This window comes from Mycoplasmopsis pullorum, from assembly GCF_001900245.1.
Taxonomy (GTDB): domain Bacteria; phylum Bacillota_I; class Bacilli_A; order Mycoplasmatales; family Metamycoplasmataceae; genus Mycoplasmopsis; species Mycoplasmopsis pullorum.
Genome location: NZ_CP017813.1, coordinates 115343 through 230685, shown reverse-complemented (window position 1 = coordinate 230685; position 115343 = coordinate 115343). Strand labels below are relative to the sequence as shown.

Below are 115343 nucleotides of genomic sequence, written 5' to 3'. Positions count from 1 at the left end.
TTGGTTAATTTCGTTTGCAAAAATCTCTGCTCCGATTTTTGACATCTCATCATAATTTTTAACAACTTTTAAATTCATTATTGTATTTCCTTTCCATTGACATAAACATGTTCAATATTTAAATTTTGATCTAATAAAACAAAGTCTGCGTAATAATTTTCTTTAATATAACCGATCTGTTCAACTTTTGAAGCGACTGCAGGATTATATGAACACATTTGAACCGCTTCTTGAATTGTATATCCGATCTTAATTAAGTTTTTAAAGGAATCATAAAGTGAAATTCCGCTACCTGCAATTGTGTTTGTCCCAGCTAAGGTTATCGCAATCCCGTGTTTTTCAACCGGAATTCCACCTGATACACTTAAACCATCACTTCCATAAGCAGGCTTAATTGCATCCGAAATCATTACAACTTTATCAGTCCCTTTGTTTTGAATTGTAAATTTTACAGTTTCTGGATTAACGTGATAAAAATCACAAATTAATTCAGAAAAAACTTGATTATTCATTAATGCCGCTTGAGCAATACCTGGTCTTCTTGAGTCAACTCCAGACATAGCATTTCATAAGTGACAAGTATTAGTTGCACCTGATTTAAAAGCTTCATTGGCAACTTTAAATTCAGCATTTGAGTGTCCAATCGAAACTTCAACATTATTTTGAATTAAAAATTGAATGTTATCATGATCGATGCAAAGTGGATCGATTGAAATTTTTCTAAATTTACCATTTCCAGCTTCAATTAATTCTGTTAGATTTGCACGATTAGCATCTAAAAGCAATTTTGGATCGTGAGCACCTTTTTTTTCTAATTTTAAAAATGGACCTTCAATGTGAATACCTTGAATTTTGGCTCCTTGAACTTCTGTGCTCGAAATTGTTTGAAAGCTTTCAATAATTTTTGACCAAGTATTAGTCATCGCAGTTGGATAAAATGAGGTAACTCCTGTTTTTGCAAGAGCTAAAGAAATTTTCTGTACTGCTTCTGCACTATCCATGACATCATGTCCAACAAAACCGTGAATGTGAGTATCGAAAAAACCTGGAATTAAAATTTTTGTAGATTGATTATTTGACGGAATAATTTGTGCAATTTTTTTATCTTTAATCACCACATCTGCGCATTCGATGATGTTATCAAAATTAATTATTTTAACGTCCTTGATTGTCATATTTATAATTTTATAATGTTTTAAAAAAAATAAAAAAATATGAATTAAAAATTCATACTCTTTTTCGAAAAATTATGGTTGGAAATCGTTAATTCCTTTAAAGGTTTGTTCAACAGGATTATTAACATTTCAATAACCTGTGTTAATTCTGTGCTTAATACCTTTTTGTCTGATATTTTCTAAAATAGTTCAGATTCATGAACAAATGAAAATTGATGAGTAAGCACCAACCGCCATACCAAATAAAATAGTAATGTTAAATGAGAAATCAGTTGCATTTTTAAATAATAATAAGATGACAACCGAAATCATAGTTGTTAAAGTTGTATAAAAACTACGTTTAATAGTTGAATAAATCGCTTTGTTTGCAATTGTTTTAATATCATCACGTGATAAAACTTTTTGCGATGAATATTGATGAGTAATAATTTCTTTAATACGATCGAATGTAACAATTGTATCATTAATCGAGAAACCAACAATTGAAAGCATTGCAGCAACAATAATTGAAGAAACTTCTAATCTGGTTAAAACAATAAATGCAACAACTAAAATTAAATCATGTAGTAAACCAATAATTGCAGCAATTGAATAGGTTCATCTCATTCTTAAAAGTGTATATAAAATAATACCGATAAAACTTACCGAAACAGCAAGTAATGCATTTAAAACTAATTCATTAGCTTCACGACTTGAAACGGTATAACTAATTACACTTACATCACTAAATTGATTACGTATATCACTTTGAATTTGAGCAATTGTATCACTTAAATCTTGAGTTGTTTTAAATAAAACTGCGTAATTATTCGTTGCATTATCTGTTTTTTGAATTGTAATTAAATTCTCAATGTCACTAACATTTCATTTTTGAGCATTTGCAACTAAAAATTCTTTGATTTGTTCAGCTCTTATTTGTGAAATTAATGATTGAGTTTCAGTATTACCACTGATAATAACACTAACTCCACCTTTAAACTCGATTGAACGATTTAATCCATCAAAAATACTTGAACTTTGTAGTCCGATCGAAACAAAAACGATAACTCCAACAATAATTAAAATTAGCGATGATAAAGCGAATCATTTAGCGTGTTTTATATAGTTAAAGCGAATGTAGAATTTTTGTGAATTGTCACGTTTAATATTCTTTTTATGAACACCTGCAAGTAATCACAATCTATTTTGTAAAATTCCACTACCAACAATTAATGATGACATGAAACGAGTAAAGACTAGCATTACAAGTAAAGTGAAAATAATTGATAGCATTAAGGAAATACTAAATCCTTTAACGCTCTTTGTTCCGAAGTAAAATAGAGCAAAAGCAACAATAATAGTCGTGATATTGGCATCGATAATCGAACTTAAAGAAAAGCGGTTTGCATTCCGATATGCTTTCTTTATTGTATCACCGGCATAAATCTCGTTTTTGAGACGCTCAAAAGTAATAATATTTGCGTCGACTGAAATACCAATACCAATAATTAAAGCCGCAATTGTTGAAGGACTATATTCCCCTCTTAAAACTGTGAACATTAATAATGTTAAAAAGATGTATAAAGCAATTGAAATTGTACTTAGAGCACCAAGTAATCCATAATTTACAATCATGAAAATAGCAATTAAAACAAATACCACTAATCCCGCTAACATTGCTGATTGGAAAGCTGAATCATTTAATGATTGGTTAACATAAACACTTGAAAGTACAACCAAATCATAATCACTAAGTCCATAGTTAATATCGTTTGCAAGTTGTGTTGCTTCCGAAGGAGTGAAGCTACCACTAATTGAAACTGTTTTTGTGTTTAGCGGTTCCGAAACTCTTGCGACACTAATTAAATATTTTTTAGCATTAAATTCAGATTCTTTCAATGTATTTTGTAATACTTTAATTTGTCCATTTGAGTCAGTAGTATAAGTCATTGCTTCATTATTAACATGCATGAAGTTGTATAAATTATGTTTACTTTTTTCTCAATCATCTGGATATTTGGTTTTTGCAAGCTCTAAAGCTCCTTCAATATCACTTCAAATTAAAATGTAGTTTTGATTAGTCGAAGCTTTTGAAGAAATATATTCTGTCGCTTTAGTTCAAGCTGCTTGTGCATCAGAATCTTTTAATGTTAAGTTAACTGTATTTTGACCATTAACATTTCCACCATATTTTGCTCCGTTTTCTTGGAAAGGTGGAATTCATGAAGAAGGTGTACCAACTTCTAAACTTCCGTTTTCTTGGAATTGACCATTGTAGAATAATGGTTTAACATCAATGTCAGTAACAGTTAAGATTGGTTTACGTGCAATTTTTTCTTCAAAATCTTTTCTTTGTGTATCAGTTAAATTACCGCTTTTTGTAACACGAATTTTACCATCACCTTCACTTGAAACGTTAACGTTTGATAAACCACCTGCGTTGAGACGATCATACAATGAATCTGAAACTTTATTTGTTAGTTCTACATCAGCACTTTTGTTGTCCTTTTTAACCTGTACTAAAACCTCAATTCCTCCACCATATTCGATCGATTTATTAGGATTTTTTGACACGAAAAAAACGCTACCAAAAACAATTGCTAAAACTGTAGCAATTAATGTTATAGCTGATATTATTAATCTCTTTCAATTAGTTAAAGTCAACAAACTTTTAAGTTTATCTTTCATATAATATAAATGTTAACATAAAATACGTTTTTTTAAACGGTATTAGTAAGCTTAAAATTCTTAATCAGGTAATTAATTCCTAAAGATGTTATTCTCCGTCCTTTCGATGATTTTTCAATATATTTTTCTTGCAATAAAATTGATTCAATATCTTCGATTAATTGATCTTTACTTGTAGATAAAATTGCAGTGATAGTTTGCAATGAAACTCATTTTTCATTAAAATTTTCTCTTAACAGATTCAAATATTCCAAGTGTTCACGTGTTAGACCGTGTTGGTACAACTCAATAAACTTAAATGTTTTATTTACAACTTCTTTGCTAATTAAGTTTTTATTCATTTTTGCACTAAAATCATCACATCGCTTGAGTAAATGATTTGCAATTCTCGGTGTCGAACGTGAAAATTCAGCAATCAACTTAATTGCTTCTTCATCAATTTCAATGCTCAACTTGCGAGCTGAAATAGTGATGATTTTACAAATTTCATCAAATGAATATTGTTGAAAAAAACTAATTAAACCAAAACGTTCTTTGAGCGGTTTAGATAATGAGTGAATTTTAGTAGTTGCACCAATTAAAGTAAACTTTTTAAGTTTCATTTTAATAATTTTTTGATTACCATCAACACCAAAGGTCATATTAAAAGTAAAATATTCCATCGCACTATATAAACTTTCTTCTATTGTCTTGTTTAAAGAATGAATTTCATCAATAAAAATAATGTCATTTTCATTTACATTAGTTAAAAGTGCGATTAAATCAGATTTTTTCTCTAAAATACCTGCTTGAATTTGGTGAACCTTAACATTTAACTGATTCGCAATGATATTTGCTAAAGTTGTTTTTCCCAGTCCCGGTGGACCATAAAATAATAAATGGTCTAAAGATTGATTTTTACGCTCAGCATTATCAATCATTGCTTTTATGGTCGTAATTAAGCGATTTTGTCCAATAAAATCACTAAATGTTTTAGGCTGAATATCTTTTTGCATGCATTTCTCTTGTGATTAATTCAATGCTTTTTTCAATTAAATTTTCTGGTGATGTATAAGATTCAATCTTGATTAAAGCGTCTGAGATTGCTTTATCCTTAAAACCTAAACGTTTAAGCGAAAAGAACACTTCATCATAAATCTCTTTATCAATCGAAGCTTTATCCGTATTTTTGTTGTCCACAACATTATTTCCTTGTGCGGTTAGTATGTTCTTAGTTTTTAAGATTTTTTCTCATTTACTACCTAAATTAGCGACAATGATTCGAGCATTTTTCTCCTGTACATAAGAAGCAGAAGTTAAAAATTCTAAATCATCCTGAGCGATGGCGATCGCAGTCTCCTTTCAACCTTTATCCAGCAAATTAAATGCAATTCTAACTCCAATACCACTCAGGGAAATCAAATCAACAAATAAAGCTCGTTCTAAGTATTCTCGAAATCCAAAAGTCTGTTTGACATAATCATTCATCACATCGAAAACATACAATTTCAACTTTTGATTGATCTCTAAACGTTCATGATCTGGAACTTGGATACTATAACCAATTCCTTGTGATTCAAAAACTACATTTGCACCATTCTTATATAAAATTTCACCTAGTCTATATAAAATCATTTTTTTCTCCTCATTAATATAAAGCGAAAAAATGTTAAAAAAATAAAAAAAATACATTTTTTTCAAAATGTATTTTCGGTCATTTCTGAAATGGAGCGAGTGAAGGGAATCGAACCCTCACAGTCAGCTTGGAAGGCTGAAGTTCTACCATTAAACTACACTCGCGTGTCTTGCAAATCAATTATAACACAGAAATAAATTTTTAAAAAATAATTTTTATTTTTTTATTTCTAATTTGGTTTGCAAGAATATTATAGAGTAATTAATAAAAATACAAAATATTTTTGTAAATATTGCTAAAAATTATTATTCGTTAAAGTTTATTTTTATGAAAGCGTTCATTCCTGAATACAATCCTGCAGCAGCCTCTTTAGGATTTATCTCTAAATTTAAAAAAGGAGCTAAACCAAGTTCTAGTTCTAATTTCACTTTTTGTCCGTCATCAGTCTTTAATCATTTAACATTTTTAACAAAAAGTCAATATTTGTAAATTTGTTGACCTGAGAAAAGCGGAACCTTTAAAATTACTGAATTTTCTAAATTATTAATATTAAGAATATCGCTCAATTTTATTGGCGAGACAATTGCTGTTCATTCTTTTTCTTCTGGAGTATTGTTTTCATTTTCAGAAGAGCTTGAATTTGATTCATTTGTAGTATTTTCACCTGTAGTTTCTGATTCTGAATTAGAATTAGACTCTGTAGATGCTGTAACTTCTGAGTTAGAATTTGTGTTGTTTGAGTTTTCTGCATTATCTGCATTTGGAATCACTGGTAAGTTTAAATCATCTCTTGAGACTAATTTATCTCCAAAGACAGAATTTAATTTATTTGACTCATTTAAAGTATAAATAGTAAATAAATTAGAAATGTTTGAATATCCAGTTCCATCTGCAGGGAAATTAAATTTTAAATCTGAAACTATATCGTGATGAGCATAGTCTGAATAAACTACTCCGTTTTGACTATTAACCAAAATGAAGAAACGCATAAAATTAAGTACAAATTTTGGTAAGCTTTCATCACTTTGATTTGAAAATTTCTCCACAAATTCATCAAAAGAGAGTTTTTTAATATTTGAAGATAATTCTTTTAAAGAATCTGTTCCTGAAATTGAATCATAATAATCTAATTGTTTTGCAAATTCAGATCTTGAAACAAAATCACTTTCTTTATTAAGAGAAACAAAAATCTCTGTTTCTCTTTTAAGTTTAGAAACCTCTTCAAAGATAGTAAAATCGATTTCAGATTCAACTATTCTAATAAGTTGAGGAACTACATTGAAAATCGGATTGTTTGCATATGCTAATATAGTATCTAATATTTCTAATTTATTATGATCTTGTGAAGATTCTGCTTTCGCTTTATCGTCATTTACATTTTTTTGTGTTTCTAAAATTTTTGGTTCAATTTCTTTTTCTAAAGATTCTAAATTCGCATTATTTCTTTCAATTTGTTGTTCAATTTGTTCTTTATTTGGTTTTTCAGCATTTGAACTTGGTTTTTCACCTTCATCAGGTACATTTGTTAAAGAAGCAAGTTTTTTCTCTAATTCTGCGTTTTCAGCTTTAATTTTTTCTTTAACTTTCGCTATTACATTATTTAATATTTCATTTCAAAACTTATTAAATCTATCAAAAAGATCAATTACATCTAATTCTTTAAATATTTTACTGTTTCTTATAATTAAATCAATTTGATTTCGGTCTCAATCTTGTAATTTTGCAAATAAAGGATCATATTTATCTTCAACTTTTTCTTCAATATTTACCATTTTAATTTCAAATTGGTCTTTATTGTTTAAATCGATTTTTGAAATAACTTCTCTTAATTGTTCAAGTGATGTCACTTTAAATTCTTTAAGTGTTTCTACAACAGGTTCTTTTGGTTTATCTGCTTCTTTATCCTTAGGTGTTTCTGTATTAGTCTTTGTACAAGCTGCAGAAAAAATTGCAAATGAGCTTGAACTAATCAATCCTGCACTTAATAAAAATCTTTTTAATATTTTATTCATTTGTCCTTCTTTATGTAAAAAACCAATGTTTTATACATTGGTTATAATTACAATTATTATAGTTACTATAAAAATGATACCATAAAAAATCAATAGTAAGTATGGCATAAAATTGGTTTTGTTTAACATTTCCTTTTCGCGAGCAGCTTGGATTTTAGCTCGATTTTTTTCTTCTAAACGTAAATAAGCGCTCTTTTCTTCAGGTGTATATTTTTGAAATAACCTTTCACGACGATATTTCTCACGTACCTCTCTATTATTTGAGCGTCTTTGCATCATATTGTCGATAAATAATTTCTTGAGTAAGAAAACTAAAACTATCAATAAGAAAGAAACCGCAGCTGCAAAATTTAATGAGTCAGCTGCAACTCTTTTATAAACAAAGAAACTTGAAGAAAATAGAACTACAAAACCTAGCAGTGAAAACACTAAATAAAAATAAGTGTATTTGTATTTTCACATTCTCCTTCAATTAATTACTAAATAATCTTTTATTACTCTCATTTTTACTCCGAAATGAATTATTTGCTAGTTCATTTCTTAAATTGTTCTTCAGTTCCGTAAATAAAGTGATCTTTTTCGACTTCAAAAACTTTTGGAACATTCGGGAATTTTTGTTCTGCTAAGTATGATAACTCAAACGATACATTTTCAAATTTTTCATTTGCGTTTGAAATTTTTGGAATTGCCTTAAATAAATTAATTGTATATGGATGCACTGGTTTATCATAAATTTTTTCAGTTACACCATTTTCAACAATTTTACCTAAGTGCATAATTTCAACACGGTCAGCAACATATTCAATCATACTTAAGTCATGAGCGATGAAAATCATACCGATATTTTTTTGTTGACACAAGTCTTTTAATAAGTTAACAATTTGAGCTTGAATTGAAATATCAAGCGAAGCAATCGGTTCGTCAGCTACAATCAATTTTGGATTAGTAATTAATGCTCTAGCAATAACAATTCTTTGACGTTGTCCACCACTAAATTCATGTGGATAACGATAAGCAAATTGTTTTAGTAATCCAACATCTTCTAAAGCTTTATAAATTTTATTTTTAATAAATAAACCTTTGATTAAGTATAAATAAACAAAATCTAATGCGTAATTAAGTACTTTTTGGACTTTCTTGTTTTTAACAATATGGTAAAACTTATCTAATCCTAAAAGTCTGTAGATGTTGCTTTGATCTTTTAATAAGTATTTTCTTTCCGCTTTGAAAGAACTAATAATTTCTAATCTTTCTTCAACGTTACTTTCTAATACTTTTAAATCAACTTTTGCTTGTTTTAATTTAGTTTTAATATTTTTATCGTTTTGTTGTTTATTTTGTTCTTCTAAAGGTTTTAAAATGCTTTCATTGTATCATACGACGAATTTTTTGTGTAATTCGTTTAATTTTTCATCGTTTTGTTTAACCAAAATCATTAATTCATCATGTTCTTTATTTGCTTGCACAATTTCTTGATCTAAATTAGCAATCCGTGTTGTCACACTTTCAACATATTTATTCAACTCTTCTTCGTGAACTTGTGTAGCTTTTGCTAATTTTTGTGAATAAGGTTCAAGATCCTGTAAGTTTAAATCCTTATTTGTTTTAATTTTATTTAATGTTTCTTGTTTTTGAGTTAGTGATTGATTTAATGAATCGATTTGACCATTTAAGTTACTTAATTGTTGTTCTGAAATTGCAAAAAACTCTTGAGCATCATATTTGAATGAGTTTTGACAAAATTCTTTAATTAATTTAATTGATTCTTTTTTAGTTAAATCAAACGAATCCATTTGTGAATAAATATCTTTACTATATAAATCAATTTGTTTAACTATTTCTTTTGCATCATCAAATGAGACATATTTTAATTTTGCTTTATTACTTCTAAAGAAATTCAATTTTGCTTTAGCAATAAATTTAAGTTTTAAAGAGTGAAAGTAAAAGTCTAAATTAGTTGAATAAAGTGCATTATTTCTTTGTAATTTATATTCATTTTTTACTTCTTCAATAATATTATTAAAGACATTTTTTGAAATACTTGCAATTTCAGCTTTAGTATCTTTAAGAGTATTAATTTGCTCAACTAACTCATTTTTTTGAGCTAAAACTTCTCAGTATTCTTTTGAGTGTTTGGTCAATTTTTGAGCTTGTTCAAACTCGTCTTGAGCTTTAACTAAATCTTTTTCATCAAAATCCACTTCTTTATTTCTAAAGTCTTTTTGTTTTGAATGATAAAGTTCTAATAACTCGGTATTACTTTTATAAATTAAAGAAATTAAGTCAGAATTTAATGTACCCTTATCATTTAAGTATGAGAAAAATTCATTAAAATTATCATCTAAACTTTTAGCATTTGAAAACTCAACTTTTTCGAATTTTTTAGCTCATGATTTATGCAATTTTTTGATTTTTTTATTCGATTCAACTAAACGATTTAACTCGATTTTTTTCGAATTTTCTAAGAATGTGTAATAAAAGTTTTCACGAATAATTTTTCAATCACGATTTAAGTCACGCATTTCATCTTTTAAGATTCCATTAACTTGTAATGGTTCTTTTAAAATTGAGAAAATTGTCTTTTGACCGTTAAGTGAAGCATGTGGATCCTGGAAAATCATTTGAATGTTACGACGCATTTGTTTATTACGAGCACGTGAAATTCTTTTTCCTGAAATGATTTGTCCATCTAATGTAACAAAACCATTAAAGTCATCGTATAGTCTTAATAAACTACGTCCAACTGTTGTTTTACCTGAACCTGATTCTCCGATTAATCCGACAATTTCGCCTTCGTGAACTTTGAAACTAACACCATCAACAGCTTTATTAACTTGTGAACGATTAACAAAGTATTTTTTTAGATTTTCAATTTCTAATAATATTTTTTTACTCATCTTTAAATACCTTTCCAAATAATTTTAATCTTGCACGTAATTCATCAGATAATTTTACTTTTGGTGCATCAGGATGTAATAATCATGTTGCTGCTGCGTGTGTTTCACTAATTTCAATAAGTGGTGGTTCTTTAATAAAGTCAATTTCTAATGCATAATCATTTCTAGGTGCAAATGGATCACCTAATGGTAAATTCGCCATGTCAGGTGGTGTACCTTGAATTGAATATAAACGATCTTCTTTTTTCTCCGGAATAGCAGAAATCAATGCTCATGTATATGGATGAGCTGGTGAAGAGAAAATATCTTTTCTAGTACCACGTTCAACAATTTTTCCGGCATACATAACATAAATATAGTCACAGAATTTAGCAACAACACTAATGTTGTGACTAATTAAGATAATCGAAATATTCATGTTTTGACGAATTTCTTCAAATAAGGCCAAAACCGATGCTTGAACAGTTGGATCAAGTGCGGTTGTAGGTTCATCCGCAATAATTAAGTCCGGTTTAAGAGCAACAACCATTGTAATAACAACACGTTGTTTCATACCACCACTTAATGTATGTGGATACATGTCGAAAATTAATTCGGCATTTCTAATTCCAAAACGAGTAAGTAAACCAACTAAATACTCTCTTTTTTCCTCGTATTTTTTATCTTTTCAGTCTTCGTTTTTATTTAAGGCGTCGATTAATTGTTTTCCGATTTTACGAGTTGGATTTAATGATGTAAGTGGATCTTGGGGAATATAACCAATTTTTTGACCACGAATTTTTTGTCATTGTGATTCTCTTTTATAACTAGTTAAGTCAATTCCATCAATTTCCATAATATCAGCACTCATGAATGAACGCTCGTTAACATTTAACAACGATTTGCTTGTAACACTTTTACCTGAACCGGATTCTCCAACCAGTCCAACAATTTGTCCTTTTTCAATGTTTAAATCTATTCCACGTACAATATTGATAAATTTGTTTCTTTTTAATTTAAAGCTAACTTTAAGATTTTTAACTTTTAAAATTATTTCTTTTTTCATTGTCAAACTCCTTATTTAGCTTTCATAACTTTAGGATCTAATGCATCGTGCACTCCTAAAGCGACAAAGTGTAATGATATTGAAATAGATAATAGGATTAGAGCAGGTAACATAACAGCTCAAAGATTATTTGATAAATCTTCCCCAGCTGCATCATTTAAGATAGCTCCTAAGTTTGCACTATTTGATTTAAAGAAACCAAGGAAAGCAAGTGATGAAACTGAAAGAATAATTGATGGAATACGTGAAACATATCCTGTTGCAATTTTACCTGCGATTGCTGGTAAAGCGTGTGAGTAAATCAATCTGAGTTTACTACTTCCTAGCGAACGGCTAGCAGTAATATATTCTTCATCTTTAACTGTAATGATGAACATTCTGGCACCGCCAACTGACCCTGTTCAACCAATGAAGACAAGCGAGATTCCTAGTGCTAAGTCACTTGTCCCAAATAATGAAGCGAAAATTAATAATCAAATCAATGATGGAGGTGAAACAAAAATATCAATTAGACGCATGATGATTGTATCAATAAGTGTCCCAACGTGGAAACCTAAGTATGATCCAATTGCTACACCAATAATTGTTTGTAAAGTAGCAACAATTAAGGCTAATCTAATAGCGTTTCATGTTCCAATTCATGAACTTGTTCAAATGTCCACACCAGCTCTGGTTGTACCAAAGTAAGTTTTTAGATCTAAATTAGAATTTAATTGAATAATTTTATCCACGATTTTAGGCATTTCGCTCGCACTAATATTAGTGTCCACACCAGATTTAGTTAAAATAACCGCTAAAGCGTGTGCTTTGTAAAGTGCGTATGTGTTATATGAAACTGTACCACTTTTTGGATTTATTTTATAATTACCTTCAACGAATTCTTTAAAGAGATATCCACCTCAATTATTCATTCAAGTTTGTTTTAAACTATTAAATTCTGTTGGAGTATATTGTTCAGTACTTCAAGAATGAAATACTGATGGTAATCCGCTTACCGCGTTAGGACCTTGAATTAGACCTAATTCTGGATTTTCAACAACTTCTAATACTTTGTTGTTTGCGTCAAAAGTTATCGATACACCTTTGAAAAAGACATCATTATAAACAGCTTTTGTAGGTGAAAAAACTGCAGTGGATTTTACAACTATAGAAATAATTAAAACTAGCAAGAAAACAATTGCACTAGTTATATATACTCAGTTTGAGAAAAATCTTTTTAAAATTTCAATTCCAATTTTTTTAGGTTGTCCAGCAATGTTATTGAAATTTTTCTGTTTACTAGCATCTTGAAAAACTAAGCTTTCTTCAATTAATACAGAACTCAGTCCGTACTTTGAATTAAAATCATTTGAACTCATTTTATGCTTGACCTCCTTGTGAAACTGTTAATTGTTTAAATGTTTTTTCTCTAATTGAGTAAGATTTGTAAATTTGTCATCAGTTTGTTCCTGATGAGCTTGAGTATTTAATTCTTGGATCTAAAATTGTATATACAACATCGACTAAAATAGTTGTCATTAGACCTAAGAAGGTAAAGAATACCGTGTTGAACATAATTAAGTTAACTTCACCATTAGGGAATGATGAAGCTAATACTTTTGATGTCCCTGGAATTTCTCAATAACTTTCAATAACAACCCCACCAGTTAGAAGACCGATGTATGATGGAATTAAGGCTGTTGCTAGAGGAATTGAAATGTTTCTTAAAACGTACTTCAAGAAAATTTCGACTGTCCCGAGTCCTTTGGTTTTTGCAATCAAAACGTAGTTTGAAGTTAAAACTGTAATAACTTGGTTTCTAACGAATGTAATATATCCTGATAAACTACCTAAAACAAGAATTAAAATAGGTGGTAATCATGATTTAATAATTGCTCATCATCCAAAAACCATAACATTACCATCATCATCAGGATTCATAAATTTAGGTGAAATACCTAGCTTTAAGAATAATGAAATGATAAATGGAGCAATGACAAATGATGGTAATGCGATAAATAATAAAGAGAATGCGTTAATGAAAGCATCGAATAATGAACCTCGTTTATAACCAGCAACAATTCCAAGAATAATACCAAGAAATGCACTGAAAATAAATGATGGTAATGTAATAATAATTGAGTATTTAAGATATTTAAAGAAGAATTGTGGAATTGTCTTAACATCCACCGATGAAAGAATTGTAGTATTGTAAGGTAATCCAAAAGGTGTTTCTTTATTAAACACATCTTTAAATCAATATGCAAGTCTTACAAAAATGTTAACACGCAAGCTAAATCAATCTTTCGCGTGATCAGCATAATTAACATTTGGTGTTAGGTGAGCAGTTACCGACTGTCGAAACAGCTGATAACCCCGTTCGTTATCGATTTTACCTCCACCTGATTGCTTGTCACCAAGATTCATCGCTTCTTTAGCGAATGGATTTTCGGTAAACTGAGCTGTCATTATATAAACAACAACTATAATTACAAAAAGTGTCAGTAAAGCGAAACAAACTCTTTGAAATATATATTTTGTCATTTGTTTCCTTATAAAGTTTTAGGCAATTAACCTAAAAGTTAATTGCCTAAAATCGTAAATTATTTTTTGTTTTTAGCAGCTTCAATTGTTTCAAGTGTTAAATTACTAATTTTGTAATCTGCATATGATGAGAATGGTTGTCCTGCAGTTGAAGGAACAGCATAACCTGGATTAATAACTGTTTTTACAAAACTTTCTTTTGAAGCATAGTTATCTGAGTCATAAGAAATACCAAGCAAGTTGTTAATTTCAACTAATAAGTCAAGTAAATCTTTTGTATTTTCAAATTGAGTTGTATAGTTAATTCAGAATAGAGCAGTAATTGTAGCTAAATCTTGGTAATTTTCATCATCTCTGGCTTTAACTTTTGCTTTTAATTCCGCTAATTTAGCTTCAAGTTGTTCTTTTTCAGCGATTTTTGCAGCTTTTTCTGCATCATTGAAAGCATTAGTTGCTTTTTCAATTTTAGCTTTAACTTCTTCAATTTTAGTTTCAACTTCATCTGCTTCTTCGTTGTAAATGTGAATTGTACCATTTTCTTCTACTTCAAGGTATTTTCAAGCACTATCAATATCAGAAATAATACTGTTTGTTAATCTAGTCATATCTGAAAATGAAACTGGTATTTTGTAGTTTTTACCTTCTGTTTCAACGAATGCTTTGAAAGCTTTAGCAGCTTTAACAAGTTGCGGATAAGCTTTTTCAGCTTTAGCAGCAAATTCTTCGTTATTTAAAATTGCGGCAAAGTATCAAACCATGTGACTTCTAGAGATCGCGTCAATACCTGATCCTACACTATCATAGTCATATCCTCATCCCATTAGATTAAGGTGTTTTGCTGAAAGTCAGAATTTATATCATGCATCAGCATTTTCAGGTTTAACGATTGAATAGCTAATTCTTCCTTTTTTATCAAGACCATTAATTGCTGCTACAACTGATCCTAATAATCCTTCGTAGTTTCCGTCGTAGTTTAAGTATCTATATGTATCTGATCATACAACTTTTTGATCTGTGATTTCTGGATGTTCTGCAAAAAATGCATCTAATAAATCAGTCATTTTGTTTTGTAATTCAGCATATGCTGCTGATTTTAACGCATCATCTGCTCCAGCTGTAGTTGCATCTGTATCTCCAGGTGCAACTAAATCTTTGTCTTTCTCTTTGTTTGGTAATAATACGTATCTTTCACCTGTTTGACGGTTTGTAACGAAGTAACTGTTTAATTCTTTATACGCTTCTCTTGGGCTAGCATATGAGAATCCTTCACTTAAAGATCTACCATTTCAGTCTGAATCTTGTGCGAAAATACTGTTTCATGGAATACTTTCTCTAGGTGCGTTAGCTTTTGTAGCTAGGTATTGAACATTAATAGCAGCACTTAAAATAGATCTAAACTCTGATCCATAACCAACAATTGAACTTTCTAAATCAGTAACAAATCTACCTTTTTTAATATCTTCAATTGGATTTGCAGATGACGAACCGTAGTTTAATTTAGCAAATGCTACGTTGAAACTAGGATCATTATTTGCATATTTTGCTGACGCACTGTAAAGAGGAATAGGTGAGTTAATTGAGTGTTTTGTTGCGTTTGTTTTGTTTAAAACTTGAACGTAAGTAACTCCGTATTTTTCAGGTTCATTATCAACGATTTTTCTATTACCAGAATCTAAAGATGTATATGGAATTGTTGAAGTTAATCCTGCTAAGAATTGATTTCATTGAGCTTTTTGGAATTGTGCAGCATCAGCAGCGGATGTACGGTATGATCTTTCAAAAATTTCAATTCTTCTTGGATCGTTAGCGTATTCTTGGTTAGCGTAGTGTTTGTTTAATCTAACTTGAAGTTTTAAAATATTTGAATCAAATGGTCTACCGTAGTATTTCCCAGCAAAAAGAGTAGTATCCATTGTTCTACCATATCAGTAGAAACCAGCATCTTTTGCTTGTCCACTAGCAGCTAAGAAAGTATCGCGAATAACTTCTAATCTTTCTTTTGTAGTTTTTGGATCTTGTGATTGGATAACTTCACGGTTCTCTTTGTTTTCTGTAATATATTCTGATGGTACAGGGATAAAGTCTGCAGATCCAGTTAATAATTTAAGAGCTAATTCTTTAAATTTAGCTGCTTTATGTCCCTCAACATCAGTTGATGAAATTACGTAAAATTCTCTATCACCCACTGTTTGAACTGAATCTTCTTCACTTAATAATTTATTTTTGTCAATGTCATAAAGATCTAATAGGTAAATGTTTGAATAAGCAGCTTTGTTGTTATCCATGTTTACAGATGTATTTGTAGTAGTCTCAGATGCAATTTTGTTAGCTTCAACAGTTCCACCATTCGCCATTCTATAGTTATAATCTGATAAAACAGTTCTTAAGTATCCTAAATAGAAGTCTTTAGCTCTAACTGAGTATTTAGTTTCATTACCATTTTGATCAACTCATTTAACATTTTGTCTAACTCTAAATTTCATTTGTGAAGCTTGATTTAAGTTGTTCAAGAATGATCTGTGGTTAATTGATTTTTGATTTGCAGATTGTTTAAATACAAGAGCTTTTGAATAGTAGCCATTTGCATCAGCAGCTGGAGTGATTTCAGCAACGTCTGAATCATAAGTAATTTCTTCACCATTAACTACAAGAATAATTGCATCAATTAAATCTAATGTATATCTTGCAAAAGTAGGAGTTTGAACTTTTGTTACACCATTTACATTAGCATAAACAGGTTTATCTTCATAATCAACATTCATTAAAAATGGAACTGTTGAGTCGGTAAATGGATCAACCATTCCACCACTACTTAATGAGCTATCATAAATTTGATATCCTTGTAAATAAACAGAGTTAATAGAAGTAGCCATTTTTTTGTTTTCTGCATAAGTAGAGAATGTATTTGAATTACATCCAGCAGATAAAGAAGTTGCAAGAACTGCAACACCGGCTGTTCCTAATAATAAATATTTAGCTTTTTTCATTTTTTATAACCTCGTGTGTTTATTAATTTACCTTAAATATCTTTTTACCTAATTTAATTCATTCGTCAATCAATTCAGCTACATAAGTGAATCCGTCAGCGTAAAATGATTCGCTGGTCAAGTCGATTCCGACTTTATTGAGAATGTTAATAGGATAATCGCTAGATCCTGCACTTAAGAAATTATTAATATATGATTGTAGTGCAGCACTTCCGTGTTTTTTATATTGTGCAAAGAAATAGTTTGCACTTAATTGACCTATCGCGTATTTATATACATAAAATGAGTAATAGAAATGTGGTACATACACACTTGCTATTGTTTTTTCCTCATTATATTTAGGATTTGATTTTAAAGAATACTTCTTAGAGTTTTCAAAATACAATTTACTGATTGCACTTCAGTTATTGACTGGTTGATCATCCTCGATAGCAGCAAATAAATTATATTCATAGTTAGATCATTCAACCTGTCGCATTACTGTACCAATAAATCCATTGATTACATCAGTTAAAATCGTGAATTTTAATTTGTCATCATGACTGTTTTTTAATAAGTAATCAAATAACATTAATTCATTAAATACCGATGCAATTTCTGCTAAGAAAATCGGATATTGACTCAGATTTAAACTTTGTCGAGTATCAGAATAATATGAATGCATCGAATGCCCAAGTTCATGTGCTAGTGTCGACACACTCTTGAGTGTACCGTTGAAATTCATGAGAATGTATTTTTTCTCAATCCCGTAACTGCTTCCAATCGAGTATGCTCCACTACGTTTTCCTTTGGCAGACATAAAATCAACTCAGTTTTGGGTTAATGCCTTTTTGATTTGATTAATGTATTCATCACCAAATGGTTCGAGTGCTTTAGTAACTAAGTCTTTAGCTTCTTCGATACTATATTCAGTTTTAACATTGACTAAATCACGTGTTGCATCTCAATCATGCATTGTACTTTTGAATCTTTGTTTATAAAAGATTTTGTGATACTTGTTGAATTTCTTAAAGACACTTTTGCGATTTGAAACTTGCTCATAGAGTTTTTGGAGAATTTCATCACTAACTCGATCTGAGTGAGTTAGAAATTCAACTGTTGAATTGTATTTACGAACTTTAGCTTCAACTTGTTGCTTTTTAAAGTGCTGATAAAGTAATTCAGCTAATGTATTTTTGTGTTTTGCAAATGCACTAATGTAATTTTTATATGCTCCTTTACGCACTGCTTCATCATTACTTTTGAGTAATTTTGAACGATTTACTGGTGTTAATTTAATCTTCTTATTTTTTGAAGTAGTAATTACACCAAAATCCAATTCGCTATTAGTCAAGATTGCAAAGACATTATGCGGATTAGGATTTCCGATGCTGGTTTTAATTAAATAATTCTCAACATCGTCACTTAATTTATGTTCATATGAATCAATTAAGTCTTCCATATCGCGCTTATAATCTTTCAGTCTTGGATCATCTTTTCATTGTTTCATTTTATCAATGTGAACAAAGAAACGATTTTCTTCTGAACCTAATTCGGATTTTAATTGCGAATACAGAGTTGTAAATTTTTGCACTGCAGTATTGGCTTGAGTATCAGTTACATTAGTGTTACGTCAATTTGAGGAGTAATTATGTAACTTAAAAGCAATAATTGTCGCTTGCTCATCTAATTTGACATCTTCAAGATAGCTCTCGATACTGTCATACTTAGAATCTTTAATCTCAATTCGAGCACGCACAAGCTTCTCGTATTCAGCAAGTCACTCATCAAAAGTCTTATTCTCGAGAATATCATCGAGCTTTCAACGATACTTTTGCGGAATATCTTGATACCGGTCGTATTCCTTGATTTCTTTCATCGAATCCTTTCATTTTCGCTACAAATAAAACAAAAAAGTTTTGCAGAGCTTATAACCCTACAAAACTTTTTTCATTATCTATATTGAATGAATTTAAAAGTTTGTAAAGCTATAGCACCAATGGATGACACCAGAGAGTAGAAAACTATTGTGAATTTCTACCAATACAAAGTAATGCCTTACTTTGTATTTCGGCTTTTATACCCTTTCGATAGCATCGTCGCATGCCTGCTCAACTATCTACTATTGCTAAAAGCTCCTCTACAGCAATTTTTTTGATGAATTCAGGCACACATTTTTAACGAGTGTCCTGAAAAGCAATCATTTCAGCACACTCAAAATTATACAAACATAATATTTGTAATAATGAATGTGACAAAACGAATGCTTAAAGTTTTATTCATAACGGAAGTATTATACACAATTCAAAAATAAATTAAGTTTTTTTTCGTATTTTTTCTAAATAAAACAAAAAACGTGTTTTCTAACACGCTTTTAACTATTTTTTAATTATTTTCGTCTAACTTAGTTTCGATTTGATACTTTGGTTTTTGTTTGTTGAAAATAACATCATAAATTTGATCATATTCTTTAACTGGAATATAAATTAATTCCGATTTGATTTCATTTGGTATGTCTCTTAAGTTTTTAACATTACTTTCAGGAATAAAAATGTATTTTAATTTTTTCTGAGTTGCAGCAAAAGATTTTTCTTTAAGACCACCAATTTCAAATACTTTTCCTCTTAATGTAATTTCACCAGTCATACCAATATTTGATGGTACACTACGCTTACTTAAGGCTGAAATAATAGCAGTTGTGAAAGTAACTCCAGCACTTGGTCCATCTTTTGAAACCGCTCCTTCAGGAACGTGGATGTGGATTGTATTGTTTTCGAAGTCAAAATCAGAAACGCCAAATTTTTCAGAATTTGCACGAACATAAGTTAAAGCAATTTGCGCAGATTCTTGCATAACATCTTTTAATTGTCCAGTTAATTTAATTTCACCTTTACCTGGATAAGTAGTTACTTCGATTTCTAAGCTTGATCCACCAGCAGCAGTGTAAGCGATTCCGTTAACTACCCCAGGGGCATTCACATCATCTTTTTCTTCTTCTTTAAATTTAATTACACCTAACATGCTATCTAATTTGTCAATAGTAACTTCGAATGATTTTAATTTAGGATCATCAATTATTTTTACAACAATTTTACGTGCTAGTTTGTCTAATACACGTTTAAGACCACGAACACCAGCTTCTAAAGTATAGTGTTTGATGATGAATTTTAATGTTTCATCACTAATTTGAAGTAATTTAGGCGTTAAACTTGTTTGTTGAATGACTTTTGGTAATAAGTGGTCACGAGCGATTTTAACTTTTTCATTTAAGGTATAAGGACTAAGTTCGATAATTTCAACACGGTCTAATAAAGGTGCTGGAATATCTTCAAAGTAGTTTGCAGTTGCAATAAACATTACTTTTGATAAATCGTACTCATGTTCTAAGTAGTGATCTTGGAATTTTGAGTTTTGTTCTGGATCTAATACTTCCAACATTGCAGAAGCTGGATCACCTTTCATATCTGAAGCCATTTTATCAATCTCATCAAGTAAGATTAATGGATTCGAAATTTGTGCTTTTAAAATTCCTTTAATAATTTTCCCCGGCATAGCACCAACATAGGTACGACGGTGACCCCGGATTTCACTTTCGTCATGTACACCACCAAGTGAAATTTTAATAAACTTCTTATTTAATGCTTCGGCAATCGCATTTGAAAGCGAAGTTTTACCTGTCCCAGGTGGACCAACTAAAGTTAAAATTGGTACATTGTTAAATAATGTTTTTTGTTTTTTCTTGCTTCTGCTTTCTTTTTCTTCTTTGAATAAGTTTAAGTCGATTTCATAATCTTTATCAATCTTAATTAATGAAGATTCGTCAACCGGATTGTGTTTACGGTTGTTAATGATAACAGCTAAGTATTCCACAATTCTTTCTTTAACTTCATCTAAACCGTAGTGGTATTTATCAAGTACTTCACGAACCTTTTTAATATCCAGAAAATCAATTTCTGTTTTTCTTCAAGGAAGCGCTTTTAGGTTTTCGATGTAAGTTTTAGTTAAGTTAGCATCAGGACTTGCTGGCATCATTTGTGATAATCTTTTTGTTTCTGAACGAATTAATTTTTTAACTGATTCAGGGAACATTTGATTAGTTTTTTTACCTTTGATGATTTTTTCGTATTCATCTTCATCAGTTCCATCAATGTCATCTAATTTTTCTTTAATGACTTTCATTTTTTCGCGTAACATGTATTCTTTTTGATGTTCTGATAAACTCTTGTTAATTTCGTCTTGAATTTCACTTTCGATTTCAAGTGATTTTGTGAAATAACGAGCAAGATTGGTTAGCATCATATTTTTTGGTTCAGAATTGACTGATTCAAAATATCCAATTTTGCTAAATTCGTTTTCAATGTCTTTTAAAAATGAGAGCATTACGTTTAAAATCATTTTTCTTTCGATTAGATTTTTCTTAGTAAATCCAAATTTTGCTTGAAAATCGAAAATCTCATCAAATTTTCAACTTTTACCTGTCATTAAGTTCTTTTCAAAGTAGTCTTCCCCAACATTTTCAAAACTTTTTAATGTGTTTTGTAGTAAGTTGATTGCTTCAGGATTCGCAAAATTAAATCAAAAATCTTCGTCACCGTTAGGTGCAGATTCGTCAAAAATAACTTGGACTCTAATAGTATCATCAACAGTTAAACCACTTTCTAAAAGTGCAGTTTTTTGCTCAATTTCAATTTTATCTAACTCTTCGTCGCTCACATCACGCACAAAAGCTTGATTAATTAATCTTTTTAATCCGATAAAGTTAATAACTTTTGTTCCGTCGCTATTAATTTCAGCACCTAAAACTTGGACATAAAGACCGAATTGAAAAATATTTTGGGCATTATCGTTATAAATTATTGCTAATTTATTTACTTCGTTTTTTTGGATCCTTTCAAACAAATACGTATCATCATCTAAAATCGGAGCCTGATAGACCACTCCGGGAAATGATACGTGTTTTTTTGGTAAAACTAAATATTCTAATATCATTTATTATTCTCGTTTCTTTTATATTTACAATATTCTATTTATTATAAGTTTAAATTATTTTTTTGGTTTAATAACAAAGTTTACTAATTTATTCGGTACTAAGATTTCTTTTACAATTTCTTGTTCTTCTAATCATTTTGAAACCTCTAACTTTGCTAATTCCAAAATTTTATCTTTAGATTCGTTTTTTGCAACAGTGATTTCACCACGTGCTTTTCCATTAACAGTTACACCTAAACTAATTTCATCCACAACTAGAGCCGATTCATCAATACTAAAGTCGAAAAGATTTTTTAAATCAAATAATTCCTTTGATAATTCTCAAGCAACATGTGGTGCAAATGGTTCTAAAATGTTTAAAATTACATATAAAAGTTCTTTAATTAATAAAGAATTTTCAACTTCATCGTACGCATTTAAAGTTTCCATGCATCATGACACAACAGTATTAAATGAAAACTCATTTTTACGGTTTTCGAAAGTCTCAAAAGTCTTTTCTAATCCAAGATAAAGTTTTCTACGTGCATTTTTTTCAACTGAACTGAAATTTAATTCTTTAACTTTGGTTAAATCATCATTTTTATTAACTAAAAGAGCTTTTTCGTATATCTTTTTAATAAATTTAAAACATCCATTAACCCCAGAATCATTTCAATCTAATTCTTTAGTTGGAGGTGCGGCAAAAAAGATAAATAATCTTGAAGCATCAGCTCCATATTGTGAAATTAACTCAGATGGTTCAACGGTGTTACCTTTTGACTTAGACATTTTACTTCCGTCTTTGAGTACCATTCCTTGAGTCAATAGATTTTTAAATGGTTCTCTAAAGTTGACTAAGTTTAAATCAGCAAGTACTTTGGTAAAAAATCTAGCATAAAGTAAGTGTAGGATTGCATGCTCAATACCACCAACGTACTCATCTACCTCGTTTCAATAATTAATCGATGTTTCATCAAAGATTTGTGATTCTCTTAAATGTGGTGGTGTGGTGTATCTTAAGAAATATCAACTTGATTCAAAGAAAGTGTCCAATGTATCTGTTTCACGCATTGCAGGTTCACCACATTGGGGACACTTAACTTTTAATCAGTTTTCGTTTGTTTTAAGTGGATTTCCTTTTCCATCAAAAACGACTTTTTCAGGTAGTAAAATAGGTAAGTGTGACTCTTTTTCAGCAACAATACCACAGTGTGGACAGTGTATCAAAGGAATAGGTGTCCCTCAATAACGTTGTCTTGATAGTCCCCAGTCTCTAAGGTTATATTTAACTGTTTTAGAGATGTTTAACTTTAAATTGTCATTTATTTTTGGATCGATTTGCAAATTGTTTGAACTTAAAAAATCAACATCACGCTCTTTGACATTTGAAACTAATAAAGCATCTAATTCAGGATTAATTGAAGCAAAATCGGTGATTAAAACTGGGACTTCTTTGTTTAAGAAAGGGACAAATACTTTTAAATTAGTTTTAATACATAATTTTTCATTGAATACTTTTGAATTGATATTCGAAATGATTTTTTGTGCACTAGCTTCAATTTGTGAGTCATTTGTACGTAAATGTTTTGCAAGTGGACTGTTAACATTTAAAGCAAGATACTGTGTATTGCTAATTTGAGCAATGTCGTCTTCAAAAATTGATACATCAAAAGTTTGATTGTCCCCAGTGTGGACACTTAATTTAAATTCGTATCCCTCTTTTTTACCGATTCAGTTGCGTTGCATTGTAATAACCTGTTGTGGTCAGTGACCTTCCAATTGGTTAAGATCTTGCAATAACTCTTCAGCATAATCAGTAATTTTTAAATAATATTGGTTCATTTGTTTTTGTACAACAGGAGTATCGCAACGTCAACAAAGATTATTAATAACTTGTTCATTAGCTAGAACAGTTTTGTCAACTTCACAATAATTTAAGCTTGCTTCTTTACGATAAATAAGTCCTTTTTCGAACATTTTTAAGAAAATAAATTGTTCTCAACGTGTGTAAATTGGATCGGCAGTAATACATTCGTAATTTCATGCAAAAGAAAGACCTAGTTTTTTAAATTCATCATTCATTGAATCAATATTTGAGTATGTTCACATACGTGGATGTACTTGATTTTTAATTGCAGCATTTTCAGCAGGTAAGCCAAAAGCATCTCAACCAAATGGATGTAAAACATTAAAACCACGACGACGGTAATAACGAGCCATTGCATCGGTAATTGAATAATTACGGACGTGTCCCATGTGGATCTTGCCACTTGGATATGGAAACATTGAAAGAATATATTTCTTTGGTTTTGAGTAATCTTGTGATGGTTCAAAGGAATTATTTTCTAGTCAATATTCCTGTCATTTTTTTTCTATTTCTTTAAAATCATATGAGTTATTCATGTTTCTCCTATCATTGGTTGGTAAATTTCGTATTATGAATATTTAAATAAATTTCTAAATGTGAGTTATTAAAGACTCTTAATACTTGTCAAATAACTAAACAAATAACTATTAAATTAATTAAATTAAAACTAATATAAAGTGCGTAAGAAGCTAAAAAGTAGTTTTTAATTCCAAAAAACAATAATCTTAACCATTCATTATTTGGACTTGAATAAGTATTTACTAATTCTAAAAGTGATAAATTTTGAATTGTTTCGAAAATTCTAAAGTAGACAACATTGAAAAAGAAAGTATTAATTGTTGAAATCAATAAAGTCGTAATAATTAAAGTTAATATTAATTTCAAACAAAGTCATCAAAATCAATATTTTGGTTTTTTATTAAATAAAATATAGCTTAAAAAGTGAAATGTTAAACAAAAAATCAAATGTACTAAGGTAAGAATTGATTGTCCAATAATGCTAAAAATACCTTCATAAGCTATAAAAAAACAACTAATTAAAAATCGGCTTAAAATTCCGACTAATAATCCTTTAATTCCTAAGTAATAGTAAATTAAGAAAATAAAGATTAGTGAAAAATCAAAACTTAGAAAAGAAAATTTTAAAAATTTACCAATTAAATTCATTACCAAAGATAGTGCAATCATTATTGCGACATAGGTAATTTGTTTAATTTTGAATTTTTTCTGCATGTTTAATTAACCAAAGAAATCAAAGCATTGACTTCCATCGCGCTAGCTGGTTGATTCACAAACACTTTATAAGCAAGATAGAAAATTAAGATTAAAGTTGAAAATGCAAAAAGGACTGAAATAGCGTCCGAAAGAGTAGTTAAAATCGGTGCAGACATAACCGCTGGATCACGTTTTAATCTTGAAGCTACTAACGGAATTGCTGTACCAAGTAATTTTGCAATAATAATTACAAAATAAAGCGATACAGAAGATGCTAAGGTAAATAATAAAATATTTTTAGTTTGTCGAATCAAATCACCTGAAATTGAGAAATAAACGACTAAACGCAAAAAGTTAACAATAAATAAGATCGCACCTAAAATTAAAGCAACGCAAAGCTCTTTGCGGATTGCTTTCATATATTGTCCTTTTGGAATTTCACCAAGTGCAATTGCACGAATAATCGTTGAAGATGCTTGCGAACCAGCATTTCCGGCACTACCACTAATAACTGGTAAAATAGACGAAATGATTGCAGCAGAGAGTGAAACACGTAAGCTTAATTTGAAATAATTTTCGGTAAAATTCAAGAAAGTTTGAATAATTAATTCGCTTAATGTCGCTGAAATTAACAAAATAATTAGTCAAAACACACGTGATTTAACAAAAGAAAGTACTGATCTTTTTAAATATGCTTCTTCACTATCGGCAGCACTAATTCCGGCAATCTTATAAATATCCTCAGTTGCAGAATCACGAATAACGTCAATAACATCATCTGATGTAATCATCCCAATTAAACGATTTTCAATATTAACAACTGGTAAAGATGAAGAGTCATGGTCTGCGAAAATGTTTGCTGCTTCTTCTTTGTTGTCATAAGTATGCACACTACGAACTGAAGAATAAATTTCATCAATCGTGCTTGACCGATCAGTAAAAACAATTTCTTCAAAGGTTACACTACCAAGCAAAATACCTTTTTCGTCAGTTACATAAAAATAGTGAGTGAACTCTTTTTCATCATCAAAGTACATTTCTTTAATTCTTCTTAGCGCTTTTGCACATGTTCATGTATTTTGAATCGGAAAAATGTCCACAGACATAATACTTCCAACTTGATTGTCGTCAAACTTAAGAATTTCGTTAATTAAGTTCCGTTTTTCAGGTGGAGTTTCCGAAAGAATTTTCTTTTGTAAATTAACTGGTAATTCTTCAAGCAAGTCAGCAAGCTCGTCACTTTGCAACTCCTGAATAATTTCTTTTCCTCAATCTTCAGTAAAAGAGTGGACTAATTTAGTTTTGGATTCATCTTCTAAATATGAAAATAACTCAGCTGCTTCATTAGTTGTTAAAATTCTGAAAAAATAAAGTTGTTGATTTAAAGGTAAATTTTCAACAGCAAGAGCTACGTCCGCATATGGATGATCGTCTAAAAATTCTCGAGCTTTGAGAATTGATTTAGATTTAATAATTTCGACTAATTCTTCATGAATTTGTTCAATTGTATAATCCATACAACACCTCCACTGTTTTGTGATTTTTTAATTTTAATCTTGTAAATATCTAACTAATTGTTCTTGGAATTCATCGATGCGAACTTCAGCGATGTTTCCACCTTTAGTAATTGAAACTGTCCCGGTTTCTTCAGAGACAACAATTGTGGTCGCATCACAAATCTCACTTATCCCCATAGCCGCACGATGACGTGAACCATAACGGTTTTCCATACTTTTTCTGGTAATTTTATAAAATGTCGATGCGTAATAAATTTTGTTATCACGAATCACCACAGCACCATCGTGCAGTGGACTTTCTTTGTTAAAAATAGCAATTAATAAACTCGAACTGATGTTGGCATTTAAAATGACTCCGTCAGTACGTAAATTGTCCACGTTTTCAGTGTTTTCAATTGTAATAATTGCACCAATTTTGTGTTTACTTAAATAAATAACCGCTTCACGTAATTGATTTATTAAACGAATTTGTGAACTTTTACCTAATTTGTTGTACTTTGTACGAGTAAAACGTGATTTAGCAAAGTTAAACAAATATGGCGAAGTAACAAAAAGCAAAATAAAAACAATCAACACTAAAATTACGATTAATAAAATGTTACTTAACACTTCACCTCCTTTTTGAGTAAATATAGTTGGTTTTTTGATTTTCCTTTATTAAAAAATAGGAATATGAAAAATAAAGTGCATAACTAAGCTAGCTAAGGCACCGAACACTAACAATCCAAATATAATTTTCGCAATAGTAAAGATTGATCATACAATAAATCTAAATATTGCTAAAACAAAAAATATCATTACTATAAAACCAATAAATCCAAAAAATATTGAACCGATTGACATAATTTTTCCCCTTAATTAATTTTTACCTAATACTAAAGCAATCAAAATCAGAGTAATAATTAGTGATAATGCAACTAAAATTTGCATTGTTTGAATAATTAACTCTTTACGTGATAATTTATCTTTTTGAAACTTTGTTTTTAAAGATGAATCTGAATTTTCGCTGCGAGTTAGTGTTAAATCACTTTTTAATTCAGCTTCATTTTCTAAATGTAATAAACGAAGCTCTTCACGTCTAGCTTCAATTAAAATGTTGTGTTGTCCTTCCATAAAACTCCAATTTGACATATATAAATATAAAATATATATAAATTATAAGACTTTTAATGATTTTTAATAATCACAAAAGTAAAAACTCACAAATTAAAAAATGATTATTTTGACTAATTAAAATCGTTGGTATTATTTGCAAAAAATAGTGTTTTTTTAATTAATATTTTATTTTTAAAGATACAAAAATATATAATTAAAAAGAATTAAAAAATTTAAACAGGAGTTCTATGAAAAAAACTATTGATGACTTAAATTTAAGTGGTAAAAAAGTATTAATTCGTGTTGACTTTAACGTTCCAATTAAAGATGGTGTTATTACTTCAACTAAGAGAATTACAGCTGCTTTACCAACAATTAAAAAAGTTATTTCAGAAGGTGGAAAAGCAATTTTATTATCACACCTTGGTAGAGTAAAAACAGAAGAAGATTTAGCAAAAAGAAACATTGAGCCAGTTGCTGCTGAATTATCAAAACAATTAGGTAAAGAAGTTAAATTCGTAAACCAAACTAGAGGTGCAGAATTAGAAAATGCAATTGCGCAAATGAAAGACGGTGATGTTTTATTAATGCAAAACACTCGTTATGAAGACTTAAATGATAAAGCTGAAAGTAAAAACAATCCTGAATTAGGTAAATACTGAGCTTCATTAGGTGATGTATTTATTAACGATGCTTTTGGTACTGCACACCGTGCACACGCTTCAAACGTCGGAATCGCTTCAAACATTAGCGAAAGCGGTTTAGGATACTTAATGGAAAAAGAAGTTTCTGCTTTATCTAAAGCAATTAACAATCCAGAACATCCATATGTAGCAATTATTGGTGGAGCTAAAGTTTCAGATAAAATCCAAGTGCTTGAAAACTTAATTAAAATCGCAGATAAAATGATTATCGGTGGTGGAATGGCTTACACATTCTTAAAAGCTCAAGGACACTCAATTGGTAACTCATTAGTTGAAAACGATTACTTAGAATTAGCTAAAAACTTCTTAGAAAAATATGGTGACAAAGTTATTTTACCTGTAGACCATTTATGTGCTAAAGAATTTGCTGATGTTAAAGGTGAAGTTCAAGGAATCGATATTGCCGATGGATACATGGGATTAGATTTAGGACCTAAATCAGAAGAAATTTTTGCTAAAGCACTTGAAGGTGCAAAAACAGTGGTTTGAAACGGACCTATGGGGGTTACTGAATTTGAAAACTTCAAAGAAGGTACTCTTAGCGTTTGTCGTGCTATTGCTAAATTACAAAATTGCTATTCTGTAGTTGGTGGTGGTGACTCAGTTGCTGCTGTTCAAAAACTAGGAATGGAAGATAAATTCTCACACGTTTCAACAGGTGGTGGAGCTTCATTAGAATTATTACAAGGTTTAGCTTTACCTGGTGTTGAATCAATTCCTAACAAATAATTTACTAAAATTTTAAACAAAGAGTCAGAATTAAAGCTCTTTGTTTTTTTGTACTTTTATTACTATAATATAGTATTAAACATCAAAATGTAGACTACGAATTTGAGCATTCTAATAAATTAATTTCTAAAAAAGATTTTATTTGTTTTGTGTTTTTGAAAACTAATATATAATAAATTAGCATTATTGCTGTCAAGCACTTTTGCTTGACACTAAAAAGGAGGAAAAATGGTTAAAATCAGACTTAAACGCATGGGAAGCAAATTCAATGCAATTTACAAAATCGTTGCTGCTGACTCAAGAGCACCACGTGATGGTAAATTCATCGAAGCTTTAGGACACTACAATCCACATTCAAAAGAATTGGTATTAAACAAAGAAGCAACATCAAAATGATTAGCACAAGGTGCTCAACCTACTGTAACAGTTTCAAACTTATTTAGAAAAAACAAATTAACAGCTGAATTAAAATCTGGTAAACAATGAAAATCAATTTCCTAACTCTATTTCCGAACTATTTTAAACCACTAATTGAAGAAAGTGTTATTAACAAAGCGATTCAAAAAGGTTTAATTAATTTGAATGTTGTGGATTTTAGAGATTTTAGTAAAAGTAAACACAGAAAAGTTGACGATGAAATTTTTGGTGGTGGACACGGTTTATTATTACAAATTGAACCAATCGACTTAGCTTTGGATTCGCTTCCAAATCGAGGCGGATACAAAGTTTTGGTTACACCACAAGGTAAAAAATTTGATCAAGCAATTGCAAATGAATTAGCAACAAAAGAACAAATTACCTTTATTTCTGGTCGTTACGAAGGTTTTGACGAAAGAATCGTAGAACTAGTTGATATTGAATTATCAATTGGTGACTATGTTTTAACAGGTGGAGAGTTACCATCAATGGTAATGGCGGACTCAATTTTAAGATTAGTCCCAGGTGTTATTCGAGAAGAATCACATAAATTTGATAGTTTTCAAAATAATGGACTTTTAGATTATCCACAATATACAAGACCAAGAGTTTACAAAGGAATGGAAGTTCCGGAAGTTTTATTAAATGGAAATCACAAAGAAATTGAAAAATGGAAAGTCGATGCTCAATGACAAAAGACGTTAAAAAATCGACCAGACATTATTGAAAGGATAAAAAATGAGAAATAGTTTAATTGAATCAGTTGAAAAATCACAATTACGTACAGACTTACCTGCTTTCCAAACAGGTGACAACGTTAGAGTTCACGTTCGTATTCGTGAAGGTGAAAAAGAACGTATCCAAGTTTTCGAAGGTTTAGTTATTTCTAAAAAAGAATCTGGAACAAGAGAAAAATTTATAGTTAGAAAAATTTCATATGGTGTTGGTGTTGAAAGATCATTCCCAGTTAACTCACCTTTAATCGCAAGTATTGAGGTTGTTCGTTCAAACAAAACAAGACGTCAAAAACTTTACTACATGCGTAACCGTAGTGGTAAGAGTGCTCGTCTTAAAGAAATTAAAAGAAAATAATTATGTCCTCCAATTTCTACTGGTTAGAAATAATAATAAAATGAAGTCGTCGTGACTTCATTTTTTATTTGTCTTCAAAGTATGCACGCACAATTGGAGCTACTTGAGTACCAAATAACTCAATTGCTCTTAATGTATCTTCGTGTGGCATTGAACCGACAGGGATGTGGAGCATAAAACGATCTAAATCCAACCCCTCAACAATTCGAATAATCTTTTGTGCCACACTTTGAGGATCACCAACAAAAATTGCCCCTGTTTCACTCACTTCACTTTCATATCGTTCGCGAGTTAATTCACTTCAGTGTTCCCTTGTTTTCGCAATCGAGTCCACAAGTTTTTTCGTAGGTCAAAAATAATTATTAATCGCACTTTCTTTATCATCTTCAATTCATCCCCAGGAGTGAGCTGCGACTTTCATTTTTGAATCATCTTTTTCAAAGTTTTTTCAAGCTTTTTTATAGATATCTACTAAAACTTTAAATTTTAAAGGATCTCCTCCAATCGTCGCAAAAACAATTGGTAGTCCCCTCTTAGCGATGTTTACTACTGAAGTTGGATTACCACCTGTTGCCACTCAAATAGGTAATTGTGGTTGTACCGAACGTGGATATACACCTTTATTTAAAACTGAATGAGTTAATTCACCGCTTCAAATCAGCTTCTCATTTTCGTTTATTTGTAAAAGCATATCCAACTTTTCTTCGAATAATTGGTCATATTGCTTTAAATCGTAACCAAACAAAGGAAACGACTCAGTAAAAGAACCACGTCCAACCATAATTTCTGCACGACCATCACTAATTGCATCTATTGTTGAAAAGTTTTGATATAGTCGAATTGGATCACTTGATGATAGTACTGAAACAGCACTGGTTAAACGAATATTTTTTGTATTAACCGCACCTGCAGCAAGTAGAATTTCAGGTACAGAAACAGCAAAATCGTCACGATGATGTTCACCAATTCCGTAAACATCCAAACCAACTTTATCTGCTAATTCCATTTCTTTAATTATGTTTTTAATTCTTTGACTGTGCGAAATAGATGAATTCGTTTTTTCTAATTTTGTTGTTTCTCCAAAAGTTGTAATACCTAATTCAATTTTTTTCATGAATCTCTCCTTTAAAATTCTTTTAATACTTTTCCAATCTCGTCCTTGTATTTATTTTTAATTTCTTGAGAGCTTAAATTTTTATTTTCCGCTAAATCGGTACCGTGGATATCGATGTGTTGCACATTTGGGACACCTAAAAATAATCAAATGTTTTTTAATCATTCCCCGGTAGCTGCTCAAGTATAAGCAGATTCGTGCGAGCCTCTGCTAGTCACAATTAAAACACTTAAATGATTTAATAAACCTTGACTAGGATTATTAATTGATGAGTCTCGGTTATATACGAATGTTTTTTTTGGTACCGTTATTGAATCAATAAAATTCTTGACCACTGGGGAAACTGAAAAATTAATCTCTGAAGATGTAATAATAATTTTGTCTACTTTTGCTAATAAATCAATTCAAAAGTCTGAATCAACTTGATTGTAATACTCAGCTAAATTATGAGCATGTACAATTGCTCCGGTGTGAGTTTTGTTCAAATCATATTCAATAATCTCATCATCAGGGTTTAATCTACGATATTCATCGATAATTTCCTGTGTTACAATACTTGAAAATGAATTTTTTCTAGTAGAGATTGAACCATTTAAAAATAGTACTTTTTTCATAAAAAGCTCACTTTCTATCGTTTTTTAATCGTTTTTTCTAATTTTTACTTTTTAATTATACTCCTTAATTGCAAAATAAAAAAACAGAATTTAGCAATATTTAATATTAACTGCTAAACTCTGTTTTGTTAAATTAGATGTTTAATTCTTTTTCTAAAAGTTGTGCAACTTCAACTTCACTTTCAAGTTCAATTGCTTTGTTTGCTAATTCTTGCATTTGTGCATATGATAGTTTTGATGCTAATTCTCTAGCTGCTAACACGTTAGAAGCAGACATTGAGAATTCATCAAGTCCTAATCCAATTAAAAGTGGCATTGCACGACGGTCTCCAGCCATTTCACCACACATTCCAGCTCATTTACCGTGTTTGTGTGCTCCGTCGATAATTAATTTAACTAATCTTAAAATTGATGGATTTAATGGTTGATATAAGTAAGAAATATTTTCGTTCATTCTATCAGCTGCCATTGAATACTGAATTAAATCGTTTGTTCCGATTGATACGAAATCTGCATGTTTACAGAATTGATCTGATAAAACAGCTGCAGCAGGAGTTTCCATCATTAATCCAAATTCAATATTTTCTCTTGAAGCAATTTTTGCACCTTCACTTTGAAGTTCATTATAAACTTCTTCGAAAACTTTTTTAGCTTCTAAAAATTCAGGTACGTTTGTAACCATAGGAATCATAATACCTAATTTTCCATGTGCGCTTGCTCTTACTAAAGCTCTTAATTGAGTTTTGAAAATATCTAAATTATTTAAACAAAAACGAATTGCACGATATCCTAAAAATGGATTCATCTCTTCAGGGAATTTAAAGTATTTTAAAGTTTTATCTCCACCGATGTCAAGTGTACGAATAACAACTCTTTTACCGTTCATTCCTTCAAGAACTTTTTTGTATGCTTGATATTGTTCTTCTTCGGTTGGTCAGTGGTCATTATCCATGTATAGGAACTCACTTCTAAATAAACCAATTCCTTCAGCATCATTATCTAAAACACTTTGTAAATCGCTTGGTGTTCCGATGTTTGCAGCAATTTCAATATGGTGATTGTCTGATGTTTGACTTTGTCTTCCTTTTAATAATGCTAAACGTGATAAGTATTGTTCGTATTTAACCATTTCTTCTTTGAAATGTTCAATTTCTTCTGCACTTGGATTTACAACAACTTCACCTTTATCACCATTTAAAGCAATAACGTCACCGTTTTTCACTAATTCTAAAATATTGTTAGTTCCAACTACGCTTGGAATTCCTAAACTTCTAGCCATAATAGCTGTATGTGAAGTAGGACCACCAATGTTTGTTACGAAACCTTTAACATATTTTTTGTCTAATTGCACAGTTTGTGAAGGACTTAAGTCTTCAGCTACAATCACAACTTCTTCACTAATTTCACTTAAATTTGGTTCTTCGATACCATTTAGTACATATAAGATTTTTTTAGCAACATCTTTAACATCAGCTGCACGTTCACGCATGTATTCATCATCCATCATAGCAAACATGTTTGCGAATTCATCATAGAAATTTTTAACTGCATATTCAGCACTTAAATTTTCGTTTTTAATCATGTTATTGATTGAATCTACTGCATAAGGATCAATTACGAAATTCAAATGAGCCTCAAAAATTGCTGCGTGTTCTGGATCTTTAGCTAAATCTTTGGCTTTGTTGATTTTTACCATTACAGCTTCTTGAGCATCTTGATATTTTTGTAATTCTAATTCAGGATTTTGTGCATTTTTAGTAATTTCTAAAGGTAATTCTTCAATTTTAAAAACTTTTGAAATTGCAACACCTTTAGAAGCTCCTATTCCTTTAATTTTCATTTATTAACTCCTTAATTATTTTGAAAGTATATAAATAATTTTATTAATTTATAGCATAATAATTTTGACTGTCAAATATTTAAAAACTTAAATAAGTTAATAATTCCATAATAACATAAATAAAATTCGACCAACTAATAATTGGTCGAATTTAATTATTCATTTTCTTTTTCTTTTGTATCAGTTTCAGCTTCAGCAATTAATTCATCAATTGTGATATTGTGAACTTCTTCACTTTGTTTGTGTTCTTCGGAATCAGGTGGTAATTGCATATGTTTTACAATATATTCAATTTCTTCTGAAACGATAGTTTCTTTTTCAAGTAATCTTTCTTTAATCAATTCTAATAATTGACGGTTTTCTAAAATAATTTTTTCAGCTAATTCTTTAGCGTCATTAATTATTTTTCTTATTTGAGCATCAATTTCTTGACCTGTTCTACTTGAATATGATTGGTGTGTTGCTAAAGTTCTTCCTAAGAATGGACTACCTTCGTCGTTTTCATAACGAACTGGTCCTAAATCACTCATACCATATTGAGTTACCATTCTACGAGCAATGTTTGTTGCTTTTTCAATGTCGTTTGAAGCACCTGTAGAAATATTGTTATCACCATAGATGATCGATTCAGCAGCACGTCCTCCCATGAAGCTGGCGATTGTAGCCATCAATTCAGACTTAGTCATGTTATATTTTTCTTCTTCAGGGATAATTAAGTTGTATCCACCAGCGTCACCACGTGGGATAATTGTAATTTTTTGAACCTTACTTGCCCCTGGTACCTTGATACCAACAACTGCATGTCCCGCTTCGTGGTAAGCAACCATTGTTAATTCTTTTTTAGTGATTGTTCTTGTTTTCTTAGCTGGACCACTCATAACTCTATCGATAGCTTCGTCGATTTGACTTAAAGTAATTACTTTAGTATTTTCACGAACTGATAAAAGAGTAGCCTCATTAATCACGTTTTCAAGTTGAGCACCTGAATATCCTGGTGTTCTTTTTGCAATGTTTTTAAAATCTACAGCAGGATCAAATCTTTTTCCGGTTGCGTGAAGTTTTAAAATTTCTTCACGTTCTTTAACATTTGGAAGTCCAACAGTAATTGTTCTATCAAAACGTCCTGGTCTAACAAGAGCAGGATCTAATACGTCGGTACGGTTTGTAGCAGCAAAGAATAATAAACCACTATTTCCTTGAATACCGTCCATTTCAACAAGCAATTGGTTTAATGTTTGTTCACGTTCATCGTGTCCACCACCAATACCACTTCCTCTTGTTCTACCGATTGCATCTAACTCATCAATAAAAATAATTGCAGGAGCATTTTTACGAGCTTCAGCAACAACTTGACGAACTCTTTTAGCTCCTAAACCTACATACATTTCAACGAAACTTGATGCAGAAATAAAGTAGAAAGGAACGTTAGCTTCCCCAGCTGTAGCTTTCGCAAGAAGAGTTTTACCTGTCCCTGGTGGACCACCTAGTAAAATTCCGTGCGGCATTCTTGCGCCACTAGCTTCGTATTTTTTAGGATCTTTTAAATAGTCCACAATTTCTTTAATTTCTTCTTTTGCTTCTTCGTTACCAGCAATGTCTTTGAATTTTTTATCAGTTTTAATTTTTTGTGCAGGGTTTTTGTCCCCTAACATTCCATTCCCCATCGCCTTGAATTGAGCATTATACATGAATCATAAAAATCCAATGATTAATAATGTTGGAAGGAATCTTAAAAATACTGATAATAAAAATGGTTCTTGCTGAATCGTAAGTGTTTTATAACCTGTAACAGTAACACCTTCAGGAGCAGCAAATGCACCTTCCATTCAAGCGCCATAAGTTTTATCATCAACTACTAATAATTTACTTAAGCCATCCGGATTTCCGGCACTTTGGAAATTAACAATAGAATCTCCGGTGACATAAATACCGCTAAATGTATTTGTATTAAAATCATATGTGACTGATTTAAAGTAATTTTGGTCACTAGCATCAGCTGCAGCTGCACGAATATTTTTTGCTAATTCGCTAAGATTTCATTCAATATAACCACTTCGTGAAACGAAACGTCATAATAAATATCCACCGATAGCAGCGATGAAAAGAGCTAAAACAATTATTCAAACTGTTCGCTTTTTATTTTGTGAACCGTTGTTTTTATTCATCATCTTATTTTCCTTTCTTTTAATGAATTAATATATATTTTAGCAGATTAAATACGTTATTGCTAAAAATAATATTTTTCCATGAAAAAATTATATATTTTTATTGTACTTTTCCTTTTATTTTATATAGATGCTCAAAATCAGATAGTTTGTACTTTGAAGTTCGATTATCTGAAATAATAAATTGAATAATTGAATCAATTTTTGAACTACTTAAGTTTATTTTGTTAAATCTTTTGTGTAAAAATTGATAAACTAACTTTTTTTGTGTCGATTTATTTAATTTTGATAAAAATTCTTGAGCAAACTCTTTTTTCTCTCACATTTCTAATATGCGATTTATTTGACGATTTTGAAAAAAATTTTTAATATTTTTTATTCGAATTCAAAACAAAAATAATATTTTGTGAATTGATGTTCAATTTTGAATTGATAAACGAATTTTGTTGCGATCATATTTAGGTTGTGTATTAGTATAGTCTACTGCAAAAGCAATTTTGTGTTTTTCAAGAAATTTCATAATTTGCTTTTTGGTGTAACTAAACAAAAGTGGTCGCTCAACATTCATATTAAAAATTTCAGTCTGCTTTTTAATCCCTCAATAATTAATATATGATTTGCGCTTTTTTTGTAAATAATAAGTTTCTAAAAAATCATCAATGTGATGAGCAACAAACAGCAAATTACATTGGTATTTATCGTAAACTTGTTTGAAAAAATTGTATCTTTGCTCACGAGCTCAATTTTGAAAATTTCCACCTTGATAATCATCTTTTTTTAGACTCAAAATTTCGCAAGGAATGTTGTATTTTTTACACATTTCTTCAACTATTTTTTGGTCAATATCGCTGTTAAATCTTTGATTATAGTTTACATGTGCGACAACAATATTATTATGATTAATATATTTATTTAATAAAAAAATGCTATCAGGACCACCACTAATAGCTAATAAAATTACTTGATTATTTTCTTGTTTCATTTTGTGTTTTTTTCTTATTAATATTAAATGAATTCATTAAAGTATTTATATCATTAAAAGCAAACGAAATTGCAGCATCGGCACTAACTTCTAAAACAGGTTCAAGAATATTCATTTCTGCAACAGTGAAATTTTGTAAAACGTAGTCCTTAAGTGGAATGTTGGGATTCTTACCAATTCCAATCCGCATACGTTTAAAGACATTATTTCCTAATTTTTCGATCACACTTTTAATTCCATTGTGTCCCGCATCGCTACCACCAATTTTTAAAGATGCTTGTCCAAGAGCGAAATCTTTCTCGTCATGAATAATCATTATATCGTCAGGAGAAACTTTAAAAAATGTCGCTAAAGCACTAACGAATTCACCAGAATTATTCATATAAGTATTTGGACGTGCAATGATTAAATCATCAACCTTAGTGTATTCACCATTGAATTTCTTTTTATCAAGTTCAACCCCTAATTTTTGACACATTTTATCAATGACTAAAAAACCGACATTGTGTCGAGTGAATTTGTATCTGTCCCCGGGGTTACCTAATCCAACTATAATTCTCATAACTTAAATTATATAAATTAATTTTTTTATTTAATAAGGATTTAAAAAAATTCGATTGAACCAAATTAATTGACAAAGAAGAAAAAAAGAATTGAACAAATTGATGTTGATTATACTATTTTAGATAATCAAATTTTTGCTTCGTTGAATTTAATCAAAATGAACACTTCAAATCCTGATATTACATTTCCATATTGAGTTAAAAATAAAGACGAATCCAAATAATAACCGTCTAACGATGAGAAACTTTCTCATCGTTTTTTTATAAAATCGACTAATTCGCTTAATAGTCCTAATATGATTAATTAATGTATTATAATATCTACAATAAAAACAATGAAAGGGGTTGTTATGAATCAAAAATCATATGATGAAACTAAATTGCAATTAAAGAATATGTTGATTAGCAAAGAAGAATTTAAAAATACTAATTTGTATAAAATGATTCACCAAAATGATAATGAACATGATTTTTTTGATTATTTATATGTTTCAATTCAATCGATGAGTAATCAAAAAAATCCCTCTCATTTAAGAATTCGTAGTGATAAATTTTTACAACTAGCAAAACTAAAACATGAATGTTTATTAATTAGTTCTTATCGTAATTCTAATGGTAAAATTACACATTTAATTTTGTCTTCGCTTTGATTTTTTAATTACGAAAAAAGCATAAATTCAAGTAATAGTTTTGTGACTTTTGACTTTAGTAGGCTTGAAGCTTTTACAAAATACCATGGTCTTCAATACAAGATCTGAAGAGGAAAAGTCAAATACATAATTCTGTCTGTCTTAGATGATGAAATAGATCTAGATGAAATTACAAAAGTTAGAATAGAATGAAAATTATTTCAAAATAATCCTGACTATTTAATTAAAAAAGACAAGATTTTAGAATCATATGATCCTGTTATAAAAGATGAAACTAAATCATTATTGTTAGATAAACATAATTTTTCTTGTGCTTTAAATAATTTTAATAATAATATTTGTCGCACTAAAATGGATTGAATAAAAACTAAAAAAGCAATCGAAAATACAAATTTGAATTTACCTTTAGATTTTCATCATTTTATTCCTAGATAGTTTTTTAAAAATAGATTAGAAAACAACACAAGAAGCGAATCAAATAGTAAAAATTATTTAGACTGAGAAAAAATTCACTCAAAAGACAACGTAATACCTTTATGCAAATTATGTCATCAAAGCATTCATAACAAAGACAAAAATTTAGTTACTGATACTTTTAATTATATTATTCAAATGAAAAAAGAACAAAATGACTATAATAGCTTTGTTGAGTATTACAAAAGTAACAAATACTTGTCCAATGATAATGAATTATTAAACTTTTATATCGAAAGAGAGAAATAATGAAAAAAATAGTTATTTGAGATCTCTTTGGTGGTGGTCAAAATAGTGTGTATAACTCTCTTAAAGAATACAATTTAATTGATTTTTTTGATGTATACACATTTGATGTGACCGAACCAACTAGAGAAAAACATTATAAACTAGATTTGTCACAAGATAATATAGTAGAAATTTTTAAACAATATCCAAAACCAGATATAATCCTGGCATCACCTCTTTGTCAATCATTTTCATGTGTTTTAAATATGAAAGGTGGAGGTACTTGTTTTTGAGCTTATGCTGATGAAACTAAAACTAAGCTAAAAGAGCGTAGTATTGAAGAATTCGAAAATCTCAAAGGTGGTTTTACAAAAAACCTTAAAAGTGATGTTCAACTTTTTATTAAAAGATTAGGAGAACGTTGCATTAACAATACAATTTCACTAATTCAGCATTATAAACCGAAAGTTTGATATATCGAGAATCCAAAACATTCATTAATGTGAAAATACATACAATACAATAGAACAGACTTTTTTGATTCTAAAAACCATTTTAAAAACGAAGCTTCGCTTGGTAAATATGGTTTTTTTACAACTAAACCAACTATTTTCTATTCAAATGTTAAATTAGAATTAGAGAAAGGTAAAATCGAACCACCTTATGAAGTAAAGGAAATAGACGGTGTTAAATACTATGTATTAAAAGATGATCCGAGTGTAAAAGTGGAAAGATCCCTAGATAGTCGAATGATCGGACTTGCTTCAATTAAAAAAATGATTAAAGCACGTAATGTTAATTCCGGAATGGCGGGGATGGATTTTGTTATGAGAAATGTTAATAATAAAACTCCAACACAAAAAAACAAGATGCAAAACGAACAATTATCTGAAGCTGGACCAGCAAGTGCAATACCACATAAACTAATTAACACAATTGTTTTACAATTTTTAAATTATTTAGTATCAAATAATCTTTTTATTGAATTATCGGACGAAGAAATTAATAAATTTGAACAATTCATTTCGTTGTCTTATTAAATAAATTTAAAGCAATAGCTCTATTTTATAGTGTTATTGGTTTTTTATATTCCGTTATTGATCTTAATGATATAGGTACCTTTCCCAGTTAGTAGCATTGATTATTATTGCCTGAAATTTTAATAAATTATCATCTAACAAATAATGTAGTAATCATCCCCAGGGGACTATTCACTGAATATCACTTTAATGCTCAAAATTTTTCCCAGGGACAGTCAACTTAATATAAGACCAAATTGCACAAAAAAAGCTGAATATTGCTATTCAACTTTTTTGTTTTGGAAATTAGTTTTTATTCTTCGTCTTTTTTCGACTTTTTAACAAGAAAGTAGATGCTAAGACCAATTCCTGCGGTAAATAATCCAAGTAAAATTCATCAGAAAATACTTAAATGATCTGCTTTTGATTTTGTTTTTAATGCTTCTTGTAGTGCACTGTAGATTACTTCGGAAGCATCTTTTTGTTCAATGCTATTAATTAAATTAATATCATTTTCGCTAATTTTTGAAGCAGGTTTATTGGTAATTTCAAAGTAGTTTTTATCACTTAATTCTTTGTTAAATTCACTATATTTATCTGAAATAATTTTATTAATTGAATTTAACGCTTCATCAAACTTACTTTGATCTTCATTAATTAATGAATCGACTAAATTCATTTCACCGTTAGCAACTTGATTCAATTGTTCTTTTTGTGAAATTAATTGATCTTTTAATTTGCTGAATTCTTCATGTGTAACTGCAAAATCAACTGAGTCTTTAATTGCAGCAACTAAAGCATCTTTTAGATCTTGGTAATTTTCATCAAGAACATGTGAATTACGGTAGTTAGTTAATGCATTTGTTAAATCATTGTATTTTTTCAATCCATCAACAATCTTGTCATAATCTGGATTTGTTACACCAGAATCAGCAAGATCTTTGATTAATTGGTCTAACTGTTCATTATTTAAAGTATGGTTGCTAATTTCATCAACTAATTTCTTAATTAATTCGTTAGCTTTAATAATGTCATCTTTAAGTTTGTTGTATCAGTTTTCTTGACTTGAGTCAGCATTTACAACTTTATCTCTTAATTGTTCTTTATCTGCATTAGATAAATTAGGTTGTTCATTAATTAAATTAATTAATTCTTGTTTTTGATCGTTGATTTTTTGAGCTTCACGGAGAATTTCATTACGTTTAACTGGATCATCTTCATTTTGAATTAGATCTTTAAAATGTTCTTTTTCTTGCTCAGAAAGATTTGGTAATTCATCAACAATTTTTTTCAAGTCTTCTTTATTGTCATAAATTTGCTTGATTGCATCTTTGATTTTATCAATCGCTTCTTGAATTTCTTCAACTGTTGCGTTTTCAAGGTTTTCAAGAACTTTTTTACCATTTTCAATTGCAACATTATAAGCATTTTGTTTTTCTGGAGTCGAAGTAGTGTAAGGATATTTTTGGACAAACTCACTTGCTTCATTGACTAATTTTTCTAATTCCGCTGCATTTAAGAATTTGTTTTGTTCATCATTAAGTGCTTCAAAAGCTTTTTTAAGTTTTAAGTATATATCATTAGTTTCATCAAAATTAAGATTTGCGGTGTCATAAGTTTCAGGATGTTGATTATTAACTAATTTTTTAGCATCATTTAAAGCTTTTTCGTAGTTATTACGTTTTTCTTCAGATGCTTTATTATAGTAGATTGAACCTTTAATTTTATTTTCTTTTGCAATTTCATCTTTTAACTCTTTCATCTTATTATCAAGATTTTGAGCTTCATCTAAAATTGCTGGATTATCAACCAAGTCATTATTTTTAATTCTGTTAATTAAATCATCTTTTTGACTTTGATTAAGATTTTCAAGGTTTTGAATAGATTTAATATTATTGTTTTTGTCAGCAATTAATTTATTAAGTTTATCTTGCAATGTTTCTACTTGGCCTGCTTCATCATTATGTTTATCAATGTTATTTACTTGGCCTATTAAATCAGCTTTTTCTTTTGGTGATAAAACTTCTGAATTATTAATTTGTTCAATTAAATCATTTTCTAAACCATTTAACTCTTCATATGAGTGCTGTAATGATTTGTCATTATTTGATAATAAATCTTCCAATAATTTATTATCAACTCCATTATCTGAATCTGATGTTAATAATTTTTTAACTTCAGTTAATTTATTATCAAATTGTTCTTTATTATCAGCTTTATTGTATTTTGTGTTATTTGGATCAGCAATTGATTTTTCATAGTTTTTGACTAATTTATCTAAAGCTGCCATTTTTTTACTTAAATTAATTGCATCTTCATAAGCTTTTTGCGCTTCTGCTAAATCAGTCGCATTATTAATTGCTTCTTTAGCTTCAGTTAATTGTTTTGGATTAAGAATATTTGGTAAATTAGGTTGATTTACATTATTTTCTAATTTATTAATTAAAGCTTCTTTTTGTGCATCAAAAACAATTTTGCTAAATTTCTCTGGATTGGTAATTACATTATTTTCATCCAATGTCATTGGTTTATCAATGATTTGTTTAATGTATTTATCTTTAGCAGCTTGATCTAAATCATTAGCATCAATTGCTTTAATTTGATCTACATAAACTTTTTTGGCATCATTAATAATTTGTGCTTGCTCTTTTAATTTCGCAATAGTTTCATCTGTAATTGGATTTTGATTAAGTTTTTCTTTAAAGCTTGCTTTTTCAGCTGCACTTAAATATGGCGCATTGTCAACATATTTAAGAGCTTCATCACGTTTTATATTAGTATTAGCTAATTTTAGATTATCAATTGCTTTTTGTACTGCATCTAAATTTGCATTGTAATTAAATGTATCGTTTGGATCGGTAGTTTCTTTACCATTTTTAATTTTATTAGCCACATTTAAAGCACTATCAAAGGCATCTTTATTATTTTTATCAGCATTTTGATATGCACTTGAATTAGGTACATCTTTAACATTTTTAATTGCTTGTTTTAACTCAAGCATTTTGTTGTCTAAAGTTGTTGCATTATTTTCAATAGTTTCTAATTGATCATTATCACTGGATTTAATTTGACTAATGTATGAATCCTTTTGTTGTTGATTTAAGTTTTCATAAGCATTGATTCTATTAATTGCAGCTTTTTTAACTGCTTCGATTTGGCTAATTTCACCTTTAATATCATTTAAAGTTAACTTAGTGCCATCATCATTAGCTTTTTCTAAAGTATTAGGATCTAATGAATTTAGTTTGTTAATTAACTCTTGTTTTTGATTTGGAGATAAATATTCATTATTATTCACTTCTTGAATAGTTTTTTGAATATCACCATCTAAGGCTTCATATTTAGTTTGAATTTGACCTTTAGTATTAGTGTCCTCATTACCAATTCAATTATCTAAATTATCTGTACCTAAATCGGTAGCATTAGTTTTATCTAATAATTTTTTAGCATCTTCAATTACTTTATCAAAAGCATTTTTAGGCGTTTCTGAAGCATAGGTATATTTGTCTAATGGTTTTTTAGCTTCATAGTTTTTAACTATTTCATCTAATTTAGCCATTTTATCATCTAGTGTTTGACCATTATTTTTAGCTTCTTGAGCTTTTTCTAATGTATCAGCAGTTTTGATTTTCTTAATTACATCGTCCAATTGTGCTTTGTTCAAATGATTAAATTCTTTAGTAGCTTCATTTACTAAAACTTGTTTATCAGTTTCTAATTCAATTTCTTTTACTTTTGCAATTGAATTAGTGTCGGGGTTATCAATTTTGTTTTTTAATTCATTTGCTTGTTCATCAGTTAATTTATTTGCTTTAACTAATTCATCAATTTTAGTTTTTAAGTTATTTTTAGCTTCTTGTAAATTAGTTAAGAAACCAGAAATTGTGATTGTGCCTTCAGTAGTTGAATTAATGTTATTTAAACCATCTTTAGTTGATTGCAATACATATTTAACACTTAATTCTCCAGTTTCATCATTAGCAGCAATATCTTTAATAATAATTTTTGCTTTTGAAGTAGTCGGCTTTTGAATTATGGTTGTAAAGTATGAATTGTTATTATTGGCAATCACTTCATCTTTTTTGTCGACTAATGAACTTGCCTTAATTTCAGCTTTATTAGTTGAAACATAATTAATTGTTTTATTTACATTATTATTAGTAACTAAAGCATTTAATCTTTGCTCCTCAGTTTGTAAACCAGTGATTTGCGCAGTTTTATCAACTACATGAATATCTGTTAAATTAGTACGTTTTGAATAAATATTATATTGAATATCTAAAGTACCAGTTCTATCATCAAATCCTGTAATTACTATATCTTTAGCTTGATCATTATTAGTTGTATGAGGTGTAATATCACTTAAAACAACATCAGAAGGACTAATAGTTTCTTTATTTTGAATTGCATTTTCTCAATCGTAATTTAGAGCTTCTAATCTTTCTAATTCAGTTTTAAAGCCTTTAATAGTATTAGCATTTTTACTTCTGGTTTGATTAATTACAATTTCAACATCATTTCTGGTTTGAGATACTAAAGTATAGCTAACAGTAATTTCACCTTTTCTATCATCACGACTAATAATTTGCATTGAACCTGATTTAAGTGCAATTTGAGCTTCACTTAATTCACGATTTTCACTTAATTTAACTTGTATATTATTTGGAATAACATCACTTATGTTGAAGTTAGGTAGATAATTTTGTTTATTAGGATAGTCAATTAATAGACTTGGAATTAATCTTTTAATTCTATTTTGTTCTTCTTCAGCATTAGTTACATAACCAGCAAAGCTTAATAGTGGATTTGATGTATCAGACTTAATTACAGGTGCCTGAGTTGGTGCATCTGGTCACTCACCACCAATTAAACCATTTTGACCTTCTAATGGACGAGTTGAAATTAATTTATATCCTAATTCAATTGTTCCTGTTTCATCATTAGCATTTTGAGTATCCAAAATAGTTTCTACTTGTACACCTTGATTTTGACCATATTGAGTTAATTGAACATTGAAATCGTCTGAAGTTAGTTGTGAAGCCTTTTTCTGATTAGCTCCATCATTTTTTCTATCTTCTTTAGCAGTAATTGAAACAGGTTGATTTGTTTGAGCAACTAAATCATTTAATCTATCTAATTCAGTTTTATAACCAGTTAAAGTTACATATTTATAATCAGATTTAACACCTTTCAAACCTTCTTTAGTTGATTGTAATCTATATCTAACTCTTAATTTACCAGTGATATCATCATAAGCTAGAATTTTTTGATCACTGAAAGTATGATCACTACTTGGGATAATTGTTCAGATTCAGTTAGAATCAATAATTTTAACTTTTGAAGCTAAAATTTGATTTCTATTTGAATAATCAATTGTATGAGTATAACCATCATTTTTATCATCAGGATTGATATTATCCAATCTTTCTTTTTCAGCTTGAGCTAAAGTTTTAAAACCAGACAATGAACCAGATTTAGTTTCGCTTGATATAACTGTGTTTAAATTATGGCCACTTACCACTCCTCTAGTCGAAACTAAACGATATGTATAATCAATGCTATTAGTTTGATTATTAGCTGTTTTTGAAACAATTTCCACTCTTGCATTATCTAAATTATTTAAAGTTAAAACTAAATGATCTAAAGCTTCTTGAGGTAGGTATTTTCCATAGTCTGTGCCATCAATACCTGTTAATGAAGCAGTTGCTTCATTATTTGTAAATAAAGCATCTAGTCTTTGTTGTTCAGTTTTAAAGTTGTTTAAAACAATGGTTTGTACATCGGTATTAACATTTTCGTAAATGCCACCTTTAGTACTATGGATTACATAAGCAACTGTGATAGTTCCATTTAAATCATTTTTATCAGTAATATTTTGAATAAGAATTTCAGCATTATTATCAGTTGAATTGATAACTGCACTAATTCCAGAAATTTGTGAGCTAGAAGCTAAAATTTCATCGCTATTTGGATAGGTAATTTGAACATTAGCTACCAAATTCATTAATCTTTGTTTTTCAGCCTCTTGATCAATTTTATTTTGTTCTGATTGAGTTTTAAATCCAGTAATTACTAAATCTTTACTTTGACTTTCTGGTGCTTGGTAATTAGTTACATTTCAATTTGAGATTAAATCACTTTGAGTTTTGGTGGTAACTAATTTAAGATTTAAAGTATTTTGACCAGTTGAATCATCAGAAGTAATTGAGTTAATTGCAAGACTTGCTTTATTAGTTGTTTGTTTGGTTACTTCATATGAATAATTAGCTTTATCATTTGCAGGAGCTATTGAAGGTAATTGATTATTTTTAGTACCATTGAAAGTAATATCACCTTCAACTAAGCTATTTAAAAGTCCATTTAATCTTTGTGCTTCAGTTTTAAGTCCAGTAATAATAATTTCTTTTGGTTCAGAATAAACATCTTGACCGTTTTTATTACTTTTTAGCTTGTAAGTAAGTTTAATCGATCCAATTACGTCATTGTATCCAGTAATTGTTTTATTAACTACACTAATAGTGTTATCTTTTGGACTTAATTGAATTTGATCTGCTGTAAAACTTGAAGCCATTTTAGTTTTGTCAATGTTAACATCTAAATCAGAATCAGTTTTGGCATCTAATTCTTGTTTTTCACGATCTAAATTACTTTGGAATCCAGACATTGTAGCACTTAATGTTTTAGAAACTACAGTGTTGTTAGGAATATCAGTTCTAGTTGATTTTAAGTGATAGGTAAATTTAATGTTTCCATTTGGATTAGTTTCTGAAATTGAATCAATTACTAATTCAACATTATTTTGATTATTAATATTGGTCAATTGACCATTTAATTGTTCTGCTAAATAACCTGAAAGATTTTCTTTAGTTACTTCATTAACAGTAGTTTTATCTTTAGCTTTAGTTCCACTAAAGTTAAATTCTTTGTCTTTATTATCAATTAAGTTATTTAATCTTTGCTCTTCAGTTAAGTAACCACTGATGGTAATTTCTTTATCTGTTGAAGTTAATTCTTCACCGTGTTTATTACTTTTAACTACAAAAACAGCAGTTAATGTACCATTAACATCATCTCATGATTTAACTGATTTGATTTCAATAGTTTCATTTGTATGGTTAGCATTATCATTAGTTGCAAAAGTAATGTTAATTTTTTTAACATTGTTAGTAAATGAAGAAGCTAATTTAGTGCTATCTGCAGTTCCAACAAAATTTGCTGTAGTATAAGCATCAATAGTGTTTTGCTCTTTTTCTTTATTACTCATAAAGCCATCAATTTTAACTTGAGCAGTTTTTGAAGTCACAGTTTGATTATCTAAATTAGTTTTAGTTGATTGCAATTTGTAAGTTACAAGCACAGCATGTTCATCATTTGGATCAGGCGTAATAGATTCAATAACAATTTGTGCTTTATTAGTTTCACCATTAGCTAAAGTCCCGCTAAATTGTTCTTTAGTTAAATCTTCAATAGCAGTAGTATTCTTAGTATCATTAAATGTAATTGTTTTTGTAACAGTATTGTTATCAATTAAATTATTTAATCTTTGTGCTTCAGTTAAAGTGCTTAAAGCATTAGAGTTATTTAAAGTAAAAGTCTTAGATGAAATAATATCAGTTAGGTTTTCTTTAGTTGATTGATATTTGTAACTTAAATCCAATTTTCCTGTTACTTCATTAGTATTACTAATATTTAACTGCACTGGTGTTACATCAGCTGGAATTGTATTTGTTAGAAATTCAACATCATTAGTTGTAATTTCACTAGCAGTTTTATTATTTTTTACACTATCTTTTACTTTAGCTAAAGCAGCATCTAATGAATTTAATCTAGCGACTTCTTCATTGTAACGTTGCTCACCATTTAAATTGTTGATTGCATTTTGAATTTTAGTATTCATTGTATCAACATTATTTTTATTCATTAAATTTTCATTATTAGACTCTAAAGTAGTCAATAAATCTTCCGCTTCTTTTATTGCTCCAGCTTTTTGATTGTTGTTTTTGTTTGGATTTCCATCATATGCACTTCTTAAAGCATCAGTTGCATATTTATAATTATTGCTTTGATTAATTATGTTTTGATTGTTAATATAGTCACGCAAAGTCTTCATTGAAGAATTTAAAGCACTATTAGTAGTATCTTGTGCATTAACACCTGCAATAGTATTTTGAGCATTGATTAAAATAATTGCTTTATCTTTTTGTGCTTGAGTTAATGATGAATAATTTGAATTAATTTTAGCAATTGCATCTTTTTTAGCTTTTTGCAATCTTTCTTCACCATTTAAGTTGCTAATTGCATCTTGAATTGCTTTTGTTCTAGTTTGAACATCTTGCAATGATAAATTAGATCCTTGAGTTTTATTAACATCGGTTTTTTGTTGATTAACTGCATTATCTAAAGCACTTTGATTATCTGCTTCAGTATAATCTATACCTTTTTTAATTGTTTCAATATTAGCAGTTGCATCAATATAATCCTTCATTGCGTTATTTAAGGTATTCGCTTCAGAAACTTTTTGATCTAATTGATCAATTGGAGCATTTTGAATACTATTTTTTATATCTTCTTTTTGTGCATTATTTAAATATTGATAAGTATCAATTATTCTTTTCTTTTCATCTCTTTTATTTTGTTCGTTTTGTGCCTGTGTTAAAAATCCAGTTCTAGTTTGTGAAGCTGAAGCATTACTTTTAATATCTACAGATGAAGGCAGTTCATCAGCAATAGTAACTAAATCATTTGCTTCCCTTGTAGTTTTTAATTTGTAAGTATATGAAATTGATCCATTAGTGTCATTATTTGCGGGATTAGATAAATCAGTTAATGTGACATTATTATCATTAGCAAAATTATTAATAAGTGAAATTGTATAGTCAGTATTCAAAGTTGAATCTGAAGCACGTTTGATTGGATTAGCTGTAATATTAAGAATTGTTTTTTGAGTATTATTAGTATCTTGAGTAATTAGACTATTTAATCTATCTGCTTCAGTTTGGAATCCAGTAATTTCAGCGGTTTTTTCAGCTGAAATAGCAGTATTATCAATAGTTGATTGCAATTTATATGCAACTTTGATTTTCCCTGTAATGTCGTTGTAACCAAGATATTTAACGCTACCAGGGTAAATTTGAGTATTAGCAGGTAAAGTTCATTTAATATCATTACTGTTATTATTTGCCCTTACAACAATTGAAGCCTGAATTGTTGATTTTTGCGCAACATTTTTATATTCTGGTGTTGCACTAGCATTATTGATTCTGTTTCTTTCATCACTAAAACCAGTAATTGTATAAGTTTTGTTTTGTGTATAAACATTATCTTTATCAGCGCTTTTAACAATTTTATAAGTGATTGTTAAAGCTCCTTGACTATCATCAGCACTGACACTAACAATTTCAGCTTCGACATCATTTGAATTAGGGCTAATGCTATCTGTTGTAATTGAATCTCTATTATATGTAGAAGGTTTAATGTTTTTGTCTGGATAACCAAAAGTTGCAGTATAGTCTTTAATTTTTTCTCTTTCAGTATTAATATCAGTTCATTTTTGAACAATTGTTTGAATATTTTTATCTGAACCAATTAATACTTTATTTGAGTAGTCTTGATTTGCTACATATGTATCTTTATATAATTCAGCTTGATCAATTAAACTTTTAACACTGGTTTTTTCAGACTGGCTTAAATATGTAAGATTATCAATTTTGCTTTTAGCATTGCTTTTAGCAGTAGTAAAAGCTGAATTCATTGCTTTATTAATTCTACTGTAATAAGTTTCATTGACTGCTAAAGTTTTCGTTTGAGTGTCATATGTAAAAGGTCGATCTCAACCTAAATTAGTTAATAAATTGTTAACAATTTCAAATTTTTCACCTGATGTTTCAGTACCACTCAAATTTTGAAAATTATTAATTTCTTTTTTAAACTCTACATAGGATCCATCAATTTCCTCACCAGTTAATTTATTAATTCAATTTTGTTGCAAGGTATTTTTACCATTGTTGTAAAAAGTTGTCAACGTGCTAGTTGATTCAAAAATGTTTGAAATTGTCTTATTGTTTGCATCTTTTAAATTTGCATCAAAAGTATCAAAAGAATTTAAATTAATAGAATTGTTTGATTTTGTAAAAACAGCATAATTTTTAAAATCATTTTGAGGTTTTTGTTGCTCTAAAATTTGAGTTTCTAAATTATTTTTTTCTGTTACAAGAGAATTTAAATTTGCAATAGTATCTAAAACATTCTTAATATTAGATTTGTACAAACTTGATGTTGTTGAGTCAAAAGTTTTAACTTGTTCTGCAGTTGTTAAAGTATTAATAACACCTTGAATAAGATTATTAGTTAACAAATTAGTTGCTCTTGTATTATTTGTTGAATAAGTTTGAGAATTAACTTGTGTAATTTCATAATCATTCAATTTGCTATATAGAGAATTTAAATTATTTTTCCCTGAAGTTAAAATACTATTAAAATTATTAACTAAACCATTTTTAATTGTTTCTAAAGATTCTTTTAATCTTTCAAATGTGCTTGTAGAGCTTAAAACAGTCGATGAATTTCTATCTTTAACTGTTCCATCGTTGTAATATTCTACAGATTGTAATTTAATAATATCAGCGTTTCTACTAATAAATTCTTCCAAGTAATTTTTAGTTGCAATATTTGCTAAAGCATAAAGCATTTTTTTGGTTGCTAATGCATTTCATTGAGGATCATAAAGTTGTGTATTAAGTGGAAATTCACGGACTTCCTTATATTTTTCTTCAATACTTTTTTGTAAATCATCAATTTGATCTATTTTAGTTTTTCAACTGTTTTTAGCTGGTTCATTTGTAAATTCATTATCACTCTTAAAAGAAGTATCAGCTTCAACATATCTAGTTAAAGCATCTTTTTCACCTTTAGTTAATCATTTTTTAGATTGAATATATCTTTTAAGATACTCTAAATCTGTAAATGTGTATTCAATTGGTGCAAAATCAAGATATTCTCTTCCGAAAGTAGTTGAAGCAGAAGCTGTTGTAGATTTAGTAATCATTCTTCATTTTTTTCTGTCAACATCTGAAGCAAAAGTAGCATTTAAACGCAAGTTAGATAAATTACTATAACTTTTATAATCTTGATAAATATTTCTTGTTCTAATGACATTTTTGTTGTAATTAGAAACACCATTCTTATCTATATTGTATGTAAAAGCATTATTCCCGGTTTCAGAAATAGATAAATTAGCTTGTGGGATTCCATCAGTTGCCTGATTGTAAAATTTAAGATTATCTTGAATTTTTTCTTCAGTATTAAATTTCTTTAAATATGACTGTTTCCGATCAGCCATTTTAATAAATCCACCAATAACCTTGTAATCATCTCTACTATTTAAATTTCTATATTCTGAAACTCCAAAATATGTTTTACTTCCAGTGGTAGAACCAGCATTACCAGCATATAATTGATTAAAAGGTTCAGTTGAATTATTAAATGGTTTCATTTCTAATTCAACTACAGCCCCTGCAACAATTTCATTATGTGATGTACTTGTATTAACTCTAAAAACAAATAATCCCCCTTGATTTTGAGTTATATTATTTTTAGTAATAACAGGAGTACTATCTCTAATTATTGAGTGTTGAAATAAACCAAAAGCAACTTGATTATATTTATTGGTTGTGAAAGAAAAATTAGAATTTCTTACTGATTGTGGAGTATAACCTCTAATTAAAATATCATAAAGTTCATTACTTCCTTGTTGTCTAGTGTTTTTTCATCAGTTTCTTTGATTTCTATTTGCATCTGACATATTATTTTCGTATTCATCAGGAATATGATCATAGTATGGCAAATAAGCATAGTCGCTAATATAAGCTATTTTTGACTTACCGTTTATAGTTGTACTAACTGATTTACCTGTACTAGTTACTTGTTGAGTTTTACCTATTCATGGACTTATTTCCATAACACCAATATTAGCTTTAGGATCATCATTGATATTTATAGTATATGTAGTTAATTTACCTTCAGTTTGATCAATATTAATACTGCTACTATCTTGTTTAACAAATAAGTGAATTTTGATATCGCCAACTAATCTAATATCGTCCGAAAAGTAAATTCCAGCAGTAAAAAAGTCATTATTTGTGTCAGCATTAGTTAGGTTAATACCAACTTTAATTTTTTTACTATTAGTTAATGGATTAAATCCATTTCCATTTCATCAAGAACCGGTACCATCAGGTAATGAAGACGAAGAGGCATCTCTTTCTCAAGAATACATATGACCAATTTCATTAGCAAAACCATTACCATTTCAATTGGTTTGATTAATATTTGTTGGTAAACCTGGGGTTGAAGCATCGAATAATCTATATCATGCATCACCAGTTACACTTCATTTAAGTTTATCATTTCCAGTTTGACTTAAATTAGTTACTCCTTTTGAATCTAAAGAGTTGTATCACCTATGAACTGTGCCATTACTATAATTATTATAACCTGTTCAAATATCATCTGAAATATTAGAATTAACTTTATCAAACACATAATTAACATCATTAATTGCAATATTCACATCTTGTTTTGAATAATTTGCTGAAAGAGGCAAAATTAAACTTGAAACAGATAATGAAGATGATAAAAGCAAAATCAATTTTTTATTTTTCATATTTTCTCCTTTTAGTTCATTAAGAACTAAAATCTTGATATATATCTATCTAAAAGATAGATATAACCGTATTTTACTTTTTTTTTTTTTTTTTAGAACTCTTTGTAAATTTTTTATAGATGGAAAAGAGATTTTTACCACTTAAAAAAACAAAAAAACACCTGTAATACAGACGTTTTAGTCATTTTTATGGTATGAAAAATAATTTTTATATTTTTGTTTTTGAAATTTGTTTTGCCAGTTTGTATGTAATAATTATTTGCAAAATTAAACCGATAACAAAAGGAGTTAATATTCAAATCAATCCATAGTAAATTGGATAATTAAAAAGTTAATTATTGATTCCAGCAACCATTTCCCTGCGTTTCCTAGTTAGTAGTATTGATTGTTATTTTCTGAAATTTTAATAAATTATGATCTAACAAATAATGTAGTAATCCTCCCCCCAGGGTACTATTCACTTAATATCACTTTAATACTCGAAATCGTCCCTAGGGACAATTAACCTAATGTATGGCCAAATTGCACAAAAAAAGCTGAATATTGCTATTCAACTTTTTGTTATGGAAATTAGTTTTTATTCTTCGTCTTTTTTCGACTTTTTAGCAAGAAAGTAAATGCAAGTGCCAATTCCTGCAGTCAATAATCCAAGTAAAATTCATCAGAAAATACTTAAATTATCTGGTTTTGATTTTGTTTTTAATGCTTCCTGAGTTTCCAAGTTACTCAAGCATAAAAAACAAATACACCTACGATATAGGCGTATTTGTTTTTTTCGTGATTAAAATTACACACATAGAATTACGTCATGCATGCAATAAAGTCTTTGTAAATTTTTATGTTTTCTTTATGATTTTCATCTAAATCATTTATTATTTCCTGAACAACCTTACCATCAATTTCTTTTCTTGTAATTGTCATCATCCTTAAAGAATCAATAAACAGATCTAAAGTCACTCTTTGTATTTCTCCGTTGCTTTTATAATAATTTTTTAATTTGTAAAGAGAATATTTTAAAACAACGAGAGCAATAAAACACAATAAAAGATGTGCTAGTATGTGTTTTTCGCTGTGTACAAATACAGGTCTAACTTGTAAAGAAGATTTCAGTGTTCTAAAGTTTTCTTCTACTTTTCATTGTCTTTTATAAATTTCATTAGCTTCTTGATGGTGTTAAGTTAAGAATATTGGTTTCAATAATAATAAAAACCATCCTCTGATTGATTCCTTTTTCTTTTATTTTTTCTCAGTTTAATTTCGCGACCGTTTTACCATTTTATATCCATATATTTCTTTTTGTATTCAGGAACTAATGAACTAAGATGTAGTTCTCCGTTAATAGCTTTTTGATTTAGTTTATCGATGAAATTGTTTCTTTTTAACTTGTCTAGTGTTCTTTTACCAGGACTAAAAAACACACATCATTTTCGGTATTGGCCATTAAATCTCTTTTTGTTTCATATAGATTCCACCATTTGTTCTTTTCAGAAAAAATCATCTCTGAAAGTATAGTTTTCGTCTTGTAAAATAAATTTTTTCATCTCGTTGCTTAAAGTATCTAATCTTTTTTGGAATATGTATTTAATACCTTTTTGTTCTAGAAAACGCAAATTCGCATTATTATTAATTCCACGATCAGCGACTATTGTAATGTCGTTTATTTTATAAAGAAATTGCAGTTCTAAAACAAACGATAACATTGTTTTACCATCCGCAGTATTCCCTGGAAAAACTTTATAGTGTAATGGTATTCCGTTTCAATCTACAGCCATAGCAATCACCACCTGATCTTCATTATGTTTTCCATCTTTTGAAAATCCGTTTTTTCTGATACCTTTTCGTGTGAAGCTTTCAAAATAAACAGTTGTATTATCAAAATGAATAATTTCATTATTACGGTTAGTTAATTCATTTATTTTGTTAAAAAGGTTTACTAAAACTGAATCTTTGTTTTCTAAAATAACATCAAGGTAGTTGTAAATTGATGTTTTTTTAACATTAATATCGTTTATGAAGTCATTCTTATTTTTGTATTGCGACATATAGCTTCTTGGCAAAATAATTCTTGTGGCTATAAAAAATTCTAAAACCTCTTCTAAAGATTTATGTTTGCTTTTTGGTAACGCTGAAAACAAATCTAGTTCTTTAATGATTTTGTAAATTAAATCGATACCAATATTTTGAATGCTCGTTTTTACTGAATTAGGTTTTAGTAATTTGAAAAACTCTTCTTTTGCACTTTGCTTATCCAAATTAACATCAATTTTACTTGCGATTTCTTTGATATCCTCAATAGAGGATAATGAATATTTTTCTTTTATATCTTCTCAATAGCCTAAACCGATTTGACTACCGTAACCTTTTTTAAAACCTTTTGAAATAGCTAAAACTAAATAATATTTTCCATTTTGCTTTTTCTTGCATAGATTGTAGTTCATACACTTATTATATCATTTTATGTGTGTAATGTAAGTAAAAAAATGAATTTTTTTATTTATTCATATATCTATGATATATGTGTAAAAAAAATGAGCCAATTATATGGCTCAACTTGGAAACTCAGGCTGATTTAACTAAAGAATAGAATCGACTGAAATTCTCGGTTTTTGCTCAAAATTACTGAGTTTCCAAGTTGGAAGATCAGGAATAAACTAAAACACATGAGTTGACGTTATATATCTCTTTATATAACTTAACTTGTGTGTTTTTTCGTCCAAATTCTAGCCTATTAGATGGTTAGTAGAAGTTTAACCATAATAAGCAGAACATAAAAAAACCAGAAGCTGGGAACTTCTGGCTTTTTTGTTTAATTATTGAATTCAAATCTGGGAATTTGAATTGTAATATTTAATTTTAACTAATTATTAGTTTGTAACTTTGGTTGAATCGTAAGCAAATCCATTAATGAATCCAATTTTGGTTTGAGTTTCCTTGAATTCTCTTGAATCAAACATTTTTTCTGATCCGTTGTATTTGATTCTGTATTCAATCATTACACGTCCAATATAAATGTTTGAATCATCTGTTACTCTAACAATTTCAAGAGCAAAGTCAGGGTTTGCTAATGTGTAAGTTAACAATTGTTCTTTTTCTTCTTTTGTTGTTTTTTGATCATTGTATTTAGCAACAAATTCAGAAGCTGTCATTGTTTTCGAAGGAGAATCGAATGTTGTTGAAGCACTTTGTAATGCTTTTAACATTTCATCTTTTCTCTCTTTATTAGCAAATGTAGGTAATTCACCTTTTTCAATTACTGTAGCACTCTTAGCTGTGTAAATTTCTTTTAATTTAGCAACTTTATTTTCAACTACGTAATCGTAAGCAGTAACAGTATATGAAATTACTAATTTTTCACCTTCAGGTTTTACACTGTTAATTACAAAGTTAACACGATATTCAGTATTATCTGCATTTTCTGTTAAGTGAACACCATCGTTCATGAATGGAACTTGAGAACCAGTAACTTTCATTCCAGATTCTACTAAAGCATCTTTCTTAGCTTTATCTGTAAGTTTTTCAACTTCAGAAGCAACATTAAGAGCAAGTGCTTTTCCATTATTTCTATCTTTTGATCATAATGAAGTTGAATCAGCTGTTGATTCACCTGCAGCAGGGATGTATAATTCGTATAATTCTGCTCATTTACTTTCAGTTGTTGCTCAACTTTCATCAAAGTTTTCAACTACTGTCGAACCGTTGTATTTGCTTGTTAAACGAACGTTAGAAATTTTTGCTAATCTTTCGATTGTATCTACTAATTTAGCTTGTTTTGCAACTTCTTGAATTTCTTTAGCATGGTGTTGGCTAGGTGTTAAGAATCCAGAAATTTTAACTAAGATTTCTTTTGATTTAACATCAGAATCTTTGTCTTTTAATACGATTTTAGCGTATAAAGTATCTGTATCACTATTACCTAATAAACCACCAGTAATAAGTTCTGTTAAGTTTGTGAATTCACTAACTTCGTAGAATTCGTTGTTAATTCTTAATCCAGTAACTTCTCTTGCTAATGTAGTAGAAACTTTAACATCTTTACCATCTTTAACAATAGTAAATGTTGATTCATTTTTGTTATTGTTATTTGATTCAGGTAATGTCAATACACCGTATTTATTTTCTTCTTGACTTACTAATGTATCTAATACAGAAAGAACTTTTAATAATGCAGGATCTGTAACTTTATCAAATGTAGCGTTGTAAGCTTTAACAGGAGCAAAATCTAATAATGCGTTGTATTCAGCATTTCCATTTCATTCTTTAGATGTTGTGGTTAATGCTAATTTTTGTAATTTTTGGTTTAATTCAAAGTTTTTAGCAAATTGCTCATCTGTTAACAAGTTCATAACAGTAGCTTTAGCTGTCATGATGTCTGATTCAACACCAGCAAATCTTGATAAATCTTGATCTGCAGTGTTATCAGCTTCTCTTTGAACTTCGTATTGTTTCATTCCTTCTCTTGTTGAAATTAATCTGAATGTAACAATAACGTCAGTTTCCTTAACACCTTTAGTTACAGCAATAACTTGAAGTCTTGCATCAGTAGCTAAATCACCTGTGATTGAGAAGTATTGTCATAACTCATTTGTTCCTCTATCATTTAATAATTGTGATAATGAAACTTGAGGATCTTTATCTCTATCTGTAGGTCTTGTTCATGAAATAGCACTTTGATTTTCAGCACCTAAATCATGTAATTTAGTTGCTAATTCGTTAAGACGTGTTCTTTCAGTGTTAAATTTAGCATCGTATTGTTCTTGTGTAAGGAATCCGGTAATGTCAACTTTTTTCTCAAATACAACTGATTCTAATCCAGGTTTTGTAGATTGAACCTTAAATGTAGCAGAAATTTTACCTTCTTTGTTGTTAGCAACAAGCTTGAAGTTTTTGTCACCTCATACAACTTTTGCGTTGCTTTCTGTTAAGTTTGAGAATTGAATTGGTGAAGTTTCTTCATCTTTCAAGTTTCCTCAAATTTTAGCAACTTCAGCTAAATCAGGTAAGAATTCACCTTTAGAGAATGATGCAGCTTTAATGTCAGCTGTAATAGTTTTTACTGCTTTTAATCTATCTTCTTCTTGTTTAGCAGCTGTTAAGAATGTTCCAACAATAATGTCTTTAGCATCAGTTATAACTTCTTGTCCTTCAACTGTAGTTTTTAACACAACTCTTAATGCAACTCTGTTGTAATCTTTAGCATCTTGACCGTTTTCACCGTAAGGTGTAACTGATTTAATTACATAATCATATGATAAGTTTTCAGTTCTGTTTGTTGGAGTATATAATGATTTGTTTTGAGCTTCGTCTTGTTGTTCAGCTAATTTAGCAGGAGTAACTTTTGTAGCTGCATTTTGAGCATTAGCATCAGTAATTGCGTATTTGAATGCTAATCTGTTTAATTCAGCTGTTAATTCAGCTTTTTTGTCAGCAAGAACGTGTTGTTGTTTTGTTCCAAATCCAACAAATGTAAATGATTTAGTATCTGATTTAGTACCAGCGTTTGTTTTTGATTCAAAGTGGTATTTAATTGTTACTGAATTTGATGTATTTACACTAGGAATTTCAACTGAATCAATAACAGCAACAGCATTTTCTTTTTCGTTGTTGTAGTTTGCAATAAAGCTATAGTTTCCTTTTTCAGCAACTCTAGCATCATCGATTCAGATTTTTGCTAATTCTCTTACTAATTCAGCTTTTTCTGGTTCTTTAACTTCTTCTAAACCTGATTGGATTGAAGGATAGTTAAGGAATGCAAATTGTCCACGAAGTTTGTTTAATCTTTGTTTTTCTTGTGCATTTGATAATTGGAATCCAGAGATTAATTTTTCGTTTAAATCAGCACTTGTTGAACCGTCGCTAGCAACTTCTTTACCTTTTTTGGTGTTAACTGTTAATACAACACCTGCACTACCTGTAGTTCCTTCTTGATATGCTGCACCTTCTTCAGTTGCTTGTTTTGAAGTAAATGATTTAAGTGATAATTCAGCTCAATTTGATAATGGTTGTTTTTCTTCGTTTTCAGTAAAGATATCAAAACCTTTTTTGTAATCACCATTTTCATCTCTAATGTAATCAGCTAATGTAACACCATCTTTGAAGCTGTATACAATTTCTGGATGAGGTTGATTATTAGCTTTTTGATTATTGTATTTTTCACCTGCTTTAAATGCAGAAATAGCTTCTTTGTTTGTGTAATCAAGATTTACAAGTTTATCAAAGTTATCATTAATGATTTCTTTCAATTTAGCAACTTTGTTAATTTCATTTTGTTTAACTGAAATAAAGCTAATTTGAATTGTACGTGTTTGAGCACTGTCATCACCTGAAAATTCTCATGTTGGATGGTAAGGGTTTACTAATTTATATGTTAAGTTAAGTTGATTTTTAGCCACACCTTCTGAACTTGCTTTTAATACAACAAGTTTCATTGCGTAGTTTCTGTATTTTTCTTCAGCAACTTCTTTTTTACCAGCTTTATCAGCAAAAATATCTGTACCTTGATCTGTATCTGTTGTATAGAATTTTTCTGGTAAAACAATTCCTTCTTTTGCTAAGTCAACTTCTTTAGTTGAGTATACATCATCAGATGCTTTTTTACCATATCAGTATTTGAAGTATTTTAAGTTTGCATCATTTTCAGTAACATCTGTAATAACTGTTGAATCATTATCATTTGCATCATCGTTCTTTTTGTTGTAACGAATTGGATATTTAGCTTGCGTTGCTTGAGTAATGAATTTTTGAGCAGTAATTTTTCATTGAAGTTTTAATTCTTCTTCGTTTTCGCTTGTTAAGAATCCAGAAATGTTGTTTTGAGTAGGAATTGAAGCACTGTATTTTCCTAAACCAGGAATTGTTACTGTTGTAGCTGTATCAATTCTAGCTGTAGTTGTACCAACTGAAGATTTAAGACTTCTAACAACATCAAAGTCTAAGAAAGCACCTTCAATAAGTTTTTCTTTTCTATCTTCTAATCCTAAGAAATCTTTTAATGTTTTTTTCTCAGTTGTATTATCTTCTTTAGTAATATCTAATTTAGTTTCATCATTAATTAATAAATCGATAACTGAAGTAATTAATTCTGTTGAACGTGTAGTGCTATCTTTTGCTAATTGAGTAGCAACAGCATTGTTATCGCTATCACTTTGTGAAGCAACGAAACCATTTTTAGCACTGAATTTATTAAATAATTTTTGAGCTTCTTCAGGGTTGCTAAATACTTCAACATTTGTTAAAGGAATTAAGTCAATTGCGTTTTCTGAAACAGCAACACCACGGTTTTTACCTTTGCTTGTAAATGAAATTGCAGCTCCAACACTATCTGAGTTTTCAGGAGCAACGTAAATAGCATTTAATTTTTCAACAATAACTTTTTGAATGTGTTGTTTAATTGGTGTTGACATGAATCCAGCGATTTTGAATTCGATAGATTTTACTAATGTTGCATCATCGTTGTATTTTGCTTTTTTAGGACTAGTTTTTTCATTAAAGTTAGGTTTTAAAACAACTGTTCCTGTTAATACACCATTTGCATCGATTGTTTCATCATTACCAAATTGAATACTTGTAACAACTCAGTTTTCGTAGTTTCCTGCTTTTAATTGATCAAAGAAGAAAATTTTATCTTTATTTTTATCGAAGAAACTATTTAAAGCAGCAACTTCATCTTCACCTTTGTTTTTTGAATTGTAATCTTTTTTAGCAGCTTCAATTTCAGCTAAAACTTCTTTTTTAAATTCACTTGGTAAGATTCATTGTTTTTGAGTAACATTTTTTAAAGATTTGTCAACTAAATAACTGTTTTTAGCATCATTGTTTAATGCAAGATTTTGATTTGCAGTTAATTGAATTGCGTCTTTTTCTTTTACTAATTCGTCGTAAACATTTTCAGTTTCTTCTTGAACTTTTTTGTCTTGTCCGAAGTTGTAGATTGTGTATTTAGCACTTGTTGATACTTCGTTGTCTGTACCGTTTGATTTTGATAAAGTATATTCAATTAATAAAGCATTTGGATGTGTTGAAACACCTCAAACGTTTTTGTATGTTAACTTAACATCGCTTGGTAATTCACCATCAGCTGTTTTGTAACCTACTTTAATAATTTTAGCTTCAGGATTTTTTTTGTAAGCAGCTAAAGCAAGTTCAGCGTCTGATTTTGTTTCGTTTTCTGCTTTAGTTTGTTTAATACCATTAAATACTAAAGATTTAACAATGTTTTCTAAGTAGTTTAATGTATCTTTGTTGTATTGTGATAATTCTTTGAATCCTTCAACAACTAAACCTGAAACAGCAAATTCAACACCTGGATAGTTTGGATCTGTAGAAACAAGTGTAAATCCTACGTGAATTGATTTATTTTCAACAGAGTGATCTAAAACTTGAGCACTGTTTTCTTTAACTTGAACATTTACAGTGTTTTCAGGTAAATTAACTTGAACACCTGTTGAAACGGCCGCTGAAGAAATAATGTCAGCTTTATTTTCGTAATCAACACTAACAGCTTTAGCAACTTCTTCAAGACGAGCTAATTCTGATTTGTTGTGTTCTTCAACTGATTTGAATCCTGTAATTTCAGCAGTTTTTTCATCACTGAAAACTTGAACGTTTTCCAATGATTGTAATTGATATTTAACAACTGCTGTTGTTACATTATCAGCTTTAGGTTCCACAGAAATAACTTTTACGTCATTAACTTGGAATCTTAAGTCTCCTAATTCAACTTGTACTTGATCTTTTGAAAGAGTAGAAGTTGTAGGTAAATAAATATTTTCTTTATTTGCGTAGGTAAATGATGGAGCAGCTAAAGAATTTAAGTTTTGCTTGATTTGTTCTTGCAATTCTCTTTGTCTTTGTTGCTCTTTCTCGTCATCAGATAATGTAGATTCTGAATAAGTTTGAGATTCAACTTCACTACTTAACGCAGGGTTTGCCTTTGCGCTAACTTTTGCGGTAACTTTAAGTGTTAATTGGTGGTTTGCTTCGTCATTTGTAGTTTCCACACCAACAACGTCATAGTTATATAATTCTGTATCTAATTCACTACCATCTTTTTTAACAACATGGAAATCTTGTGGTTTCGCAGTTTGTAAGAAAGATAAAGTAACACCTTGTTTAACTCTAATTTCAACGGTTTGTGCTTCAGCATTAACGTTTTCTTGAGTTAAAACAGGTTTCTCATTGTTGCAACTTACTGCAAGTGCACCAGCAGCAAGTCCCAATCCTGCTAATGAAGAAGATAAAATAACTAATTTTTTATTCTTTTTCATATTTATCCTTTTAATAAATTTTTATAATATGAGACAAAATATAGATGTACATTTGCTATCGATACTATATTTACCATATTAAGTCTCATTTGATATTATACACACATTTACAAAATTAAAAAACTCTTTTAAATATTTAATCTATCTATATTCATGTGATAAAACTACAAATTTGAGCATTTTTAGTGCAAAAAGAGGGATTTTTTTACTAATCTTACTATTTTATAGTATTATTAGTCAAAATATTAATGAAATTTATTATTCCATAAATATCAATTAAAAATAAATTAAATTTCATAATTTATAATGAAAAATTATTTTGTGGTATATCTAAAATAGAGTTATTGATAATATAACAATTTAATTAATAAATTTTGCAAAAATGATTGTTTGTTTTATAATTTACAAGGTTATGAAAATAATTTATGATAACAAAAAAGATACTCGTAATTATGAAATTATTGACCGTTTTGAATGTGGAATAGTCTTAGCTGGTTGAGAAGTTAAATCAGCTCGAGCTAGTAAAGTTAGTTTAAGTAATTCATATTGTTCGATCTATAAAGGTCAAATGTATTTAAAAGATTCATATTTTGCAAAATACATGGCCGTCGAAGGAAATGAATATCAAGATCGTAAATTACTTTTACATAAAGCACAAATCAAAAAAATTGCTTTTGAATGTGATGCTAAAGGGTTTACGATTATTCCGACAAAGTTATATTTTACCAAAACAAGTAAAATTAAGCTAGAAATAGCAGTTGCTAAAGGTTTGAAAAAATATGACAAACGACAAAAAATTATCGAGCGTGAAGTACAAAAACGTCTGGAAAAAACACTCAAAAGCTTCTAGCGGGGATGTAATGGTTTCGACATGTATGTTTAGGTAGTTAATGCAGTAGTGTGGTAGACTATAATTACTTCTAGGTTTCTTAAACGGAAAAGAAAACAAATCAGAAAGATCTTTTGTTCTTTCACACCCAGCTTTTGCTGGAAACACAAATCTTGCTTTTGCTTAGTATATAGCATCAAGTTGCATCATTTCTCTCCTTAAGAAATGAATGTAGGTTTCAAGGATCGATTTAATTTACTAAAGGAATTAAATTTAAAGTTCAAACTTTAGAAGCTAATATTAAGTTTTTGCCTGTTAGCTTAATATTGGTAAATTAAAATAGGATAAACTGTAGACTTAGTTATTGTAGACATATGTGGACCCGGGTTCGACTCCCGGCATCTCCACCAAAGAGAATTTGGTTTGATACAATTGTGTCAAACTTTTTTTGTGTCAAAATAAAAGCATCCCAGTTATTTTGGGATGCATTAAGACTAAAAATTATCGTGATAAATTGTAACTGAGAAATCATCTGATGTTTTGAAAAACTCGATTTTAAGATCGATATTATGACAAATTTGCATAATTTTAATAAATCCAGTTACGTCATTCGGAATTAGATTAGCATTTTTAAATATCTTAGCAATTAATTTATTACGGTTCTTGCTTGTTGGTAATTTTGTAAAAAATTCTTCTGGTTCCACATTATGAAAATACTCAGCAGGAGAAGTTACTGTAACATACTCTTTGCAAATGTGAATGCAGTGAGCTTTTACCGAGGAATAATCAGAATAAATAAAGTAATTGTAAACGATATCTTTGAATAATTATGCTATTTTTTGATGTCTTCAAACTGCAGAATTAGATTCGATAAAACTCTGTAATACAGTGTTTTTCATAATAAAATTAATTGCTTGATCAACTAAATTCAAGACATTTGATTTCGTGTTATTAAAAAAGTGAGCGACTTATTTTATCGGATTCATTTTCTTGATATAAAAACAATATAACTCATGTTGTGCTTGATTTGACAAAAGCATAAAACCAGCATTATTTAATGATGTAGAATTTGGTACTAATAAGTTAAATTTTTATAAAATTTTGATTTTGATTTTTTTAGTGATATTTTCATAGAATTTTTTCTTAATATTGTTACTTTCTAACAAAATATTGATTATGATAATTTGATTCGTTTTTTAGATTCAAATTGATAATCAGTCGCATATAAAACACCATCAGCACACTCTAATTTAAGAGCATTTTTTACTACCTCTAACGATGCATAATAAATTTTTACTCGTTTATTATCAATAAATGTGTATGCACCAGGATTTGAACTAAAAGCACGAATTTTATTAAAAATTTCATTTCGAGGACGAGTTAAATCCAATTGAGCATCTTCTTTTAATAATTTTGGTGAAAGAGTGACCAATTCATGATTTTGTGGAGTGTGTGTGAAATCACCTTGAGCAATTTTGTTTAATCAGTGAGTGATATTTTGAGTTGCTAAATCACACATTTTAACAAATAAACTATCACTTGTATCTTTTAAATTAATATCTAATTTAGCTTGAAAGATGACGTCTCCAGCATCCATTTGTTTGGTCATAAACATTAAAGAAATACCAGTTTGTGTGTCACCATTAAGTAATGAATATTGAATTGGTGCGGCACCACGATATTTTGGTAGCAGCGAACCATGAATATTAAGTGCATATTTTGGAATGTCAAGTACTTTTTGCGGAATGTATTGACCAAAAGCACAAGTTAGTAATAAATCAGGTTTTAATTCGACTAATTCATCATAAATTTCACTAATTTTATCTGGCTGAAAAAGACGAATATTATATTTTTGAGCTAATAATTTAGTTGGTGTTGGTTGTAATTTGTAATTACGATTAGCTGGACGATCAGGTTGCGAAACGATCGCGACAACATTGAAATTTTGAATGATTTTTTCGAAAATCGGTACGCTAAATTCAGGTGTACCTGCTAAAATTATTCTCATTTTACCCCTTTATCGTCAAAACAAAATCACTATTTTGACTAATAATTTTATAAAGTTTTAAAGCATTAACATCATCGGTGTTGTTAAATTGTTTTAGTTGCATTTCACTAGCTAAAAATGTAATTAAATTCTTTTCAGCACGATGTTTTAAGATTTCAATAATGACATTGACAAATCACTCGGTATCATGTTTAAAACCAAAGTTATCAATTAATAAAATTTCACTATTCATGATTTCATGCATTAAGAAATTGATTTTACTTTTTTTTGCAAATAAATCTAAAAACACAGAAAAAAGCTTTTTTAAATCTAAAAAAGCGACTTTTTTATCTTTGAGAGCATAATAATTTGAAATAGCACTTAAAATATAACTTTTACCTGAAACAATTGGACCACTTAGGTAAACAAAGTTGGAAAAACTATGTCCTAAAGTGTCCAAATTACGTAATAATGAAAAAAGATTCTGACGGTTTTCAGAATTAAGAATTGATTTAATTGAAGCGTTGTAATTTGGTTCGGAAATATCGCTAAAGAGCGTGTTACTAAGAATTTTAAAACGATTTCCTTCATTATTGTTCGAAAATAATTTAAAAAACTTGAGTTTACCATTTTCACGAATCACATTAGTTTTTAAAACACGACTTTGATTTTGAAGTGATTGTTCGTAAATGTCAAAGAATTCAATTGCATGGTCAAAAATTTCTTGATCGCTAATTTGTAATTTTTCGAATAATAAAGCTAAAGTGTCGTAACTTTTTAATTGTTGGACTACATTGAATGATTTGCTGCTTTGAAGTTGATTTAATAAATCTAATTCACTATTATTTTTCATAATTTAATTATAAATTACCTAAATAAGAACTTTTTAGAGCTTTGAATTTCATGTAACTAATTTGGTCCATTGAATTGTTAAAGACAAAATTATCCATAATTAATTCAAATTCTTCAAAAGACATGTTTTCAATTTCTGAGTGTTTTTTAAGTTCTTTAGCAAATGAAGAAACAAACTTGAATGATACACCATTGATTAAAAAGTAACTAATTAACATTGTTAAGTTCAATAATTTATCACTTTTGAAATTTTTCAAGTGTTTTTGGATTAAGGTAATTTCTCTTTCTTCAAGATCTTGAATATTTAATAAGAATTTATAAAAATCAAATGAATTTAATTTCAATGCAGCTTCGTAAAAGTTATCGTAATAATTATCGTTACTAAAATTTAAACGACTTTGGATATTAACACCAAAAGTTGGAATATTTTTTTGTGTTTGTTGAACCATTTTGGGTTTATCCATTTTTTCAATTGATGTTTTTAAATTATTGATTAAATTCGATTGGATAGTTGTTGTTTCTGCTTCATAAAAATAACTATCAAAATCTACTGAAATTTCTTCAACTTCATCACGATCAAAAGTATTTTTAAATGTTTCATCTTTTAATAATCTTTGGAATTGATTTTTACCAATTAATGAAATGATTTTTTGTTTAATTAGCATATTTTTTTCAATTCCTTTTGCATCTAAAGGACGGTTAAGAGCAAAAATCACACGTGAATTAACGTGATCTTTAAATGTTTCAATTAAAGATAAAGCTTCTAATTTCATTCTTGCGTCAGTAATCGCTTCTTTAGTTGTGCCTAAAAGAATGTCCAAAGCAGATAATTCAAAGTTAGAATGATAGCTATTTTTATCGCTTGAAGAGGCTAAATCTAATAAATATTCGTACAAAAGAATAGCTTGTGCACCTAAAATTGGTGCATAAAATTTACGAAGACTTTTTAAGTCTTCAGAAGTAATCTTGTCATTTTTTTCAATTTGGAAAAATCCAGTCAAATTGTTTTTCATATTATTACCTCACGCTAAAAATTTGCACTAGTAAAAGTATTTTAAATGTAGATTTTTTGGTTGCTTAAAAATTCTTTAATTGATTCGCTTGTTCTTCTTTTATCCAACGAGATATTCACAACCTTAATTCCGCGAAAAGTGCTAATTTCATCGAAAAAATATGCTTTTTTTTCAATAAATTGTGATTTTAAAAAGTTATCAACATTTCGCGAATCAAGAAATTTTTGGTGATTTTCTTCATCGATTGTCAAATTTCAAATTGCTGAAAATAATTTACTAAAGTCAACTATGTCAGTAAATAAAACTGGTATTTCAACAAAATCATATAAATGTGTTTTTAAATGCTCAAAAATGATTGGAAAAATCACTTTTTCGATAAATTTTAAGTTTTGTGGATTGAGTTTAATTTGCTCTTTTAAGAAAGATTTGTTAATTTGTCCGTTCTGAACTACATCTTGACCGAAAAAATTAATGAAATTCAATTTCACTTGTTCATCATTGCAATAAAGTCAATTGACATAATCATCACAAATGAAAATTTTGAAACCTAATTCTTGCAAGTGTTTTAAAAAAGTACTTTTTCCACTTGCTACTTTACCTACGACTGCAATCATAATTAAATTTTCTCGAATTTGTTAATAATTCGATTCAATTCTAAATATTCTAATGTTTCGTAATTGTCACTAATGTTAAGTTCATAAGAAACAAGATTATGATTTAATTGTGCAACATCTTTTTTTAGCGTTGCCAATTCACGACATAACTCACCACTTTCTTTACCTTCAATTAATTTTTTACGTACCGAAGGGGTTAAATTATCTAGATTCTGGTAAATCGTGTCTCAATTTCCATATTGCAATAATAATTTTTTAGCAGTTTTATCACCAATTCCTTTAACGCCTGGCAAGTTATCGCTTGTATCACCAAAAAGTCCTTTGTAGTCAATAATTTGTTCAGGACGAATTTCATAGTGACTTTCAAAATTAGCAAGATTAATATATTCGAAAATTCCTTCGCGAGCATTTCGTTTGATGATGCAAATATCTTCATTGACTAATTGCAATAAATCTTTATCGGCTGAGTAAATGATTTTTTGAGTGTCTTCTAGAGTTGAAAGTGTTGCAATTAAATCATCCGCTTCAGCACCAACAATTTCAGCATGAGCAATATTTAAGTCGTTTAAAATATGTTTAGTTCATTTGAATTGGTCAAAAATAATAACTGGTGCTGACACACGATTATCTTTATATGAATCTAATTTTTCATGACGAAATGTTTTACCTGGTGCGTCAAAAGCGATGAATAAATAATCAGGACGCACTTCTTGAATTAAGTTGGTTAACATATTGAAAAATTGAAAGGTTCCATTAGTAGTAACACCTTCTTGGTTGGACATAATATAACTTGAGTCCGGACGATAAGTCGCATAAAAACTTTGGAACATTAAATAGTTACCATCAACAAGTAAAAATCGTTTCATTATTTAACCTTCTCTCATTCTACTAAATAGTATTTTCCAGTGTTAATTGAACGTTTGAGTGTTGCTCAAATTAACTCTTTTTCTTTTAAAGTTTCATAATCTTGATATTTCGAGGCGTTAATAAAAATGGTAATATCTAGTGATGAATCACCTAATTCAAGTGTGTAATATTCTTTACCACGAGCTTTGAAAAATTTATTCACGTGTGCAACAACACGAACTTCTTTATCACGAATGCAATTTAATTTGAGAACATCTGATTCGTATTTGATTGTCGGAAAAGTATTATAACGATTTCCTAATAAAGATACTTCGTTTTCTTGATCAAAAACTAAATCTGGTTCGTGTAGTTCCATAATTGTTTCAATATTTTGAACTTTTTCAATTTCTTCTTTGATAATTTGATGCGCTTGAGCTTCATCAGTAACTTTTTTAAGACGAATTTTAATTAATGAAACAAAGTTTTCCAAATTAATTGCACTAGCTAATAAAGTTTTGGAATTTGCGAAATTACGAAACACATTTGCTTTAATTAAAGTTTGTAAAATTGACTCACCAAGACCAAAAAGTCGTAATCTTAAATAAGCTTCAATAAAGTTTTGGTATTTTCCATAACTAACGCGTTCAGTTAATAATTTGTCCACCACACTTTTACCAATTCCTTTAATAGTATAGAAAGATAAAAATAAATTACTTCCAACAATTCGAACCGAACCACCAGAGTTATTGATTTCTGGAGAATAAACGTTAATTGCACTTTCACGACATTCTTGAATATAACGATTTAAAGTTGCGTGAGTACCACCAGCGTTGGTTATTAGAGCTTTGAAGAAAATTAAATTGTAATGAGCTTTATAATAAGCCATTTTAAAAGTTAAATATGCATATGCGACCGCGTGAGATTTATTAAATCCATAATCGGCAAATTTTTCAATATTTGAGTAAATTGATTCTAAAATATTTACTTTGATGTTACGTTGAAGTCCTAATTCAAAAAACATTTTTTTATACTCATGCATTTTCTTTTCATCTTTTTTAGAAATTGCACGTCTGAGCAAATCAGCTTGACCAAAGCTCATTCCAACAACATCTTGAGCAATTTGCATAATTTGTTCTTGGTACACAATAATTCCATAAGTATTTTCGACGATTCGATCATAATTTGGTTCAATTTTTTTGACTAAACTTGGATTTCTTTTGTTTTTGGCATAAACATCAATATATTCCATTGGACCTGGACGGAAAAGAGAAATAATGGTATACAAGTCATCAAATGAATGGATTCCAACTTTGCGAATTGTCTTTTTCATACCGGGACTTTCAACTTGGAAAACCCCTTCAGTGTGTCCAGCATTTAGAATCATCAGTGTTTTAGGATCATTCAAAATATTCGAATTAGTAAAGAATAGATTATCAAATAACATTTCTGGTTTTAATAATGATTCAATTTCTTTAATAATTGTTAAATTTTTAAGTCCTAAAAAGTCAATTTTTAATAAACCAAAATCTTCTAAAAAATTAAGTGGTACCTGCACCTGTGGCAAAATCGCACCTGCATCATAAAGTGGTGCCAATTGTGAAATTTTATCACAAGTAATAATAATCCCAGCTGGATGAGTTCCTTGTTGACGCGGAAGTCCCTCGATTTGTTTTGCTAAATCATGCAATTGTGGATAATTTAAAATTTTAGTTCGATAAAGTTGATTATGCTCATAAGCCTGTTCTAAAGTTTCATTATCATTAAGCGATTTAGAAATACCATCAATAACACTTAGCGGAATAGATAGTGTCCGACCAATGTCGCGAATGGCCATTTTTGCTCCAATAGTTTGGAAAGTTGAAATATAACAACAGTATTCACGACCATATTTATTTGCGATATATTGTGCAATTAACTCTCTTTTATCATCTTGCACGTCAATATCAATATCTGGTCAACTCACACGTTCAGGGTTTAAAAAACGTTCGAAAAGTAAGTCAAATCTTAAAGGATTGATATTTGTAATTCCTAATAAATAAGACACCAATGAACCAGCTGCACTACCACGACCTGGTCCAATTCCGATGTTTTGGTTTTTTGCATATTCAATTACATCTTGAATTATTAAAAAATAATCAATAAAGTTCAATTTTTGAATAACTTCAAATTCGTATTGTAAACGTTTTGGAATCTGTAATAACTCGCTTTGAGTAAAGGTATTACTTCTTTCTTTGAGTCCTTGGTTAATTTTAGTTTCTAAAATTTTGATGTTATTTTCGTGACTAAATTGAGCTAAATTCAGCCTCGGATTAGCATATGAGAAAACTACTTTATTTGCTAATTCAATAGTATTTTGGTAAATTTGGTCATTAACATTATTAAATTCGTTTTGATCAAAAAGATCATATTTTTGTTTAAAAGGTAAGTTTGAATCGCCTTTAATTTGAACTAAACGATCTAAAACTAATTCTTGTGAAAGTGAAAAAACGTTTTTACTTGGAATAAAAACAGTTGGCAAATCATTAAAATCATTCGATGAAAGATTTTGATAAAAAATTGTGTTTTTTAATTGTGGCAAAATTCGAGCTTTTGAATTAAAACCTAATTCCATGTGATCGACTAATACAATATTTGGATTATCAATTTGTTCTAAAGTAATTTGTTGACCTTGACTAGTTGCAAATGAAATTGAGTTCATCAACTCATAACCATCATGATTTAAAGGATATAAAATTACTTGATAAGATTCAGATTCAACTCAAAGACTAATTTCTAAACCGACAATCGGTTTAATATTATTTTTTTGACATTCTTTCACAAAATAAGCCATACCGAATAAATTGTTTTTATCAGTAATAGCTAAAAACTCAAAGTTTAATTCCTTAGCTTTTTGAATATATTCATTAATCTTAATTGTTGAATTTAAAAATGAAAATTCAGTATTTGCATGTAAGTAAATCATTTGTTTCATATTAAGAATTTTAAAGTATTTACACTATTTAAAAATTATAATTTTTAAATATTAAATGCTCAAATTAAACAAAATTCAAATATTTGTTTCAGTCACTAAAAATAAAATTCCAAAACACCTTATAAAATAGTTTTAAAGGTTTTTTGGAATTTTATACTTTATTTAAAAATGTTTGCTCAGGCAAAATTTTCAAATCCTCAATAATTCAACGGTTTATATCAGATTCTTTATCGCTTTTTTCAATAAAATAAATCAATCGATCAATGATATTTTCTGGATCTAGCGAATCATAAATTTCATAAAGTAATTTTTCTTGTTTATTTAATTTTTCATCATTTTCAATTTTAGATAAAACTATTTTTAACTCATCACTTTTTTGTTAATTAGTTTGATCTTTTTTACCTTCTTCAACACCTGAAATAGGTTCAGTGTCCCCAGGGACAGTTACCATATTTTTAGATTCATCAACTTTTGGTTCGGTTGCTTTCTTAGAATCGTCCCCTGGGGACACTTTATCATTTTATAGGTTGTTATGAATTTTCGGAGTACACGCTGCTCAAAGTCCAACACCGCTAACAACAATTATAATTGTCCCTGTGAGTGCACCAAAAAATAATATTTTATGAGCTCGTTTCATAAATTTATTTTACTGATTTTACAGAAGTATTGTTGAATAAAAAACATGAAAATAAACTAAAAACAGCTATTTTCATGTTGAGTAATTATTTTAAAGTGTTTAAGAATTCAATCAAGCGGTCGAAATCAATTTGATCACCTGTTTGTTCATTTAAATCGAAATAAATAACTTCGTGCTTGTCATTTAATACGAAAACAGAACGTGCAAATAAGTTTAATTCGTCGATTAATAAACCAAATTTTTGAGCTAAATTATTGTTGTAATAATCAGAATACATTTCTAAGTTTGACACTTCATGCTTACTTGCATATCCGTTTAGTGCACTTGGTAAATCTGCTGATAATGTGATAAATTTAACATTTGGATAGTCATTAGCAATTGCTGACATACGCATCACTTGTAAATCACAAACACCTGTGTCAATACTTGGAAAAGTGGTAATTAAAGTGTAATTGTCCCCGAATTTTACGTCACTTAATTCAAAAGAACCTTTTGGATAAGCTTTGATTAAATCAATAACATCTCCTAATTTTAAAGTTTCATCTTTTAAATGAACTTCATTTTGTTTGAATTTAATTTTTTTCATTTTTATCTCCTTTTTCTTTTAATATCATAACATTTAATCATCCGAAATGTTCAAATCCGATTTTTTTATAAACACTCCCGGCAAGAGGGTTATCAAAGAATAAAACAGGAGTTTTGTGCTTGTCTTGTAGTCATTTACATAAATTTAACACACAATCACTTGCATAACCTTTTTTACGGTGTTCTTTTAAAGTGTATACACCACCGATCATTGCAGCTTTAGGTGTCATACAAGCAACTGAAGCATGAGAAGCTACAATATTTTGTTCTTTAATTATAAAAGGAACGTAAAATCCTGTATCATAGGTTCTTTGTAAATAATCTAATTTAAGACCTTGAGCTGAAACACCTTTAAATTCTTCGATAGTTTTACGTCCATCAATGATTAAACTTAAATCGTCCCGGTTTGCAAAATTTGAGATGAATCCTTCTTGAGTAATTGGTCGATTTAACACCAAAATTTCTTCTTGTTTAATCTCAATTTGATAATCCTTTTTTATTAATTCATTGATATGTTGAGCACACTCTTGTTCGACAATAATGTTCGAAACGCTCTGATTTTTAATGAATTCAATCAATTCTTCTTTGGAAATAAAATTATCTGGATCGGAAATTAAAAGTGTTGAATGAAAAAGCATTATTGCTGCTTTTAATTTATTATTTTCATAGAATCCGTAACTTTTAACACTTGGATCATCAAAACCAAATTCAATTAAATCGCCAATAAAAAATAAATTATTGATGTAATCTTGGTTTAAAAATTCTAATAATTCCGACTGATTTTTGATAGTTAATTTTTCCATATTTTCCTTATTATTCAGCTAATTCAGTAAAAGCATGAAAGACATCTTTAATATTTTGTTTTGTTCAAATATTGATTTGTTTCTCTTTAGCTTCTGCTTGTAATTGCATTAAATCATTGTAAATTTTTACTTTAGTAGGTGTGTTTGTATAGAACAAGCTTTTAGGATTTGTAGAAATGTAATATGCACGTGCTAAACCTTGTTTAACCATTTCATAATTGAGATTTTCACCTTTAGAATTGTAGACAATTGCTAGAGTACGACCATACTTGTCTTTTCCAAATTCTTCTAAGGTGACTTTTTCTGAACCGCGAAGCATTCTTTTTAGTCCTAGTGTTGCTAATTGTGCATAATGGTCTTCGTATTTAGCTAAGGCTTCGACCTTATTTTCTTTTTTGGTTTCTGGAGTATCAATTCCAAAGAAACGAACTTTGATAAAATCCTTTTCAGTTGGTGAGTTAGGAGATACAGCGATTGTGTCGCCATCAAAAACATATCTAAGATAATAAATAGCTTGCTTTGGTTCTTCGTTTTTAGTTTTTTGTTCTTGTTTTTGAACACACGCACTACTTAATGTAGTAAGTGCAAGTGGTGTAGCAAATAAAGCTAATCATTTTAATTTTGTAAAAAAGCTTTTTTTAGTCATAACACTTTAATTATAAATCAAATAAGTCACATGTGAGTTTTGTGGAATGAATAATCCACTTTGAATAAAAAAATAGACCAAATATGATCTATTTTTGAGATTAAAATTATTCGAAAGCTTTTCCGTTTGAACCGAATTCGTGAATTTTTTGTTTTACTGTTTCACACATTGCATCGTATCCAGGTTTATATAATTTACGTGGATCGAAGTTTTTGCCTTCTAAATCTTTACCGCTTTCAATGTATTTTCTTAAAGCAGCGTGGTTTGCTTGTTGTAATTCAGTATTAACGTTAATTTTTGTAATTCCTAAACTAATTGCTTTTTGAATTTGATCTAAAGGAATACCACTTCCACCATGAAGCACGATTCCAATTCCAGCAGCTTCAGAAATTTCTTTTAATGTCTCAAAGCTTAATGATTTTCAGCTTGAAGGATATGGACCATGAATGTTTCCGATTCCAGCAGCTAAAACGTCAATTCCTAATTGTGCCATTTTTTTAGCTTCAGCTGGATCAGCAAATTCGCCATTTCCAACAATACCATCTTCTTCTCCACCGATTGTCCCAACTTCAGCTTCAACTGACATTCCTTTAGCAGCAGCTAATTTTACTAATTCAGCTGTTTTAGCGTAGTTTTCTTCAAATGGAAAGTGTGATCCATCAAACATAATTGATGTATAAGCTTCGTTTTCGATCGCTTTTAATGCACCTTCGTATGAACCATGATCTAAGTGTAATGCAACAGGTACAGTAATGTTTAAGTCTTTAATTAAACCTGTAACCATACCAGCAACAACATCAAAACCTCCCATGTATTTCAAGGCACCTTCGCTGGTTGCGACGATAATTGGAGATTGTTCAGCTTGTGCTGTAAGTAAAACAGCTTTTGCTCATTCTAAATTATTAATATTAATATGTGGAATTGCGTATTTTCCTTCTTTTGCTTTTCTAAGCATTTCTTTAGCACTAACTAATGCCATATCAAGTCCCCTTTTCCAATTTTTAAATGTATATAAAGTTTAACTATTTTCCTGATGAACTTCAAGTTTCATCATTATTTCTAATAAAACGACCATCAACTGTTAAAAGTCTGTAAAGTTCACCGATTTTTTTAACTCTTAATTTTTCGTAGCTTTGTTGCTCTGTAACTAAATTTTCTTCTCAATAGTCTTTCAATTGTCTTTCAATTTCATCAAAAATTGTGTCAAATTTATATGATTTTTGTGTACCATTAACCACTACATCGATTGCGATGTCTAACATAGTTTTCATAGCTCTCCTTTATATATAATAAATTTATATTAAATTATAAATATTTATATCTTTTTTTGTTAAAAATAAGTAATTATTTTATGGAAACACTTCTTTTAAACATTTTTTTGTAATTGATTAAACGAACTAGCGGAGGCACAAAAATAATAAAGCTAAAGACAAAAAATACGATAATTAATAAAATTTTACCGTTAATTTGATCTTTTAATTGTTCAATAAATGCACTTGAACAGCATGAATGATCTAAATGTGCTTGTTGTTGCATTAATAAAATCAAATCAATAAAGACTGATAAGAAATTAATAAACAACACAATCATGATAAAAATTGAAATTATAAAGTTAATTCATAGCAAAATTCTTTGACTCTTGGATTTGTATTTGCGTTTGAAATTCTTTAAAAAGTATCCAAAACAAGCCATTGCAATAAATCCAAAAATAATCAAACTTAATCAATTACTCAATAAATCAGCTAAGTTATACAAGCTTGACATACCACTTCCATAACTTGCATAGCTAATTAAATCTTGAGCATCTTGAATATTTTCGAATTTATTTGGATAGAATAAACCACCAATAATAATAAAAATTACAACGATTGGAATAATTAAAAAGATTGAGTAAATTACACCAATTTTTGGTTTGTTTTGAACTAGTTTATCCTTTAATTTTGATGCAAAAACAATTTCTTCGTTTTTGATTAATTCTTCAATAAAACGTGGAATTCATAGACTAAATCCATTGATAATACCAAGGACTCCAATTCCAATGAAAATATTAACGATTCCGAAAATTCATCCTAAATTACGTTGATTTAAGAATTTAAAAAATTCTTTAAAATCACCTTTTCCGTTAATCGACATTGCAATCGCAATGATTAAGTGAATTAAAGTAACAATTCCTAAACCTCATAATAAAACTTTAGGAGCATCTTTAGGTTTTTGCATTTCGTTTTCAATACCAGTTGAAACATAAAATCCATCATAAGCAAAAAAGATTCCAGCTCATGATAAGAACAGTCCAATCCCAGGCATCATTTTATAAGAAAAATTCATTTCTTCATGGTCCATTTGTGGTGCCACTGGAAGTCAATGAATATCCTCTTGGACTGATTTACGATTAATAATATAGTAAGCAAGTGCAATTACAACACTACAAATAATTGCTAAAACTTTTAAAAACAGCGTAATGCTATTTTGTATATTAGCAACTTTAGCACTCAATCCCGAACTTACTAAAAAGTAAATCGAAATGAGTACCACAATAATACCTCAAATTAATCAATCGACATTTGTTCCAAATGTTTTGTTAATCCCAAATGCTTGTAATCCATCTTGAAATGACATTAAAGCATAAAGCGGCATAAAGAAAAATGTCAGTGGAATATTTAAATAGAGCGTGAAATTTCGACTCATTTGGTACACTACACGCGTATTGAATTTTTTGTTTCAACCAACATATGATAAGTTTCCGTTGGTACTTTTTACTACTTCGAGCAATCCAATTGCAAGTAAGATAATTGCAATTGAGGCAATACTTCAAGAAAGAATAGCTAAAATTAGCGATAAACTATTGTAATGTAAGATTTCGTGCGATTTAAAGAAAATACCTGCACCAATCGAAGAACCAATAACAATCAACATTCCAACAAAAAAGTTAATTTTTTTACCTTTTGGAATGTCTTTTAGATTCAATAATTCTAATTCGTGGTTTAACTTTTGCTTGTCACTGTCCATAAATTACATCTTTTCAGGAGCAGAAACTCCAACTAATGACAGTCCCAACTTCAGAACTCTCTTAGTTGCAAGTGTTACAGCCAATAAAGTTTGTGAATGATTTGAATCTAAAATCTTATTATTTGAATAAAAACTATTGAATAAATTTGCTAAATTCATTAAATAACTTGTTAACAATTGAATTTTATAAGTAGAAGCAACAGTTTTAATTACATCAGGAAATTGATCAAGAGCAACCAATAATTTACGTGTTTTATCATTGAAAGGGATTAAGTTAAAGTCGTAATCGACTTTGGCTTTAGTTAGGACTGAATTAGCCCGTGAGTGTGCGTATTGCACTGTAAATACAGGGTTGTTTTCATCTTTACTATTAGCTAAATCAATATCAAAATCAAATTTAGTATTCGGATCACGAGTTAACATGTTAAAACGGACACAATCTGGATTTGAAACGTCCATTAAATCCTCTAAGGTTACGCTGGTACCAGCTCTTTTAGACATTTTAAATTCTTGTCCGTTTTTAATTAAACGAACTAATTGAACCACAATAATTTCAATATCTTCAGGATTGTAACCTAAACATTGCATTGCAATTTTTAATCTGGCAATATAACCTGAGTGGTCCGCTCCTCAAACATTAATTAATTTATTTGATCTTTGTAATTTGATATCGTGGTACGCAATATCTGGCGTAAAGTAAGTAAATGATCCGTCACTTTTAATTAAAACACGATCTTTATCGTCCCCAAATTCGGTGGTATTTAAGAAAAGTGCACCATCTTTTTCATAGGTGTATTTTTTGATTTTTTCAAGTGTTTTTTCAACTAGTCCACTGTCGCGAACAAATTTTTCTGAAGTAAAAATTTCAAATGAAACATTAAATTTTGCTAAGTCGGTACGAATTTTTTCTAATAAAATGTCGATGCAAATTTGTTTAAATTCGTCCATATTTTGATCAAAATTCTCTAAAAATTTATTTCCATATTTGTTTTTAATTTGTTCTGCTAACCAAATAATATCACTACCTTTATAACAATCTTCAGGCATAGTTAAAGTTTGTCCAAATAATTCAAAGTATCTAACTTTGGCACTATCTACTAAAACTTTAATTTGATTTCCAGCATCATTAACTCAGTACTCAGGTACTACTTTTAAACCTGCATGTCGTAAAACTCTCACTAAAGAGTCCCCAATGGCCGCTCCACGAGCGTGTCCGACGTGTAAAAATCCAGTTGGATTAGCTGAAACGAATTCAACATTGTACACATTTTCATCTTGTATTAAGTTCGATCCATATTGATCTTCTTTATTAATTATATTTTTCAAAATATCAACAAAAGCACAGTCACTTAAAATGATATTGATAAAACCAGGTGCAGCTACATCTGCTTTTTCAACCAATTCATTTTTTTCCAATTCAATAGAAATTTTTTGTGCTAATTCTAGGACAGGTATTTTTGCATATTTTTTAAGTAAAAATGCAATATTTGTCGCAAAATTATATTGTTTAGAGTCCCCTACATTGATATTCGGTTCTTGTAAATTATAATTAATAGTGCCTGCAGTGCAGTCATTACTAATGACTCCTTCATTTTGAAGAATAATAATAATTTCTTCAATCATATTTTTAATTTTTGCATTCATATTAATCATAATTTTCTCCTTTATATAAATTTTATATGTACTTTATATTTTAACACTTAATTACTCATTAAAAATGTCTTTTTTAACCTGAAAAAGGATTAATTTTAATTATAATTATCATATGTTAAAAATTTACGTTTGTGGACCGACTGTTTATGATCATATTCATATCGGAAATATGAGACCAATTTTATTATTTGACCTAATTTTAAAGGCTGTTCGTTATAAGAAAATTGATTATTTTTTCTTACACAATATCACAGATATCGATGATAAAATCATCAACAAAGCAATTAGTGAAAATAAAAGTGAAAAAGAAGTTAGTGATTTTTTTACCAATGCTTATTTAGATTTGTTAAAACAAGCTAACATTGATACAATCACAAAAATTGAAAAAGTGACCGACAACTTAGATTTAATAGAAAACTATTTAGATTCATTGTCCCAAAATGGTTCTACCTACGCACAAGATGATGACCTTCTTTTTTCAGTTGAAAAGTACCAAAACTACTATGGTACAGTTTCGCATCAAAAATTAGATGAGATGTTCTTTGAAGAAAATTCAGCCAATAAAAATTTTCCTGCAGACTTTGCACTTTGAAAAAACACCAAAGTTGGGGTTAAATATAATTCAAAATTCGGAGCTGGTCGTCCCGGTTGACACACAGAATGTTCTGCTTTGATTTATAAATATTTTAAAGATGAAGGTGTGCACATTCACGGTGGCGGGATTGATTTAATTTTTCCGCATCATGAAAATGAAAATATTCAACACTTTGCTTTGACCAATAAACCTATTGCACAGGAATGATTGCGTTGTGGACAAATCAATCTTTATGGTGAAAAAATGTCTAAATCAAAAGGAAACATCATTAAAGCAAAAGCGTTTTTTGATGAGCACAAAGTTGATGTTTACCGTACCATTTTATTAAATTCAACCATTTTAGGTCCGATCAACTTAAATGAGGACTTAATTAAAAGTGCAAACGCATTTAACCTTAAAATCAGAAGAATCGCATTTTATTCTTTTTTAAATTCAAAAGCGGACGATACTACAAATTATGAAATTGTCACAAATATAATCAATTTAGTCTATGAACGTGACTTTTCTAAATTCATGTTTGAAGTAAATAAATTAATTAAAGAATTTAATAAAACAAAATCAATAGAAATTGCACTTAGTTTAATTGAAGTTTTTAAAATTTTGGGATATCGTGATACTTTTGAGAACTTCGAAGTACTCAAACCAATTTTTGAAGAATGATCTCAATTGGTAGATGCAAAAGAATACGAAAAAGCAGATGCGTTGCGTGTAAAATTACAAAAAGAAAAAATAATATAAAAATAAATTAGAGAAAAAAACGAGGTACTATTATGAAAGAATTACTAATGTGCGGTAGAAACTCCGTTTTAGATGCTTATGAAAACAATTGACCAATTGAAAAGGTTATTGTTGCTACCGCACAAAACAAGGAATTATTTAAAAATGCTTCATTTAAGGTTGAAATATTTGACAAAAACTTAATGAATAAAATGACTAAAGAGAATCACCAAGGTTTTATTGCACTGATTAAACCGATTAATTTTTATGATATAAAAATTTTGAATAAGGACCAACCAAAAATGGTTTTAATTCTTGACCACATCCAAGATCCGCAAAATTTCGGTGCAATTATTCGCAGTGCTAATGCAGCTGGAATCAAGCACATAATCTATCCTAACACTCGTGCAGCAGATATCAATGAATTAGTTTTAAAAATTTCATCAGGTGGTTTTGTCGGAATGAAGTTTATTAAAGTTAAAAGTATTTCCGCTACAATAACCTGAATGAAAAATAATGGTTTTTGAATCTACACTTCGGCATTAAATTCAACTGCACAGCAGTATGATAAAGTATCGTATAATCTTCCTTTCGCGATTGTTGTTGGTAACGAGGGAAGCGGAGTTTCAAAAAGCACATTAAGTGTCAGTGATGAAATAATTTATATCCCGCAATCTGGTTCAGTGCAATCTTTAAATGTTTCTGTCGCTACAGGTATCTTATTATTTGAAGCGAAAAAGACATTAGAAAATGAATAGAGTAAATAGTCGCAAAATTAAGATAATTAACCCTAAGTTAGCAAATCTTTTAGAAATTGATGTTTTGCCAATTACAATCTCAGATAATTCATTAATCAAAATAATCGAAAAGCAATTCCATGTAATCATAATTTATTGAATTAAACGCTACGACACTATTTTAAATTGAATGCGAAATGACTTTACTGAAATTTATTGAAACGCAATTTTGTTTTTGTTTAACTGCGTACTTGAGGTTAATTGCGATTCTGTTCAATTTCAATCTGAAAATAAAATTGAACAATTTTTACATGGTAAATTAAAGTATTTTATGAAGTCTCAAAAGAATGCTAGAATGAAAAAACAAGAATATTTTGAACGGACAAAAAACTCGCTTTCATCACGTAAAATTAAAAACTTGTTATGAAAAATTAAAACGAAACAAGAGGATGAGAACATATTTGTGAGCTATGAAAAAATGTCTCCAAAAATGAATTCTCAGGAAAAGCAATTTGTCGAACATACATTGCAAATTGCTAAAACAAGCAAATTACCATATATCAAAAAAGAGAATCGAATCATCTTATCAAATATCAGGAATCACTATAACAATACATTTGTGTTTACTTAATTTTATTCAAAATAAGTAGACCACAATTTTGAAGACCAAACTTTTTATCCATTTTTCAAGTTTGGTCTTTCTTTTTACCTCTTAAGCTAATGTGTAAAGTGAGCGACAAAAAAGCAAAAGAAAAACAGACGAAAACGCCTGTTTTTAAGTTAATTTTGGATTATTTTAATTTAGCAAAATATGTAACAGTTCTAATTAATTGTGCAACATAAGACATTTCGTTGTCATATCATGAGAACACTTTGTATAAGTTTCCGTCTTTTGTTTCTTTAACTGATGTTAAAGCTGCATCGAAGATTGATCCGTGGTCTTCACCAATAATGTCTGATGAAACGATAGGAGCAGTTTCATATTTTAATGTTTCATTAGCTGCTTTTTCAAATGCTGCGTTTAATTCAGCAACTGTAGGTTGTTTTTCTAATGTGAATGTTAAATCAACGATTGATCCTGTAATTGTAGGAACACGAACAGCTGATCCATCTAAAATACCTGAAGCTTCAGGAACTACTAAACCAATAGCTTTAGCAGCACCTGTTGATGTAGGAACCATGTTTTGAGCAGCCGCACGAGCACGACGTAAGTCACGGTGTGGAGCATCTTGTAATCTTTGATCTCCTGTGTATGAGTGAATTGTTGTCATGAATCCTGATTTAAGTCCGAAGTTGTCAACTAATACTTTAACAACTGGAGCTAAACAGTTTGTTGTACATGAAGCAGCAGAAATAATTTCGTCATCACCATTTAAAGTATCGTGGTTAACGTTGTAAACGATTGTTTTAACATCGCTTCCAGCAGGAGCTGAAACAACAACTTTTTTAGCACCAGCTTTTAAGTGTTTTCCAGCACCTTCACGTTTAACGAAGAATCCTGTTGATTCAATAACTAAATCAATTCCTAATTCACCTCATGGTAAGTTTTCAGGATCTTTTTCAGCAAAAACTTTAATTTCTTTTCCATCAACAACTAATGTGTTTTCTGTAGCTGAAACTTCAACTCCTAATTTACCAAAAGCTGTATCGAATTTTAATAAGTGAGCTAATGTTTTAGCATCTGTTAAGTCGTTAACTGCAACAACTTCTAATTCATTGTTTTTAGTTTCAAGAATACGACGGAAAGCTAATCTTCCAATTCTTCCGAAACCGTTAATTGCTATTTTTTTCATAAATAACCTTTCATTAAAATAAGTGTGTTTTGTAAAATAAATATATTTATTTTGTATAGTAACTATACATAAAAATTATATATTAATGTCTCATTTATAAATCAATTTTGTAAAATATTGATTTCATTTATTATGGTAATAATTGCAAATCTTTTATGCCATTTTAAATTTGTGACCGAGGATGCTTTTAATGCGATTAGTTGTAGGTTCAAATACTAAATAAGTTCCTGCCACAGCTGCATCCGCACCAGCTTCAAAAGCTAAAGGACCGGTTTCATTATTGATTCCACCATCAACTTGAATTAAATAATCATATGAATTTTTTAATCTTAAAATTTTAAGTTGATTAATTTTTTGTAATGATGTTTCAATAAAACGTTGTCCACCTTTACCAGGTTCAACTGACATAACTAATACTAATGCTAAATATGGTAAAAATTCAACAATTCGTTCAACACTAGTATTTGGTTTAATTGCTAAACCAATTTTAATTTCATGGTAATTTTCAATTAAAAATTCTTTAAATTCTTCCAAATCATCGATTGCTTCAAAGTGAATTGTCACTATATCAACCACGTTTTTGAACTCATCTAAGTATGAAAGCGGATCATTAACCATTAAGTGCGCATCCATAATGTGCTTTGGAGCTTTTTCACGAATATTTTTGATTTCTTGATATGAAATAGCGGTATTCGGAACAAATTCACCATCCATTACATCATAATGAATTCATTTTACTCCTGCGTTAATTAATTCTTTAGCAATTTCTAATCTTTTTTGTGATTCAACATTTAATAAGCTAGGTGTAACATATTTTTTTGTCATTAGTATTCTTCCTTTTTTACTTCTGTTTGTAGTTTTTGATAATTTTGATATCTTCAAAGTGGAAAATCACCATTTTCAACACTTTGCTTGATGAAACAATCCTGAATTCTTTCATTAATATGTAGACATGAACGGAATTTGCATTTACCAATATTTAGTTTAAAAAACTTAAAACTTTGTGCTAAATCAATTTTATCTAGATCCAAGTCCAATGAACTAAAACCTGGTGTGTCAATTAATTCACCGTCATTAAATTTAACAATTTGGACAATTCTTGTCGTATGCTTTCCCCTACCTAAGGCTTTTGAAATTTGTTGTGTTTGAAATTGGTAACCACCTAAATTATTAATCGTACTTGTTTTACCAACACCAGTTTGTCCCATGAATACCGAGGTTCTATCCTTAAATAACTTCTTAATTTTTTCGATAAAAATTGGTTTTTTATTATCAACTAAAAAAGTCGAATAACCAAGTTTAGTATACTCATCGAATCAATAAAAATCATTGGTTAAGTCTGATTTAGTAAACAAAATAATCGGTGTAATTTCTTTGTTTTCGATAATTGCTAAAAATTTGTCCATCAAAAATGACTGAAAATCTGGTTCGACCAAAGACATTACAATAAAAACTTGGTCCACATTAGCCACTTTGGGACGAATGAAGCTATTTTTTCGTTCACAAATTTCAGTTAGGAGTCCCTCATGTAATTTTACATAGTCCCCAACTAAAGGTGAATTTTCTTTAAAACGTAAACGTCCAGCCGCTGGGACTTTAATTGTTTCACGCTCATTGTGTAAGGTATAAATACCTGAATTAATTGAATAAACTTTATATTCCATTCGACATCCTTTGGACAAAATACAAACAAACTCCGATCAATATTACTACAATTATACACATGATTGCACTCACTTTTCAGGAGTTAAAGTGGTCTCTCATTTTTTTCTTTGGTTTCATTGTTTTTAATGAAATCTTTTCTTCGAGCGAACGTGATGGTTTTAAAACTGTCTCCAAATCAGCACGTAATTCTCACATCGTTTGATATCTTTTCTTTGGATCTTTTGCCGTTGCTTTAATTACCGCATTTTCTAAAGCTTGCGGAATTTCGCGAATTTGCATAATTGAAGGTAATTCTTGATCACGATGCATAAAGAACGTTTTACGTGCATCGCTACCTTGAAATGGATAATCACCAGTTAACATTTCAAACAAAACTATCCCCAGTGCGTACACATCAACAGTTGGTTGAATTTTGCATTTTGGATCCGCTAGTTCAGGAGCTGCATAATAAATAGAACACATGATATTGTGTGTTTTTGTTAAACGTTGTGTGTCTTCTTCGAGTGAAATACCTAGGTCAATAATTTTAACTGTTTGATTCTTTGAGATTATGATATTTTGACTCTTAATGTCCCTGTGGACAATTGAATTAGCATGAAGTTCCCCAATCCCACTGGCGATTTGTTTTGCATAACTAACAGCCGCACGAGTATGAATGTGTCCATTTTTTTCAATCATTGAGCGAAGTGTTTCACCTTCAATATATTCCATCACGTAATATTGTTCTTCTGCTGTAATATAGCTTTCAACGAAATAAGGAATGTTGACACTTTTTAATTTTGAGAGTATTTTTGCTTCTTGCTCAAAACGTTTAAAATTATTAGCGTTAGAATCGGGTACACGATATTTGAGTGCATAAAGTTGTTTTGGATTATCCAGTGCACTTACTAAATAAACTGTAGCACTACCTCCAGCACCAAGAATTTTTTTAATCAGATATTTCGAATAAATTGTCGAAGATTTAGGTGGTATGTTTTTAAATTCCATATCTTACTCCATATCCAAAATAATAAGTGACATATTGTCAGTTGAGTCACCTAAAATAGCTTCATCGAGGAGTTTATTCGCAATCTGATCTATCGAATTTTGAGAACTTAAAATCAACTCAATACTTTTAAAATCAACTGCACCGTGGATTCCGTCGCTAGTTAAGAGAATTTTTTTAATCTGTGGAAAATGTTTAGCTTCAAGTTCGAAAATTTCTAATGTGGTCGCGATTTTTGGTCCAACCGCACTAGTTAATTTTCATAAGCTATTGGTTTGTTTGTACCTATTAATTAAGTCTGTTTGACCATTGCTATTCAATAAATTAAAAACATTTTGATCGACCGTAATTTGATTTAAAGCACCATTTTTTAGGAGTGCGTATCCCCTCGAGTCACCACAATTAAAAAAGTAAATTCTATTTTCTTTTTTAATGATTAAGACACCTGTGATAGTTGTCCCCATCTCCATCAGGGACTCATCATTTTCTTTAACTTCGCGAACCATTAAACGTTTTAACTTGTCAATATTAATGTCAAATCATAATTTAACATCGTCTTTTTTATAGTTAAAATTATTGACAAATTCGCGAGATAAAAAATTGACGGCTAATGAAGAAGCTATTTCTCCACCTGAGTGTCCTCCCATGCCGTCGCATAAAATAGCAAAGATCGTGTCTTTGTTCTCAAAAACTCCAACACGATCTTGATTTGATTGTCTTTTTCCTTTTTCACTTCGACTAACAAAAATCATTAATTTTTAATTCCTTATGTAATATATTTCTAATTTCTTCAGCAGCTTGTTCAGGAGTGTGATTATATACTCTATACTTAAATACGGTTGATTCTTCGATTTCTTTTTCAGCTTTTTCAAGACGAGCTCTTAAAGTGTCATCATCTTCAGAACCGCGTTTAATAATACGTTCTTTTAAGTCTGCAATTGTCGGTGGAAGTAAAAAGATAGTAATTACGTTAAATTTAGGATCATTTTCTAATTTTTTCAAAATTTGCATCGCACCTTGTGTTTCAATTTCTAACATTGGATTTTTACCTTTGTTATTAATTTTTTCTAATTCAGAATACAAGGTACCATAATAGTTACCAAAATGATAAGAAAATTCTAGAAATTCACGAGCTTTTATTTTTTGCTGAACTAATGCTTTATCTAGAAAATAATAATGAATTCCATGAACTTCACCACTTCGCGGTTTTCGAGTGGTCACAGAGCATGATAAAGATAAGTTTAACTCGTCAAACTCAAATAATAATCTTTCAACAGTCCCCTTACCAACACCACTAGGACCAGTAAAAATAATAATCGGAATCTTCTTTTCTATCATAGTTGTAAATAATTATAAATTTTTTTGTTAATAAATAAAATAATAAATTACATTTTACTTGCGATTTTTTCAAGCTTATTTAAACACTTTTTTAGTGTGTCATACGCAGCAGTTCGAGATGTTGCTAAAACTTCCGCAATTTCTGAATATGACAAGTCTTCGTAAAAATAAAGTTGAAAAACTTGCTTTTGATTTTGAGTTAAAAAATTGTGATATTGCTCAAATAAATTTACATAGTAATCGACAGTTTCAATATCTTTTTTATCTTTCATTATTTAATTCCTTAGTCATTTCATAAATAAATAACTCAAGATCAAATTGTTGTAAATCGTCTAATTTTTCACCTAGACCTACATACTTAACATTCAAGTCAAATTCATTTTTGATCGATAAAACAATCCCACCTTTGCTGGTACCATCTAATTTAGTTAAAATAATCCCACTTAGGTTAGCAACTTCTTTGAAAATTTTAGCTTGTGAAAGACCATTTTGTCCCGTGGTCGCATCCATGACCAATAGGGACTCATGTGGCGCGTCAACTTGAAATTTACGAATCACACCAATCATTTTGTTTAATTCATTCATTAAATTAACTTTATTTTGTAAACGGCCAGCTGTATCAATAATTAATAAATCGTAATTTTCTTGAGTAGCTTTTTGCATTGCTTGGTACACTACACTCGCAGGATCTTGATTATTTTGAAGCGGTTTAATAATGTCTGCACCAATTCTTTCAGCTCAGACACTAAGTTGCTCTACCGCTGCTGCTCTAAAAGTGTCCCCAGCGGCAATTAATACTTTTTTACCTTGTTTTAAGTACATATTTGCAATTTTGGCAATTGATGTGGTCTTTCCTGAACCATTAACTCCAACCATTACAAAAACATTCAAACGACCATTTTCGTAGTTTAAATTAGTATTAACAATTGTATTATTTGCATACGCACTAAAAAGACTCTCAGCAATAATTTCGTTAATTAAATTAAAGTCACTAATGTTATTTAATTTAACTTCAGACTTAATTTTTTCAATAATTTGGTCCACTAAATTAAAATTAATATCTGACATGATTAATAATTCTTCTAATTCTTCAAAATATTCTTCATTAATTTCGTTGTGACGACTTTGTAATTCTAAAATTTTACGACCAAAGCTCGAAGTATTTGATAGTCCCTTTTCATACTTCTCGCTTATTGTTTTAGGTATTTCGTTCTCTTTTTTCGCAAAGACTTTATTGATTATTTTTTTAAAAAACTTCATAATTATTATTTTAACTTTTTTTGTGTTTATTTAAGTAAAATAAAAATATGAAAAAAAATCAAGAATCAGCTGCATTAGATAAAAAACAATATAATTTTGAACTTTTGTGTTCCCTTAGTTTTCAAAATAATCCAAAATTAGCACACAATATTAAGCGATTTAAAAAAATAATGAATCAAGATGATTTTGAATTTTTAAATAAATATGATAATTTACACTTTGAAGAAGTTAAAATTGAATTGGATTATTCAGAAGAATTAATGCTCAAAAACATCGAAATACAGTACGATATTGATTTTTTAGAATCCGAAATTTATACAATTTTTCAAAACAATTCGAATAAGTCATTTTTTGAAAAATATAATTTTTCAGATAAGAATGCACAGGATTTAATTGAATTTGAAAAAAATTTCAAAGAAAATAAAAATGAAAAGGTTGATTTAACCAAAACAACACGAATAATTCTAAATAAAATTAAAATTTAAAATGTATATTGACTGGTTTAATATATAATTTTTTTAATTTTTAAATTTACAATTTCAATCTATGTGAGGTCAAATGAAGAAAGTGAATGTTGCAATTGATGGACCAAGTGGTGCAGGCAAGAGTACAGTTAGCAAAGAAATTTCAAAAAGACTCGGTTACACACCGATTAATAGCGGCAGTTTGTATCGAGCAATTGCATTTAATGTAATACAAAATGGTTTAGATCCCTATGATATAAATTCGGTAATTAATTCATTAGTCCCTGGGATGCTTAAATTGCAATACGACGAAAGTGTGTGACTAAATGGTCGGAACATTTCGCACGAAATTAGAGCTGACTACGTATCACAAAGTGCGGCCGTAGTTGCTAAAATTCAAGAAGTTCGTAATTTCGTAGTTGATTATGTACAACAAATGACAAAACAAGAAAAAGGATTCATTGTTGATGGTCGTGACACAACTTTTAAATTAATGCCACATGCTGAAGTTAAAATATTTTTATGAGCCGATCCTGAAGAGCGTGCAAACCGTAGATGTATTCAAAATAATGAATTAGGATACAAAACTAACTTTGAAGAAGTACTTTACGAAGTAAAAGCACGTGATGCACAAGATATGAATCGAGAAGTTGATCCATTACACAAAACCGAAGATGCAATCGAAATTGATTGCACCAATATGGATTTTGAAGAAGTTGTCCAAACTATTATTAATATAATTAACCAAAAAGTGAGTGAAAATGCGTAATACAGTTGCTATAATTGGAAAACCAAATGTCGGAAAAAGCACTTTTTTTAACAAATTAATCGGTAAAAAAATATCAATTGTGCACGATGAACCTGGTGTTACTCGTGATAGACTATATGAAAATGTTCAATGAGCTGGTCACACACTCAGATTCATTGATACTGGTGGAATTGAAATTGAAAATAGACCATTTCAAGATCAAATCCAAATTCAAGCAAAAATTGCTATTGATGAAGCAGACGTGATCATCTTCCTTGTTGATGGTACTTCTGAAATTACCAATGATGATGCTTTTATCATGAATATCTTACGTAGATCGAAAAAACCAATCATTGTTGCTGCTAACAAATTAGAAAGCAACCAAATGTTTGACTTTTCATGGTATAAATTAGGTGTCGATGAAATTTTTCCGATTTCAGCATTGCACGGGGAAGGTATTGGGGAAGTTTTAGATAAATGTTTAAGTTATCTGGACTTTACTGATGAAGAAGATCATTCACTTTTTAAGTTATCAATCATCGGACGTCCTAATGCAGGAAAAAGCTCATTATTAAATAATTTAACCAAAGAAAATCGTTCAATCGTTTCAGATGTCCCAGGTACCACTCGGGACAGTGTTAAATCTAACGTTATCATTGATGGTAAAGAATATAACGTAATCGATACTGCTGGAATCATGCGAAAAAGTAAACTAATCGAAAGTGTGGATCACTATGCACTTATGCGTGCAATGAATAGTTTGGCCGAAAGTGATTTATCATTAATTTTAATTGATGCTACTGCTGAAATTTCACACTTTGATGCTCGTATAATTGGTTATGCATTAGAAAATGATAAACCTATTATTGTGGTTATAAACAAGTGAGATTTAGTTGAAAAAGAAACAAACACAATGGCTGAGTACGAAAAAAGATTAAGACACAAATTGCATTTTGTCCCTTGAGTTCCGTTTGTATTTATTAGTGCAAAATATAACCAACGTTTAGGTAAATTAGTCGACACATTGAATGAAGTTCGTGAAAACTTAGAAAGAGATATCAAACCATCTCTTTTATCAAAATTTGTGATGGAAACACAAATGATTCAACCTGCCGCTCCTTATAATGGCGGTCGTTTAAATGTTTATTTTGTACGTAAAACTTTAGATAAAATACCTACTTTTAATTTTTACGTAAACAATAAAAAATATGTTCACTTTTCATACACAAGATTTTTGGAAAATCAATTAAGATTAACATTTAACTTTAAAGGTTGTCCAATTCGAATTAATTATAAAAACCGTAATGGACTTGAGTAGCTTTAGGTTATTCAAGTTTTTTTGTGATAAAATTTATGTATTATGAATGAATTTTTACATCAAGAACAAAGAATATCAATTACTAACGGACGCAAGACTTTTTATGCACTTGTTTCGTTATTTTTTGGTATTGCTTTTACTATTTTAATCGCCACAATGGGAATTGCATCGTACTTTGTATCACCGCGTTGACTAATGCAACCGGCTGGTATCGGGACTTCTTTTGGGATTTTCATTAGTGGTCTAATTTTTTTAGTAGTTTTTAGTTATTATGGAAACCGGATGAATCTATTTTGAAAGATTGTTTCATCAATAGTTATTGTTTTCTTTTTAAGTTACTTTGTCGTATATGCAACAAAGGTTTGACTTGAATTCGATAGTAATCGTACACTTATTATCTTTGGTTCATTGCTAATCCCTGGGATAATAATGATTGCTGCTGGTTTACTCGGGTACTTTGAAATAATTAAAATTGAAAAATTAACTTTTATATATTGAATTTTATTTGCTGTTTATATCGTCACAACCATTGTTGTATTTGTAACAATTTTTGTAACAAGCAACAGTAAAACGTTATTAACAATGAGTAACTTTTATTCATTTTTAATTATTACAATTGTTTTCGTTTCAACTGCTATTGATTTTTACTTATTACGTAAAAAGGCAGAAAGTTTTGAGACTACAGTGGACAAAAAAGAATTAGTTAAGGAAGCTCTTATGTTCTCAGTTAGTTTATTTTCTAACTACGTGCAATTGGTATTACAAATCTTACGTCTTTTCTCATTTAACAAAAACTAAATTTGATCCTGCATTGCAGGATTTTATTTTGTTTCAAATTAATGTTTGTATAATTAATAAATATAGATTAAAAGGAGAATTATGTATATTCCAAAACTAAGCATTAGACAAACCCAGAGTGCTATTCAAGATTTGAAAAAAATTTTTCAAGAAGAATTGAAGAAAAACCTAAACTTAACTCGTGCAACCGCTCCTCTTTTTGTGTCGAAACAATCAGGTTTAAATGACGGGTTAAATGGAGAAGAACCAGTATTTTTCGTACCTTCAAAATCTAATGAACGTCTTGAAGTGGTTCACTCACTTGCAAAATGAAAAAGACATGCATTAAAACAATACCACTTTGCACCTTATGAAGGACTTTATACCGACATGAACGCAATAAGACGTGAAGAAGATTTAGACGAAGTGCACTCATACTATGTAGATCAATGAGACTGAGAAAAAATCATTTTAGAAAAAGATCGTTCAATTGAATTTTTAAAGCAAACGGTTGAATCAATTTACTTATCACTCAGACACACACATTTTCGTCTAAAAGAGATGTTTCCAACTTTAACACAAGAACTTGTAGAAAATGTATTTTTCATCAGTGCACAAGATTTAGAAGATTTATATCCTAATTTATCAATTGATGAAAGAGAAAATGCAATCGCAAAAGAAAAAGGTGCTGTTTTTATTTATCAAATTGGTTATCCACTCAAATCAGGTATAATACATTCAAAACGTGCTGTGGACTATGATGATTGAAAACTTAATGGTGACTTAATCGTCTATTCTACAGTGCTAAATCGTGCGATCGAACTCTCATCGATGGGGATTAGAGTAAATGACAAAAGTTTAATTGAACAAAGTAAATTAACCAAAACTGAATTAGAAAATCTTTCTCCATACCACAAAAATGTCGTGAATAATGAATTACCACTTACAATAGGTGGTGGAATTGGACAATCAAGAGTAAGTATGTTTTTATTAGAAAAAAAACATATTGGTGAAGTACAAGCTAGTTATTGACCAAACGAGTATCGAGAAAAAATCAGCAAAGATGGAATTGAACTGCTTTAGTGAGTAATTATGGACTTTTCACAAATTTTCGAATTACAAAAAGACTTAGACCAAAAAATTAACGAAAAAGTCTTCAGCGTGAATCCGGAACTTGAACAATCAAAACATCACCTGCAATCACTAATTGGTTTGACTGTTGAAGTTTCGGAATTAGCTAATGAAATTCAATTTTTCAAATATTGAAAAAAGAACAAAAACATCAATTGAGATAAAGTTTATGAAGAATATACAGATTTAATTCACTTTTTAGTCTCAAATGCTAATTTTTATAAAATTAATCCAATTATTGAAGCGAAAATAGTTAGTGATGATTTGACCTATCAATTTAAAGAAATTTTTATTCAAATTTCAAAACTAATCACAAATCCCAATAAGGAAACTTTACGTGAATTATTTGAATTAATTGTTGGTGTGGCTCAATTAATTGATCTTGATTATGACAAAATGTTTACTTGATATTTAAAAGTCAACCAAAAAAACTATAACCGAATTAAAAATAATTACTAAAAAGCAGAGGAATTACTCCTCTGCTTTTTAACTAATAATAATTTCAAAAAATGGTATGGTGCCACTTACGAGAATCGAACTCGTGTCGCTTGATTACGAGTCAAGTGCTTTACCACTAAGCTAAAATGGCGTGGCGGTCAATGAGGGATTCGAACCCTCGCGAGACTTTCATCTCCTGCCGCTTTTCGAGAGCGGTCCCTTCAGCCGGACTTGGGTAATTGACCATTTTGTAAAATAATTATATATAAGTTTTGAATAACATGAAATATTATAGTTAATTAAGAAATTATACGTAATCAAAATAAATGGTTTTATATTATAATTTTTAATAATTATGGATAAATCAAAAATTAAAAATTTTTCAATTATTGCGCATATTGATCATGGAAAAAGTACTTTAGCAGACCGTATTTTAGAAATTACTAATACTGTTGCAAAAAGAGATTTAACCGAACAATTCCTTGATTCAATGGAACTAGAAAAAGAGCGTGGTATTACTATCAAATTAAACGCTGTGCAACTTAAATACAATGATTATACTTTTCATTTAATCGACACTCCTGGTCACGTGGACTTTACTTATGAAGTTTCTCGTTCTCTCGCAGCCTGCGAGGGAGCTCTTTTAGTTGTCGACGCAACACAAGGAATTGAAGCTCAAACTTTGGCCAATGTTTACTTAGCAATCGAAAACGATCTTGAAATCATACCTGTAATTAACAAAATTGATTTACCAAGTGCTGATGTTGAAGCAGTAAAACAAGAAATTGAAGAAGTTATTGGTATTTCAACCGAAAATGCTGTTTTAATTTCTGCAAAAACCGGTCAAGGTGTTCCTGATGTATTAGAAGCGATTGTTAAATATATTCCTAGTCCCAAAAATGCGGATGATTCAAAACCATTAAAAGCATTAATTTTCGACAGTTACTTCGATCCTTATCGTGGTGTTATTATGTTAATTAGAATTTTTGAAGGTAAACTTAAAACTGGTGACCGTTTCAAATTTATGTCGAACAACGCAGAATATCACGTAATTGATCTTGGGGTTCGAAATCCAAACGAAACCAAAAAGGAATGACTTGAAGCTGGGGAAGTTGGATGAGTTAGTGCTGCAATTCGTGATGCAAAGGAAGTCAGCGTTGGGGACACTATAACATTAGTTGACAATCCCACAGCCGAACCTTTAGCTGGATACAAAAAAATGAAACCAGTTGTTTACACTGGATTTTATCCAATTGATACTAAAGATTATTCAGAACTAAAAGAAAGTTTAGAAAAAATTTCATTAAGCGACTCATCAATAACTTGAGAACAAGAAACCTCAAAAGCTTTAGGATTTGGTTTTAGAGTTGGATTTTTAGGTCTTCTTCACATGGAAATTCTTCAAGAAAGATTGGACCGTGAATACAACGTTGGTATTATCGCAACTAGTCCCAGCGTTGAGTACAAAGTCCACATGACAAACGGTGAAATAGAAATGATTTCTAATCCAACCTTACTACCAGATCGTACTTTCATTGATTTTATCGAAGAACCTTATATTGAAGCAAGTATATTTTTACCAAATGAATATATTGGTAATGTGATGGAATTATGTCAAAACAAACGTGGTATTTACAAAGATTTACAATATGTAGATAACAATCGTTCACGTTTAGTATACGAAATGCCACTCGCTGAAACAATTTTTGACTTTTTTGATCGTCTAAAAAGTACTTCAAAAGGATATGCGTCATTTGAATATGAATGAATTGGATACCGTGAAAGTGATTTAGTAAAAGTGGACATCTTACTAAATGGTGATAAAGTTGATGCCTTTTCTATTATTTCACACCGCGATCGCGCTTATGCATCTGGACGTGAATTATGTGAAAAGTTAAAAGAAGCAATCCCAAGACAAAACTTCGAAATCCCAGTCCAAGCAACTATTGGTGGAAAAATTATTGCTCGTGAAACAATTAAAGCTTACCGTAAAGACGTTACTGCTAAACTTTATGGTGGAGATGTTACACGTAGACAAAAACTTCTTAAAAAACAAAAAGAAGGTAAGAAAAGAATGAAAACTCTTGGATCAGTCGAAGTCCCACAAGAAGCCTTTTTATCAATTTTGAAAACCAATATGGATCCAAAAAAATAACAAAAAAGTTCAACCTTGAATGTGTTGAACTTTTATTTTGTCCCGAAGATACGGTCTCCAGCATCCCCAAGACCAGGTTCGATGTATTTGTTGACATTTAGTTTCTCATCTAAATTTGCTAAAAAGATTGGAAAATCTTTACCAAAGTTCTTTTCAACAAAATTAACACCTTCTCGTACTCCAACAAGGCAGCACAATTGAATATTTGTAAATCCATCTTTTTTAAGTAAATTAATCGCATCCACAGCACTCCCACCGGTGGCCAGCATGGGGTCAACTACTAAAATATGTGAGTCCTTTGGTACATCTGGCATTTTGTAGAAATATTGATGTGGTTGATGTGTGGTTTCATCACGATAGACACCAATGTGTCCCACGCGGGCTTCTGGGACTAAACTAAGTAGACCATCCAACATACCTAAACCGGCACGCAAAATTGGGACAATGACAATTTCTTTATTGAAATCAAAACCAACGTGTTCTTTTTCAAGTGGTGTTACAACTTTTTTTGGTTTAGTTTCGTAATCACGTAAAATTTCATAAACCATTAATGAAGCAATTTCATTTAAATTTCTTCTAAAACGAGAGTGGTTCGCATTTTTATCTCTCATATATGTTAATTTAATTGAAATTAACGGATGTTCAATAACTTTCAACATTTTGTTATACTCCTCACAGTGTTTAATTAAATTCTACATATTTTAAGGTATTTTAATTAAAAATATTATAATAATTTCATGAACTTTGAAATTTATGCTGAATTAGCTGAACAGAATGCAGAAAACAATTTTAATAAAACATACGCAATTATCGGTTTAGTTTTTATGTTGTTGCTTTTTGTAGGTGCAATAGGTTTTGCTATTTATTATTATTTATTCAAAACACGTAAGAAAACACAAGGATTTATTTTCGAAAATAATATTGTTAAACAAGTTAAAGAATTAGCTCATAAATACAAAATGGAATATGTCGGACCTGCGACCTATCATTACGATGGAAATATTTTTGAAGTTGATGGAATTGTATTTAACGAAAAATTTGTGATTGTTTTAGAATATAAAAGTTATAAAGGACACATTAGTGGTGATTCAGTAAGTGAATACTTATACATTACTAACAAAAATAAAGGTAAAAAAAATAAGGTTTCAAACTTTTTAATTCAAAACTACAAACACATTAAACATCTATATAAAATGTTAAATATGAATTTTATGGCCATTTCTATGATTGTTACACAAAAAGATACAACTTATGACATTTATAATGTAGATAATTATGTGGTGCTCTCAACTGAAGAAGATTTAGCTAGCAAGTTCGATTTTATTTATCAAGAATTAAATCACTTACCAAGCAAAATTAACATTCGTGACTTTAAATTAGTATTAAACGGAATGAAAGCTAACACTTTAAAAGAAGCAAAAAAATTCAAAAAAATCACTAAACAAAATAAATAACCGGTTTGGTTATTTATTTTTAAATTACTTTAACAAGGAGAATTATGAATCAAGATGTAATTACAAAATTATCACAAGAGTTAAATATCGATATTAAATATTTGGAAAATACATTGCAAATGTTAAGTGAAGGATCAACTGTTGCATTTATTTCGAGATATCGAAAAGAGTTTACTGGTAATTTAGACGAAGAGCAAATTAATGATATTTATAAAAAATATAAATATAATCTAGAACTTGAAGAACGTAAAAATACTATTCTAAATAGTCTTAAAGAGAAAGATTTATTAACCCCAGAAATCGAAAAAAGTATTCTTGAATCGACAAAAAAATCTGATTTAGAAGCGATTTATGAACCTTTTAAAATTGGTAAAAAAACAAAAGCTTCTGAAGCAATTAAACTAGGCTTAGAACCGTTAGCAAAAGAAATTTTTACAAACACAAAAATCGAGTTTAATCCTTATAAATATGCCGAAAAATTCATCACCAAGGATGTAGCAAGTGTTGAATTTGCTATTGAACAAGCACTTTTTATCATTTCGCAATGAATTTCACAAGATCCATGAGTACGTGATTATGTGTATGATCAAATTTGAAATTATGGAAAAATTAATACCAAATTAAAACCTAAAGCAATTGATGAAAACTCTGTTTTTAAAATATATTATGATTTTACTCAACCAATTAAATATATTCAAAATTACAAAATTTTAGCAATTAATCGTGCAGTCAAAAAAGATATTTTAGCAATGAAATTTGAGATTAATGAAACTATTTTATTAAATAACATTACTAATCATTTTTTCAAAAATAAACGTACAGCTGCACTACTTAAAAATGCTGTTCAAGATTCATTAAATCGTTTAATTTTGCCATCAGTTAAAAACAAAATCTTCGAAGACTTATTCGCTCGTGCTGAAAAAGATGCTATCCAAATTTTTTCAAAAAATTTAGAATCAATTTTACTCTCTCCAGCAGTTAAAAATACTAAGTTGCTTGCAATTGATCCGGCCTATGTCCATGGTTGCAAATATGCATTACTTGAAGGTGATGGAACACTAATTAAAACTGGTGTGATATATCCTAATCCACCTGTAAATAAACTCAAAGAATCAAGTGAGATTATTTTAAAAGAAATTAATCAACACGTACCACAAATGATATTAATTGGTAACGGAACAGCTTCGTGAGAAACAAGAGATTTTATTGAAAAATTACTTGAAAAAAATAAATTCAATATTCCTGTTGAAATCGTTTCAGAATCAGGAGCAAGTGTTTATTCAGCTTCAGAATTAGCTCAAGAAGAATTTCCTGAATTAAGTGTTGAACTTAGATCAGCAATTAATATTGGTAGACGTTTTCAAGATCCTTTAAATGAAATTATCAAAATCGATCCTAAATCAATCGGTATTGGTCAATATCAGCATGATGTAAATCAAAAAGAATTAGGTGAAGAATTAGACTTTAAAATCTTTAAAACAATTAACCTTGTTGGAGTTAATTTAAACAGTGCAACCAAACATATTCTTTTACATGTATCTGGAATTAATAAAAAAACAGCTCAAAATATTGTTGAATACCGTAATGAAAATGGATTATTTAAAAATCGAAATGAACTCAAAAAAGTTAAAGGTCTTGGAGCAAAAAGTTTTGAACAATCAGTCGGTTTCTTAAGAATTTACGGTTCAAGCGAGTTTTTAGATTCAACAAATATCCATCCTGAAAGTTACAAAGTTGCACGTCAAATAATGGAATATTTAAACTATGATGTGCAAACTCAAAAATTTGAAAAAGAATATCAAATTGATGAATTAGCTCAAAAATTCAAAATTTCAATTTACGATGTCGAATTAATTATCGACTCATTATTAAACCCTGCTAGAGACATTCGCGATAGAAAAAGTGGTTTTAAAATCGATTATTCACTCAAAACAATTGATGATTTAGCAATTAATAATTCGTACAACGGAAGAATTGAAAATATAACCGATTTTGGTGTGTTTATTTTTATCGGAATCAAAGAAAGTGTTTTTGTGCATAATAGTAAAATCACTGGTTCATTTAATAAAAACGACTTATTTATAGGTCAAGATTTGTTGGTGGAAATTTTAGAAATTAACAAAGAAAACGGACGTATTTCAGGTCTCATAAAATAAATTATTTTTTTAAGTCAATATAATATATAATTTCTTATTATTTGATTAACTTACTTAAGTAAGAAGATTAAATTATTGATCAATCTTTTAATATTTATTTTTTAAATTATAAAACTCATTTTATAGGAGACTTATGCCAACAGATACTCGAATTATTCCGCTTGGTGGTGTTCAGGAAATAGGAAAATCAACATTATTAATTGAACACAATGACCACATCTTTATCATTGATGCTGGTATTAAATTCGCAGACACATTCACCACCGGAATTAAAGGAATTATTCCTGATTATTCATACCTAAATCAACCTAATAAAAAAGTCGAAGCATTATTCATTACTCACGGACACGAAGACCACATCGGTGGTGTAGTGTACTTGGTAAAACAAACAAGATTAAACAAAATTTTTGCTCCTAGAATTGCAATTCAATATTTAAAAGCAAAATTTGATGAACAAAAAATAACTAAACCAATTGAATTTATCGAAATTGATAAAAAAGATAGTTATTATTTCGCGAATAATGAAGTTCGTGCAGATTTTTGAACCGCTCAACACTCAATTCCAGACGCATTTGGAGTACGTTTAACTACCCCAAATGGTTCATTAATGTGTACTGGTGATTTTAGATTTGACTATACACCAATTGGTAACTATACTGACTTTGCTCGTTTAGATGAAATCGGAAAACAAGGTTTAACTGTTCTTTTAAGTGATTCAACAAATGCGATGAGACCGTACCACTCACCAAGTGAAAGTGACATTTTAACAGACATTAAAAAACACATGGAAAATGCAAAACGTAAAATTATTGTTACTGCTTTTGCTTCGAACTTAACTCGTGTTAAGGTGATTATTGACCTTGCCGTTAAAATGAATAAAAAGATTTTAGTTTTTGGTCGTTCGATGATTCAAGGAATTAAAATTGGTCGTAAATTGGGATACATTGATGTACCTGCTGATGTTTTTGCGGATAAAAAACAATTAGGTTCAATTAACGAAAATGATTTAGTGATCTTAACAACTGGATCTCAAGGTGAACAACTTGCAGCTTTATCAAGAATGTCATACGGAAAACATCCAACAATCAAAATCGCAAAAGGGGACATGATCATCTTTTCTTCTAGTCCCATCCCTGGCAATCGAATGGTAATTGAATTATTAGTTAATAGATTGTACAAATTAGGTGCGATCATTAAAGAAAATGGTGTTGACGGTTATCTACACACCAGTGGTCATGCTTATCGCCATGAACACGATAAAATTTTTAAATTAACTAAACCAAAGTACTTTTTACCATACCACGGTGAATACCGTATGTCAATTGTTCACGGTCAAAGTGCAATCGAAAACGGAGTTGATCCAAAAAATGTGATAGTACCACAAAATGGTTATGTTTACTTAATGCGTAACAATGAGATTATCCCGACTAAGGAAAAAATCGATTTTGGACCTGTTTTTATTGATGGAAAATCAATCTTAAATACAACCGCTGCTTTAATTAAAGAAAGAAATAGACTTGCACAAAGCGGTTTTGTTTCAGTGGTTGTTACAATTAATAAAAAGAATAATTCGGTGGGTAAAATTCAATTATTGTCTCGTGGTTGCTTCTTTGTTAAAAATTCACAAGAGTTAATCGAAGAAAGTAAAAGAATTGCCCACGGTGCGGTCTTACATTACATTAAGAATACTCCAAATTGATCTGTTCCACAGATTAAAAAGTTTTTAATTGAACGTTTGAGTGCACTTTACCACAAAGAACGTAGACGTGATCCGATTATTATTCCGATTATTTTTGTAATCGATCCAACAACCAAAAAAACACATAAAAAAGCAAATCAAGAAGAAGAAAAAATCATTGTTAGATTTGAAAATGAATCAAACAAAAACAACAATGAAAATGCTAAAACAAATAATAATACAGTCAAAAAATCAAATAAAAAAGATCGAATCTCAAAAGAAACTAAGAAAATAATCAAAGATATCGAAAAACAAATATTCAAAGATGTTACTTTAGAACAATTCGACGATTTAGATGAAGAAGACGAAGAATAGAAAAAGCACAGAATTAATTTCTGTGTTTTTTTGATTGTCCCATTTTGGCTCTAAAGTGTCCCAAAAAACCGCAAATAAAAACCCTCGTTTTTGACGAAGGTTTTTTAATATGATTGATTATTTTGCTATTATTTAAACTGCAAAACTCACTAATCCCATCACAACACCAGCGAATAAAGGAGCTGCTACAGGAACTGATAATCCGTATGCGAAATCTGGACTAACAGGATTTTTAATTTGTTTTTTGAATAATTTAGTTGTAGCAAAGTAAACAAGTCTTGGTGCTAAGTCACGAGCAGGGTTAATTGCGTAACCTGTTACAGAACCTAACGACATACCAATAGCCATAACTACAAATGTAACTGGAATTGGTCCTAATGCATCTAATCTGTTGCTACCAAAAGCAAAAGCTAAAATGGAAGCTAAAAGTACTACAGTACCGATAAATTCGTATCCAAAGTTTTGTGCAAATGCTTTTCTGTGTGCAGGACCTGTACAGCTTGATCCTTTTAATAATTCTGCATCATTTTCTTTAATGTGTTGTCAATTTAAAAAGTTCAATGTTACTTGTGCTAATGCAGCACCGATAAATTGAGCAACAATGTACACAACACCTTTTAAAATCACTGCGGCAGCAGCATCTGTACCTTTAAGTCCTTTGATTGTTAAAAATACAGTTACAGCTGGATTTAAGTGTGCACCTGTAGAGAATGCGTTAGCAATAATTACACCAACAAAAACTGCAAAACCTCATGCTAATGTAATTAAAACTCAGTTTGGACGTGTGTTTGCAGCAAACATGTTTTTAAACTTAACACTTGCTACTACACCGTTACCTAATAATACCAAAGCGAACGTACCTAAAAGTTCACCAATTAAAATCTTGACCATGTCAGACATTATTTATCTCCTAATTCAACATCTTTAACTCAGTTTAATGTTCTTGAAACCGCAACATCTCATCCATGAGTTAATTTTTCAACTTCTTTTACATCCATTTGAGGCTCGAATTCACGATTAATAATCGTATTCTTTTTAATTTCATCTAAATCTTTTCAATATCCAGTTGCTAGTCCAGCTAAGAAAGTAGCTCCTAAAGCAGTTGTTTCTGTGTTTTCTGGACGAACAACTTTAGTATTTGAAATTGATGATTGGAATTGCATTAAATAGTTTGAATTACTTGCCCCTCCATCTACTTTTAACACTTCAACTCTTTTACCTAAATCGCTCGCCATCGCTTTTAATAAGTCATTTGATTGGAAAGCAATTGATTCTAAAGTTGCTTTAACAATGTGTTCTTTTTTTGTACCACGTTCTAATCCGAAGATCGCACCACGTGAGTAACTATCTCAATAAGGTGCACCTAGACCAGTGAATGATGGTACTAAGTACACATTATGTGTGTTTTCTTTTTCAGCTAAATAAGCATAGAAATCTGATTCGGCTGAGTTATAAATTAATCTTAAACCGTCCCGGATTCATTGAATCGCTGCCCCAGCGATGAAAACAGATCCTTCAAGTGCGTAAACAACTTTGTCTTTACCAAGTTTTCAAGCAACAGTTGTTAATAGTTTATTTTTTGAAAGAATTGGTTTTTCACCAATGTTCATCAAGGTAAAACATCCTGTACCATAGGTATTTTTTACCATCCCTGGTTTGTCGCACAATTGACCAAATAAAGCAGCTTGTTGGTCCCCAGCTACTCCAGCAATTGGGACTTGACCATTAGCTCTTAATGATCAGTGTTTTGGTTCAACATATCCATAAATTTCTGAAGATGATTTTACTTCAGGCAAAATTGAACGAGGAATTTCGAATAATTCCAATAACTCATCATCTCATTCAAGTGTATTAATATTAAATAAAAGTGTACGTGAAGCATTCGACACATCAGTCGCATGCACTTTACCATTTGTTAATTTTCAAATCAATCAAGTATCGATTGTTCCTGCTAATAATTTACCTTCTTCTAATGTTTTTTGTGCAAGTGGTACATTTTTTAGAATTCATCTAATTTTAGTTCCTGAAAAGTAAGGATTAATGATTAACCCAGTTTTTTCACGGACTAAATCAATGTGTTCGTTTAATGTATCACAATATTCACTTGTTCTACGGTCTTGTCAAACAATCGCATTATAAACTGGTAATCCAGTTTCCTTATTCCATAAAACAACTGTTTCTCTCTGGTTTGTAATTCCTAAACCAACAATATCATTCGATTTAATGCCTGCTTTGTTCTTTGCTGATTGCATAGTTGAAAGCTGTGTATTTCAAATTTCAAGTGCATCATGTTCTACTCAACCACTCTGTGGATAATACTGAGTGAACTCATTTTGAGCAGTAGCTACAATTTGTGCATTTGAATCAAATACAATTGTACGACAAGAAGTAGTACCTTCGTCTAATGTAATTAAATATTTTTTGTTCATTTATACATCCTTTTTAAAATACGTCAATTTCGTAATCTGGTTTGAAATCTTCTTTTTCTTCTAATTTACAGTCTAATAATTTTGCAATTTCTGATGCGATTGCTGGTGCAGATGATAAAGCAGGTGATTGCATTCCAGCAGCTAAAATAAAGTTTGGATTATTTTTACTTTTTCTAATAACAAAGTCGTTTGTTTCAACATCAATTGGACGTGATCCGGATAAAGTCATAATTGTACGATCTAATTTAAGTGATGGAACAATTTTGGTACCAATTTGACCAATATAATCATATTTTTCTCTAGTTACTAATCTAGTATCTTCTTTAGCAACCCCTTCTTCAGCAGTTGGTCCAACTAAATATTTTCCATCTAAAGTAGGAGCTACAATCACTCCTTTTCCATGAATTGTAGGTACTTTAAAAAGTACTGAATGAATTAAATTAGGATCATAGTTGTCCAAAATACGATATTCTCCACGACGTGTTGTTTGTTTAAAGTCATCAAATCCATTATCATTTGCAATTTTATCTGCATAGTGTCCCGCCGCATCAACAACTTTTTTAGCGTAAATTTTTTCTGAATTATTAATTGTAATTTCGAATAACTTTTCAGCTTCTAAATATTCAATTTTGGTTACTTCAGAAGAAACACGTAATTCTGTACCATTTTGTTTTGCGGCACCGATTAAAGCTTTAGTTGCTTCTACTGGATGAATTGCAACTGAAGATGTACACAATAATGCTCCAACCACTTCTGGATTTACGTTCGGTTCTTTTTTAAGAACTTCTTCACCTGTTAAAACTTTTAAATCTTTAGGATCTAATTTGTTAATTAATCCACGGTCGTATAACATATGTACATGTTTCATTTCTTCATCATTAAACGCTAAAATTAAAGAATCAATTTTTACTCTAGGAAACTTTAAATGTTTAAATCAATCTGTTTGTCATTTAATGTTACCTTCTAAATTAAGTTTTGCTTCAATTTTGTGTGGTTCAGGATCAAAACCACCGTGAATCAACCCTGAGTTACCTAATGACGTTTCATTTGCTACTTTTGGATTTTTTTCAATTATTACTAAATCTAACTTATAACGAGATAATTCATAAGCTATTGATCCACCAATAATCCCAGCTCCGATTATAGCTACATCATATTTTTTCATGTACTCTCCTTTTCAATATTAACACTTGTCCATTTCATTTCTTTTGGACGATTTAATTAAAGCATATTAAAAGCGAGAGTTGAAGTGAAAAAAATAACAAAAAACAGCTATAAAATGTCATAATAAGACAAAAATGTAATTTTTCCCTGTTTTTTAATATGAAAATGCACTTTTTAATTTTTATAAATTTTTTTATTATATTTTTTCAATATGGAAACGTACCACATTTCACGCATCAAAACATCAGTGTGGTATGAAATGTGGAAACATTACACTATATAAAAACATTATTTTAGGAGGTTTTTGACCATTTGAAATTTTCCCAGTAAGGGACAATCAAGTCAATGAACACTTAAGTTTAAATTTCAATCGTACCGACTGGGGACATTCAAGAAAAAATAAAAACTCCACACAAAAGTGTGGAGAATATTATTGATCTACATATTGAGTGTTGAAGTTACCAATTACTCGCTCAACTGGAGTAATAGAAATAAATAAAGTTGAATCAACTTTTTTAAGATCTTCGATAATGTTTTTAGTTTCTAAAAGAAGCATTACAGTTTCAACTTTGTAAACATCTTTTCCAGTATAACCACTTTTTAATGTAGTCACTTGGTATCCATGTCAGTAATTGATTAATTTGAAATAAGCAAGTACGTTTGCTGGATCCGCACAAGAAATAGATAATTTGACTTTTTTATATTTTGGATAGATGATTCCAAGAACTAAGTTATTAACTAAAATGTAAAAGAAAGTTGATAATTCACGCATTCCAAAATAAATGTATTTTGATGTGTAGACATTTTCTTGATTATCAACGTAAACGTTTGGACTTAAAAAACCATAAATGATTAAGAATGTAGCTGCAGTAGCAAATGAAACAATCGTCATTACACCTGCTACATTGCGTTTACTTTTTGTTGAGAAATAATAAACAACAATATCAGTCCCTCCGGTTGAACCACCTGCTTTTCAGGTAAGTGCAACACCAGAACCGATAAATAAAGCACCAATACCACAATATACTAAAATTGGTCAGGTTTCGGGATTAATTACACGAATTACTTGAGTTTCCTTAAGAATTTGTTCATTAAAAACGCTACCTGCATTTATTGCTTGATCAATATTATGTTCTCAATTAGGAACAAAATCGATTCAGTGAATTAATTTATCTTCAATTGGTTGTCAAGTAAAGAAAAAGTTAGTAATAATTTGGAATAACATAAATAAAATAGTTAAAACCGTAAAACTCTTCTTTATATGAAATCCAAAAAATAGAAACAACGGAATATTAACAGCTAAATAAATGACCGCAAAATAAGGTTTAGTTTTCGGAATTAATAATTGAATCAATGTAGGTATCCCAGTCAAACCAGAAGGGACAGTTGAAGCTTTAATTAAAAATACTTGAGCACCAAAGTTAAAAATTAATGCGGCTAAGAAAATTATTAAAACTCTTTTTCAATATACCTTTCAAATGATCGGTAAAGTCATTTTTTCATTGTCATTATTGATTAAATAAATACCCATCTTGTAGTTGATTAGGTTCGCCTTACGGATAATTTCTTCATCGCTTTGAATAAATGAATTAGCCGGTTTAAGATATTGATTTGATTTATTAGTTGCATGCAAATTCTTGAAATTTAAAATTTTTCTTAATAAATTAGTGTTTTTACTAATCTTTTGCATGTTTTGTTGACATTCTTGGTTTTCGGTGTTTTGTTCATTTTTGTTTTCAAGTTCATTATTTGACAAATTTTTCATACTAATAATAATAACATTTTTAATTTTGTATTTAAAACAATTTTTTTAGTTATTTTTCTTTCCTTTTTTGACTATAAAATAGACTAATTAGTTGATTTTAGTAAATCATTAAATTCAGATTCGCTTAAAACTGCAACACCTAATTGATTTGCTTTTTATAATTTCGAACCAGCTTCAGCACCAGCTAGTAAATAATTTGTATTTTTTGATACTGATGAAGAGACTTTACCACCATTTTGTTCAATTAAATCCTTAAAATAATCACGTGGTTTTGATAAAGTACCTGTAATTACAAAAGTTAAATTTGATAAAAGATCTGTTTTAGCAACATTAGATTCTTCAAATTCTATTATTTGATTTAATTCGATTAACATCTCACGGTTTCTTTATTAACGTATTCAATTAATGATCAAACACTTTTTTCACCTAAATCTTTAATGTGAATTAAATTTTGTAAATCATTATTTAAAAGATTTTCAATTGTTTTTAATTCTTGAGCGATTAATTTACTTGTTCTTAAACCAACCTGTGTTTCCAATTTGTAATTAAGAAAAAACGAATACACCAACAAATAAGACGTATTCGTTTTTTGCGCTTTTAAATTACAATGATAGACCATGAACCACACATTGAAAATCACTATATATTTTGTTTAATTCCCTATGTTCTGGGTCTAAATTATTCTTGATTTCACTTATAACTTTACCATTCACAGTCTTTCTTGTGATTGTTATAAGTTTCAATGAATCTATAAACATATTCATTGTGAGTTTTTGGATCTCTCCATTATCTTTATAAAATTTCTTTAATTTATAAATGCAATATTTCAAAACAATTAGGGACAAAAAGCATAAAAATACATGAGATTGAATATGTTCGTCTTTATAAACGTACATCGGTCTAACTTCGATTGCTGATTTTAAGGTTCTGAAACCTTCTTCCGCTTTTCATTGTCCCTTATATATTTCGTTCGCTTCTTTTGAATCTATGTTTGTTATGTTTGTTTCAATCATATAAAAACCATCTTCATTAGCGACTTTTTTAATTTTTTCGATATTTAATCTTTCAACTGTTTTACCATCTACATCCATATACTTTTTCTTATATTCAGGAACCAAAGCACTTAATGGCAATTCACCATTAATAGACTTTTTCTCCAATTTATTAATAAGATTTTCTCTTTTTATTTTGTCTAAAGGTTGTTTTGAAGGGCTAAAATAGACAAATTGTTTTCTAAAGCTATCGCTATATCTTTTTTTATTTTTGTTTTTAGCTCAAACAGATTGGACCAATCTAGATTTAGTAAAATAATCATTTTCTTGAACAAAACCTTGATCATTTACTATAAATTCTTTATCTTCTTTTCCAAGAATATCAATATGTTTCTTAACTATATATTTATATCCTTTTTGTTCTAAATATCTTAAATTTGCATTTTGACTAATACCTTTATCGACAACTATTATTGTGTCTTTTGTTTTGTAAATTTTTTGCATTTCGACTAAAAATTTCACAAGAGTTTTAGAATCTGCGGTATTTCCTTCGAAAACTTTATAGTGAAAAGGAATGCCATTATTATCAATTACCATAGCTACAACAATTTGATCTTCATCATACTTTCCATCTTTAGAAAAATCTCTTTGTCTCAAACCATCTCTTGAAAAACTTTGAAAATAAACAGTTGTATTATCAAAATGCATTAATTTTGTGTTTCTAGTTGTCAATTCTTGCATTTTGTTATAAATATTGACTAAAATTGCATTTTTATATTCTAAAAAAGTATCAAAATAGTTATAAATTGAAGATTTTTTTATATTTATCTCATGTAAAAAGTCATTTTTGTTTTTGTATTGACAAATATAACTTCTTGGTTGAATTATTCTTGTTGCAACAATAAATTCCAATACTTCTTCTAAAGATTTGTGTTTGGTTTTCGGTAATCCTTTAAATAAATCTAGTTCTTTAATTACTTTATAAATCAATTCAATACCAACGTTTTTTACATTTGTTTCGACAGATGTCGGGTTAAGTAATTGGAAAAATTTGGTTTTAACTTCAATTTTATCTTCTCCAACAGGAACCAATCTAGCAATTGGTTTTAAATCATCGATGTTTTGTAGAGAATATTTTTCTTTAATTTCTTCTCAATAACCTAATCCAACTAAATTCCCAATTCCTTTACCGTATCCTTTTGATATTCCTAATGCAATGTAAATCTCTTTTGGGTTTTTTCTTTTATACAGAATGTAGTTACTCATACTTATATTATACATTAATATCATTGTAATCATTGTAAAAAGTTAAAATAATTAAAAAATGTACTTATACACTATTATATAAGTAATAAGGTAAAATGTATAAAAAGAGCTTCCAACTTTCAAACTCAGGAAAATCTTGAGCTTTCTTCATACCGTTAATGCCTATAAAATAAGTGAATAAATCTAAAATAGACCTTAATAATTCAATTAATTTAACACTATAAAATAAAAGCAAGATACAAATACATCTTGCTCTTTTTATTATTTAATTATTGTCTTTGATTGAATTAAATTAGCTAAATTATTTCTTGTGGAATCATCTGTTTTGTCATAATTTTCAATCAATCATTTTATATCAATTAAAATTGCGTGAACTTGCTCATAAGGTTTAGAACTTCCAAAATCTTTTATACCTGATTTTCCTATATAAAAGAAATTCTTGTTTGAATTAAAGCATTCATTTTCCGAATCAAAAGGAATTAAAAAAGCATTAAAAACATTTTTAACATCTAACTTCTTTTTGTGGCGAATATATTCCGCATAAGCTATTTGCTTGACAATATCACTTGTTTGCGGAAGAGTATCGGATCCTTTACTTGGATCAATTCCATATTTGTAGTACTTTGCATCTAAAATATATAACTTATCATCGCAAAACATTATCGAATCAGGTATTAAAGAGCTTGCTTTTTCTCGTTTTTCTTCAGGTTTTTCTATTTTTCAAAGTGCTCTGGGCTTTAATTCCTCTTTTGTGGATTCTTCATAATTATCGAAAGCACTTTGAATCATTCTTTCTCAAATGTATTCAAATTCTTTTGTTCCATAAACTCAGTTAGATTTGGTTTCTTCATCATAGTTTTCGATTATATTAAGCATACATTTTAATAAAACAATTTCATTATCTTTTTGTGTTTTAGAAAGCTTTTGTCGCAAGCAATATTTGAATAAAGAGTTGTGAAATTTCACATTAGGTTTTTCTATAACTGATAAAGAAACATTGTAAAATCAACCAAGGTTTTTAATCGCTTCATAAACACAATATTTATGAATCTTTGTAATTAACTCATCATGATTTTGGACGTTTTTTCGGTGCAAAAGATTTAAATAGATTAAATTGTTACCAGAAATAACTGGTTTTTCAATTTGAATTGTCTTTTTAAAATCAATTTTTCCACCATTAGAATGTGTAATGATAATTTCTTCTTCATGTAAATATTTCTTGTTGCTTATCAAAAATTGTTCTAAAACATATAAAAAAGAACTTAATGGAAAAAATGAATTTTTAGATGAATTTTCTTGATCTTTGGAAAGTGTTTGTTCTTGAGCTTTATTCAGAAATTTAAGACATTTTAGCAACTTTTTAATTTCTATTATTTTAGACTCTTTACCTTTTGAATTTATGTCTTTAAGATTGTAACCAATAGGAAATGAAACTGTGAGAGTGTTATCTTTTTTTAATAGACCTACAAAACCATTTAATTCATTACTATTTACTACTTGAATTTCAAGTTCTTTTTGATTTGTTGTATCTTGACTCATTATTTATTGTTATTTGATTCAGAACTTGATCTTCTTTTTTCAAAATCGTCATTGATTTTTTTATCGAAAATGCTTTTAAATCTTTCATTACCTTTGCTCTTTATAAATTTCTTTATAACTGAATCTAAGCTCTTAAATTCTTCTTTAAACACACTTTCTCTGTTTAATTTAAAAGCATCATCTCATAAATATTTCAGAACTTTATGAGCAAAGTAATCAATTCTTCTTTCATCAAAATCATTTTTGTTTATAAAATATTTACCAATTCTTTTGTCTTCTAAAGAGCTCATATGGTTTGAATTATTTAAAATGTGATCATTAATTACTTCTAGAAAAATTCCTCAAGAAATATTTGTACCTAATATTTCAGAATTTTTAAGCTCTTCTTCCTTATTTGTAAATTCATTAGAAATATGTTTCATTTCTCAACGTCTTTGAAAGGCAGTATCTAGAGCATAAACATTTTGATCAGAAGTGTTCATTGTAGCGATAATAGTAAGATTGGAAGGTATTTTAATCTTGTGAGATGTGTCACCATACACTTCCTTAGAAATATCTGCATTAGTTATTTCATATTCACTTTCTCCACTTTCATCTCTGTCTAAAAGTTGGAAAAGATCACCAAAAATAGAATGTGCATTTCCGCGATTAATTTCTTCAATAATTAAGTAGTGGTGATTTTCTCGATCATTAATTGCTTTTTCTAGAATTTTAGTAAAAGGACCAGATTCAAATTTATATGTAATTAAGTGATTTCCATTTTCTTCTTTAATATAAGGTTTGATTTGACCTACAAAATCTCCATAGCTATATTCCGGATGAAAAACAACTCTTTCAAAACTAACTTGCTTATCTTTGTTATCTAAATCATATTCTTTTTTAACTTTGTATGATTTACCAACACCAGGCACACCATAGTAGATGATATTAATACCTTTTTGGTTTGTGTTATTTTTATTTTCTTTAGTTTGTGTCATATTCTCTTTACTCTTTTTATTTAAATCATTTTTCTCTTTTTCATCATCAAGACTAGATATAAGATGAATAAATTCATAATTTTTTAAATTAAATTCACTTTCGATTTTTTTGGTTATTAATATTGAGTTAACCAAAAAACTTATTTCTTTTTTATTCAATCTCTCTTGTCATTTATTCGCTTCATCACCAAAGAGAATATCTAAAACCTTTTTTTGTCAGTCTTCATTGTAATATGGAGAAAATATTTCAGGAAACATAACGTGGAGATATTTTCTAAATCAAACTTTATCAAATAGATTATATGGCCATTGATGTTCCTGAAATTCTCAAGATTCATCTTCTTTTATAGAATTGTAAATTTGCTTTACAAATTCAATGTATTCATTAATGTTGTTTAAATTATCAATATCATAATTCTTAATATTGTTAATTTTTTCATAAACTTTCTTAAGAAATAATCGAACATCATTTGCAATCTGAACAGCTTCTGTTTTTGTTACTTCATTTTTATGCATGAAAATATCTTCGTCTTTATCTTTATTTTTTGTTATTTGCAAAGGAAATTTAGAAAAAGCATCACCTCCTTTTATAGAACCCAGAAATTTATTAATATCTTCTACTTTATAACCTGACCTTTCTTTTTCTGAACCATAGAATTCTAATAAACGCATTAAATTTTTATTAGTACTACCAGTTTGATCAAAAAGTATATAAATTAAATCTTCACTTGATATTTGTTCTAAAATTTCAGGTTTAAAATCTGACTGAATTTGGTTATAAAATGATTCTATAGTTTTTTTCTCTTCTGTACTTATTTTGTCATTTATATATTCTTTTATATTAGATTTTTGAGCTAAAAACTCTTTTATTTTAGTGTTGTCATTTACTTTTTTATTGTTGCTCATTTTGTACCTTTCAATTTTTATGAATCAAGATTCAAAAAGCTATTTTTGTCTCTTTATTTAATTTTTATCAGGATTAATTTCCTATAAAATTTTTATTTTTAATAAGTTTTTCAGTTATTTTTATTTCCTTTTTTGACTATAAAATAGACTAATTAGTTGATTTTAATAAATCATTAAATTCAGATTCGTTTAAAACTGAAACACCTAATTGATTTGCTTTTTCTAATTTCGAACCAGCTTCAGCACCAGCTAGTAAATAATTTGTATTTTTTGATACTGATGAAGAAACTTTACCACCATTTTGTTCAATTAAATCCTTAAAATAATCACGTGGTTTTGATAAAGTACCTGTAATTACAAAAGTTAAATTTGATAAAAGATCTGTTTTAGCAACGTTAGATTCTTCAAATTCAATTATTTGATTTAATTCGATTAACATCTCACGGTTTTTTTCTTTATTAACGTATTCAATTAATGATCAAACACTTTTTTCACCTAAATCTTTAATGTGAATTAAATTTTGTAAATTATTATTTAAAAGATTATCAATTGTTTTTAACTCTTGAGCGATTAATTTACTTGCTCTTAAACCAATGTGTTTGATTCCTAATCCAAAAAGCAAACGATAAAACTTAGTTTTACGCACACTTTCAATATTGTCTAAAATTTTGTCAGTCTTTTTTTCTTTGAAAGAACTTAATTCGAGAATTGAATTTTTATGCGTTTTTAAATTAAAAATATCTACAAAATTTTTAATAAAGCCTTTTTCATAAAATACATTAATATTTTTATCACCTAGACTCATAATGTTCAATGCATCACGCGAGACAAAATGAATTAGTGAACGGATCTTTTTCTCGTCACATTCTTCGTTTAAACAGTATTGATCTACATTTTCATCTAAATATGCTAGTAAGGAATTACAGCTAGGACAATTAAGAGTTTTTTCAAAGATGCTTGAACTGTTTTTTTGAACTAATTCGATAACTTTGGGGATAATTTCACCAGCTTTAATAATTTTTACATCGTCCCCAACGTTGATTTGCATTTCACTAATAAAGTTGTAATTATGCAATGTTGCGTTTTCAACGTTTGTTTGATTCAAGTAAACAGGTTCAATTTTACATACATATGTGATTTTACCGGTACGACCAACAGTTGCGTTGATTTCCTTAATTTTTGAAATAGCAAACTCCGAATCCAATTTAAAAGCGATTGCATATCTAGGAAATTTACTTGTAACACCTAATTTATTGTAATAATTGATTGCATTGAGTTTAATCACAAAACCGTCAACATCATATTCAATTTGATTTTTGATTTCTGCAAATTTTTCAATTTCTGACATGATTTCAGATACATCCGAAACGAATTTACTGTATTTTTGAGTTGGAAAATTATGTCTTTTTAAGAAACTTAAAACTTCTTTTTGTGTGCTTAAATTATGTTTTAAAGGATCAACAATCTCGTATAAAAATGAATTCAAATTACGTGAACGAACAATCTTAGGATCTAATTGACGTAGTGTCCCACTGGCCGCATTACGGGGGTTAGCGAATGTTTTCTTATCTTGTTGTTCTAAATTTTGATTGATTCTTTCAAAGTCACTTTTATAAAGAAAGACTTCACCACGGATTTCGATTGGTTCTAAATAATCTATTACTTTTGGAATTGATTTAATTTGATAAATATTTTCGGTGACATCTTCACCAATTTGACCATCCCCTCTTGTGACTGCTCGAATTAATTTACCATTGATATAATGAAGTGCGATCGAAAGTCCATCAACCTTATACTCTAGTGAAAATAAAAGTTCTTCATTTGGTACGACTTTGACCAAATTATCATAAAATTTGTCTAATTCTTCTACAGTATAGGCTTTTGCTAATGATAACATTGGTTTTTGGTGTTCGTATTTGGTAAATTTATTATTTGCCATTCCACCAATAATTTGAGTCGGAGAGTCTTGAGTAACAAACTCCGGATAGTTTTTTTCTAATTCTAAAAGTTTATTATATGCTTTATCATACTCAGCATCTGAAACACTGGGATTATCTAAATTGTAGTATTCATGGTTTCAAATTTGGATTTGATTTTTTAATTTTTCGATTTCTAATTTTGCTTGTTCTTTAACTTTGTTGTTCATAATAAAATGATTATAGCAATTATATTTATTTAAAAAATTGAATTAATCAATATAATTTATTTCATATGATTAAATTGGAAAACATTACTTTTAGATATAGAGAAAATTTTAAACCAGCCCTAGAAAATGTTTCTTTTGAAATTGAAGATGGACAGTATGTGGCCATTCTGGGACATAATGGTTCTGGTAAAAGTACATTATCAAAAATTTTAGTCGGTTTAGCAAAACCTCAAAGTGGAAAAATTTGAATTGACGGAATTCAATACAGTAAAGAAAATTTAGTTCACGTTCGTAATAAAATCGGGATTATTTTCCAAAATCCTGATAACCAATTTATTGGTGCTTCTGTTGAAGATGATATTGCTTTTGGACTTGAAAATAGATGTGTACCACAGGAAAAAATGGCTGAAATTGTTAAAAAATACAGTCTCGAAGTCGGAATGGAAAAATATCTTAATCGTGAACCTGATCGACTTTCTGGTGGACAAAAACAACGTGTGGCCATCGCTAGTGTTTTAGCTTTAGATCCTAAAGTTATGATTTTTGACGAAGTTACATCAATGTTGGATCCAGTCGGAAAGGAAAAAGTTCTTTCAATCATTAAAGATCTACAAAGTACACGTCAAAAAACTCTAATTTCAATCACACACGATATGGATGAAGCAATTTTAGCAGATTATTGTTTAGTTTTTGCTGATGGTAAGTTAATTGCCAAGGGTTCTCCAAAAGAAATTTTGAACAATAAAGAAATTATCGAAATTGCTAAAATCGATTCACCTTTTATTTATAAATTAAGCCAAAAGTTAAACGGAATAGAACCTACATACGATGAAAGCGAGTTAATTAATCAAATATGCAAATAAAAGTTGAAAAATTAGGTCAAATCTTTAATGAAAAAACTCCTTTAGAATTTCACTCATTAAATAATGTTAATGTTGAAATTAATCAAGGAGAATATATCGGAATAATCGGTCAAACAGGTTCAGGTAAAACAACTTTTGTGCAACACTTAAACGCTTTACTTTTTCCAAAAGAAGGTCAAATTAGTTGATTTTTTGATAATGATATTGAACAAATAAAATCACAAGCGAATTCAAAGAAATCTTTCTTTAATTTTGCAAACAAAAACAAACAAATTCAAGAACATGAACATATTTTAATCGACTACAAAACTAAATCTCGTAAGGTTAAAAAGGTTAAATTATTAAGAAAAAAAATTGGTGTTGTTTTTCAATTTGCCGAATATCAACTTTTTAAAAATACAATCAAGGAAGATATTGCTTTTGGTCCAATGATTTTTGGTGTGCCAAAAGAAGAAGCTTTTGAACGTGCAAGGGAATATCTTAAAATAGTCGGAATGGATGAATCTTATTTAGAAAGAAGTCCGTTTGAACTCTCTGGTGGACAAAAGAGAAGAGTCGCAATTGCAGGAATTTTAGCAATGGAACCGGATGTTTTAATTGTTGATGAACCAACTGCCGGATTAGATCCTGTTGGAATTCGAGAAATTTTGGATATTTTTAGCAAAATGCATGATCGTGGAACGACTATTATTAACGTATCTCATGATTTGGATAATATTTTAAAACATTCAAAACGTGTTTTAGTATTTCAAAATGGAACCATTGTTAAAGATGGTGACACTTATGATGTTTTAAGAGATAGTAAATTCTTGTTTGATAATCATTTACAACCTCCAAAATTATTCCAATTCATCGATAAAATTGAAGCTAATGGAATTAATGTTCCGAAAGTTCGTTCACTTGATGAATTAGCTGATTTTTTAAATTCAAGAAAGGAGCAAAAATAGATGAAAAGTGTTTTTGGACGTTATATCCCTGGTGATAGTTATGTAC

The 115343-nt window shown here is 29.2% G+C and carries 86 protein-coding genes, 3 tRNA genes, 1 other RNA gene, 1 pseudogene and 1 riboswitch (2 of these 92 running past the window's edge); of the genes and pseudogenes, 25 read left to right on the top strand and 66 right to left on the bottom strand.

Annotated elements, in window-relative coordinates:
* The 20 genes from nagB to BLA55_RS00745 all read right to left on the bottom strand — a co-directional run.
* Positions 1-78, bottom strand: partial view of a glucosamine-6-phosphate deaminase gene (nagB, locus tag BLA55_RS00845; protein WP_073372237.1) — the beginning only. The gene continues 645 nt to the left of window position 1, outside the view; only the first 78 of its 723 coding nucleotides appear in the window; it begins with the start codon at positions 76-78; its stop codon lies beyond the left edge, outside the window.
* A complete protein-coding gene (gene nagA, locus BLA55_RS00840; protein ID WP_073372236.1) occupies positions 78-1175 on the bottom strand; it encodes an N-acetylglucosamine-6-phosphate deacetylase in 1098 nt (365 codons plus the stop codon). The genes nagB and nagA overlap by 1 nt, the downstream gene beginning before the upstream one ends.
* Positions 1176-1247: 72 nt before the next feature.
* Entirely contained in the window at positions 1248-3842 is a 2595-nt protein-coding gene (gene secDF / locus BLA55_RS00835; protein WP_073372235.1) for a protein translocase subunit SecDF, read from the bottom strand.
* Between the two features lie 32 nt (positions 3843-3874).
* Positions 3875-4837 carry a Holliday junction branch migration DNA helicase RuvB gene (gene ruvB / locus BLA55_RS00830; RefSeq protein WP_073372234.1) on the bottom strand — a complete coding sequence of 321 codons (963 nt, stop codon included), beginning with the start codon at positions 4835-4837 and terminating at the stop codon, positions 3875-3877.
* A complete protein-coding gene (gene ruvA, locus BLA55_RS00825; protein WP_073372233.1) occupies positions 4815-5456 on the bottom strand; it encodes a Holliday junction branch migration protein RuvA in 642 nt (213 codons plus the stop codon). Before ruvA ends, ruvB begins: the two co-directional genes overlap by 23 nt.
* Positions 5457-5547: 91 nt before the next feature.
* Positions 5548-5621: transfer RNA gene (locus BLA55_RS00820), tRNA-Gly, on the bottom strand.
* A 141-nt stretch (positions 5622-5762) separates the two neighbouring features.
* Positions 5763-7469, bottom strand: a complete 1707-nt coding sequence (locus tag BLA55_RS00815; protein ID WP_073372232.1) for a V-type ATP synthase subunit I — start codon at positions 7467-7469, stop codon at positions 5763-5765.
* A gap of 30 nt (positions 7470-7499) precedes the next feature.
* The gene (locus BLA55_RS00810; protein WP_157089897.1) at positions 7500-7973 is read right to left on the bottom strand and encodes a hypothetical protein; all 474 of its coding nucleotides are present in this window, start codon (positions 7971-7973) and stop codon (positions 7500-7502) included.
* Between the two features lie 17 nt (positions 7974-7990).
* The gene (locus tag BLA55_RS00805) at positions 7991-10366 is read right to left on the bottom strand and encodes an ATP-binding cassette domain-containing protein (RefSeq protein WP_073372230.1); all 2376 of its coding nucleotides are present in this window, start codon (positions 10364-10366) and stop codon (positions 7991-7993) included.
* Positions 10359-11411, bottom strand: a complete 1053-nt coding sequence (locus tag BLA55_RS00800) for an ABC transporter ATP-binding protein (protein WP_084107619.1) — start codon at positions 11409-11411, stop codon at positions 10359-10361. Before BLA55_RS00800 ends, BLA55_RS00805 begins: the two co-directional genes overlap by 8 nt.
* A gap of 11 nt (positions 11412-11422) precedes the next feature.
* Positions 11423-12769: an ABC transporter permease gene (locus BLA55_RS00795; protein WP_073372228.1), complete on the bottom strand. Its 1347-nt coding sequence runs from the start codon at positions 12767-12769 to the stop codon at positions 11423-11425.
* Between the two features lies 1 nt (position 12770).
* Complete coding sequence (locus BLA55_RS00790) at positions 12771-13934, bottom strand: ABC transporter permease (RefSeq protein WP_073372227.1); 1164 nt, start codon at positions 13932-13934, stop codon at positions 12771-12773.
* A gap of 59 nt (positions 13935-13993) precedes the next feature.
* Complete coding sequence (locus tag BLA55_RS00785; protein WP_073372226.1) at positions 13994-16921, bottom strand: OppA family ABC transporter substrate-binding lipoprotein; 2928 nt, start codon at positions 16919-16921, stop codon at positions 13994-13996.
* A gap of 22 nt (positions 16922-16943) precedes the next feature.
* Positions 16944-18779: an oligoendopeptidase F gene (pepF, locus tag BLA55_RS00780; protein ID WP_084107617.1), complete on the bottom strand. Its 1836-nt coding sequence runs from the start codon at positions 18777-18779 to the stop codon at positions 16944-16946.
* A gap of 104 nt (positions 18780-18883) precedes the next feature.
* Positions 18884-19051, bottom strand: a riboswitch (Lysine riboswitch).
* A 234-nt stretch (positions 19052-19285) separates the two neighbouring features.
* Positions 19286-21889, bottom strand: coding sequence for an endopeptidase La (gene lon, locus BLA55_RS00775; protein ID WP_073372225.1), 2604 nt, complete (start codon positions 21887-21889; stop codon positions 19286-19288).
* A gap of 54 nt (positions 21890-21943) precedes the next feature.
* Complete coding sequence (locus tag BLA55_RS00770; RefSeq protein WP_073372224.1) at positions 21944-24271, bottom strand: class I tRNA ligase family protein; 2328 nt, start codon at positions 24269-24271, stop codon at positions 21944-21946.
* Positions 24272-24278: 7 nt separating this feature from the next.
* On the bottom strand, positions 24279-24968 hold the full coding sequence (locus BLA55_RS00765) for an MPN527 family putative ECF transporter permease subunit (protein WP_073372223.1): 690 nt from the start codon (positions 24966-24968) through the stop codon (positions 24279-24281).
* 2 nt (positions 24969-24970) lie between these two features.
* Positions 24971-26467: a magnesium transporter gene (mgtE, locus tag BLA55_RS00760; RefSeq protein ID WP_073372222.1), complete on the bottom strand. Its 1497-nt coding sequence runs from the start codon at positions 26465-26467 to the stop codon at positions 24971-24973.
* Positions 26468-26500: 33 nt separating this feature from the next.
* Positions 26501-27076, bottom strand: coding sequence for a diadenylate cyclase (locus BLA55_RS00755; protein WP_073372221.1), 576 nt, complete (start codon positions 27074-27076; stop codon positions 26501-26503).
* 249 nt (positions 27077-27325) lie between these two features.
* Positions 27326-27580 (bottom strand): hypothetical protein, encoded by a 255-nt coding sequence (locus BLA55_RS00745; RefSeq protein ID WP_073372219.1) that lies wholly within the window; start codon positions 27578-27580, stop codon positions 27326-27328.
* 230 nt (positions 27581-27810) lie between these two features.
* On the opposite strand from BLA55_RS00745, the gene BLA55_RS00740 reads away from it, so the two are divergent.
* From BLA55_RS00740 to rplS, 4 genes are all read left to right on the top strand, one after another.
* Positions 27811-28995 carry a phosphoglycerate kinase gene (locus tag BLA55_RS00740; RefSeq protein WP_073372218.1) on the top strand — a complete coding sequence of 395 codons (1185 nt, stop codon included), beginning with the start codon at positions 27811-27813 and terminating at the stop codon, positions 28993-28995.
* Between the two features lie 228 nt (positions 28996-29223).
* The gene (gene rpsP, locus BLA55_RS00735; RefSeq protein ID WP_073372217.1) at positions 29224-29496 is read left to right on the top strand and encodes a 30S ribosomal protein S16; all 273 of its coding nucleotides are present in this window, start codon (positions 29224-29226) and stop codon (positions 29494-29496) included.
* Positions 29478-30161, top strand: coding sequence for a tRNA (guanosine(37)-N1)-methyltransferase TrmD (gene trmD, locus BLA55_RS00730; protein ID WP_073372216.1), 684 nt, complete (start codon positions 29478-29480; stop codon positions 30159-30161). The genes rpsP and trmD overlap by 19 nt, the downstream gene beginning before the upstream one ends.
* The gene (gene rplS, locus BLA55_RS00725) at positions 30151-30504 is read left to right on the top strand and encodes a 50S ribosomal protein L19 (protein WP_073372215.1); all 354 of its coding nucleotides are present in this window, start codon (positions 30151-30153) and stop codon (positions 30502-30504) included. Before trmD ends, rplS begins: the two co-directional genes overlap by 11 nt.
* A 64-nt stretch (positions 30505-30568) precedes the next feature.
* Here rplS and BLA55_RS00720 read toward each other — a convergent pair whose 3' ends face one another.
* The 6 genes from BLA55_RS00720 to pth form a co-directional block, all read right to left on the bottom strand.
* Complete coding sequence (locus BLA55_RS00720; RefSeq protein WP_073372214.1) at positions 30569-31618, bottom strand: LLM class flavin-dependent oxidoreductase; 1050 nt, start codon at positions 31616-31618, stop codon at positions 30569-30571.
* A gap of 11 nt (positions 31619-31629) precedes the next feature.
* Positions 31630-32232, bottom strand: coding sequence for an FMN-dependent NADH-azoreductase (locus BLA55_RS00715; protein ID WP_073372213.1), 603 nt, complete (start codon positions 32230-32232; stop codon positions 31630-31632).
* Between the two features lie 133 nt (positions 32233-32365).
* Positions 32366-34072: a phosphoenolpyruvate--protein phosphotransferase gene (gene ptsP, locus BLA55_RS00710; protein ID WP_073372212.1), complete on the bottom strand. Its 1707-nt coding sequence runs from the start codon at positions 34070-34072 to the stop codon at positions 32366-32368.
* Between the two features lie 155 nt (positions 34073-34227).
* Positions 34228-36237: an ATP-dependent zinc metalloprotease FtsH gene (gene ftsH / locus BLA55_RS00705; RefSeq protein ID WP_073372757.1), complete on the bottom strand. Its 2010-nt coding sequence runs from the start codon at positions 36235-36237 to the stop codon at positions 34228-34230.
* A gap of 100 nt (positions 36238-36337) precedes the next feature.
* A complete protein-coding gene (gene tilS / locus BLA55_RS00700; protein WP_073372211.1) occupies positions 36338-37219 on the bottom strand; it encodes a tRNA lysidine(34) synthetase TilS in 882 nt (293 codons plus the stop codon).
* Entirely contained in the window at positions 37203-37781 is a 579-nt protein-coding gene (pth, locus tag BLA55_RS00695) for an aminoacyl-tRNA hydrolase (RefSeq protein WP_073372210.1), read from the bottom strand. The genes tilS and pth overlap by 17 nt, the downstream gene beginning before the upstream one ends.
* A gap of 69 nt (positions 37782-37850) precedes the next feature.
* Here pth and BLA55_RS04260 point away from each other — a divergent pair, with 69 nt between their 5' ends.
* From BLA55_RS04260 to BLA55_RS00685, 3 genes are all read left to right on the top strand, one after another.
* Positions 37851-38006, top strand: a complete 156-nt coding sequence (locus BLA55_RS04260) for a hypothetical protein (RefSeq protein WP_157089896.1) — start codon at positions 37851-37853, stop codon at positions 38004-38006.
* 126 nt (positions 38007-38132) lie between these two features.
* Complete coding sequence (locus tag BLA55_RS00690; protein ID WP_073372209.1) at positions 38133-38867, top strand: hypothetical protein; 735 nt, start codon at positions 38133-38135, stop codon at positions 38865-38867.
* 287 nt (positions 38868-39154) lie between these two features.
* The gene (locus BLA55_RS00685) at positions 39155-40174 is read left to right on the top strand and encodes a class I SAM-dependent methyltransferase (RefSeq protein ID WP_198763819.1); all 1020 of its coding nucleotides are present in this window, start codon (positions 39155-39157) and stop codon (positions 40172-40174) included.
* 292 nt (positions 40175-40466) lie between these two features.
* Here the strand turns inward: BLA55_RS00685 and BLA55_RS00680 are convergent, their stop codons facing one another.
* From BLA55_RS00680 to BLA55_RS00670, 4 genes and pseudogenes are all read right to left on the bottom strand, one after another.
* Positions 40467-52814, bottom strand: coding sequence for a lipoprotein 17-related variable surface protein (locus BLA55_RS00680; RefSeq protein WP_073372208.1), 12348 nt, complete (start codon positions 52812-52814; stop codon positions 40467-40469).
* Between the two features lie 577 nt (positions 52815-53391).
* Entirely contained in the window at positions 53392-53535 is a 144-nt protein-coding gene (locus BLA55_RS04255) for a hypothetical protein (RefSeq protein WP_157089895.1), read from the bottom strand.
* Positions 53536-53615: 80 nt separating this feature from the next.
* A pseudogene (locus BLA55_RS04115) lies at positions 53616-55252 on the bottom strand (IS1634 family transposase).
* A gap of 426 nt (positions 55253-55678) precedes the next feature.
* Positions 55679-62077 (bottom strand): hypothetical protein, encoded by a 6399-nt coding sequence (locus BLA55_RS00670; RefSeq protein ID WP_073372207.1) that lies wholly within the window; start codon positions 62075-62077, stop codon positions 55679-55681.
* Positions 62078-62489: 412 nt separating this feature from the next.
* On the opposite strand from BLA55_RS00670, the gene smpB reads away from it, so the two are divergent.
* Positions 62490-62927 (top strand): SsrA-binding protein, encoded by a 438-nt coding sequence (gene smpB, locus BLA55_RS00665; RefSeq protein WP_073372206.1) that lies wholly within the window; start codon positions 62490-62492, stop codon positions 62925-62927.
* Position 62928: 1 nt separating this feature from the next.
* Positions 62929-63316: a transfer-messenger RNA gene (gene ssrA / locus BLA55_RS00660) on the top strand.
* 84 nt (positions 63317-63400) lie between these two features.
* On the opposite strand, the gene BLA55_RS04400 is transcribed toward ssrA, so the two are convergent.
* The 15 genes from BLA55_RS04400 to argS all read right to left on the bottom strand — a co-directional run bounded on the left by BLA55_RS04400 (position 63401) and on the right by argS (position 78519).
* Positions 63401-63661 (bottom strand): ATP-binding protein, encoded by a 261-nt coding sequence (locus tag BLA55_RS04400; RefSeq protein ID WP_256373994.1) that lies wholly within the window; start codon positions 63659-63661, stop codon positions 63401-63403.
* A 419-nt stretch (positions 63662-64080) separates the two neighbouring features.
* Entirely contained in the window at positions 64081-64914 is an 834-nt protein-coding gene (gene fmt, locus BLA55_RS00650) for a methionyl-tRNA formyltransferase (RefSeq protein ID WP_073372204.1), read from the bottom strand.
* Between the two features lies 1 nt (position 64915).
* A complete protein-coding gene (locus BLA55_RS00645) occupies positions 64916-65746 on the bottom strand; it encodes an ATP-binding protein (RefSeq protein WP_073372203.1) in 831 nt (276 codons plus the stop codon).
* Between the two features lie 7 nt (positions 65747-65753).
* Entirely contained in the window at positions 65754-66758 is a 1005-nt protein-coding gene (locus BLA55_RS00640) for a hypothetical protein (protein WP_073372202.1), read from the bottom strand.
* A 41-nt stretch (positions 66759-66799) separates the two neighbouring features.
* A complete protein-coding gene (locus BLA55_RS00635; protein ID WP_073372201.1) occupies positions 66800-67372 on the bottom strand; it encodes a dephospho-CoA kinase in 573 nt (190 codons plus the stop codon).
* A gap of 2 nt (positions 67373-67374) precedes the next feature.
* Complete coding sequence (locus tag BLA55_RS00630; protein ID WP_073372200.1) at positions 67375-68238, bottom strand: 5'-3' exonuclease; 864 nt, start codon at positions 68236-68238, stop codon at positions 67375-67377.
* Positions 68238-71180 carry a DNA polymerase III subunit alpha gene (dnaE, locus tag BLA55_RS00625; protein WP_167542422.1) on the bottom strand — a complete coding sequence of 981 codons (2943 nt, stop codon included), beginning with the start codon at positions 71178-71180 and terminating at the stop codon, positions 68238-68240. Before dnaE ends, BLA55_RS00630 begins: the two co-directional genes overlap by 1 nt.
* A 388-nt stretch (positions 71181-71568) precedes the next feature.
* Positions 71569-71700: a hypothetical protein gene (locus tag BLA55_RS04485; protein ID WP_256373944.1), complete on the bottom strand. Its 132-nt coding sequence runs from the start codon at positions 71698-71700 to the stop codon at positions 71569-71571.
* Positions 71701-71911: 211 nt separating this feature from the next.
* Complete coding sequence (locus BLA55_RS00620) at positions 71912-72412, bottom strand: redoxin domain-containing protein (protein WP_073372198.1); 501 nt, start codon at positions 72410-72412, stop codon at positions 71912-71914.
* Positions 72399-73214 carry a GNAT family N-acetyltransferase gene (locus tag BLA55_RS00615; RefSeq protein WP_073372197.1) on the bottom strand — a complete coding sequence of 272 codons (816 nt, stop codon included), beginning with the start codon at positions 73212-73214 and terminating at the stop codon, positions 72399-72401. The genes BLA55_RS00620 and BLA55_RS00615 overlap by 14 nt, the downstream gene beginning before the upstream one ends.
* A 10-nt stretch (positions 73215-73224) precedes the next feature.
* A complete protein-coding gene (locus BLA55_RS00610) occupies positions 73225-73860 on the bottom strand; it encodes a thermonuclease family protein (protein WP_073372196.1) in 636 nt (211 codons plus the stop codon).
* 106 nt (positions 73861-73966) lie between these two features.
* Entirely contained in the window at positions 73967-74839 is an 873-nt protein-coding gene (gene fba / locus BLA55_RS00605; protein WP_073372195.1) for a class II fructose-1,6-bisphosphate aldolase, read from the bottom strand.
* 43 nt (positions 74840-74882) lie between these two features.
* Positions 74883-75131 carry a DNA-directed RNA polymerase subunit delta gene (gene rpoE / locus BLA55_RS00600; RefSeq protein ID WP_073372194.1) on the bottom strand — a complete coding sequence of 83 codons (249 nt, stop codon included), beginning with the start codon at positions 75129-75131 and terminating at the stop codon, positions 74883-74885.
* A 73-nt stretch (positions 75132-75204) separates the two neighbouring features.
* Entirely contained in the window at positions 75205-76866 is a 1662-nt protein-coding gene (locus tag BLA55_RS00595; RefSeq protein ID WP_073372193.1) for an amino acid permease, read from the bottom strand.
* 3 nt (positions 76867-76869) lie between these two features.
* On the bottom strand, positions 76870-78519 hold the full coding sequence (argS, locus tag BLA55_RS00590) for an arginine--tRNA ligase (protein ID WP_235631838.1): 1650 nt from the start codon (positions 78517-78519) through the stop codon (positions 76870-76872).
* A gap of 64 nt (positions 78520-78583) precedes the next feature.
* On the opposite strand from argS, the gene BLA55_RS00585 reads away from it, so the two are divergent.
* The 3 genes from BLA55_RS00585 to BLA55_RS00575 are packed head-to-tail and all read left to right on the top strand — an operon-like array spanning position 78584 to position 81199.
* Positions 78584-79852 carry a cysteine--tRNA ligase gene (locus BLA55_RS00585; RefSeq protein WP_318024747.1) on the top strand — a complete coding sequence of 423 codons (1269 nt, stop codon included), beginning with the start codon at positions 78584-78586 and terminating at the stop codon, positions 79850-79852.
* Between the two features lie 32 nt (positions 79853-79884).
* On the top strand, positions 79885-80589 hold the full coding sequence (gene rlmB, locus BLA55_RS00580; protein WP_073372191.1) for a 23S rRNA (guanosine(2251)-2'-O)-methyltransferase RlmB: 705 nt from the start codon (positions 79885-79887) through the stop codon (positions 80587-80589).
* Positions 80582-81199, top strand: a complete 618-nt coding sequence (locus tag BLA55_RS00575) for a hypothetical protein (protein ID WP_073372190.1) — start codon at positions 80582-80584, stop codon at positions 81197-81199. The genes rlmB and BLA55_RS00575 overlap by 8 nt, the downstream gene beginning before the upstream one ends.
* A 160-nt stretch (positions 81200-81359) precedes the next feature.
* On the opposite strand, the gene gap is transcribed toward BLA55_RS00575, so the two are convergent.
* The 8 genes from gap to ftsY form a co-directional block, all read right to left on the bottom strand.
* Complete coding sequence (gap, locus tag BLA55_RS00570; protein ID WP_073372189.1) at positions 81360-82361, bottom strand: type I glyceraldehyde-3-phosphate dehydrogenase; 1002 nt, start codon at positions 82359-82361, stop codon at positions 81360-81362.
* A gap of 153 nt (positions 82362-82514) precedes the next feature.
* Positions 82515-83186 carry a ribulose-phosphate 3-epimerase gene (locus BLA55_RS00565; RefSeq protein ID WP_073372188.1) on the bottom strand — a complete coding sequence of 224 codons (672 nt, stop codon included), beginning with the start codon at positions 83184-83186 and terminating at the stop codon, positions 82515-82517.
* Entirely contained in the window at positions 83186-84025 is an 840-nt protein-coding gene (gene rsgA / locus BLA55_RS00560) for a ribosome small subunit-dependent GTPase A (protein ID WP_073372187.1), read from the bottom strand. Before rsgA ends, BLA55_RS00565 begins: the two co-directional genes overlap by 1 nt.
* On the bottom strand, positions 84015-85013 hold the full coding sequence (locus BLA55_RS00555; protein WP_084107613.1) for a serine/threonine protein kinase: 999 nt from the start codon (positions 85011-85013) through the stop codon (positions 84015-84017). The genes rsgA and BLA55_RS00555 overlap by 11 nt, the downstream gene beginning before the upstream one ends.
* Positions 85014-85016: 3 nt before the next feature.
* A complete protein-coding gene (locus tag BLA55_RS00550) occupies positions 85017-85763 on the bottom strand; it encodes a PP2C family protein-serine/threonine phosphatase (RefSeq protein WP_073372186.1) in 747 nt (248 codons plus the stop codon).
* A complete protein-coding gene (gene gmk / locus BLA55_RS00545) occupies positions 85750-86349 on the bottom strand; it encodes a guanylate kinase (protein WP_073372185.1) in 600 nt (199 codons plus the stop codon). Before gmk ends, BLA55_RS00550 begins: the two co-directional genes overlap by 14 nt.
* Positions 86350-86396: 47 nt before the next feature.
* Positions 86397-86621 carry a sigma factor-like helix-turn-helix DNA-binding protein gene (locus tag BLA55_RS00540; RefSeq protein WP_073372184.1) on the bottom strand — a complete coding sequence of 75 codons (225 nt, stop codon included), beginning with the start codon at positions 86619-86621 and terminating at the stop codon, positions 86397-86399.
* Positions 86611-87609 (bottom strand): signal recognition particle-docking protein FtsY, encoded by a 999-nt coding sequence (gene ftsY, locus BLA55_RS00535; RefSeq protein ID WP_073372183.1) that lies wholly within the window; start codon positions 87607-87609, stop codon positions 86611-86613. Before ftsY ends, BLA55_RS00540 begins: the two co-directional genes overlap by 11 nt.
* 47 nt (positions 87610-87656) lie before the next feature.
* Here ftsY and BLA55_RS00530 point away from each other — a divergent pair, with 47 nt between their 5' ends.
* From BLA55_RS00530 to BLA55_RS00505, 6 genes are all read left to right on the top strand, one after another.
* The gene (locus BLA55_RS00530; protein ID WP_073372182.1) at positions 87657-88094 is read left to right on the top strand and encodes a hypothetical protein; all 438 of its coding nucleotides are present in this window, start codon (positions 87657-87659) and stop codon (positions 88092-88094) included.
* 73 nt (positions 88095-88167) lie between these two features.
* A complete protein-coding gene (cmk, locus tag BLA55_RS00525) occupies positions 88168-88842 on the top strand; it encodes a (d)CMP kinase (RefSeq protein ID WP_073372181.1) in 675 nt (224 codons plus the stop codon).
* On the top strand, positions 88835-90139 hold the full coding sequence (gene der / locus BLA55_RS00520) for a ribosome biogenesis GTPase Der (RefSeq protein WP_073372180.1): 1305 nt from the start codon (positions 88835-88837) through the stop codon (positions 90137-90139). The genes cmk and der overlap by 8 nt, the downstream gene beginning before the upstream one ends.
* 42 nt (positions 90140-90181) lie before the next feature.
* The gene (locus BLA55_RS00515; RefSeq protein WP_073372179.1) at positions 90182-90937 is read left to right on the top strand and encodes an MAG0110 family membrane protein; all 756 of its coding nucleotides are present in this window, start codon (positions 90182-90184) and stop codon (positions 90935-90937) included.
* An 81-nt stretch (positions 90938-91018) separates the two neighbouring features.
* Positions 91019-91999, top strand: a complete 981-nt coding sequence (gene asnA / locus BLA55_RS00510) for an aspartate--ammonia ligase (protein WP_073372178.1) — start codon at positions 91019-91021, stop codon at positions 91997-91999.
* A 9-nt stretch (positions 92000-92008) separates the two neighbouring features.
* On the top strand, positions 92009-92506 hold the full coding sequence (locus BLA55_RS00505; protein WP_073372177.1) for a dUTP diphosphatase: 498 nt from the start codon (positions 92009-92011) through the stop codon (positions 92504-92506).
* A 56-nt stretch (positions 92507-92562) separates the two neighbouring features.
* On the opposite strand, the gene BLA55_RS00500 is transcribed toward BLA55_RS00505, so the two are convergent.
* Positions 92563-92636, bottom strand: a tRNA-Thr gene (locus BLA55_RS00500).
* Between the two features lies 1 nt (position 92637).
* Positions 92638-92730 (bottom strand) — tRNA-Ser (locus tag BLA55_RS00495).
* Positions 92731-92840: 110 nt separating this feature from the next.
* On the opposite strand from BLA55_RS00495, the gene lepA reads away from it, so the two are divergent.
* Positions 92841-94640, top strand: a complete 1800-nt coding sequence (gene lepA / locus BLA55_RS00490; protein ID WP_073372176.1) for a translation elongation factor 4 — start codon at positions 92841-92843, stop codon at positions 94638-94640.
* A 32-nt stretch (positions 94641-94672) separates the two neighbouring features.
* Here the strand turns inward: lepA and upp are convergent, their stop codons facing one another.
* On the bottom strand, positions 94673-95299 hold the full coding sequence (gene upp / locus BLA55_RS00485; RefSeq protein WP_073372175.1) for a uracil phosphoribosyltransferase: 627 nt from the start codon (positions 95297-95299) through the stop codon (positions 94673-94675).
* A 78-nt stretch (positions 95300-95377) separates the two neighbouring features.
* Here upp and BLA55_RS00480 point away from each other — a divergent pair, with 78 nt between their 5' ends.
* From BLA55_RS00480 to BLA55_RS00470, 3 genes are all read left to right on the top strand, one after another.
* Positions 95378-96094, top strand: a complete 717-nt coding sequence (locus BLA55_RS00480; protein WP_073372174.1) for a nuclease-related domain-containing protein — start codon at positions 95378-95380, stop codon at positions 96092-96094.
* Positions 96095-96138: 44 nt separating this feature from the next.
* The gene (locus BLA55_RS00475) at positions 96139-98250 is read left to right on the top strand and encodes a helix-hairpin-helix domain-containing protein (RefSeq protein WP_073372173.1); all 2112 of its coding nucleotides are present in this window, start codon (positions 96139-96141) and stop codon (positions 98248-98250) included.
* Positions 98251-98383: 133 nt separating this feature from the next.
* The gene (locus BLA55_RS00470; RefSeq protein WP_073372172.1) at positions 98384-100303 is read left to right on the top strand and encodes a ribonuclease J; all 1920 of its coding nucleotides are present in this window, start codon (positions 98384-98386) and stop codon (positions 100301-100303) included.
* 132 nt (positions 100304-100435) lie between these two features.
* Here the strand turns inward: BLA55_RS00470 and BLA55_RS00465 are convergent, their stop codons facing one another.
* From BLA55_RS00465 to ligA, 10 genes are all read right to left on the bottom strand, one after another.
* Positions 100436-101203 carry an MIP/aquaporin family protein gene (locus BLA55_RS00465; RefSeq protein WP_073372171.1) on the bottom strand — a complete coding sequence of 256 codons (768 nt, stop codon included), beginning with the start codon at positions 101201-101203 and terminating at the stop codon, positions 100436-100438.
* Entirely contained in the window at positions 101203-102732 is a 1530-nt protein-coding gene (glpK, locus tag BLA55_RS00460; RefSeq protein WP_073372170.1) for a glycerol kinase GlpK, read from the bottom strand. Before glpK ends, BLA55_RS00465 begins: the two co-directional genes overlap by 1 nt.
* A 13-nt stretch (positions 102733-102745) precedes the next feature.
* Entirely contained in the window at positions 102746-103897 is a 1152-nt protein-coding gene (gene glpO / locus BLA55_RS00455) for a type 2 glycerol-3-phosphate oxidase (RefSeq protein ID WP_073372169.1), read from the bottom strand.
* 429 nt (positions 103898-104326) lie between these two features.
* Positions 104327-105661, bottom strand: a complete 1335-nt coding sequence (locus BLA55_RS00450) for a YitT family protein (RefSeq protein WP_073372168.1) — start codon at positions 105659-105661, stop codon at positions 104327-104329.
* A gap of 155 nt (positions 105662-105816) precedes the next feature.
* Entirely contained in the window at positions 105817-106035 is a 219-nt protein-coding gene (locus BLA55_RS00445; RefSeq protein WP_073372167.1) for a BRCT domain-containing protein, read from the bottom strand.
* A complete protein-coding gene (locus BLA55_RS04250) occupies positions 106029-106199 on the bottom strand; it encodes a helix-hairpin-helix domain-containing protein (protein ID WP_167542421.1) in 171 nt (56 codons plus the stop codon). Before BLA55_RS04250 ends, BLA55_RS00445 begins: the two co-directional genes overlap by 7 nt.
* A gap of 64 nt (positions 106200-106263) precedes the next feature.
* Positions 106264-107952, bottom strand: coding sequence for an IS1634 family transposase (locus BLA55_RS00435; RefSeq protein ID WP_073372166.1), 1689 nt, complete (start codon positions 107950-107952; stop codon positions 106264-106266).
* Between the two features lie 228 nt (positions 107953-108180).
* Complete coding sequence (locus BLA55_RS00430; protein ID WP_073372165.1) at positions 108181-109458, bottom strand: LlaJI family restriction endonuclease; 1278 nt, start codon at positions 109456-109458, stop codon at positions 108181-108183.
* The gene (locus BLA55_RS04245; protein ID WP_157089893.1) at positions 109458-111341 is read right to left on the bottom strand and encodes an McrB family protein; all 1884 of its coding nucleotides are present in this window, start codon (positions 111339-111341) and stop codon (positions 109458-109460) included. The genes BLA55_RS00430 and BLA55_RS04245 overlap by 1 nt, the downstream gene beginning before the upstream one ends.
* Positions 111342-111489: 148 nt before the next feature.
* A complete protein-coding gene (gene ligA / locus BLA55_RS00420) occupies positions 111490-113487 on the bottom strand; it encodes an NAD-dependent DNA ligase LigA (protein ID WP_073372164.1) in 1998 nt (665 codons plus the stop codon).
* A gap of 65 nt (positions 113488-113552) precedes the next feature.
* Here ligA and BLA55_RS00415 point away from each other — a divergent pair, with 65 nt between their 5' ends.
* The 3 genes in view from BLA55_RS00415 to BLA55_RS00405 are tightly spaced (each overlapping or abutting the next) and all read left to right on the top strand, a layout consistent with a single transcriptional unit that may run on beyond the window.
* Positions 113553-114350, top strand: a complete 798-nt coding sequence (locus tag BLA55_RS00415) for an energy-coupling factor transporter ATPase (RefSeq protein WP_073372163.1) — start codon at positions 113553-113555, stop codon at positions 114348-114350.
* Positions 114341-115297, top strand: coding sequence for an energy-coupling factor transporter ATPase (locus tag BLA55_RS00410; protein WP_073372162.1), 957 nt, complete (start codon positions 114341-114343; stop codon positions 115295-115297). Before BLA55_RS00415 ends, BLA55_RS00410 begins: the two co-directional genes overlap by 10 nt.
* A protein-coding gene (locus BLA55_RS00405) for an energy-coupling factor transporter transmembrane component T family protein (protein ID WP_073372161.1) crosses the window boundary here: on the top strand, positions 115298-115343 show its start. Its footprint extends 821 nt past the window's final position; the window shows 46 of its 867 coding nt (coding positions 1-46); its start codon is at positions 115298-115300; the stop codon falls past the right edge of the window.